Source organism: Desulfovermiculus halophilus DSM 18834 (assembly GCF_000620765.1).
In the GTDB taxonomy this organism is placed as follows: domain Bacteria; phylum Desulfobacterota; class Desulfovibrionia; order Desulfovibrionales; family Desulfothermaceae; genus Desulfovermiculus; species Desulfovermiculus halophilus.
Map to the genome: position 1 here is coordinate 57,672 of NZ_JIAK01000006.1, position 115,343 is coordinate 173,014.

94 protein-coding genes and 1 pseudogene (2 of these 95 cut by a window edge) are annotated in these 115,343 nt (G+C 59.6%); 53 read left to right on the forward strand and 42 right to left on the reverse strand.

What is annotated here, in order from left to right; genetic code table 11:
• The 6 genes from N902_RS16095 to groES all read right to left on the reverse strand — a co-directional run.
• Positions 1 to 709 carry the 5' portion of an aminotransferase class IV gene (locus N902_RS16095; RefSeq protein WP_034621458.1) on the reverse strand. 269 nt of this gene lie to the left of the window's left edge, so 709 of the gene's 978 nt are visible here — the first part of the coding sequence; the start codon lies at positions 707 to 709; its stop codon lies beyond the left edge, outside the window.
• A gap of 181 nt (positions 710 to 890) precedes the next feature.
• On the reverse strand, positions 891 to 1,409 hold the full coding sequence (locus tag N902_RS0102815; protein WP_027369696.1) for a DUF1850 domain-containing protein: 519 nt from the start codon (positions 1,407 to 1,409) through the stop codon (positions 891 to 893).
• A 541-nt stretch (positions 1,410 to 1,950) separates the two neighbouring features.
• The gene (locus tag N902_RS16100; RefSeq protein ID WP_084287667.1) at positions 1,951 to 4,047 is read right to left on the reverse strand and encodes a TRAP transporter permease; all 2,097 of its coding nucleotides are present in this window, start codon (positions 4,045 to 4,047) and stop codon (positions 1,951 to 1,953) included.
• A 315-nt stretch (positions 4,048 to 4,362) separates the two neighbouring features.
• Positions 4,363 to 5,340 (reverse strand): TAXI family TRAP transporter solute-binding subunit, encoded by a 978-nt coding sequence (locus N902_RS16105; RefSeq protein ID WP_034621388.1) that lies wholly within the window; start codon positions 5,338 to 5,340, stop codon positions 4,363 to 4,365.
• A 394-nt stretch (positions 5,341 to 5,734) separates the two neighbouring features.
• A complete protein-coding gene (gene groL, locus N902_RS0102830; protein ID WP_027369697.1) occupies positions 5,735 to 7,381 on the reverse strand; it encodes a chaperonin GroEL in 1,647 nt (548 codons plus the stop codon).
• A 49-nt stretch (positions 7,382 to 7,430) separates the two neighbouring features.
• Positions 7,431 to 7,718, reverse strand: a complete 288-nt coding sequence (gene groES / locus N902_RS0102835) for a co-chaperone GroES (protein ID WP_027369698.1) — start codon at positions 7,716 to 7,718, stop codon at positions 7,431 to 7,433.
• Between the two features lie 976 nt (positions 7,719 to 8,694).
• Between groES and N902_RS0102840 the strand changes: the two genes are divergently transcribed.
• Positions 8,695 to 10,230: a hypothetical protein gene (locus tag N902_RS0102840; protein ID WP_027369699.1), complete on the forward strand. Its 1,536-nt coding sequence runs from the start codon at positions 8,695 to 8,697 to the stop codon at positions 10,228 to 10,230.
• Between the two features lie 449 nt (positions 10,231 to 10,679).
• Here N902_RS0102840 and N902_RS0102845 read toward each other — a convergent pair whose 3' ends face one another.
• The 6 genes from N902_RS0102845 to purE form a co-directional block, all read right to left on the reverse strand.
• A complete protein-coding gene (locus N902_RS0102845) occupies positions 10,680 to 11,561 on the reverse strand; it encodes a DUF2156 domain-containing protein (RefSeq protein ID WP_027369700.1) in 882 nt (293 codons plus the stop codon).
• A gap of 31 nt (positions 11,562 to 11,592) precedes the next feature.
• Positions 11,593 to 13,020, reverse strand: coding sequence for an MATE family efflux transporter (locus N902_RS16110; RefSeq protein ID WP_084287673.1), 1,428 nt, complete (start codon positions 13,018 to 13,020; stop codon positions 11,593 to 11,595).
• 212 nt (positions 13,021 to 13,232) lie between these two features.
• Positions 13,233 to 14,294, reverse strand: coding sequence for a chorismate synthase (aroC, locus tag N902_RS0102855; protein WP_027369701.1), 1,062 nt, complete (start codon positions 14,292 to 14,294; stop codon positions 13,233 to 13,235).
• 87 nt (positions 14,295 to 14,381) lie between these two features.
• On the reverse strand, positions 14,382 to 14,969 hold the full coding sequence (locus tag N902_RS0102860) for a TrmH family RNA methyltransferase (protein ID WP_027369702.1): 588 nt from the start codon (positions 14,967 to 14,969) through the stop codon (positions 14,382 to 14,384).
• Positions 14,970 to 15,104: 135 nt separating this feature from the next.
• The gene (dut, locus tag N902_RS0102865; RefSeq protein ID WP_027369703.1) at positions 15,105 to 15,563 is read right to left on the reverse strand and encodes a dUTP diphosphatase; all 459 of its coding nucleotides are present in this window, start codon (positions 15,561 to 15,563) and stop codon (positions 15,105 to 15,107) included.
• A 34-nt stretch (positions 15,564 to 15,597) separates the two neighbouring features.
• Positions 15,598 to 16,080 (reverse strand): 5-(carboxyamino)imidazole ribonucleotide mutase, encoded by a 483-nt coding sequence (gene purE, locus N902_RS0102870; protein WP_027369704.1) that lies wholly within the window; start codon positions 16,078 to 16,080, stop codon positions 15,598 to 15,600.
• 328 nt (positions 16,081 to 16,408) lie between these two features.
• On the opposite strand from purE, the gene N902_RS0102875 reads away from it, so the two are divergent.
• The 4 genes from N902_RS0102875 to N902_RS0102890 all read left to right on the forward strand — a co-directional run bounded on the left by N902_RS0102875 (position 16,409) and on the right by N902_RS0102890 (position 22,915).
• Positions 16,409 to 18,103 carry a hydantoinase/oxoprolinase family protein gene (locus tag N902_RS0102875; RefSeq protein ID WP_027369705.1) on the forward strand — a complete coding sequence of 565 codons (1,695 nt, stop codon included), beginning with the start codon at positions 16,409 to 16,411 and terminating at the stop codon, positions 18,101 to 18,103.
• Positions 18,088 to 19,416: a histone deacetylase family protein gene (locus N902_RS0102880; protein ID WP_027369706.1), complete on the forward strand. Its 1,329-nt coding sequence runs from the start codon at positions 18,088 to 18,090 to the stop codon at positions 19,414 to 19,416. The genes N902_RS0102875 and N902_RS0102880 overlap by 16 nt, the downstream gene beginning before the upstream one ends.
• A 546-nt stretch (positions 19,417 to 19,962) precedes the next feature.
• Entirely contained in the window at positions 19,963 to 21,429 is a 1,467-nt protein-coding gene (locus tag N902_RS0102885) for an ATP-binding protein (protein ID WP_027369707.1), read from the forward strand.
• Positions 21,422 to 22,915 carry a hybrid sensor histidine kinase/response regulator gene (locus N902_RS0102890; protein ID WP_027369708.1) on the forward strand — a complete coding sequence of 498 codons (1,494 nt, stop codon included), beginning with the start codon at positions 21,422 to 21,424 and terminating at the stop codon, positions 22,913 to 22,915. The genes N902_RS0102885 and N902_RS0102890 overlap by 8 nt, the downstream gene beginning before the upstream one ends.
• Before the next feature lie 517 nt (positions 22,916 to 23,432).
• On the opposite strand, the gene N902_RS18545 is transcribed toward N902_RS0102890, so the two are convergent.
• From N902_RS18545 to N902_RS0102950, 12 genes and pseudogenes are all read right to left on the reverse strand, one after another.
• The gene (locus N902_RS18545) at positions 23,433 to 24,359 is read right to left on the reverse strand and encodes a glycine cleavage system protein H (RefSeq protein WP_051564184.1); all 927 of its coding nucleotides are present in this window, start codon (positions 24,357 to 24,359) and stop codon (positions 23,433 to 23,435) included.
• A gap of 63 nt (positions 24,360 to 24,422) precedes the next feature.
• Positions 24,423 to 25,412 carry a glycine cleavage system protein H gene (locus N902_RS18550; RefSeq protein ID WP_051564186.1) on the reverse strand — a complete coding sequence of 330 codons (990 nt, stop codon included), beginning with the start codon at positions 25,410 to 25,412 and terminating at the stop codon, positions 24,423 to 24,425.
• 488 nt (positions 25,413 to 25,900) lie between these two features.
• A complete protein-coding gene (locus tag N902_RS16125) occupies positions 25,901 to 26,449 on the reverse strand; it encodes a hypothetical protein (protein ID WP_051564188.1) in 549 nt (182 codons plus the stop codon).
• Positions 26,450 to 26,563: 114 nt separating this feature from the next.
• Positions 26,564 to 27,904 (reverse strand): sigma-54-dependent transcriptional regulator, encoded by a 1,341-nt coding sequence (locus N902_RS0102910; protein ID WP_027369709.1) that lies wholly within the window; start codon positions 27,902 to 27,904, stop codon positions 26,564 to 26,566.
• Positions 27,905 to 27,921: 17 nt separating this feature from the next.
• Complete coding sequence (locus N902_RS0102915) at positions 27,922 to 29,454, reverse strand: ATP-binding protein (RefSeq protein WP_027369710.1); 1,533 nt, start codon at positions 29,452 to 29,454, stop codon at positions 27,922 to 27,924.
• A 419-nt stretch (positions 29,455 to 29,873) separates the two neighbouring features.
• Positions 29,874 to 30,263: a response regulator gene (locus N902_RS0102920; protein WP_027369711.1), complete on the reverse strand. Its 390-nt coding sequence runs from the start codon at positions 30,261 to 30,263 to the stop codon at positions 29,874 to 29,876.
• A gap of 225 nt (positions 30,264 to 30,488) precedes the next feature.
• The gene (locus N902_RS0102925; protein WP_027369712.1) at positions 30,489 to 31,418 is read right to left on the reverse strand and encodes a methylenetetrahydrofolate reductase; all 930 of its coding nucleotides are present in this window, start codon (positions 31,416 to 31,418) and stop codon (positions 30,489 to 30,491) included.
• Positions 31,415 to 32,083, reverse strand: a complete 669-nt coding sequence (locus N902_RS0102930; protein WP_027369713.1) for a methylenetetrahydrofolate reductase C-terminal domain-containing protein — start codon at positions 32,081 to 32,083, stop codon at positions 31,415 to 31,417. Before N902_RS0102930 ends, N902_RS0102925 begins: the two co-directional genes overlap by 4 nt.
• 185 nt (positions 32,084 to 32,268) lie before the next feature.
• A pseudogene (locus tag N902_RS0102935) lies at positions 32,269 to 32,637 on the reverse strand (hydrogenase iron-sulfur subunit); the annotation flags it as partial.
• 62 nt (positions 32,638 to 32,699) lie between these two features.
• On the reverse strand, positions 32,700 to 36,920 hold the full coding sequence (locus N902_RS0102940; RefSeq protein WP_208596253.1) for an NAD(P)-binding protein: 4,221 nt from the start codon (positions 36,918 to 36,920) through the stop codon (positions 32,700 to 32,702).
• Between the two features lie 36 nt (positions 36,921 to 36,956).
• Positions 36,957 to 37,175 (reverse strand): FAD-dependent oxidoreductase, encoded by a 219-nt coding sequence (locus tag N902_RS20725; RefSeq protein WP_051564224.1) that lies wholly within the window; start codon positions 37,173 to 37,175, stop codon positions 36,957 to 36,959.
• Positions 37,176 to 37,180: 5 nt separating this feature from the next.
• Positions 37,181 to 38,050 carry a methylenetetrahydrofolate reductase gene (locus N902_RS0102950; protein ID WP_027369717.1) on the reverse strand — a complete coding sequence of 290 codons (870 nt, stop codon included), beginning with the start codon at positions 38,048 to 38,050 and terminating at the stop codon, positions 37,181 to 37,183.
• Positions 38,051 to 39,101: 1,051 nt separating this feature from the next.
• Between N902_RS0102950 and N902_RS0102955 the strand changes: the two genes are divergently transcribed.
• The 9 genes from N902_RS0102955 to N902_RS0102995 all read left to right on the forward strand — a co-directional run bounded on the left by N902_RS0102955 (position 39,102) and on the right by N902_RS0102995 (position 52,057).
• Positions 39,102 to 39,842 (forward strand): ATP-binding protein, encoded by a 741-nt coding sequence (locus N902_RS0102955; protein WP_027369718.1) that lies wholly within the window; start codon positions 39,102 to 39,104, stop codon positions 39,840 to 39,842.
• A 26-nt stretch (positions 39,843 to 39,868) separates the two neighbouring features.
• Positions 39,869 to 40,618 carry an ATP-binding protein gene (locus tag N902_RS0102960; RefSeq protein WP_027369719.1) on the forward strand — a complete coding sequence of 250 codons (750 nt, stop codon included), beginning with the start codon at positions 39,869 to 39,871 and terminating at the stop codon, positions 40,616 to 40,618.
• Positions 40,619 to 40,779: 161 nt separating this feature from the next.
• Positions 40,780 to 41,520, forward strand: a complete 741-nt coding sequence (locus N902_RS16130; RefSeq protein ID WP_051564190.1) for a 50S ribosomal protein L11 methyltransferase — start codon at positions 40,780 to 40,782, stop codon at positions 41,518 to 41,520.
• Positions 41,521 to 41,798: 278 nt separating this feature from the next.
• On the forward strand, positions 41,799 to 43,367 hold the full coding sequence (locus tag N902_RS0102970) for an ASKHA domain-containing protein (protein WP_051564192.1): 1,569 nt from the start codon (positions 41,799 to 41,801) through the stop codon (positions 43,365 to 43,367).
• 57 nt (positions 43,368 to 43,424) lie between these two features.
• A complete protein-coding gene (locus N902_RS0102975) occupies positions 43,425 to 45,371 on the forward strand; it encodes an ASKHA domain-containing protein (RefSeq protein ID WP_034621394.1) in 1,947 nt (648 codons plus the stop codon).
• 317 nt (positions 45,372 to 45,688) lie between these two features.
• Positions 45,689 to 47,284, forward strand: coding sequence for an acetyl-CoA decarbonylase/synthase complex subunit delta (locus tag N902_RS0102980; RefSeq protein ID WP_027369722.1), 1,596 nt, complete (start codon positions 45,689 to 45,691; stop codon positions 47,282 to 47,284).
• A gap of 48 nt (positions 47,285 to 47,332) precedes the next feature.
• Complete coding sequence (gene acsB, locus N902_RS0102985; RefSeq protein ID WP_027369723.1) at positions 47,333 to 49,576, forward strand: acetyl-CoA decarbonylase/synthase complex subunit alpha/beta; 2,244 nt, start codon at positions 47,333 to 47,335, stop codon at positions 49,574 to 49,576.
• A 113-nt stretch (positions 49,577 to 49,689) separates the two neighbouring features.
• On the forward strand, positions 49,690 to 51,036 hold the full coding sequence (gene acsC, locus N902_RS0102990) for an acetyl-CoA decarbonylase/synthase complex subunit gamma (protein WP_027369724.1): 1,347 nt from the start codon (positions 49,690 to 49,692) through the stop codon (positions 51,034 to 51,036).
• A gap of 142 nt (positions 51,037 to 51,178) precedes the next feature.
• Positions 51,179 to 52,057: a dihydropteroate synthase gene (locus N902_RS0102995; RefSeq protein WP_027369725.1), complete on the forward strand. Its 879-nt coding sequence runs from the start codon at positions 51,179 to 51,181 to the stop codon at positions 52,055 to 52,057.
• Between the two features lie 397 nt (positions 52,058 to 52,454).
• On the opposite strand, the gene N902_RS0103000 is transcribed toward N902_RS0102995, so the two are convergent.
• The 3 genes from N902_RS0103000 to N902_RS0103010 are packed head-to-tail and all read right to left on the reverse strand — an operon-like array spanning position 52,455 to position 56,119.
• Positions 52,455 to 53,687: a replication-associated recombination protein A gene (locus N902_RS0103000; RefSeq protein WP_027369726.1), complete on the reverse strand. Its 1,233-nt coding sequence runs from the start codon at positions 53,685 to 53,687 to the stop codon at positions 52,455 to 52,457.
• 3 nt (positions 53,688 to 53,690) lie between these two features.
• A complete protein-coding gene (locus N902_RS0103005) occupies positions 53,691 to 54,374 on the reverse strand; it encodes a hypothetical protein (RefSeq protein WP_153304128.1) in 684 nt (227 codons plus the stop codon).
• Complete coding sequence (locus N902_RS0103010) at positions 54,371 to 56,119, reverse strand: hypothetical protein (protein WP_027369728.1); 1,749 nt, start codon at positions 56,117 to 56,119, stop codon at positions 54,371 to 54,373. Before N902_RS0103010 ends, N902_RS0103005 begins: the two co-directional genes overlap by 4 nt.
• Before the next feature lie 245 nt (positions 56,120 to 56,364).
• Here N902_RS0103010 and tig point away from each other — a divergent pair, with 245 nt between their 5' ends.
• The 9 genes from tig (at position 56,365) to N902_RS0103055 (ending at position 68,380) form a co-directional block, all read left to right on the forward strand.
• Positions 56,365 to 57,696 carry a trigger factor gene (gene tig / locus N902_RS16135; RefSeq protein WP_034621397.1) on the forward strand — a complete coding sequence of 444 codons (1,332 nt, stop codon included), beginning with the start codon at positions 56,365 to 56,367 and terminating at the stop codon, positions 57,694 to 57,696.
• 45 nt (positions 57,697 to 57,741) lie between these two features.
• Positions 57,742 to 58,359, forward strand: a complete 618-nt coding sequence (gene clpP, locus N902_RS0103020; protein WP_084287683.1) for an ATP-dependent Clp endopeptidase proteolytic subunit ClpP — start codon at positions 57,742 to 57,744, stop codon at positions 58,357 to 58,359.
• A 42-nt stretch (positions 58,360 to 58,401) separates the two neighbouring features.
• Complete coding sequence (clpX, locus tag N902_RS0103025; protein WP_027369730.1) at positions 58,402 to 59,652, forward strand: ATP-dependent Clp protease ATP-binding subunit ClpX; 1,251 nt, start codon at positions 58,402 to 58,404, stop codon at positions 59,650 to 59,652.
• Between the two features lie 223 nt (positions 59,653 to 59,875).
• A complete protein-coding gene (gene lon, locus N902_RS0103030) occupies positions 59,876 to 62,329 on the forward strand; it encodes an endopeptidase La (RefSeq protein ID WP_027369731.1) in 2,454 nt (817 codons plus the stop codon).
• 451 nt (positions 62,330 to 62,780) lie between these two features.
• Positions 62,781 to 64,334, forward strand: coding sequence for an ABC transporter substrate-binding protein (locus N902_RS0103035; RefSeq protein WP_027369732.1), 1,554 nt, complete (start codon positions 62,781 to 62,783; stop codon positions 64,332 to 64,334).
• A gap of 98 nt (positions 64,335 to 64,432) precedes the next feature.
• The gene (locus N902_RS0103040) at positions 64,433 to 65,407 is read left to right on the forward strand and encodes an ABC transporter permease (RefSeq protein WP_027369733.1); all 975 of its coding nucleotides are present in this window, start codon (positions 64,433 to 64,435) and stop codon (positions 65,405 to 65,407) included.
• Positions 65,404 to 66,324 carry an ABC transporter permease gene (locus N902_RS0103045; protein ID WP_027369734.1) on the forward strand — a complete coding sequence of 307 codons (921 nt, stop codon included), beginning with the start codon at positions 65,404 to 65,406 and terminating at the stop codon, positions 66,322 to 66,324. Before N902_RS0103040 ends, N902_RS0103045 begins: the two co-directional genes overlap by 4 nt.
• 20 nt (positions 66,325 to 66,344) lie before the next feature.
• Positions 66,345 to 67,331, forward strand: a complete 987-nt coding sequence (locus tag N902_RS0103050; protein WP_027369735.1) for an ABC transporter ATP-binding protein — start codon at positions 66,345 to 66,347, stop codon at positions 67,329 to 67,331.
• A 29-nt stretch (positions 67,332 to 67,360) separates the two neighbouring features.
• Positions 67,361 to 68,380, forward strand: a complete 1,020-nt coding sequence (locus N902_RS0103055; RefSeq protein WP_027369736.1) for an ABC transporter ATP-binding protein — start codon at positions 67,361 to 67,363, stop codon at positions 68,378 to 68,380.
• 157 nt (positions 68,381 to 68,537) lie between these two features.
• On the opposite strand, the gene tgt is transcribed toward N902_RS0103055, so the two are convergent.
• Positions 68,538 to 69,671, reverse strand: coding sequence for a tRNA guanosine(34) transglycosylase Tgt (tgt, locus tag N902_RS0103060; protein WP_034621400.1), 1,134 nt, complete (start codon positions 69,669 to 69,671; stop codon positions 68,538 to 68,540).
• A gap of 23 nt (positions 69,672 to 69,694) precedes the next feature.
• Entirely contained in the window at positions 69,695 to 70,423 is a 729-nt protein-coding gene (locus N902_RS0103065) for an acyl-[acyl-carrier-protein] thioesterase (protein WP_027369738.1), read from the reverse strand.
• A 125-nt stretch (positions 70,424 to 70,548) separates the two neighbouring features.
• Between N902_RS0103065 and N902_RS16140 the strand changes: the two genes are divergently transcribed.
• A complete protein-coding gene (locus N902_RS16140; RefSeq protein WP_034621403.1) occupies positions 70,549 to 72,294 on the forward strand; it encodes an ABC-ATPase domain-containing protein in 1,746 nt (581 codons plus the stop codon).
• A complete protein-coding gene (aat, locus tag N902_RS0103075; protein ID WP_027369739.1) occupies positions 72,275 to 72,973 on the forward strand; it encodes a leucyl/phenylalanyl-tRNA--protein transferase in 699 nt (232 codons plus the stop codon). The genes N902_RS16140 and aat overlap by 20 nt, the downstream gene beginning before the upstream one ends.
• Positions 72,974 to 73,014: 41 nt before the next feature.
• Here aat and N902_RS0103080 read toward each other — a convergent pair whose 3' ends face one another.
• Entirely contained in the window at positions 73,015 to 73,446 is a 432-nt protein-coding gene (locus N902_RS0103080; RefSeq protein WP_027369740.1) for an ACT domain-containing protein, read from the reverse strand.
• Positions 73,447 to 73,518: 72 nt separating this feature from the next.
• Positions 73,519 to 74,814, reverse strand: a complete 1,296-nt coding sequence (locus N902_RS0103085) for a phenylacetate--CoA ligase family protein (RefSeq protein WP_027369741.1) — start codon at positions 74,812 to 74,814, stop codon at positions 73,519 to 73,521.
• Positions 74,815 to 75,029: 215 nt separating this feature from the next.
• On the opposite strand from N902_RS0103085, the gene rsfS reads away from it, so the two are divergent.
• From rsfS to N902_RS16145, 4 genes are read left to right on the forward strand one after another with little or no spacing between them, the layout of a single operon-like run.
• On the forward strand, positions 75,030 to 75,428 hold the full coding sequence (gene rsfS / locus N902_RS0103090) for a ribosome silencing factor (RefSeq protein WP_027369742.1): 399 nt from the start codon (positions 75,030 to 75,032) through the stop codon (positions 75,426 to 75,428).
• An 8-nt stretch (positions 75,429 to 75,436) separates the two neighbouring features.
• Positions 75,437 to 76,984: a 2,3-bisphosphoglycerate-independent phosphoglycerate mutase gene (gene gpmI, locus N902_RS0103095; RefSeq protein ID WP_425246431.1), complete on the forward strand. Its 1,548-nt coding sequence runs from the start codon at positions 75,437 to 75,439 to the stop codon at positions 76,982 to 76,984.
• Between the two features lie 18 nt (positions 76,985 to 77,002).
• Positions 77,003 to 77,239, forward strand: coding sequence for a hypothetical protein (locus N902_RS0103100; RefSeq protein WP_027369744.1), 237 nt, complete (start codon positions 77,003 to 77,005; stop codon positions 77,237 to 77,239).
• A 35-nt stretch (positions 77,240 to 77,274) separates the two neighbouring features.
• On the forward strand, positions 77,275 to 79,611 hold the full coding sequence (locus tag N902_RS16145; protein WP_051564195.1) for a cysteine synthase: 2,337 nt from the start codon (positions 77,275 to 77,277) through the stop codon (positions 79,609 to 79,611).
• A 251-nt stretch (positions 79,612 to 79,862) separates the two neighbouring features.
• On the opposite strand, the gene N902_RS0103115 is transcribed toward N902_RS16145, so the two are convergent.
• The 11 genes from N902_RS0103115 to N902_RS0103165 all read right to left on the reverse strand — a co-directional run bounded on the left by N902_RS0103115 (position 79,863) and on the right by N902_RS0103165 (position 90,170).
• On the reverse strand, positions 79,863 to 80,870 hold the full coding sequence (locus N902_RS0103115; RefSeq protein ID WP_027369745.1) for a DUF933 domain-containing protein: 1,008 nt from the start codon (positions 80,868 to 80,870) through the stop codon (positions 79,863 to 79,865).
• A complete protein-coding gene (locus tag N902_RS16150; RefSeq protein WP_034621406.1) occupies positions 80,867 to 81,439 on the reverse strand; it encodes an arylesterase in 573 nt (190 codons plus the stop codon). The genes N902_RS0103115 and N902_RS16150 overlap by 4 nt, the downstream gene beginning before the upstream one ends.
• 97 nt (positions 81,440 to 81,536) lie before the next feature.
• A complete protein-coding gene (locus N902_RS0103125) occupies positions 81,537 to 81,938 on the reverse strand; it encodes a rhodanese-like domain-containing protein (RefSeq protein ID WP_051564197.1) in 402 nt (133 codons plus the stop codon).
• A gap of 31 nt (positions 81,939 to 81,969) precedes the next feature.
• Positions 81,970 to 82,995, reverse strand: a complete 1,026-nt coding sequence (gene tilS / locus N902_RS0103130) for a tRNA lysidine(34) synthetase TilS (protein ID WP_034621408.1) — start codon at positions 82,993 to 82,995, stop codon at positions 81,970 to 81,972.
• A gap of 4 nt (positions 82,996 to 82,999) precedes the next feature.
• On the reverse strand, positions 83,000 to 83,335 hold the full coding sequence (locus tag N902_RS0103135; RefSeq protein WP_027369748.1) for a hypothetical protein: 336 nt from the start codon (positions 83,333 to 83,335) through the stop codon (positions 83,000 to 83,002).
• A 23-nt stretch (positions 83,336 to 83,358) separates the two neighbouring features.
• Entirely contained in the window at positions 83,359 to 84,681 is a 1,323-nt protein-coding gene (hemA, locus tag N902_RS0103140; RefSeq protein ID WP_027369749.1) for a glutamyl-tRNA reductase, read from the reverse strand.
• Between the two features lie 7 nt (positions 84,682 to 84,688).
• Positions 84,689 to 85,516, reverse strand: a complete 828-nt coding sequence (locus tag N902_RS0103145; protein ID WP_027369750.1) for a cytochrome C assembly family protein — start codon at positions 85,514 to 85,516, stop codon at positions 84,689 to 84,691.
• On the reverse strand, positions 85,494 to 86,180 hold the full coding sequence (locus N902_RS0103150) for a precorrin-2 dehydrogenase/sirohydrochlorin ferrochelatase family protein (RefSeq protein ID WP_027369751.1): 687 nt from the start codon (positions 86,178 to 86,180) through the stop codon (positions 85,494 to 85,496). The genes N902_RS0103145 and N902_RS0103150 overlap by 23 nt, the downstream gene beginning before the upstream one ends.
• A 370-nt stretch (positions 86,181 to 86,550) precedes the next feature.
• Positions 86,551 to 88,341 (reverse strand): amino acid ABC transporter permease, encoded by a 1,791-nt coding sequence (locus N902_RS0103155; protein ID WP_027369752.1) that lies wholly within the window; start codon positions 88,339 to 88,341, stop codon positions 86,551 to 86,553.
• 153 nt (positions 88,342 to 88,494) lie between these two features.
• Positions 88,495 to 89,322: an ABC transporter substrate-binding protein gene (locus tag N902_RS0103160; RefSeq protein WP_027369753.1), complete on the reverse strand. Its 828-nt coding sequence runs from the start codon at positions 89,320 to 89,322 to the stop codon at positions 88,495 to 88,497.
• 119 nt (positions 89,323 to 89,441) lie between these two features.
• A complete protein-coding gene (locus tag N902_RS0103165) occupies positions 89,442 to 90,170 on the reverse strand; it encodes an amino acid ABC transporter ATP-binding protein (RefSeq protein ID WP_027369754.1) in 729 nt (242 codons plus the stop codon).
• Positions 90,171 to 90,388: 218 nt separating this feature from the next.
• On the opposite strand from N902_RS0103165, the gene N902_RS0103170 reads away from it, so the two are divergent.
• From N902_RS0103170 to N902_RS20320, 24 genes are all read left to right on the forward strand, one after another.
• Positions 90,389 to 91,036 (forward strand): phosphatidylserine decarboxylase family protein, encoded by a 648-nt coding sequence (locus N902_RS0103170; protein WP_244147363.1) that lies wholly within the window; start codon positions 90,389 to 90,391, stop codon positions 91,034 to 91,036.
• Entirely contained in the window at positions 91,029 to 91,787 is a 759-nt protein-coding gene (pssA, locus tag N902_RS16155; RefSeq protein ID WP_034621411.1) for a CDP-diacylglycerol--serine O-phosphatidyltransferase, read from the forward strand. Before N902_RS0103170 ends, pssA begins: the two co-directional genes overlap by 8 nt.
• 149 nt (positions 91,788 to 91,936) lie before the next feature.
• Positions 91,937 to 93,472 carry a 2-isopropylmalate synthase gene (locus tag N902_RS0103180; protein ID WP_034621413.1) on the forward strand — a complete coding sequence of 512 codons (1,536 nt, stop codon included), beginning with the start codon at positions 91,937 to 91,939 and terminating at the stop codon, positions 93,470 to 93,472.
• On the forward strand, positions 93,457 to 94,716 hold the full coding sequence (locus N902_RS0103185; RefSeq protein ID WP_027369757.1) for a 3-isopropylmalate dehydratase large subunit: 1,260 nt from the start codon (positions 93,457 to 93,459) through the stop codon (positions 94,714 to 94,716). The genes N902_RS0103180 and N902_RS0103185 overlap by 16 nt, the downstream gene beginning before the upstream one ends.
• 384 nt (positions 94,717 to 95,100) lie before the next feature.
• Positions 95,101 to 95,610, forward strand: coding sequence for a 3-isopropylmalate dehydratase small subunit (locus N902_RS0103190; RefSeq protein WP_027369758.1), 510 nt, complete (start codon positions 95,101 to 95,103; stop codon positions 95,608 to 95,610).
• 123 nt (positions 95,611 to 95,733) lie between these two features.
• Positions 95,734 to 96,819, forward strand: a complete 1,086-nt coding sequence (gene leuB, locus N902_RS0103195; RefSeq protein ID WP_027369759.1) for a 3-isopropylmalate dehydrogenase — start codon at positions 95,734 to 95,736, stop codon at positions 96,817 to 96,819.
• A gap of 26 nt (positions 96,820 to 96,845) precedes the next feature.
• Positions 96,846 to 98,777, forward strand: coding sequence for an ABC-F family ATP-binding cassette domain-containing protein (locus N902_RS0103200; protein ID WP_034621416.1), 1,932 nt, complete (start codon positions 96,846 to 96,848; stop codon positions 98,775 to 98,777).
• A gap of 468 nt (positions 98,778 to 99,245) precedes the next feature.
• Positions 99,246 to 102,845, forward strand: coding sequence for a PEP/pyruvate-binding domain-containing protein (locus N902_RS0103205; protein WP_027369761.1), 3,600 nt, complete (start codon positions 99,246 to 99,248; stop codon positions 102,843 to 102,845).
• Positions 102,846 to 103,025: 180 nt separating this feature from the next.
• Positions 103,026 to 103,517 carry a hydrogenase maturation protease gene (locus tag N902_RS0103210; RefSeq protein ID WP_027369762.1) on the forward strand — a complete coding sequence of 164 codons (492 nt, stop codon included), beginning with the start codon at positions 103,026 to 103,028 and terminating at the stop codon, positions 103,515 to 103,517.
• Between the two features lie 52 nt (positions 103,518 to 103,569).
• Positions 103,570 to 104,226 (forward strand): protein-L-isoaspartate(D-aspartate) O-methyltransferase, encoded by a 657-nt coding sequence (locus tag N902_RS0103215; RefSeq protein WP_084287704.1) that lies wholly within the window; start codon positions 103,570 to 103,572, stop codon positions 104,224 to 104,226.
• A gap of 11 nt (positions 104,227 to 104,237) precedes the next feature.
• Positions 104,238 to 104,813, forward strand: a complete 576-nt coding sequence (locus N902_RS16160; protein ID WP_425246432.1) for a transglycosylase SLT domain-containing protein — start codon at positions 104,238 to 104,240, stop codon at positions 104,811 to 104,813.
• Positions 104,794 to 105,357 carry a CDP-diacylglycerol--glycerol-3-phosphate 3-phosphatidyltransferase gene (pgsA, locus tag N902_RS0103225; protein ID WP_027369764.1) on the forward strand — a complete coding sequence of 188 codons (564 nt, stop codon included), beginning with the start codon at positions 104,794 to 104,796 and terminating at the stop codon, positions 105,355 to 105,357. Before N902_RS16160 ends, pgsA begins: the two co-directional genes overlap by 20 nt.
• Positions 105,358 to 105,415: 58 nt before the next feature.
• Positions 105,416 to 106,498 carry a type IV pilus twitching motility protein PilT gene (locus N902_RS0103230; RefSeq protein ID WP_027369765.1) on the forward strand — a complete coding sequence of 361 codons (1,083 nt, stop codon included), beginning with the start codon at positions 105,416 to 105,418 and terminating at the stop codon, positions 106,496 to 106,498.
• A 3-nt stretch (positions 106,499 to 106,501) separates the two neighbouring features.
• Positions 106,502 to 107,671 carry a type IV pilus twitching motility protein PilT gene (locus tag N902_RS0103235; RefSeq protein WP_027369766.1) on the forward strand — a complete coding sequence of 390 codons (1,170 nt, stop codon included), beginning with the start codon at positions 106,502 to 106,504 and terminating at the stop codon, positions 107,669 to 107,671.
• A 44-nt stretch (positions 107,672 to 107,715) separates the two neighbouring features.
• Positions 107,716 to 108,312: a zinc-ribbon domain-containing protein gene (locus tag N902_RS0103240; protein ID WP_027369767.1), complete on the forward strand. Its 597-nt coding sequence runs from the start codon at positions 107,716 to 107,718 to the stop codon at positions 108,310 to 108,312.
• A 200-nt stretch (positions 108,313 to 108,512) separates the two neighbouring features.
• Complete coding sequence (locus N902_RS16165; protein WP_051564207.1) at positions 108,513 to 108,827, forward strand: FtsB family cell division protein; 315 nt, start codon at positions 108,513 to 108,515, stop codon at positions 108,825 to 108,827.
• Positions 108,828 to 108,873: 46 nt separating this feature from the next.
• A complete protein-coding gene (locus N902_RS0103250) occupies positions 108,874 to 109,806 on the forward strand; it encodes a tetratricopeptide repeat protein (protein ID WP_027369768.1) in 933 nt (310 codons plus the stop codon).
• A gap of 161 nt (positions 109,807 to 109,967) precedes the next feature.
• Entirely contained in the window at positions 109,968 to 110,711 is a 744-nt protein-coding gene (locus N902_RS0103255) for a hypothetical protein (protein ID WP_027369769.1), read from the forward strand.
• 51 nt (positions 110,712 to 110,762) lie between these two features.
• Positions 110,763 to 111,773, forward strand: a complete 1,011-nt coding sequence (gene fbp, locus N902_RS0103260; RefSeq protein ID WP_027369770.1) for a class 1 fructose-bisphosphatase — start codon at positions 110,763 to 110,765, stop codon at positions 111,771 to 111,773.
• Between the two features lie 77 nt (positions 111,774 to 111,850).
• On the forward strand, positions 111,851 to 112,921 hold the full coding sequence (gene tsaD, locus N902_RS0103265) for a tRNA (adenosine(37)-N6)-threonylcarbamoyltransferase complex transferase subunit TsaD (RefSeq protein ID WP_027369771.1): 1,071 nt from the start codon (positions 111,851 to 111,853) through the stop codon (positions 112,919 to 112,921).
• 166 nt (positions 112,922 to 113,087) lie between these two features.
• Positions 113,088 to 113,411, forward strand: coding sequence for a thioredoxin (gene trxA / locus N902_RS0103270; protein ID WP_027369772.1), 324 nt, complete (start codon positions 113,088 to 113,090; stop codon positions 113,409 to 113,411).
• Positions 113,408 to 114,334, forward strand: coding sequence for a thioredoxin-disulfide reductase (gene trxB / locus N902_RS0103275; protein WP_027369773.1), 927 nt, complete (start codon positions 113,408 to 113,410; stop codon positions 114,332 to 114,334). Before trxA ends, trxB begins: the two co-directional genes overlap by 4 nt.
• Entirely contained in the window at positions 114,327 to 115,058 is a 732-nt protein-coding gene (locus N902_RS0103280; RefSeq protein WP_027369774.1) for an outer membrane protein assembly factor BamD, read from the forward strand. Before trxB ends, N902_RS0103280 begins: the two co-directional genes overlap by 8 nt.
• A gap of 36 nt (positions 115,059 to 115,094) precedes the next feature.
• Positions 115,095 to 115,343, forward strand: partial view of a hypothetical protein gene (locus tag N902_RS20320; RefSeq protein ID WP_027369775.1) — the start only. It continues 615 nt past the right edge of the window; the window shows 249 of its 864 coding nt (coding positions 1-249); the start codon lies at positions 115,095 to 115,097; its stop codon lies off the right edge, out of view.

Below are 115,343 nucleotides of genomic sequence, written 5' to 3' on the forward strand. Positions count from 1 at the left end.
TTCCCCGGAGGATGCGCTCAAACCGGGGGACCAGAAGATCGCGGTTCCGGGTGACGATCCCAATATTCTCCGTAGGCCCCTCGGCCAAAAATCCCCGTTCATCAAGCCCCACGGTATAGTCCACTCCCTGATCCACGGCTTCTTTCTTCATCAAAACATTGGGCAGGTAATTGCAGCTCTTGACTGTGGAGAATATTCCGGGCTTGAGCGGAATGCCGCTCAGGGCCAGGGCGCAGCCCTTCTCCCTGAGTGCGGGATCCGGGGTAGGGAGGGAGGTGACGACAATATAGAGCTGGGATCCGATGCTGGCGTACGGGTTCGGGGAGAAGTCCCCGGGGCCTCGGGATATGTACAGGCGGACAAGGACGTCTGCTGTCTTTGCAGCCCGAATGGTCCCTGTGACCGCATCCTGCAGTTCGCTGCGGCCCATGGGCCAGGGCAGGTCTATGAGTTCGGCAGAGCGCTGCAGCCGGTCCAGATGGGCGTCCAAAAGGTAGATGCTTCCCTGCACGCACTTGAAGGCCTCGAAGATGCCGTCTCCGCGGTGGACCATGTGGTCGTCGATGGGCACGAGCATCAGGACCGGATCGGTGACAATGCCTCCAAACCAGGTGGAGTACATGGCCAGATAGGAGGACTGGTGTTCACAGCGCATGCCGGTAAGGCGGGCGACTGCCTGATGGACCGTTAAGCTGGGGATCTCTGGCATGGCGATGTTCTCGTGGGTTGAAAAGTTGGGCTCTTCGACACAGAAAGTGGGCACACAGAAGAGATGGCAAACTCCCAAAATCCACAAGCTACGTCGAAGAACCAAAAATTGTCAGCAAAACTCCGTCCATGGGCGAGTCCCTACTGACGACTTGCTCCCGGCCATCCCTGAGGACCACAGGCTACCGGCCATGAGGCGTTGATCCGTGCTTTCCGGGAAACAGGGCCTTGGCCAGGGAGGTCTGCTTGCAGGTTATCAACAGCCTGCTTCCGGGAGGAACGGTGCTCAGATCGACCTCCTGGCCGTCAACGGATATGCGCAGCTGATTCAACGGCAGATAGTAAAAGGGGATTTGGGGAACATATGTGTTGCCTTCATCCACCACCATCCACTTGCCCTGCATGCGGACGTTGTCGGCATCGACCACGTTGGGCAGACCGGTGCCGGTGCCTGTGGTCCTGGTCCGGACAGCCCGGAAACCGCCCTGGGGGTCGAGAGCAAACCAGCCTTGAACCGGGGTCTTTTCCACGGAATGGATGTAGCGCATGCACAGTAGCGTTCCGGGGACTGCTGTCTCCTGGTAAACAACGGTGTCTTGTCCGGGCAGGGTGATCTGCAGGACCAGAACGTCCCAAATGAACAGGAATGGGACAGAGAGGCAGATGAGGATTGCGCAGATCAGGGCAAGCTTGGAGCGCATACACATGATGCATAGTTTAGAGGAACACGGGGCAATGGACAAGGGGACAGAGGACAGAGGTCAGAGGTCAGAGGTCAGAATTCAGAGAGAAGAAACACCCCCCAACCCCCCTCAAGGGGGGACGGGGAAGAGATCAGTTGTGGGTTGCATTTTTGAACCCGGGCGTTCCTTGAGTCGGATCATCGGTTGAGCAAATTGTGGAAGAGCTTGATTTTCCGGACTGCACCCGGAACCCGCGGTTTCCGTCCCCCCTTGAGGGGGGGAATCCAAGGGGGGTGTTTCTTCTATGGAGGGCCGAGGTCCAAGTGTCTGGCTTATCGAAAACCGCAATCGAAGATCTAGGGCAAGATCAGACGGTTATGAGTCCCCGCCTTGGCAAGGAGGGGACCCCAGGGATGGTTGAACGATGACCGATACCTTATCCCACGGTGTCAAGTCTGGGTAAAGGTCAGCTCAAGGGGGACGGGGAAGAGATCAGAGGTCGGTGGTCGGTATGAGGCAAATGGGAGTCAGTGGACGGTGGGCAGTGGCCGGAGGCCGGCTACTGCCCACTGCCCGCCGTTTCCCTCTCTCTGCGCTGTCTGTGCCAGAAAAAGAGCACAACCATGATCGTGATGGAAGCGGTGTTGACTGCCAGATGAGGAAGGTGAACCCCGAAGAGGGTCACTCCTGACGGGTTGACCAGGAAGAAGGCCAGTATGACATAGATGAACCGTTCCCAGAGGTAGGTCCTGACCAGCCAGAAGCCCTGGATAAACACCGACCAGCAGAACATGCCCAGGATGCACATGGGGATGATGTAGGTCAGCTCTGCGGCACTCGTGTTGATCATCAGCAGCTTGGGGTTGTAGATGAACATAAAGGGCAGGGTGAAGGCGGCCAGATCAAGGCGAAAGCTCTTGAACCCGGTGACCACGGGGTCTGAGCCGGAAATCCCCGACGCTGCATATGCGCACAGGCCAACCGGGGGGGTGTCGTCGGCCACTATGCCGTAGTAGAAAACAAAGAGATGAATGGCGATCAGAGGCAGCTCCGCCCCCAGGTTCTGGCTGATGGTGGAAATGGCCGGGGCGGTCATGGCGGCCATGATGATGTAGGTGGCGGTGGTGGGCAGGCCCATGCCCAGGATGATGCAGGCAAACATGGCGAAGATCAGGGAGAGGAAGAGGCTGTTTCCGGCGGCGGCGGAGATCAGCATGGCCATCTTCAGCCCCAGGCCGGTGAGGGTGATCACCCCGATGATGATTCCGCAGCAGGCGCAGGCCGCAGCGATGCCAGCCATGTTCCGGGCTCCGGATTCCAGGGCTCCCAGGATTTCATCCTTGGTCCGGTAGATAAAGAAATTTTTTTGCTTGTGCGTATACGCTTCGTAGGCCAGGTCCCTGGTTTCCTGGCGGATGCCCTTGCGTTTGGGGAAGGCCGCAAAGTGACGGAAGATATTGTTGCCCGCAATAACCGGCAAAGCGACGAGGATGGACCAGGTGGCCGAAGTGGTCGGGGTCCAGAACTCGATAAGCAAGAAATACAGCAGAGCGGCCAGGGGGATGAGATAGTACAGTCCGCTGACAAAGGTCTTGCCCAGGGCCGGGGTCTCCTCCTTGGTCAGTCCGCGGATGTTTTCCTTGACCGCCTCCAGGTGAACAATGGAGAAAATGGCCGTATAGGACAGCAGGGCCGGGATAATGGCGGCCGTGACCACCTCGTAATAGGAAATGCCCAGAAGCTCGGCCATGATAAAGGCGGCCGCACCCATGATCGGGGGCATGAGCTGCCCGTTTGTGGAGGCGGCCACCTCCACGGCGGCAGCGGTGTGGGGTTTAAAACCCACTTTTTTCATCAAGGGGATGGTCATGGATCCGGTGGTCACAGTGTTGGCGATGGACGATCCGGAGATTGAGCCCATGGCCCCGGAAGCCACGACTGCAGCCTTGGCCGGTCCGCCCCTGAACCTGCCCATACTGGCAAAGGACAGATCGATGAGATAATCCCCTGCGCCCATTTTTTCCAAAAACGCGCCGAAGAGGACGAACAGGAAGACAAATGTGGCCGAGACCCGCAGGGGGACTCCCCACAGCCCTTCTCCACTCATAAAGACATGGTCGATGATCCGGCTGATGCCGAACCCGCGATGGGCCAGGGTTCCCGGGATATGGGGGCCGATATAGGCATAGAAGAGAAAGATGAGGGTCAAGACCGGCAGGATGGGGGAGATGCTGCGCCGGGTGGCTTCCAGGATGAAGACGATGAGCGCTCCCCCGATGATCAGATCGTAGAGGGCCGGATTGCCCACGGAATAGGCGACGTGCTCATAATTGACGTAGACATAGAAGGAGGCGGCGGCTGCCAACAGGGCCAATGCGAAATCGTACACCGGGATTTTGCTCTGGCTGGTTTTCCGGACCAGGGGATAGTTCAGATAGCATAGGAGCATGGCAAAGCTCAGGTGGATGGACAGCTGCTTGGCCCCTGAGAGCTCGCCGAAAAAACCGGTGTAGAGCTGAAAGACGGACATGAAGACCGCAATCCACTTGACCAGATGCACGGCCGGACCTGCGGTCAATTGCCGTTCCTGCCCGCCGCCTTCCTGAGGTCCGGGGGGAGGAGAAGTATCCCTGGGGTTGCTTGGTGTGCCGGTCATAGTGGCCTGGGGTTAGAAGTCAGAAGTCAGAGATCAGACGTCAGACGTCAGAAGTCAGACGTCAGTAGACAGTAGCCAGTGGACAGTGGTCGATAAGAGGGAGTCGGGAAGAACAAGAGAACACCCCCCTTGGATTCCCCCCTCAAGGGGGGACAGTATGCGCTCAGTACGGGATATGAGATATGCAGCCAGGGTACCGGAAGAGGGCGAATAATCATTCGTCCCTAACAAGCCGAATCCTCGGCTTCACCCGATTTGTGACTCTCTCTTCCCGTCCACTGATTCCTGTCTCCTGTCCCCCGACCCCGACTTCCCTTATTCCTTAACCACCGCGACTTCCTTGAGGTATTTTTCCGCTCCTGGATGCAGGGGAAGAGTCATTCCGTCCAGAGCGTTTTCCACGCTGATGTCCTGGAACTTGGCGTGGGCCTCTTTGATCCTGTCCAGGTTGGTGTACATGGCCTTCATGATTTTATACACTAGGTCAGAATCCAGCTCCTTGCGGGCGGCCATGATGGCCATGACCGCGATGGTGGTGGAGTCTTCCTCCAGACCGGGATACGATCCGGCCGGGACCGGCTGCTGGGTATAGAACGGGTATTCATCCAGCAGCTGCTGGGCCTTGGGGCCGACAATATCCAGGACATCGATGTCCACCACAGTGGCGATGTCCTTGATGGCCGCCGCGCCCACAGCCACGGTGAAGAATGCGGCATCCAGACGGCCGTCTTTGATATAGTCCGCGGCCTGCCGGGCCTGGAGCTGCTCAGCCTGAAAATCGTCAAAGGATATGTCCCACGCGCTGAGGATCTGCTCGGCGTTGACCGTGGTCCCGGAGCCTATGGGCCCGACAGCCACCCGTTTGCCCTTGAGGTCGGCCACGGACTCGATTCCCGAGTCTTTGCGGACGATGATCTGGATATGCTCCGGATACAGGGAGGCGCAGCCCAAGAGATTCTTGACCGGGGTGTCGAACATGCCTTCCTTGCCGTTGTAGGCATAGGAGGCAACATCGTTTTGCAGGATGGCAAAGTCGGTGTTGCCGGAGGCAATCAGGTTGGCGTTGGCCACCGAAGCCCCGGAGGATTCTGCCGTGACCTTGATGTTGTCGTCTTTGAGGTTGTTGAATGCAATTCTGGATATGGCTCCAGCCATGGGGAAGTAGGCCCCGGTGACCCAGCCGGCGGCAATGGAAACGAACTGGCGCTCTGCGGCCTGGGCCTGACCGGTGTTGAGGGTGAAGACTGCGGCAAGGGCCAGGGACACGACGCAGATCACGCTTTTCTTGAACATCGCAAACCTCCTTGGAGCTAAGGTTGGAACTGGCTGCATGCAGGGCATGGAGATCGATGCGCGGGATGTCCCGGCCGGGCTCCTCCTCAAGGTTCTTTGTGGCGCTGAACACGGCGGGTCTGCACAGGATGCACCCGGTGGCCAGCCGAGGGGTGTGCATCCGAATAAACAGTTCCACGCCACATGGACAGCGTTTATATGGTTCTTCGACATAGCTTGTGGATTTTTGGAGTTTGCCATTGCTCAGGGCCAAAAAAAACATAGCTGCACTGCTGGAGGGTTAGGATACTTCGATTCCGTTAATAATCATAATTTGCACAAAATTTCAAGCCACAAAAAAAGGCCGGGGCTTTTGCCCCGGCCTTTATATGATCCAGATAAGGGAGTGCGCGGCTTAGTACATGCCGCCCATGCCTCCCATTCCGCCCATTCCGGGAGCTCCGCCCCCGCCTTTGTCCTTGTCTTCGGGCTTTTCGGCAATCGCCGCTTCTGTGGTCAGAAGCAGGGAGGCGATGGAGGCCGCGTTCTGCAAGGCAATCCTGGTCACCTTCTTGGGATCGATGACCCCGGACTTGATCAGGTCTTCGTACTCGCCGGTGGCGGCATTGAAGCCGTAGCCGTCCTTTTCGGTCTTGACCTTCTCCACGATGATGGAGCCTTCGAAGCCGGCGTTGACGCAGATCTGGCGCAGAGGCTCGGTTACGGCCTTGCGGATGATCTCCACCCCGGCCCGCTCGTCTTCGTCTGCGGGCTTAACGTTGTCCAGGCCCTTGAGGCAGCGGACCAGGGCCACGCCGCCGCCGGGGACAATGCCTTCCTCCACCGCGGCGCGGGTGGCGTTCAGGGCGTCTTCGACCCGGGCCTTCTTCTCCTTCATCTCGGTCTCGGTGGCTGCACCGACATTGATCACGGCCACGCCGCCGACGATCTTGGCCAGGCGCTCCTGCAGCTTTTCCCGGTCATAGTCGGAGGTGGTCTCCTCAATCTCGGTGCGGATCTGCTTGATCCGGGACTTGATGTCTTCGGACTTGCCGGCGCCGTCCACAATGGTGGTGTTTTCCTTGTCCACCACGATCCGTTTGGCCTGGCCCAGTTCGTTGACGGTCACATTTTCCAGCTTCACGCCCACGTCCTCGGAGATCATCTGCCCGCCGGTCAAAACGGCGATGTCCTGGAGCATGGCCTTGCGCCGCTCGCCAAAGCCGGGAGCCTTGACCGCGCTGACCTGCAGGGTGCCCCGGAGCTTGTTGACCACCAGGGTGGCCAGGGCTTCGCCCTCGATATCCTCGGCAATAATCAACAGCGGCTTGCTGGATTTGGCAACCTGTTCCAGGACCGGGAGGAGGTCCTTCATGTTGGAGATCTTTTTCTCGTGGATGAGGATCATGGCGTCCTCGAGCTCCACGGTCATCTTCTCCGAGTTGGTCACAAAGTAGGGGGAGAGGTAGCCGCGGTCGAACTGCATCCCTTCCACGATGTCCAGGGTGTTCTCCAGGCCCTTGGCTTCTTCCACAGTGATCACGCCTTCCTTGCCCACTTTGCTCATGGCGTCGGCGATCAGGTTGCCGATGGTGGCGTCGCTGTTGGCCGAGATGGTGCCCACCTGGGCGATTTCCTTTTCTTCCCGGGTGGTATGGGCAATATTGTTCAGCTCCTTGGTCACTGCTTCCACGGCCTTGTCGATGCCCCGCTTGATGGACATGGGATTTCTTTCGGCCGCGACCAGCTTCAGGCCCTCGGAAAAAATGGTCTGGGCCAGAATGGTGGCAGTAGTGGTTCCGTCGCCGGCGATATCGCTGGTCTTGCTGGCCACTTCCTTGACCATCTGGGCGCCCATGTTCTCGAACTTGTCCTCAAGCTCGATCTCCTTGGCCACGGTTACTCCGTCCTTGGTGATGGTCGGAGAGCCGAAGGACTTGTCGATAACCACGTTGCGTCCCTTGGGCCCAAGGGTGACCTTGACTGCATCGGCGAGCTTGTCCACGCCGCGCTTGAGCTCGTTGCGAGCCTGATTGCTGAAATGAATATCTTTTGCTGGCATATGCTCCTCCTTCCAGGGCGTATCTCAGGGTGAATGGGGTCTCGTATGCTTATTCGATGATAGCTACGATGTCGTCTTCGCGCATGACCAGATGCTCTTCGCCTTCGACCTTGATCTCAGTGCCGGCGTACTTGTTGAACATAACCTTGTCTCCGACCTTGACCGACATCTCCATGCGCTTTCCGTCGTCGCTCATTTTGCCGGGACCTACGGCCACGACTTCACCCCGGATGGGCTTTTCCTTGGCGGTATCCGGGATGATGATCCCGCCCTTGGTCTTTTCCTCTTCCTCCAGCCGCTTGACCAGTACTCGATCGTGCAGTGGCTTCAGCTTCATAGGTTCTGCCTCCAATGGTTCCGTTAAAATTGATTGTGTTTGTTTGCTTTCAGGCTGTGTTAGCACTCCTTGATGGTGAGTGCTAACAGGAGGCATAATAGTGATTAGGTGATGAAAATCAATAGAAAATTTGAGAGATTGTCAGCTAATTTCGTCTATTGCGCAAGTATAAATGGCAAGAGAATAATAATTCGAAAAAAAACACTGAAAAACGTTAAAAATCTCTTTTTTTCTTCTCTATCGATCCCGCCCACCTTGTTCCGGCTCCCGGCCACTGACCACTGACCACTGCCTACTGACGTCTGACCACCGACCACCGGCCCCCGGCTACTGCCCACTACTCTTCTCTCCGTCCCCCCTTGAGGGGGGCTCGGGGGTGTTTCTCTTTGCCCCCTGGATCACTTCTCCGTTCTGCTCCAAGAGGGCGAATGATTATTCGCCCCTACACCTCCTCCCAAATCCAGGCACCATTCCGCGGGCATTCCGCCTTCCACCGACCACTGCCTACTGACCACTGACCACTGACCACTGCCTACTGACGTCTGACCTCTGACGTCTGACCTCTGACTTCTGACCTCTGACTTCTGACTTCCGACGTCTGACCTCCGACGTCTGGCCCCCTCCCCAGCTATTGCCCACTACTCTTCTCTCCGTCCCCCTTGAGGGGGGCTCGGGGGGTGTTTCTCTTTGCCCCCTGGATCACTTCTCCGTTCTGCTCCAAGAGGGCGAATGATTATTCGCCCCTACACCTCCTCCCAAATCCAGGCACCATTCCGCGGGCATTCCGCCTTCCACCGACCACTGCCTACTGACCACTGACCACTGACCACTGCCTACTGACGTCTGACCTCTGACGTCTGACCTCTGACCACTGACTTCTGATCTCTTACCTCCGACCTCATCTCTCCCGACTTGACCGGCGGGCAGGGCATTGTCTACAAGGCGGGGACGTAGACCTCATCCCACGGAGAAGACAATGGAGCAGACAACCAGGATAGGATTTGCCGGCACGGATGCCCGGACCCTGCTTTCCGCGCTGGTGGTTTCAACAGCCAAAAGCGAGACCGCAACAGCTGCCTGCAAGGGCGTGGTCGTCCGGGGCACGTCCTCCATGCCCAGGCTGGCCGAACCGGATATGCTGAACTGGCCGGTGGAGTTCATCCCAGCGGAGGACACCTCGGTCCAGGCCTATGCCAGGGCAGCGATCCGGGCCATGCAGACCGGAGAGCTGGACTACCTTGTGCCCCTGCCCGAAGCCCTCTTGTTCGACGGCCTGGTCGATGAGCTGGAGGAGGCCGGATTGGGGGAGCGTATCGCCGGCTTACGACGGGATGGAGCATTCCTGGAGGCGGACAAGATCAAATGCAAGGAATTTTGCGCTCAGGCCGGCATTCCGGTTGCGGATTCCTGGTGGGAGGTGGATGCCCGGGACGCCCAAGCCGTGGTCCGGACCTGTCTGCAGGGCATTCACGAGCACGGCGGAGTGGTTTTGAAATTTCCCTACAGCGCCGGGGGGAAAGGGGCCAGAGTCGTCCTGAATACATGGGAGATCCAGGATGTGTATCAAAAGCTCCTGGATGACTACAAAAAAGAGTACAAGAAGATGTTCCGCAACCAGCCCTGGCCTCTGCTGATTGAGTCCCGGATGTCCGGGGTGGAGATCAGCTTCACCATTCTGGTGGACAGCGGCGGAAACTTTTGCATACTGCCCACGTCCATGGATTACCCGGAGCGTTTTGCCGGCCCTCCCGGGCCGGACAATCCGATTACCGGAGGCATGGGATCAATATCTCCTCATCCCTTCGAGAGCCCGGAGCTGATCGAGCTGGTCGAGGAAAACATCGCCCGGCCGATGATCCAGGCCATGAGGGCCCAGGGCATCCTCAGGCCATGTGTGCTCTATCCCGGCTGTTTTGTCTCCTTTGCCCAGGAGGAGGGCTCCGGGCTGAAGCCCGTGAGCATCAGGGTCTGCGAGATCAATATTCGGCCCGGAGAGCCTGAGTTTCAGGCGGTGGTGCGCAGGATGCGCAATCTGGGGCCTGTGCTGCGGGCCATGTTCACCGGCGAGCTGGACCGGGTGAAGCCGGAAGTGCGCGAGGATCAGATCGCCTTGTGCGTGGGGCTGGTCACCGGGCCCGGAGGACCGGACGGGCAAAAGGGCTATCCCTGGAGCGTGACCAAGTTCGAGCCGGTGGAGCTGGACCTGCAGGGCCTGGCCAAGAAGAATATCCAGCTCGTTCCCTCGGGCATGGGGTACAGCCGGGAACGGGGTCTGTACTCGGATGGGACCCGGGTGGCGTATGTCAACATCAATGGGACCGTCAAGCCCGGGCAGAGCCGGGGGGAAGTGGCGGAGCGCCTGCGGACCAGGGTCTACAATGCCTTTGACGCCGGCCGGGTCCGGGTTGTGCCCAGGGAGAACGAGAACGGGAACCGCCTGGATCTGCGCCGGGACATCGGGGCCCATTTCAGGCAGGCGGACGAGCTGTGGGCCTTGGCCGGAGGAAGGTAGAGGACAGAAGACAGAGGACAGAAGTCAGAGGACAGAAGACAGAAGCCAGAGGTCGGTAAGAGGGAGTTGGAAAGACCCAAGCCAGAGGGTAGAAAGAACAAGAGTACACCCCCCTTGGATTCCCCCCTCAAGGGGGGACAGTATGCGCTCAGTACCGGGTATGAAATATATAGCCAGGCTGTCGGAAGAGGGCGAATGATCATTCGCCCCTACAAGCCAATTCCTTGGCTTGACCAGACTTCTGACTCCCTTTTACCGACCACCGACCACTGCCCCTCTCCGTCCCCCCTTGAGGGGGCCTTGGGGGTGTTTCTTTTTCTGTCCTCTCCCCAGGCCGGAGGCTGACTACCGTCTTCCGTCCACGGTCCACCGACTTCCGTCCACTGCCCACCGACCACTGACCACTGTCTACTGATCTCTGATCTCTGTCCTCCCCCGTTCCCCGTGGATCAGTCCATGGTTCCGCTGTATTTCTGGATATAGGCCACCGGATTGTAGGATTCCTTGGCCTTGCGCAGGCCGGGATCGCCCAGGTCCTGCTCCCGGTTGACATAGGTGAACCGGGAGGCGGAGTTGGCCAAAAACATCTGATTGATTGCCTGGTACGCGCCTTTGTGGTTGGGGCAGCCCTTTTCAAAATGGATGACCACTGTCTGCTCATCCAGGGGCTCGGCCACGGTATAGGCGATCATGTTCCCGTCCACCAGGAGCCCGCCTCCGAAAACGTCTTCCAGCTTGCTCCAGTCTTCAAATGTATTCAAGATCGCTCTGTTTTCGGCCTCCAGGGTGGTGGAATCTTCGCAGTCCCTCCACAAGCACCATTCCGTCTGCAGGGTCAGGGCCTTTTCCACTGCTTCTACGGTCAAGGGGATGTAGGTGGAGTCAAAGGTGCGCTTGAATTGGTTCAGGAGGTTCTTTTTCTTGTGGAACCGGTTTCCGCGCAGCTCGATAAGCTCCTGAACATTGTACACATAGTCGAAATGGTCCGGAGCAGGCTGGAGGTTGACCCTGGAGGCAAGCTGGGGGGCAAGGATATCGGCCAGTCGGCTGGGAATCCGGATCAGCTCCAGGGGGCCCTCTGGAAGCTGGGAGCGGACCAGGCTCCAATCCTGCTCCTGCCAGGGGCCCACCGGGGCCCAGTACTGGCGATGGGGCTTGTTTTGGCGGATGCAGACCAGGGAGTCGGTCCAGGCCCATTCCAGGGCGTAGATGTCTCTCCAGGCCCAGAGGTTGACGAAGCTGTAGTCAGAGCTGATCTGCGGGCATTGACTGAGTCTGTTCTTGTATTCCGTTTGTCTGTCCAGAGACAGGGGATGAAAGGTCAGGGTCATGTTACGCTCCTTATTGACACGCATTCCAGGGTCAGGAATGCGTGCTTGACTGGCTGTTTTTGTGTTTCATGGCCTGCATGCTGAACCGGGTCCAGTCCCGGCGGAAGAAGATCCAGGCCATAAGCAGGGACTGGATGAACTGAGAGATGAACATCGCGGCCCAGATCCCTGAAGCCCGGCCCAGAACCAGGTGCCCGAGGATAAAGGCCAAGGGGAGACGAACGCACCAAACCGTTCCCCCGATGGCCATCATGGTGTACCTGGTGGCCCCGGCCCCGAGAAAAACCCCGCCCAGGATCATGCTGGTCGCAGTAAAAGGGATGGCCGCGACATTGAAGTGCAGATAGCTGGCGATCTCCTGCTGGACCTGTGTCTTGGTGGTCAGCAGTCCGGCCACCGGATCCACCATCAACCAGACCCCGATTCCCATGGCCGAGACCAGAAGACAGCCCAGGGCCCAGGTCATGGTTCCGATCCGCTTAGCCTGAGGGGGATCGATCTGGCCCAGGGCATGACCGACCAGGATGGAGGCGGTCATATTGAAGGCGAATGCGGGGAGAAACAGAATGGATTCGATCCGGATTCCGGCAGCCAGAGCGGCCATGGCAACGACCTCGCCCCGGGGGAGGCTGGCGGTGATGGCGAACAGCACCAGATAGGCGGTCTGCCACAGGGTCTGCATCAGTCCGGCGGGCCAGGCCACCATCCACAGATAGGGCAGCGCAGATTTCATCCAGCGCAGGGGAGGGAATGCCGAGGGCTGAATCCATCCGCGCTTGAGCAGCAGCAGGCAGTTGAACAGGCATCCGCAGCTGACTGAAATCAAGGTGGCCCAGGCCAGACCTATTGCCCCGAGGCGGGGCAGGCCGAACAGACCGAAGCACAGCCCGAAGTCGGAGAAGGCGTTTAATCCAGTGACCAGAATCATGGACAATAGCGGGATGTGCACCTTCTTCTGGGCTCGAAATACCGCATTGCTGGCCACGAGCAGGTAGTAGACCGGCAAGAGACAGAGGTAGATGGCCAGGAACTCGCTGGCCAGCACGCGGATGGATTCCGGGGTGCGCAAAAGATCCAGAAGGAGGCCGCGCAGGGGATAGGCCAGGACGGAAAGGAGCAGGCTCGCGACCAGAACCAGGCCCATGACCATGTTGATGTAGCGCACCGCCCGCACTGTCTTTCCTGCACCGAGGGATTGGCTGACCGCGGATACCGACCCGTTGGCCAGGGCAATGGCGATGATCAGAAAAAAGAGCAGGATTTGGGTGATCATGCCCAGGGCGGCCTGCACATTGTCCCCGATCTGGCCGGCCACATAGACGTCAGCAAACCCGATCAGGAAGTGAAAGAACATCATCAGGGTCTGGGGCCAGGCCAGACGCCAGATGGAACCGGCGTGCTCAGCGGCCGGGGTGGTGTGGGCAGCGTGGGTCAGGGGGCGGTTGGGGATGGTGGTCATTGTCCTGAATTTCTGCGGTCTATGGCTGTTGGAAGATAGCCTGTAGTGGGATCCGTGGCAAAGCGGAGAGAGCAGAAGTCGGTGGTCAGTGGTCGGATGTCAGAAGTAAGAGGACAGAAGACAGTGGCCGGCCACGGACCACGGACCACTGACTACCGACTACAGGCTACCGACTGCCGGCTACCGACCACCGACTCCCGATTCCGTGCCAGTTATTGGTGCAACCTGCTGCTCTGGTGCATGAGCAGCATATCGGCCAGGACCAGGCTGACCATGGCCTTGAGCACGGGGATGATTCTGGGGATGGCGCTGACATCGTGCCGGCCTTTGGTGGTGAAGGTGATTTCTTCGCCCTGTTCGTTGAGGGTCTGCTGGGGGAGGGCGATGGATGGGATCGGCTTGACCGTGGCCCGGGCAATGATCGGCTGTCCTGTGGATATGCCGCCAAGCATCCCTCCGGCGTCGTTCTTGGTGAATCCTTCCCGCCGCAGGGGATCGTTATTCTGGCTGCCCATGAGTTCGGCCGCATCGCGTCCGGCGCCTATTTCCACCGCTTTGACCGCCCCCACGCCCATCATGGCGTAGCTCAGTCTGGCATCCAGCTTATCGAACACCGGCTCGCCCAAGCCGGGGGGTACGTTCATGGCGGCGATCTCAACGATGCCCCCCAGACTGTCCCCCATTTTGCGCACCTCTTCCACCTTGTTCTGCCACAGTTCGAGAACAGAAGGATCAGGAGCGAAATACGGCCGGTTCCTGGCTTCTTCCGGGGAGATGACCTCAGCTTGAATCCCGCCCAGCTCCCGGGTGTAGGCCAGGATGTCCACGCCGTATGCCTGGAGCAGACGCTGGGCCACAGCCCCGCCGGCGACCCGGCAGACCGTCTCCCGGGCCGAGGCCCGGCCCCCTCCCCGGTGATCCCGGAGACCGTATTTCTGCCGGTAGCTGAAGTCGGCGTGGCCCGGGCGGTACAGGGTGCGCAGGTGATCGTAGTCCCTGGACTGCTGATCCTGGTTGGGAACCAGAAAGCCGATGGATGTCCCGGTTGTCCGTCCTTCAAAGATTCCGGACAGGATCTGGATCTGGTCTCCTTCCTTTCTGGAGGATGTGGACAGCCCCTGTCCGGGCTTGCGCTTGTCCAGCTCGAGCTGAATGTCTTCTTCGGTCAGCGGGAGTCCCGCCGGACAGCCATCGATGACCCCGCCCAGGCTGGGTCCATGGGACTCGCCAAAGGTAGTCAGCCGAAACATGGTGCCGAAAGTATTGCCGGGCATATGAATTCCCTCGGGTTGGTGCGCCTACCGCACAGCATCAATGCTGGATGGAACTGGCAGAAGCTGCACAGTTCGTGACTTCGGGTATCACTTTTGTGCCCATTGGGCAAAGAGCCGGCCCAGATCCGCCGGAGCAAGGGCCGGCTGGTCGTACATACCCTGCTGATTCCGCTGCCGCCAGGACTCATAGAGCATGACAGCTCCGGCTACCGAGACATTGAGGCTTTCCACCATTCCCTGCATCGGGATGTACACCTCACCGTCCAGGAGGGGAACCAGCTCCGGACTGACCCCCTGGTGTTCATTGCCCAGGACAATAGCCGTGGGTCGGGCAAGGTCCTGGGTGTGGACAGGGACGGCTTGGGGGCTGAACCTGGCCCCGAGGATGGACATAGAGCGGGAGCGAAGCGCCCCGGCCAGCTCTTCAGAGCTGGTATGCCTGTGCAGGTCCACCCATTTGCTGGCTGAGGCCGAGCTTTTTCGTCCCGGACGGGGAAACTCTTCCCTGGTGTAGTACAGGTGGACGCTTTGTACCCCAAAGGCGTCGCAGCTGCGAAGCACAGCCGAGACATTGTGCGGGTCGTGGATGTTGTCCATGACCAGGGTAAGGTCCGGCTGGCGCCGGCTGAGGACGTCCCGGATCCGTTGTTTTCTGTGCTCGGTGATCTGACGCATGCTCACACGCTGGACGATCGACAGAGTCGATGATGCATATGCTTTGTGCAGAATGGCAGAGAACTCTGTCCCAAAACCCGCGGGTTGTCAATTCCATGCCGGCTTGAGGCAGGGCCTGACTGTTCATTCTCCGGCTTAATGCCCGGTGTGGCCGAATCCGCCTTGGCCCCGGGATGTCTCGGACAGCTGGTCCACGGCAAACAACCGGGCCTGAAAGGCGGGGAGGAACAGGAGCTGGGCTATGCGCTGGCCCTGGTCAATGGTCCGCTCGGTCCGGGAGGTGTTGCGCAGGGAAACGATGATTTCCCCCCTGTAGTCCGGGTCGATGACTCCCACCCCCTGACTGACCACCAGTCCTTCCTTGGTCCCCAGTCCGCTGCGGGAAAAGATGAATCCGGCGATCCCGGGAGTCAGGATCTCTATGGCCACTCCGGCCGGTATCGCCTGCCGCCTGCCGGGCTTGAGGGTCAGGGCGGCCTGATCGAAGCAGGCCCGCAGGTCCAGACCCACAGAATCCTGGGTGCTGTAGGTCAAGGCGGACTCGGACCAGACTGGGTGCATATAGCGGACGTTGACGTTCACGGATGCGCTCATGCTGGGTTTTGCTCCATGGCTTGAGAGGTTCGGCCTACAGGCCGGCGGCGTCCTGCTCCACTTTGTCCTTCATCTCTTCCCGGGCCTTTTGGATGCGGGCGGCGAGATCACTGTCCCGCAGGGCCAGGATCTGGGCCGCCAGCCAAGCTGCATTCTTGGCCCCCACCTTGTCCAGGGCCAGGGTGGCCACCGGGAAGCCGGGCGGCATCTGCACCGTGGACAGCAGGGCATCCATACCTCCGAGTGATGAGGCGTTCAAAGGGATGCCCAGGACAGGCTTGGCAGTGGATGCGGCCACTGCTCCGGCCAGGTGGGCCGCCAATCCGGCGCCGCAGATAAACACCTGGCAGCCCTCGGCTTCCAGCTCCTGAACCAGGCGTTTGGTCCGCTCCGGGGTGCGGTGGGCGGAGGTTACGGTCATCTGGTACTCAATGCTGAGCTGGTCCAGGACTCCGGAACAGGCCTGCATGGTATCCTTGTCCGATGCACTGCCCATAAAAACAGCCACTTGAGGCATGATTCCTCCTTGATTGCAGTCGAAGAAACGGGTTACGCCTTGACGTTTGAACAATAAAACAGATACATTTTTTTAAATAAGATAGAGAGAAATCCCGACAGAGAGACAACTATACTTGTGGTCCACGTATCTGGCAACGGGGAGCCGAGACCGGGATGCGGCTCTGGGGCCGTCCTGGAATGGAGAGCACCCCAATCGAGGGCCGGGATCGAGCCGTTTGGTGCGGGTCTGGGCGGCAGCGGATCGGATACGTTTGAAGACAGTGGAGATTACGGTCAGCCGGTACTATCTATGAATGCATCGCGTACAGCGGTATGGAGGGGGGTGTATGATCCTGGGCATTGATGTTGGAGGAACCCACACCGATGCGGTTCTTTTGAATAAAGACGGGCTGTTGGCCTCAGCCAAAGTGACGACTCAGCACGACAACCTGTTGGCTTCGGTCCGCTCCGCTCTGGCCGAGGTGATCAAAGACCAGGACGGGACAAAGGTCAAGCGGTTTAACCTGAGCACCACCTTGTGTACCAACGCCATTGTTCAGGGCGATTTGGAGGAGGTCGGGGTGCTGGTTTCCGCCGGTCCGGGGATCGACCCGGAGCATTTCAGAATAGGATCCTGCTATTCAGTTGTCCCCGGCGGGCTGGACCACCGGGGAACCGAGCTCAAGCCTTTGGACCTGGAGATGGCCAGGTCCAAGATTGCGGAATACATTCAGCGCGGGGTGCGCATTTTTTCTCTGGTGGGCAAGTTTTCTCCCCGCAATCCGGCTCATGAGAATCAGCTGGCTGAGCTTTTGGGAAATGAGTGCACCTTTTTGACCCTGGGGCATACCCTGTCCGGGCAGCTCAACTTTCCCCGCCGGATAGCCACCTCATACTACAACAGTGCCATTTGGCCTATTTTCAACGACTTTGCCAACTCTGTGGCCGACAGCCTCGCGGATTTTGGTCTGCACCCCCCGCATGTGAATATTCTCAAGGCCGATGGGGGGACCATGACCTTCACCCAGGCCCGGCAAACGCCTGTGGAGAGCATCTTTTCCGGGCCCTCGGCCAGCGTCATGGGGATCATGGCCCTGTGTCCCATTGAGTCGGACGCCATCCTGCTGGATATGGGAGGCACAACCACTGACGTAGCGGTTTTTGCCGACGGGGATCCCTTGATCGAGGCGGAGAGCGTGGAGCTTGCTCATCGGCCCACCCTGGTCCGGGCCATGAAGACCAAATCCATCCCCTTGGGCGGAGATTCTGCTGTGTCTGCCGACCAAGGGGGGGTGTGCGTTGGTCCCAAGCGGATGGGCCCGTGCATGGCTCAGGGAGGGACCTATCCCACTCTGGTGGATGCCCTGAACTGCGCCAAACAATATGCCTATGGCCAGACCCAGGCCTCGGACCAGGGAATGGAGACCCTGGGTCGGGAGCTGGGCTGGAGCTCCGGTCATGTGTCCTGGCAGGTCATCCATGAGTTCTGCCGGGTCTTAAAGCAAGAGACCCTGGACATGCTGGCGGAGATAAACGAACGGCCGGTGTATACGGTGCATGAGTTCCTGGAGTACAGGCAGATCGTTCCCAAGCGCATTTATCTTATGGGCGGGCCGGCCCAGGTCATGGCTCCGTTTGTCAGCCAGGCCTTCGGGCTCCCGGTGGTGGTCCCGGACAACTATGCGGTGGCCAATGCCCTGGGCGCGGCTCTGGCCAGGCCGACAATGCAGGCTGAGCTTTTTGCGGACACGGAAAAACGGACCATGAATATACCGGTTTTGGGCATCAACGAACGGGTGGGCGACCAGTACGCCCTGACCCAGGCCCGGGACGACGTGGTCCGCCATCTGTGTACCTATCTGACCAATCATCTTGACTGGCGGGTGCCCCAATCCGAAGTGGAGGTGGTGGAAGAGAGCGCTATGAATATGGTCAAGGATGTCTATCATGTGGGGCAGGATTTGCGGGTCAAATGCCAGATTAAGCCCGGCATCTCCCCGGATTATCAGCATGCAGTGAGGTGCCTATGCAAAGAGCAGTAAACCGGCTGGGGATTGTCTTTTTCCCGGCCTTTGACTGGGCCATTTCGCCCACGCATCCGGAACGGCAGGAACGCCTGCTGTACACCATGGATCAGCTGAAGGAAGAAGGGCTGTTCGATATTCCGGGAATCCGGGAGTATAAGCCGGATGTGGCCGAGCTGGAGGATATCCGGAGAGTGCATTTCTGCTTTCCGGACACCGCCTCCAACCTGACCAACTCGCATCTGATCTCCGCTGGAGGGGCCATCAAGTCCGGACAGCTGGTTATGGAAAATGAAGAGGACAAGACCTTTGCCCTGGTTCGGCCTCCGGGACATCACGCCATGAAGGTGGTCCACGGAGGACGCGGGTTCTGCAACGTGAATATGGAAGCGATCATGGTTGAGAACCTGCGCCGGCACTATGGGGTGGGCCGGGTGGCCATCGTGGACACCGATTGCCATCACGGGGACGGGACCCAGGATATATACTGGCATGATCCGGAGACCCTGTACATCTCCATTCATCAAGACGGAAGGACCCTGTTTCCCGGAACCGGCTTTCCCGGAGAGCTTGGCGGGCCCAAGGCCCTGGGGAAAACCATCAACATTCCCCTGCCCCCGGCCTCTTCGGACGAAGGGATGCTGTACGTGATCGAAAACGTGGTCCTGCCTATACTAGAGGATTTCAAGCCGGAGCTGATCATCAACTCCGCGGGACAGGACAATCATTTCTCCGATCCGATCACCAACATGAATGTATCCGCCCAGGGATATGCCCGGCTGAATCAGCTGCTGAATCCGGACATAGCGGTTTTGGAAGGCGGGTATTCCATTCAGGGGGCCCTGCCCTACGTGAATCTGGGCATCGCCCTGGCCATGGCCGGTCTGGACTACAGCAGCGTGCGCGAGCCGGATTATGATCCGGATGCGATCCGTCAGGAACAGCGGATCACCGAGTATATCAAAAAGATGTCCATGGCCGCCCTGGATGGATACTTCAGCCCGCCCACCGCCCATATGAGCAGGGAAAAGCAGGGGGACTACTTTATCCGGTCCAAGGAGGTCTTCTACGACACCTCGTTTATTACCGAGCGGCAGCGGGAATTCCTGCTTGACTGTGATCACTGCCCGGGGCTGCTTCGGGTGGAAACCTCGTCCAGCAAGACAAAGAACTGCCTGGGGCTGGAGATACCCCGTCTGGGATGCGAACGGTGCCGGGCCGAAGGGGAGCGCATCTTTGCCGAGGAACAAGCCAAGGGCAAATTCACCAACATCCAGTTCATTGACCGGGTGCAGGGGACGTGTCAGCGGGCCGTGGCCGGAGGGCGGTAGATAGAAGACAGAGGTCAGAGGTCAGAGATCAGAGGTCAGAAGACAGTGGTCGGTGGGCAGTGGACGGTGGAAGACGGAATGCCTGGGATTAGAGCCTGGATTCGGCAGATAGGTTGTAGGGGCGAATAATCATTCGCCCTCTTGGAGCAGAGCGGAGAAGTGATCCAGGAGGCAAAGAGAAACACCCCCCGAACCCCCCCCTCAAGGGGGGACGGGGAGAAGAGTAGTGGGCAGTAGCCGGTGGTCAGAGGACAGAGATCGGAAGTCGGTGGTCGGAAGACAGTGGTCGGTGGGCAGTGGACGGTGGAAGACGGAATGCCTGGGATTAGAGCCTGGATTCGGCGGATAGGTTGGAGGGGCGAATAATCATTCGCTCTCTTGGAGCAGAAGAGCGGAAGAAGGCAGAGGACAGGAAGGAGAAACACCCCAGCCCAGCAAGGGGAACAGGGGAACAGAAAACACGCGGCCCGTGGTCCCGTGATTTTTCAGGTGCGGACCGGGCAGTACCCCGGGGTTCCGAAACCGAACCCGTACCAAGGGGGAGGTATGCAGACTCAAAAAGAAGAACGGTATCTTCTGGAGGCCATCAATTCCCTCCAGCGGGAGCTTGTGGTTATATCTCCGGATTTTCGGATTCTGGCGGCGAATGACTATGCCAAAGAAAAGTACGGCCAGGACATGGTGGGTCGTTTGTGCCATGAGCTGTCTATCGGGCCGTGCAAGCATATGGAGGCCTGTCCAGTGCTGGGACGGGTCTGCGAGACCTCGGAAGCGGGAGGTCCCCAGGCCGGGCTTGACCTCGAAGACGGGGGAACCTGTTATGGGATGTTCGCCGGCGGGCACATGGAAGGGGTGGTTCGTCTGGATTTTGATCCCCCCAAGATGGGTCGCCTGGAACGGAAGCTGACCAGGTCCAATGCCTTTTTGCACAATCTGATCATGAGCTCCGTGGATGCGGTGATTGCCGCGGATATGACCGGCTCCATTCTTGTGTTCAACGATGCTGCATCCGAGATCCTGGGCTACTCCAGGGAAGAGGCCCTGCGCAGTCTGGATATTCGGGACATCTATCCCGGCGATGGAGCCAAAGACGTCATGCGCAGGCTGCGCAGCGATGAGCTGGGAGGGCCGGGAAAACTGAAAGGCTGGCAGGTGACCGCGGTGGCCAAGGACAAAACGACCATCCCCATAAGCCTGGACGCCTCCATTATCTATGAACACGGTCAGGAAGTGGCCACCATCGGCTTTTTTCACGATCTGCGGGAAACCATCAAGATGGAGCAGGAGCTGGAGGAAACCAGAATCCAGTTGTTTCAGTCTTCGAAGATGGCCGCCCTGGGCAAGCTGGCGGCGGGTGTGGCCCACCAGATCAACAACCCCTTGGGGGGCATCAGCCTCTTTGCTCAGCTCTTGATGGAGGAGTACGATCTGGAAGAAGGGGCGAAGCAGGATCTACGGAGGATCATGGATGATGCCCAGCGCTGCCGGGATACGGTCAAAGAGCTTCTGGAGTTCGCCCGGCAGTCAACGTATAAGACCAAACTGCAGGATATGAACAAGGCCATAGACAGGACCCTGTTTCTCTTGGAAAAACACGCCATCTTTCAAAATATTACCATTGAACGCCGTTTTGATCCCCAACTCCCATTCGTGCCTTGCGATTTGCAGCAGATGAGTCATGTGTTCATGAACATCGTGCTCAATGCGGCTGAAGCCATGGAGGGCGAAGGACAACTGAGCGTTGCCACGGCCAGACAAGGCGAAGACAAGGTCCTGCTCACCTTCACCGATACCGGCCCGGGGATTGGGGACGATGTCCTGGCCAATATCTTCGATCCCTTTTTCACCACCAAGGAAGAGGGCAAGGGCACCGGTCTCGGCCTCTCGGTGGCCTACCGCATAGTCAGCAATCACGGAGGTCAGTTGGGGGCCAGAAACGAGCCCCAGGGCGGGGTCACCTTTTGGATAGAGCTGCCCCTGCAGGCCCAGGCTGAGGAGGGATGCGATGAGTGATGGATGGCAGCCCACGATCATGGTGGTGGATGACGAAGACAGCATTCGACTGGCTGTGGAACGCATCCTGACCAGGATAGACTGCAAGGTGCTTATGGCGGCCAATGGACAGGAGTGCCTCGGCCTCCTGGACCGGGATAAGGTGGATATCATTCTCTTGGACCTCAAGATGCCCGGCATGGACGGCATGGAGGTCCATCAGCGGATCCGGGAAATAGACGATTCCATTCTGGTCATCATCATTACCGGGTATGCGACCATTGAGACCGCAATTGAGGCCATGAAGCAGGGGGCCTACGACTTCATCCCCAAGCCCTTTGAGGCTGAACAGCTGCGCCTGGTGATCAAAAGGGCCCTGGACAAGCTGTATCTGACCCGGGAGACAGAGCGCCTGGAAGAAGAGCGGCGAAACACCCTGTTTGATCTGGCCACGGAAAAGAGCCGGACCAGGAGCATTGTCGAGGCCATGCCCAATGGGGTCATGGTTACCAACAGCCAGGGGCAGGTGGTGCTCATGAACCAGGCTGTTCGAGAGCAGCTGGGCCTGGACCAGGATTGTGAGATCGGTCAGGCCGTGGCCTCCTACGTTCCGGATCAGGACCTGTGCTCCTTTGTGACCAGTGTGGGCCAGGGGCCTGATTCGGGAGAGGTTTCGACCTGCGAGCTGGATATGGGCAGGGAGGTAACCCTTCTGGTTAAAGCCCGGCCCATTCGGGGCGATCACGGTGAGCATCATGGGTCGGTGGTGGTTTTTGTGGATATCTCGGCCATCAGGAAGCTGGACCGGTTGAAGTCGGAGTTTGTGGCCAAGGTCTCCCATGAGCTGCGTTCGCCCTTGTCCACGATCCATGAACAGATGGCCATGGTCATTCAGGACCTGTTGGAACAGGAGGGTCTGATTCAGGATCAGCGTATCCTGTCCAGGGTGCAGGAGCGGACCAAGGGACTGATCAACTTGGTGGAGGACCTCCTGGATCTGTCCAAGCTGGAGGCTGGTGCGGCCTATCAGAACGTGGACGATGTACAGGTGGAAGATCTTCTGACCCGGTTGATCGGCTACCTGCGGGACCAGGCTCAAGGAAAGGACCAGGAGCTGAATCTGTATCTGCCCTCCAAACAAGCGGCCCCGGTGCGGGCCGACCCCAAGGCCCTGGAGTCCGTGTTCACCAACGTTATTTCCAACGCCCTGAAGTACACCCCGCAGCAGGGGCGGGTGGATGTGACCCTAAAGGCTGATCAGCCGGGGAAGCTGGTCCTTCTGGTGGCTGACAATGGATACGGGATCGATGAGGAGGAGCAGGACAGGATTTTCGAGCGCTTCTACCGGATAAAGGACGAGAAGACGCGGTTTATTACCGGGAGTGGACTGGGACTGCCCATTGTCAAGGGCATCCTGGATGACCTGGGCGGATCGATCAGGGTCCAGAGTACAAAGGGAGAGGGCAGCACATTTGAGATTGTGCTGCCGACGGAAGACAGAGGATAGAGGTCAGAGGTCAGAGGTCAGAGATCAGAGATCAGAGGACAGAAAGAAGAGACACCCCCCAAGCCCCCCTCAAGGGGGGACTGGGAGAAGAGTAGTGGGCAGTAGCCGGGGGGCGGAGGTCAGAGGCCAGAGATCGGTAGCCGGTAGTCGGAAGACAGTGGTCGGTGGAAGACGGAATGCCCGCGGAATGGTGCCTGGATTTGGGGAGGGTGTGTAGGGGCGAATAATCATTCGCCCTCTTGGAGCAGAACGGAGAAGTGATCCAGGGGGTAAAGAAGAAACACCCCCCGAGCCCCCCTCAAGGGGGGACGGAGAGAAGAGTAGTGGGCGGTACCCGGGGAGGGGGCCAGACGTCAGAAGTCAGAAGGCAGAGGTCAGAAGTCAGTGGCCAGAGATCGGTAGCCGGTAGTCGGAAGACAGTGGTCGGTGGAAGACGGAATGCCCGCTGAATGGTGCCTGGATTTGGGGAGGGTGTGTAGGGGCGAATAATCATTCGCCCCTTGGGAGCAGGACAACTCTACGGCCGAAGGACTGCCTCGGCCAGTTTCTCCCAGCTCATCTCCGGGAGCTGGCCGGCAAGGTCCGGGGCCAAGTCTCCGCCGTCAGCAGCCAGGGGGCCGTATTTTTCCTCGAGCAGGGAAAAGACGCGGTTCACCGACTGGCTCAGAAAGTCCTCGCTCTCCATGCCTAAGATCAGGCCCGGAAGTTCCCGGCGCAGATCAGAGGCCTTGACCCGGACCAGCCACCCTTGCCCGTACGGGTCGTCCAAGGCCGGAGCAGGATGTTCGCCCAGCTCGGTCTGGACATCGGTGATCACCCCGCTTACCGGAGACAGAACAGCAATCGAGTGCCCCTCCCGATGCAGGATGAACCCCGGCTGATCCTGAGTCAGGCGCTTGCCCAGGACCGGGATATCTATACAGTCCAGCGGTCCCAAGATCTTGAGGGCAAACTGGTCCAGGCCGATGCGGACTGTATCCTCGCTCTCCAGCTTGACCCAGGCGTGTCCGGGATGCAGATAGTATCCTTGCGGGATATGGAACCCTCGGCACTCCAGGAGATCAATGGGGGAGAGCACGGTGTGCACGCTGTAGATGTCTTGAAAATACTGGTGGAAGCTGCATTCGGCGCATAAATAGTTTTCCGTGCACGGGCGGAAGGTGATCTCTCCGCGCATGGTATGAATACACGGCCGTTGCAGGGCCGGGAGCTGCCTGAGCTTGTCCTGCCAGGTCTCGATCCTGTCCTTGAGCCGGGGCTCCCCCTTCGGTTTGCGTGCGGCATTGACCGCCGCCTGCTTGCGTAAGGCCCGGTCGAAAGGACAGCTCTGACACTGGAATTCCCGGGTACAGGCCTTGTGTCTGACCACTTGGGCCTGAGCCCAGTAGCAGGGGCGGGGAGCCGGGCCCCCCGCCTGTTGTTCTACCGCCGGGAATGAGAGCATGGCCGATCTCCTCTTGAACACACCGTATAACGGCTGGTTGTTCGGATCACGATGCTTTTCGGGTCAGGACCGGAGAAAGGTCTTGGTCAGACTGTTCCAGCCCAGTTCAGGGCAATTCCCGTACACATCGGGCTGCAGCAATCCGCCGTCTGCGGCTAATGGCCCATGCACCTCTTCAATCATATGTTCCAGGGTGGCCACTTCTTCGCTCAGCCAGTTCAGAGACTGTTCTTCATCCATGAGCCGTTTGAGCATGGACTTGATATCATTGTGCCGAACAAGCATCAGCCAGCCGTCCTCATAGGGCCGCTCAAAAGCCATTCCCGGCTTGTCTCTGACCTGCTGGTTGACATCCATAATGATCCCTTCCACCGGGGACAGGGCCTCAGCTTCATGGTTGTCCCGGGCCAACCCCCAAGCCGGCTCGGCTTGTTCCACCACCTTGCCCATGACTGGAAGATCAAAGCGGTCGAAGGCCCCCAGGACCTTGAGGGCGAAATCATCCATGCCCACCCGGATGCACCCGCCGCTTTCCACTCTGGCCCAGGTATGGCCCATATGGAACAGATATCCCTCCGGGATTTGAAAGCCCTTGACCTGATGCATTGTCTCCGGCCGGTCCACGCTGACTGCTGATAAGACCTCCTCCACGTACTGATCAAAATCGCAATGGCTGCATTCGTAGTTGTAGGGGCAGCTTCGCCGGCCGACCCGCCCGGTCAGGCTGTGGCGGCAGAGGCGTTCCTTGTCCGATCTGCGGCGCATGGCTTCTTGCCAGGTCATGGCTTTTCCGGTCGCCGCCTTTTTTCGCATGGCCCGGTCGTACGAGCAGGTGGTGCAGTCGTAGAAGTTTGTGCACGGCTTGAAAGAGACCACGCCGGTCTGCATCCACAAGCAGGGGTGGGCGGCCTTGGCCTGTTCATCCGGCTGCACGCGCCAGATCTGTCCGCCCAGAACGGTATCAATTCCGGTTTGTTGTTGGGGATCCCGCTTCCTGGTCCGGGCGGAAGTAGAACCGTAGCCTGGGAAGTTCTGGTTGATCATGCTCATCATAACAGCCTCCTTACAGCAGTTTTATATGCTTGGTCAGGGCAAGCCCCCGTAGGCATGTATGCTCAACGCCATAGATTCTTCAGTCGGTTTACTCCTTCAGAATGACAAGAGGGGCATCAGAACTATCCTGCGGGGCGCCATTCTTTTGTCATCATGAGCGAGTCTGGGCGCAAAGGATCTCTCTGCCTTTACTTTTTCTAGAGGCAAAAGGCGGGCCACATATCCAGGAAAGGGAAACGAGGAGAGGAGGAAGTTGATGGGCCGGGGATTTTGGGATCTGCTCAGCGAAGCGAGGACTTGGTGCCGCGGATCGACAGCACGGAGGCTCTGTGGTTTTTTTCTACAAGGGAGGAAGGAGCAAGGAAAGCAATAGGGATATTGTTCAATATAAACGGTGATTTGAGTGAGCAGGGCAGGTGTAGGAAACGACAACGGCCAATTCGTAAACTACAACACTTCATTAGTGGCTCGAGCACGCCAGCCACCGGCTACCGGCGCGCAAGGCGGGCGATTTCTTCATCCAGCAGGATACGGCAGTAGCGGCAAAACGATTGGTCCTTGTGGTCAACATCCTTGATCCTTCGGCAGTAGTGCATGATACAGGCTGGATCCGGACAATGCTTAAGGTGAAAGGTATGTCCCAGTTCATGCAGGGCTTCCTTGACGATCCGCTGGCTGAAAATGGAACCGGACCCAGCATCCGGCAGCCCGTCTGCCAGCCGATACATGGAGAGCATGGCCGCCCGGCCGCCCATTTGGGCTTCGCCGAAGACATGGGTCAGGATGGGGATGAACAGGTCCACATCAGTCAAGGCCAGGATCTTGAGCCACTGGTTCGTAGCGGCTTGGTCCAGGGCGGCAAGGATGGCTGTGGAGTGATATTGATTGCGGCTGAAGTGGTAGGCGAACTCAATGTCGTGCAGCAAAGGGGCAGTTGAAGCGGCCAGTCCGAAGGCCTGGCTTACAGCCAGCCGGACGGGTTCCAGGATGGAGGGCGGCGGCGAGGATATGGAGGTGACCAGGATTTGGGCATGCATGGCTGTAGATGTCTAGCCGAAATGAGGAATATATGGGCGCAAGCTCCCCTCAGCACCCAGGATAAACTGCAAACTCTTATGCATGCACTTCCACCTCCTGGGGCCAAGAGCCGATTACGTCTTGCTCAGACCGTAGCGTTTGAGCTTGTGGTACAATGTGGAGCGATCGATGCCCAGAATCTCGGCCGACTTTTTGATGTTCCAGTTGGTCTGTTCCAGGATGGAGGCAATGTGCTCCTTCTCCATTTCCCGCAGGCTGAGATCCTGGGGTCCTCTGGACTGGGCGCTACTAAAAATGGGCAGGTCCTGGGGCTGGATTGATCGGGACTTGCCGACCACCACTGCCCGTTCAATGGCGTTTTCCAGTTCCCGGATATTGCCCGGCCAGTCGTAGAGCATCATTTCGTCCAGGGCTTCCCTGCTTATGGAGCCGATTTCCTTGTTGGTTTCCTGGGCAAAGCGCAAACGGAAATGATCGGCCAGGAGCGGGATATCTTCTTTGCGCTTGCGCAAGGGCGGTATCTGGATGCTGATGACCTTGAGCCGGTAATAGAGGTCCTGGCGGAAGCTTCCGTCGCGGACCGCCTGTTCCAGGTCCTTGTTGGTGGCGGCGATAACCCGGAAGTCGGCTTCTATGGGCTGAGTTCCGCCCACCCGGTAGAATTTTCGTTCTTCCAGGACCCGCAGGAGGTCGATCTGCATGCGCACGGATATCTCGCCCACCTCGTCCAAAAACAGGCTTCCCCCGAAGGCCAGCTCCAAGCGGCCTTTTTTGGTGCTTTTCGCGTCGGTAAACGCCCCTTTTTGGTGTCCAAAGATCTCGCTTTCCATCAGGTGCTCGGGTAAAGCTCCGCAATTCACGGCCACAAACGGTCCCTGAGCCCTGGACGAGCGGGTATGGACGGCTTTGGCCACCAGCTCCTTGCCGGTTCCCGTCTCCCCGGTGATGAGCACAGTTGAGTCGGTGGGGGCAACCTCCTGGATGAGGTCAAAGACCTCCTGCATGGCCGGGGATTGCCCGATGAGATTCTCGAATTTGGTTCGTTCCTGGTGGGCCGCCCGCAAGTAGAGATTTTCCCTGTCCCGGGCCCTGCGTTCCAGGATCTTTTCAATAAGCACAGTCAGGGTTTCCGGCTCGAATGGTTTGAGCAGGTAGTCATGGGCCCCGTCTTTCATGGCTTCTACAGCCGTGGAGATGGAACCGTAGGCTGTGATCATGACCACAGCCGTATCCTGATCCAGATCCCGGATCTTTTTCAGGCCCTCCAGTCCGCTCATGCCCTCCAGCTTGATGTCCAGGAAGATGATATCGTATCTCGTCTGTCTGATCCGCTCCAGTGCTTTCTCCGCGCTGGCCACAGCCTCTACCTTAAAGTCGTCCCTGGCCAGCCAGGCGGACAGGGATTCACGCAGAATCAGTTCATCGTCGACTATGAGAATGCTCGCTCTGGCCATGCTCCTCCCCTTACGCCTCAGTGGTACCTGTCTTTGGGCTGTTTTAAGGGCAGGCAGACCCGGATGGATGTGCCCTGACCCGGATTGGAGGTCACATAGATTGAACCGCAATGCTGCTGGATAATTCCATAGGCCACGGACAGCCCCAAACCGACTCCCTTGCCCTTGGCCTTGGTGGAAAAGAAAGGATCGAAAAGCCGGGGAATAGTGGACTCCGGGATGCCCACCCCAGTGTCCTGGATCATGGCCGTGACCTTGTTCCGGTCATGGCTGGTGGCAACGTGCAGGGTGCCGCCTTGGGTCCCTTCCATGGCCTCTGCGGCATTGGATATCAGGTTCATGAAGACCTGTTTTAGCTGTTCTCCGTCTCCAATGATGTTCGGGAGCAGAGGATCGAAATCTTTTTTGACCTGCACCCCGGAGATCTTCAGGAAGTTGGAATTTAAGAACAGCAGATCCTCAAGCAGGGAGTTCAGATTCAAGGCGGCAGTTTCCAGCTTGGTCTCCCGGGAGAAGGAAAGCAGGTTGGAGGTGATGCGGCTGATGCGCCTGGTCTCGGTCTCCATAAGCCCCAGGTATCGGGTGAAGTCCTTCAGGTCCTGTTCGGTCAAGGCCCCTGATCCGGTTATGCGCTTCATGAGCAGGGTCAGGTTCAAAATCCCGGATATGGGATTGTTGATCTCATGGACTACGGAGGCGGACAGCTTGCCCAAAGAGGCCATTTTGTCCTGATGCAGGAGCTGTTCCTGCCGATTTTTGAGCTCCTGGGTGCGCTCTTCGACCAACTGCTCCAAACGGCGGTTTATCTCCTCGTCCTCCTTCTCCCGCTTGGTCACGTCCCGGCTGATTTCAATGAACTTGCTCAGAGAGCCGTCTTGCTCCCATATGGGGTAGATGGTGACTTCGATGTACACCACTTTGCCCTCTTGATTTACCCGGGGAAATATGCGCTGGCGCATTTCACGGGAGTCGATGACTTCCTGCAGGGGGCAGACGATGTCCTCGTGTTCGGTGCATTGGCATTGCCGGTTGATGTGCTGGAATACCTCATAGCATTTGTGCCCGATGACTTCTAAACGGGTGAACCCCATCTGATCCAGAAAGGCTGTGTTCACCTCCACAATGGTCATATCCGGAGTGATGACCAGGATGAAATCTTGAATGCCGTCCAGGATGGCCTCGATTTCCTGGGTTCTTTCCCGCAGCTTGTTGGCTTCATTGGTTATTGACTCCCAGAACAGGCGGAAGGCCTGATAGGACATGATGCGGACGGTGTGGGGCTTGCTGTCCAGGACCTGGTAGAAGAGTTCCTGATCCGGACTGAGGATGATGATCAGCTCGATGCCATAGCAGGGGTCGAAGAGTTCGGAGTAATCCTGGACTGTGAGCAAACCCAGACGGCGGGCCATGACCATGCCCGGCGCTTCGGGATCAGGGTCAGCGACCGCGACCATTTTGGCGGCCAGGGAGGTATGCTCAAAATACTCTGCCGAAGTTGTCTCCAAAACATCGGCCGTGAACTCTGTCCCTCCAATAATGGCAATATTCATTGTCTCCCGGCCTTGTTGTCAGAGGCGATGTGACACGGACTCCTGCCGGTTGAAAATGGTGAGACATGGACACAGGAAAGTATGCGAATCTGCAGCTGAATGCATGAATGCCTAGGCGGCAGAGGTTACAGTTTTACAGTCAGCGGGGAAGTGTCAACACCGATATGTAAACTGACCAGTGTTTAGTTGAGCACTTACAAACCCACATGCCTGCCAAGGTGCAGGCACGCTTTCGCTAACGAAGCATCCAAGCGATTTCGATACCGATCCCGATAGCGATTTGGATTATTTCAACTATTAACTAAAAACAGTTTTCATGCAAAAGCAGGACATGGGCCTAGACCGGATATGCCGTGCCCGGTGATCCGCTGAACACAAGGCCGGGCCTGCCCCCTGTTCAAGGCAGGCCCGAGTGCCTTTCAGATCTCCAGGAACTCCCGGACGCTTTTGACGACCTGATCCGTACAGTCCGGTCCCTTGGGGATGTAATCCTCGGCTTCCATGCTCATGGCATCGTATTGGGTATAGCTGGTGTCCGCTATGTGATCGGCAACAGCAGTAAGCATGACCACCGGGATGTCGGCGGTCCTGGAGTCGGCCTTGAGCTCCTTGCACATCTGGAACCCGTCCTTGACCGGCATCATGACATCCAAAACAATGATGTCCGGAAGGTTGGCGTTCACCCGGTCCCAGCCCTCCACACCGTCATAAGCCACATCCACGCTGCAGTTGAGCTTTTCGAGTTTGTTCTGCACAACGCTGACGAAATCCGGATCATCGTCGACAACGAGGATTCTCTTTGTGGTCATCTGCTTCCTCCTCAAGGTTTTTGTATGAGAAACTGTTATGAGTTATTCGTTCCTAGTTATCAGGATCTGATTGGTAACCACTCCCAGTCGGTATCGAAATCGTTTTGTATGAAAATACTGGGTGCAGTTCTTGCGTAGGACGCGGTTGCCCTTAACCGCTGTCCATTCAAGATCCCAAATAACGGACAGTCATGGAGGCCGCAGCAGGCAAGCCCTCCGCCCGGATCATACCGCAGGGCGGGGATGCAGGCCGCTGCGCTCAACGATTTCCGGGACCTTTTCCTCCCATTCAATGGCCATGACATGAAAGCCGTGGACACCCTTGCATTCCTTGAGCTGCTGGATGGATTCCACGGCAATGGTGATCCCCTCGGCAGCCTGTTTGTCCTTTGGAGTGTCGGACATGCGCTTGACCACGTGGTCCGGAATATCCATGCCCGGCACCCGCTTCTGCATGAACCTGGCCATGCCCGCGGACTTGAAGGGGGTTATCCCGGCCAGGATATGGACCTTTTCATCCAGGCCCCTGTCCCGAACCCCCTTCATCCATTCCTCGAACTTTTCAAGGTTAAAAATGCACTGGGTTTGAATGAACTCCACACCGGCAGCCACCTTTTTGGCCAGTCTGGGCACCCGGATCTCAAACGGGTCGGCGAAGGGGTTGGCGGCCGCGCCGACAAACATCTGCGGCGGACGCTTGAGCTCGTCGCCACCGAGAAATTTCCCTTCGTCCCGCATGTGCCGGACGGTTTGGATCAGCTGCATGGAGTCCAGATCGTGGACGTTCTGGCCCTGGGAACAGTCGCCGAAGCTCTGATGGTCTCCGCTGAGGCACAGGATATTGTGGATATCAAAGGACGCAGCACCCAGGATATCGCTTTGCAGGGCAATGCGGTTCCTGTCCCGGGTGACCATCTGCAGCACCGGCTCCACACCCATGAGCTTGAGCTGGATGCAGGCGGCCAGGCTGCACATCCGGGTGACCGAGGTCTGATTGTCCGTGATGTTGATGGCATCCACGTGATCCCGGATCATTTCCGCCTTTTTCTTGATTACCTCCGGGTCGCTCCCCCGGGGCGGGCCGCACTCCGAGGTTACAGCCAAGTGTCCGGCATTCAGGACCTTTTCCAGCGTGCTCGGTGTCTTCGTGCTCATGACTGCACATCCTCCCTGACGACTTTTCGCGGCCCCCCGGCCCGGTCCGTGGTCCAGTCCTTGACCGGCATCAGCTTCTCATAATCCTCCATCCGGTCCAGGGCGTTCAGGCGATCGATGATCAGCTGCCAGGCGCAGGGCAGCTCGGGGTTGATCTCGCACTTGCCCTTGGTCGATCCCCCGCATGGACCGTTCAGCAGGCGCTTGGCGCAGCGGGAGATGGGACAGATTCCCGCGGTCTGCCCCAGGATGCATTGCCCGCAGGCCTGGCAGCGCTCCGTCCACAGGCCGCGTTCTTCGGTCACCCCCAGAAAACAGGTGTTCACCCCGGGGTAGACCGGGAGGCGGGGATAGGTTTCGGCCATGAACTGCACCCCCACCCCGCAGGCCAGGGAAACAACGGCATCGTAGCGGTCAGCCACATCCCGGACCTCCTCCAGGTATTCCCGGTCGCACTGGCGCTCCAGGGTTCGTTCATCCACCCGCACCTCCTTGCCCTGGTTGAGAAAGGACATGCGCAGGGTGGAGGCCAAAACCGCCACCTCCTTCTTGCCGCCCGCTTCGCAGACCGTGACGCATTCGTTGCAGCCCAGGATAAGCACGGAAGAGGCGTCCTTGACCATGTCCATGATCTCCTCGACTGGCTTCCGATCAGCAACAATCATGGTTCATCCTCACTTGGTCAGAGTACTTACTTCAGGGGTCAGGGGTCAGGGGGCAGGCTCCAGGAGCTTGGTCACAACCAAAGGGGGCCCAGTTTTTCAAAAACTGGCTTGAGACCGTAATATACGTCCCTGGCTCCCGGGTTGTGTCTGTTCCTGATTCCTGCCTCCGCCTCCTGAATCCAGACCTACGCTGCTTTCGGCTTCCGGGCCGCCTTTAAGGGATTGGGCCCCAAACCACGGACGGTCTGGTCCATCTCAGCGGCGTACTGGGCAAAGCGGGGGCCTTCCCCGGATGACAGGTTGTACATGCCCACCCGTTCACCGCCCACGCCGACCTGATCCAGGATGGCCCGGGCCTGCTCGACCCGTTTTTTGGCCCGCAGGTTGCCGGTCTTGTACCGGCAGTCCCCCTCCAGGCAGCCGACAATAAAGACCCCGTCCGCCCCTTTTTCAAAGGCGTGCAGGATATGCACCAGGTCTACCTTGCCGGTGCACGGAACCCGTACGATCTTGATGTCCGAGGGATAATTCAGTCGCATGGAACCTGCCAGGTCCGCGGCTGAATAGCCTCAGGCGTTGCAGCAAAAGGCGATGATGATGGGCACAAAGCCTTGGCTCATAAGACCCCCTCAAGTAGTGCGTCGATTTCGCTTTCAATCTGGACGTCCTCGTACCAGTTGAGCTCAATGGCCTTGGCCGGGCATTCCGCGGCGCACACCCCGCAGCCCTGGCACAGGGCCTCGTCTATCTCGCTGACCCCCTCCTCGTTGATTCTGGGGACCCCGAAGGGACAGGCCCGGACACAAATCAGGCAGGCTGCACACTTCTCCGCATCCACTTTGGCCGTGACTGCGGACAGGGTCAGATACTCCTGGGACAGGTAGGTTACTGCCCGGGAGGCGGCAGCCAGGGACTGGGCGATGGCCTCGGAGATGAGCATGGGGCTGTGGGCCGTGCCGCAGACAAAGACCCCCTCGGTCCCCATATCCACTGGGCGCAGCTTGACGTGGGCCTCCAGAAAGTGGCCTTCTGCGTTTCTGGCCAGCTTCATGATCTGGGCCAGCTCTTCGGTGTCTTCGGCCACCAGTCCGGAACTCAGGCCCACGATGTCCGCATCGATGAGCAGGGGGCGGTTCAGAATGGGATCAACAACCTCCACCTGGAGGCCGTCCCCGGACTGGACCACCTGCGGCGGATTTTCCGGAGTGAAATGGATGAAGATGACCCCGAGCTCCCTGGCCTTGGTGTAGTACTCCTCCAGCAGGCCGTAGGTCCGGATGTCCCGGTAGAGGACAAAGACCCGGGCGTCCGGATTGTCCCGCTTGATGTGCAGAGCGTTTTTGATCGCACTCTGGCAGCAGATCCGCGAGCAGTTGGGGTTGTCCTGGTTGCGGGAGCCCACGCACTGGATCATGACCACCGAGGAGAGGTCCCCGGCCCCGTTCCGGTCCAACCGGTCGGCCAGCTCGATCTGGGTCATGACCCGGTCTTCATCCGGGTAGTGGTACTCAGTGGGCTGGTATTCCGTGCCTCCGGTGGCCAGAATGGTCACCCCGTGCTCCAGCCTGCGCTCGTACATGGCCGGCCCGACAATGAGCTCGGTGCTGAAGTTGCCCTTGAATCCCTGGCTGTTCACAATAAGGGATTCGGTGAGGACCTGGACCTTTTCATGGGCGTGCATTTTCTCCGCCAGGTCCTGGATCAGGGCCTGGACGTCCTGGCCTTCAATGGTTTTGGTCAGCCGCCGGGAGAGTCCCCCCAGCTCCTTCTCCTTTTCCACCAGATAGGTCTCAAACCCCTGGTCTCCCAGGCTGAGGGCCGCGGTCATTCCCGCCACGCCCCCGCCCACGACCAGGGCCCTGGGGGTGACCGGGATGCGTCTCTCGTGCAGAGGGGCAAGCTTGGCCGCCCGGGCCACGGCCATGTGCACCAGCTGCTTGGCCTTTTCCGTGGCCAGCTCCGGGTTGTCCGCGTGTACCCAGGAGTCCTGGTTGCGGATATTGGCCATCTCGAACAAATACTTGTTCAGCCCGCAGGCCTCCAAGGTCTCCATGAAGATGGTCTCGTGGGTCTTGGGGGTGCAGGAGGCAACCACGATGCGGTTCAGCCCGTTTTCCCGGATGGCTTCCTTCATCTGCTGCTGGGCGTCCTCGGAGCAGGTGAACAGGTTCTGGGAGGTGTAGGCCACACCAGCCAGGGTGCCGGCGTACTCCTCGACTTGGGGCACATTCACCACGCCGCCGATATTGATCCCGCAGTTGCAGACAAAAACCCCGATCCGCGGCTCCTGGCCCTGGACATCGAGCTCGGCCGGAAGCTCCAGGCTCTTGGTCCGGGTATGCCGGGCCGGAGCGAGCATGCGGCCGGCGGCACAGGCCGCGGCGCTGGCGTCGGCCACCGAGCTGGGGATATCCTTGGGGGCCTGGAAGATGCCGCAGGCGTAGATCCCGGGGACCGAGGTGTTCACCGGTTCAAATGGGGAGGAGTGCACGAACCGGGAGGCATTGAGCTCTACACCCATCCTCTCGGCCAGGGCCTGGGTCTGCGGCGAGGACTCAAAGCCCACGGAGAGGATGACCAGGTCAAAGGTCTCGTCCACGATTTCCCCGTTTTCGGTGACGTAGCGGACCGAGAGGTCGTCGCATCCGGGCAGGGGGTCAACCGTGTGCACCCTGGCCTTGATGAACCGGACTCCCTCCTTGTCCTTGGCCCGCAGGTAGTACTTCTCGAAGTCCTTGCCGAAAGTCCGGATGTCCATGTTGAATATGGCGCAGTCCAGCTCTCCGGACGCGTGTTCCTTGGCCACCACGGCCTCCTTGATGGCGTACATGCAGCACATGGAGGAGCAGTAGCCGTTGCCGCAGCGGTTCGTGTCCCGGGAGCCCACGCACTGCAGCCAGGCTATCCGGGTGGGTTCCTTGTGGTCCGAGGGGCGGACCAGATGCCCCATGGTCGGCCCGGAAGCGCTGAGGTAACGCTCGAACTCCAGACTGGTCAGGACGTTGGGGTGGCTGGTGTGGTGGTAGAACTCCTCCAGCTTGGCCGGATCAAAGACCTGATTGCCCGGACAGAGGACGACCGAGCCCACTTCCAGCTCCAGATCCTGAGCCTTTTGCCCGTGGTCGATGGCCTCGGCCAGGCAGGCTTCCACGCATTGCTGGCATTCGCAGCAGTATCCGCAGTTCAGGCAGCGTTCGGCCTCGGCCTGACCGGCCTGCGCATCCAGGCCGAGCTCCACCTCATGAAAGGTGCAGGTCCGTTCCTCTGTCTCCAGCTCGGGCATATCCACCCGGGGAACCGGGGGCTGCCCTTCAGGGAGGGCGCACCAGTCCGGGACTTCTTTGGCCGGAAGGGCTTCCCGTCCCTGGGCCATGTCCCGGCCGTCCAGATAGCGGGAGATGGATTCGGCGGCCTCCCGTCCGGCGGCAACCGCTCCGATGGCCACCCAGGGACCGGTCTGCAGATCTCCGCCGGCAAAGACCCCAGCCCTGCCGGTGGCAAAGGTGACCGGATCGGTCTCGATGGTTCCCCAGCGGGTAAAGGACAGGTCCGGGATCTCGTTGATGGCTGACAGATCCGGCTGTTGGCCGATGGCCGGGATGATGTGATCGCAGTCCAGGTCGAACTCGCTGTCCGGGACCGGAACCGGCCGCCGGCGGCCGGAAGAGTCCGGCTCCCCGAGTTCCATGCGGATGCAGCGCAATCCAGCCACCTGATTGTCTTGAACCAGGATTTCCTGAGGGGCGGCCAGGTAGACGAACTCGATCCCTTCACATTGGGCCCCCTCCACTTCTTCGGGCAGAGCCGGCATCTCGTCGCAGGAACGGCGATAGAGGACGGTCACCTTCTCAGCCCCCAGACGCTTGGCCGCCCGGGAGACGTCGACAGCTACATTGCCGCCGCCGACAACGACCACATGCCGGCCGATCTCCGCCGCGCCCTGGAGGTTGACCTCCCGCAGAAAGTCCACTCCCTGGCGGACGCCCTGGGCCTTTTCCCCCGGTATGCCCAGGTTCATTCCCTTGTGGGCGCCGAGGGCCAAATAGACGGAGGCGTAGCCTTGGGAAAACAGTTCCTCCACGCTGATGTCCCGGCCCAGGGCGGTGTTGGTCCGGATCTTTACCCCCAGGTTGGTGATGACCTCGATCTCCGCATCCAGGATCTCCCGGGGCAGGCGATGGGCGGGGATGCCCAGCCGGAGCATGCCCCCGGTCTGCGGGCTGGCTTCAAATACAGTGCTGGTGATGCCTTTTCTGGCCAAATGGTAGGCGCAGGACAGCCCGGCCGGGCCGGACCCGATGATGGCCACCTTTTCCGGTCGTTCCGGAGCGCAGGGGATCTCCACATCCCGGGGATCGAACTGATCAGCGGCCAGACGCTTCAGGGAGCGGATGGCCAGGGGTTCGTCCAGCTCCGCCCTGCGGCAGGCATCTTCACATCCGGCCGGACATATCCGGCCCAAGACTCCGGGCAAGGGCAGCTCCTGCATGATGATCTGCAGGGCCTCTTTATATTTGCCCTGTTTGACCATCTGGACGTAGCCCTGCACGTTGAGCCCTGCTGGACAGGCCAGGCGGCAGGGGGCTCGGTCTCCTTTTTCGATGGCGTAGGCTCCGGGGATGGCCTGGGCGTACAGCTTGTACGCCGCCTTGCGTTCAGAAAGCCCCAAATCATAGCTGTTGGGCAGGGATACGGGGCAGACCTTGGCGCATTCCCCGCAGCTTGTGCATTTGGCGGGATCAACATATCTGGGATGCTGATGGACCGTGACGGTAAATCTCCCAGGCTTGCCCTGAATTGCGGTGACCTCGGCATTGGTCACCAGCTCAATGTTCAAGTGCCGGCCGACCTCGACCAGTTTGGGAGAGATGATTCACATCGCGCAGTCGTTGGTGGGAAAGGTCTTGTCCAGCTGGGACATGATACCGCCGATGGCCGAGGCCCGTTCCACCAGATAGACTGCATAGCCGGAATTTGCCAAATCCAGGGCTGCCTGCATTCCGGCAATTCCTCCACCGGCCACCATAACCGCTCCGACCAGGTCGGTTTGGGCACTGGACGTTTCCGCAGGAGACGAATTGAAATGCAACATGGAATTCATCCTCGCATTGCTTCTATAATTTCAGGGAGTTTTCGTTCCCATCCCATGGTGGTCAGGATCACGCCTCCGAAACCTGCGTTCTTGATCATGGCCGCTGTTTCTGCGGCGATCTTCACGCATTCCCGTTCCTTGTCCCCGGCCTTCTGGATTCGGCGCAGGACTGAGTCCGGAATGTGGATGTGCTGGATGTTGCGGGCGATATAGCGGGCCATGCCCAGGGACTTGAGGAGCAGGACCGAGGGTATGAGCTTGAACCGATGGGCGGATGCCGCCTCCAGAAAGGGAGCGATGGATTCGAGCTCGAACAGAGCCGGGGTGATGAAATAGGTGACACCGGCGTCCAGCTTGGCCTGAAAGTCTTTGACCTCCTGGTCCAGCCCGTCCTTGTCCACTCCGGGATTGATGGTCGAACCGACCTTGAAGCTGGGGGCTCCTTTGAGCTCGATCCCGGCCATGTCCCGGCCCTGCTGGAGCCTGGACACGGTCTGCAGAAGGTCCATGAGTTGGATGTCGTTGACCGGTTTGGTCTGGGGGTGGTCACCGAAGCGGGGGTCGTCGCCGGTTACGGTCATGATCCCCCGGACGCCGCAGGCATATGCGGCCAGCAGATCGGCCTGCAGGGCCAAGCGGTTCCGGTCCCGACAGTTGAGTTGCATGATGGCCGGCATCCCGATCCCCTGAAGGAGAACGGCACCGCCCAGGGAACTCATGCGCATGACCGCACTGTTCATCTCCGGAACCACGCATCCATCCACCAGCCCCTTGATCCTGGTGACGTTGGTGACCATTTCGGACACGTCCACGCCCTTGGGGGGCTCAATTTCCGCCAGGAGAACGAATTCCCCGGCCTCGAGTTTGGATTTCATACCCCTGAATACACCTCCTCACCAAGCACGGTGCGTTGCGGTTTGCTGCGCCCTGCGCAGGAAGCGGGGCCTGTCTACGAGGTGGGAGCGAATCGATACGCTGGGGTTTTGGTTCTTCGGTTGACTGGGGTTCGACTCCGAAACGGTGTTTGGGGAAGATTCGTATTTTGTTGCATTATATACCCTGAGACGAGGAAACAGTCAAGGGATGGGAGCACAAAGTGTAGATTCTTTCTACGTAGGATTTTTCAGCAGTCGCAGACTCGCTTACGAATGATACACAAAAGAATAGCATTACAGCGACAGTTTGGGGACGACAAACACCTGCAAAGAGCCAGGCGGGCGCCGGGCGAATACTTATGGCTCCCACGCTCTGCGAGGGAGCTTTCCTGACCGCTCCCGCGGTCTCTTTCTGGACGCCGGAACGCCCAAAAGAGTTCCCACGCAGAGCGTGGGAACGATAAACACAGTTCAGGGGCCTTGTCCTGCGAGGTGCTGAAGGCCTCCTGAACCCGGCTGATTGAGTATTTCTGGTTCTTCGACGTAGCATGTGGATTTTTGGAGTTTGCCATCTCTTCTGTGAGCCCACTTTCGGCCCGGTATTTTCTAACTCCCGCCAAAGGGGGATCCCTGCCCCCTCCAGGCACTCACATGATGGACATTGTTTTCAGATGGACTGAGCATATCATGCATGTGAGTGCCTGGTTTCCCCCTTTTGGCGGGACCAAGAAAATGTGCGGGCCTGCCGCTTACGGCACACAGAAGAGACGGCAAACTCTTATAGATGCAATTCCACTTTTTGTGTCGAAGAGCCGTATTTCTCGTATCAGTCCCAATATGGGATTCATCACCAGCTGTGAGCTCAATGGCTGTCACCGCCTCGCTGGACAAGGCCCCCTGAACAAATACGGCTCTTCGACGTAGCCTGCAGGAGAGGCCTTGAATTTAATTTGCAGATGCCTTGCCACCAGCCATGTTTTTTATTAGGGTGAATTCGATTTGTACATTGCGCCATATAAATTTTTGGTATTTTTGAATATTTGGGGGAAATATGAAGTTGGCAATCGCTGGGAAGGGCGGGGTGGGCAAGACCTCGTTCGCCGTCTGGCTGGGCGATTATCTGGCCCGGCAGGGAGAAGACGTCTGGATGGTGGATGCCGACACCGCCCTGTCCCTTGGACCGGCCCTGGGGCTTACCCCGGACCAGGTCCCCACCCCGCTGGTGCAGAACAAGGATCTGATTCAAGAGCGGGTAGGCAGCGGGGGATTTATCAATATGAACCCCAAGGTCGACGACTTGGCCTCCCGCTTGAGCACGACCGTGCGGGGCATGCACCTGCTGGTCATGGGGACCATCGCCGGAGCGGGCGGAGGCTGCGGATGTGCGGCGAATGCTCTGCTCAAGGCCATGCTCGTGCACCTGATCATCCAGAACACCCAGTGGCTGATCGTGGACTTGGAGGCCGGGGTGGAACACCTGGGCCGGGGAACCATCTCCAGCGTGGACGGGCTGATCGTGGTCAGCGAACCCAGCGTGCGCAGCTTGAACACCGCAGCTGAGATCAGCAGGCTGGCGGCGAGCCTGGGGCTGAAGAATCAGGCCCTGGTCCTGAATCGGGCGGCCGAGGGGTACACCCCCCCGGAAAATATGGCTCTTCCCCCGGTGGCGGCCAAGGTCCCGGCCCTGCCCTCCCTTGTGGAGCAGCAGCAGCATACGGCATCGGTCCTGGATCTGCCTGAACGCGACTTTTTGGATCAGACCTGCGCCGCGGTCCTGGAGCACTTTAAGTAACACCACAATCCCAACGAGGAGCATATATGTCCTTGTCCATAGCGTTTTCCGGAAAAGGAGGAACAGGCAAGACCACCCTGGCCGGACTGCTTGTGCGGTATCTCATAAAACACGGCAAGGGTCCCATCCTGGCGGTTGACGCCGACTCCAACTACAATCTGAACGAGGTCCTCGGAGTGCAGGTGGACGAAACCCTGGGAGGAGTCCGGGAACGGATGAAGAAAGGGGATGTGCCCAGCGGAATGACCAAGGACCGGTTCATGTCCATGCAGCTGGAGCAGGCCATAGTCGAGGCCGACGATTTCGATCTGGTGGTCATGGGCCAGCCTGAAGGCCAGGGCTGCTACTGCGCGGCCAATACCCTGCTCAGCGATTTCCTGAGCAAGCTGACCGCCAACTACCAAAGCATCGTCATGGACAACGAGGCCGGAATGGAGCATATCAGCCGGCTGACCACCAAGAACATCGATACCCTTCTGGTTGTATCCGATCCCTCCAGACGCGGGCTGCAAGCCGCCCAGCGGATCAAGGAGCTGGCCCAGTCCCTGAATATCGGAGTCAAAGACATTCACCTCATTTTGAACAACGCCCGGGAAGAACCGTCCCAGGCCGTGCTGGACATCATCGAGCAGGCCGGCATGAAGCTGCTGGGCGTGGTCTACGCGGACCAGACCCTGGCCGAATACGACATGACCGGCCGTCCAACGGCAGAGCTTCCGGAGGACAATCCCGTAGTCCAGAGCGCCTTCGCCATGTTTGATACAATTGTTCCCTAAGAGACCGCGACCAGACCTCGAGGCCTGAGCATTTGGCACACCATTATCCTGCCATGACCGAGCTGAGATCGGCTCAGTCCCCTTCTTGTCCCCAAACTCTTTGGATTTACTCCTTTCAAGGGAGGTTTCCTCCTGCGGCAACCAGGCGCCTTGCTCACTTTTTGGGCACCTGGGTCGAGGACGACCTCTCCTTTCTCTTTTTCACTGCCCCCAGCGATGGCCAGGTCCGCAGCCTGGAAGGGCTTTTCCCCCAGGTCAGGCTCTTGGACAGCTATACCATGAGCTATGAGGACTGGGTCGGGGGACCGTTGGAGCCCTTCAGCGTCGGCTCTGTTCATATCTGTCCGGTATGGAGCACAGAGGATGCCCCGGATGATGAAGAGACTCTGTACCTGGATCCCGGGGTGGTTTTCGGAGGCGGGAGCCATCAGACCACGCTGGATTGTCTGAAGGCCTTGAATTTTCTGGCCCGCAGGGGTGAACGGGGACGGCTGCTCGATCTGGGCAGCGGAACCGGGGTCCTGTCTTTGGCTGCGGCCAGGCTGGGCTGGGAGCAGGTTGTGGCTGTGGATCTCAATCCCCTGGCCGCCTGGACCACCCAGGCCAATATCGCCCGGAACATGCTGACCGACCAGGTGCTGGCCGTTCAGGGCCGGGCGGAGGCAATTCTGCACATCCCGGCCCGGACCGTAGTGGCCAACATCCACTACGATGTCATGGCTCGAATCCTGCATACAAAAGCCTTTAGGGCCGCCCGGAGCTTTGTCCTGTCCGGTCTGCTCCGGTCCCAGGCCATGACCGTGCTCCAGGAGCTGCGGGGGCTCGGGGCTGCAATAGACGGGGTGCTGGAAGACGGAACATGGTTTACCCTTGTGGGTCGGCATCAGGCCTGTCCGGATTGAGCCGGGAGGGAGAACAGAGCGCCACTGGCATGTGTTCAGGGTGTCTTGCCCAGCAAGGCGCTGAAGGCCTGGTATTGGCTGTTTTACGGGGTTTCGGATCAGTTCCAATCCGGGGGCTTTATCAATTGTAAGCTGAAGGGCTGGTCAACCCCTTGCTGGGCAAGGCCCCCTGAACTTTGGGGGGCTGAATGTTTGCCGCCTCGGTGCGTTGGATGAGAGCCTGGGGCCAGGACCCAGGCTCGTTGTCACATTTTAACAACAGGTGTTTAGATCACGATATGCCAGATACCTCTACCGGTTCCCAGAGCACATCCCCAAGGTGGGTGTATACCGTCCATCTTGATCAGCCCTCTTTTGAGGACAATACCGCAGATGTTGACCGTCTGCTGCGTGAGCTGCGCCGCAGAAGCGGCTGGCACAATCTGACCTGCGATTTGGAGTGGATGAACGAGCTCCCCTCCATGTTGCGGGACAGCGGATTCGCCCTCAGGTGTACCCTGTTTTCCGACGGCGTGAGCGCAGTTCTGACCGGAGCGGCCCCGGCCGGAGAAGATCGGCCCGCACTTGGTCTGGCTGTGGATCTGGGCACAACCCGGTATGTCCTGCAACTCATAGACCTTGCCTCCGGCCAAGCCCTGGGGAAGATGGACCGGGCCAATCCCCAGGGGGAGATCGGCCCGGACATCTTGACCCGCATTCATCATGCGGCCAGGTCAGAAGGGCTTGAACAGCTCCAGGACATGCTGATCCGGGACATGAATCAGGCTGTTGAGGAGCTGTGCGCGGAGCAAGGCGTGTCCAGCCAGGCAGTACATAATGTTGCTCTGGCCGGGAATACGGCCATGACCCATCTTTTCTTGGGCCTGGATCCGAGGTGGATGATCCGCGAGCCGTACATCCCGGTGGTCAACGACCCGGGCCTGGTTCGGGCCCAGGCCCTGGGGCTCGCGATCCATCCCCGGGCCAGGGTGTATTGCTTTCCCAATATCGGGAGCTATTTCGGCGGAGATCTTCTGGCCGGCATCGTCTTTTCCGGACTGGACGTCAGGGACGAGCCCACCTTGCTGGTGGATGTGGGAACCAATGCCGAGGTCATCCTGGGAAACAAAGATTGGCTCATCGCCTGCGCAGGGGCGGCCGGACCGGCCCTGGAAGGGGGGGTGAGCAAGATCGGGGCCCAGGCCGGCCCTGGGATCATCGATTCGGTGCAAATTGATCCGGAGAGCCTGGACATTGAGGTGCACAGCATAGAGGAGCTTCCCCCGGCCGGGATCTGCGGCTCCGGGATCATCGATCTGGCGGCCCAGATGTTTATGGCCGGACTGTTGGATTTCCGGGGGAAAATGGTCCCGGAGCGGGCACCGGAGCTCTTCGTGCAGGAGGACGGGATCTGGAATTTTAGGCTGGTACCGGCCCGGGAATCGGGAACAGGTGCGGATCTGCTCATTGGACAGCCGGAAATAGACAGCCTGGTCAGGTCCAAGGCGGCCATGTTCACCATCCTGGAGACCTTGGTCGGATCCGTGGGTATCGGGTTTGAAGAGATAGGCGCTTTTTTTGTGGCCGGGACGTTCGGCAATTTCATTAAGCCGGATTCAGCCATCGGCATCGGCATGCTTCCGGACCTGCCGCGGGGGCTGTTTCAATCCCTGGGCAACAGCTCCCTGGGCGGGGGCGTCCGCTTGCTCCAGGATCCGGAAGCGATCTCCCGGGTCAAGAAGGCCCGGGAGCGGATCACCTACCTGGAGCTGAACGTCAACCAGGCATTCATGAATCAGTTCAGCGCCGCAAAATTTTTGCCCCATACCGAACGGTCCAAGTTTCCTTCGGTGCGGATTCCGTCCTGATCCTGCTGTGGGCCCCCGGAAATACACAATTATGAGACCATGAAGAGGAGGTGGAATATGCCTACCGTTACGTTTTTGCCCCATGAACGCAGCGCCGAGGTGGAGCAGGGGACAACCCTGATCCGGGCTGCCCTGGACGCAGGAGTGCATATCAATGCCTCCTGTGGAGGCAATGGGGTCTGCGGCAAATGCCGGGTGCGCCTTGAACAGGGCGAGGTCAGCGGCGGGATCAGCGAGAAGCTGAGCCAGGAGGATGTGGACCAGGGCTATCGCCTGGCGTGCTTGGCCGAGGTCCAGAGCGACCTGACCGTTCGGGTTCCTGTGGAGTCGGAAGTGGATGCCAGCGTGCTCATGGCCACTCCGCGCAAGACCGCTCACATCAAGCAGCTGGACCTGGAAGACTTCAAGGAAAAGGGGGTGTTTATCCCGGCTGTGGAGCAGCTGAACGTTCAGCTCACTCCTCCCAGCAGCCAGGACAACGCTCCGGATATGACCCGGCTGATCAACCACCTCAAGCTCAAGCACGACGAGCACCGGCTGGTCGTGGACCTCCCCGCGATCCGCAAGATCGTGAACGTCCTTCGGGAACAGGATTTCAATGTCACGGTGACCATGGCCAGGCCGGTCCGGGAAGGAAGCAAGACAGCAATCATCAACGTCCATCCCGGAGACACTGCGGACCAGAACTACTCCATAGCCATGGACATCGGGACAACGACTGTCTACGGGCAGCTCCTGGACCTGAACACGGGACAGGTTCTGGCTGAAAATGGGGACTTTAATGCCCAGATGAGCTACGGCGAGGATGTGATCAACCGCATCGTGCATGCGGAGAAAGGCAACGGCTTGGAGGAGCTGAACAAGGCGGTGCTCAAGACCATCAACTCCATAAACGATAAGCTGGTGAAGAAGGCGGGCATTGATCCGGATTGCATATCCACGATCACCATTGCCGGGAACACGACCATGACCCAGCTGCTGTTGAAGATAAATCCCCGGTATATCCGCCGCTCCCCGTATGTCCCGGCCTGCACCCTGTTCCCCCCGTTCAAGGCCTCGGAGCTGGGTATAGAGCTCGGCCCCCACGTCCAGGCCCTGGTCTATCCGGCTGTGTCCAGCTATGTGGGCGGGGATATTGTGGCCGGGGTCATGGGATCGCTCATGTACCGCGAGGAGGAGATTACCCTGTATATTGACGTGGGGACCAATGCCGAAATCGTGATCGGCAATAAGGACTGGATGGCCTGCGCGGCCTGCTCGGCAGGTCCGGCCTTTGAAGGCGGGGGAATGAAGTTCGGGATGCGGGCGGACAAGGGCGCTATTGAGGACTTCTCCCTGGATCCGGTGACTCTGGAACCCATGGTCCTGACCGTGGGACAGAAAAAGCCCCGCGGCATCTGCGGATCTGGGCTGATCACCGCGATTGCGGTCATGTTCGAGATGGGGGTGATCGACAACCGGGGCAAGTTCAATCCAGAGGTGGACAGCACCCGGATCCGGGAGAACGACGGGATCATGGAGTATGTTCTGGCCTGGGCCGAGGAGACGGACATCGGGCGGGATGTGACCCTGCAGGAGCCGGATGTGGACAATCTGATCCGGGCCAAAGGGGCCATCTACAGCGGATGCATGACCCTGCTGAACGAAATCGGCCTGTCCATCAACGATCTGGACCGGATCATGATTGCCGGGGGATTCGGGAGCTACATCGATCTGGAGAAAGCCATGACCATCGGCCTCCTTCCGGAAATGGACGCGGACAAGATCACTTTTGTGGGCAACGGGTCCATGATGGGGGCCAAGATGAGTTCCCTGAACAACCATATCCGCCGGGACGTGGTGGAGGTGACCACCAAAATGACCAATTTTGAGCTGTCGGAAACCACCTCCTATATGGACAATTACATGGCCTCCCTGTTTCTGCCCCATACCGAGCTGGAGAACTTCCCCAGGTTGAACGAGCGCCTGCGCAAGCGGCGGGAGCTGGCCAAAGGCGGGGACTAGGCCGTGGTCCGGGCAAAGGCGGTCGGGCTTTCCCTCCGGAGGCGAAAAGGCGCGCTTTTCCCCCGTGTGACCACCCGGGAGCCCGGAATCTGAAATCAAATACAGGTTTTTGTGCCCCGGTTTGTTGACAAAAGGCCAATTTGCAGCTAGTGAATTCTCATTTATTAAAGACTTGAACTCCATAGATATATTCAGTTTGCTTTCGGAAACTGAGTGGTACTCAAGAACACACATTGGAGAAGGCGGTGCGATCCGCTGGGGAGCACCTCATATACGCCTTAGGTTCTTCAATCATTTTCAAGCAATAAGGAGTGGATATGGGCTTTGAAATGGTGAAGGAAAACTATACCGGGTCGATCAAGGCTGTGACTTTGGGTCAAGGCGACAAAGCCGTGACGGTAGGCGGCGAATCCTGCCTCCCATTTCACGCCTTTGAAGGCGAGATCCCGAATCCGCCGAAGATCGCCATGGAAGTTTGGGACATGGAGCCCAAGGAGTGGCCGGAAGCAGCCACTGCTCCTTTTAAAGACTGCCTGGCGGATCCAGCCGCCTGGGCCAAAAAGTGTGTTCAGGAGTACGGTGCGGACATGATTTCCCTCCAGCTCCGGAGCACTGACCCCAATGACCAGGACGCCAGTGCTGAAGAGGCCGTGGCGAGGGTCAAGAAGGTCCTGGACGCTGTGGATGTCCCGGTCTGTGTGTGGGGAACCACGGCTGTGGAAAAGGACGCTGAGGTGTTGAAGAAGGTATCCGAGGAGTGCGAGGGCGCAAATCTGGTCATTGGGCCGATTGAAGACGCCAACCACAAGACCATCGGGGCCGGAGTCATGGGGTTTGGGCACACAGCCGTCGCCTCTTCGCCCATTGACATCAACCTGGCCAAGCAGATCAACATCCTGCTCGAAAATCTGGGCATGCCCCTGGAACGGGTGCTCATCGACCCCACAACCGGCGGTCTGGGCTATGGAATGGAGTACTCCTACTCGGTCATGGAACGGATCAAGCTGGCCGCCCTGACCTTTGGGGACGACAAGCTGCAGCTGCCCATCTACAACAACCTGGCCTTCGAGGTCTGGAAATGCAAGGAAGCCAAGGAACCGATTGAGGAGAATCCCCTGCTGGGAGATCCGGAACGCAGAGGCATTATGATGGAGGCAGTGGCTGCTGTTTCTTACCTCATGTCCGGGTCCAACGTGCTGGTCATGCGCCATCCGGAGTCCGTCCGCCTGGTCCGGTCCTTCATCCAGCTGATGGTCGAGGGGGGCACGGCCGAGAAGGTCGAGCCGGTGAACAAGCTTTTGGAAGAGCCGGAGATCGATTATCTGTCCATGTCTCCGGAGATGGACCTGAGCATCGAAGAAGAGAAAAAGCCGGCCGCGGCCAAGAAGGAAGAAAAGCCCAAGGCTGAGGAAAAGCCGGCCGCCGAGGCCAAGCCGGAAGCAAAGGCCGAACAGAAGCCCGAACCCAAGCCCGAGCCCAAGGCCGAGGAAAAACCGGCAGCCGAAACCGCGCAGCAAGCAGCTCCGGCTGCGGCTGAAGCCAAGCCTGCCGAGCCTGCGGGCGGGGCGGCTCCGGCTGTTGACGAGGCCAAGATCCGGGCCGAAATAGAGGCCAAGGTCCGCAGAGAAATGGAAGAAAAGGTCAAGGCGGAAGCCGATTCCAAGGCCAAGGCCGAGGAAGAGGCCAAGGCCAAGGCTGAACAGGCCAAGAAGGAAGCGGAGGAAAAGGCCAAACGGGAAGCCGAGCAAAGGGCCCAGAAACTGGAGCAGGATGCCAAGGAGGTCCGGGATAAGGTGGCCAAAGCCCAATCCGGATCCAAGGCCCCTGAAGAAAAGAAGGCCGAACCGGTTCCGGAGTCGGTCACTGAACGGATCGTCACTCTGCTGGACCGCTTTCACAAGCGGGCTGTCTAGCAAAGGGCGTGATAATAGAAGGGATAAACCCGCAAAAAGGAGTGTACTATGTCCAAACTCGTTGCCTTTGCGGCCATCCAAGGCGGCTATAATATCGTGTCCAAGGCCGAAGGCCAGCTCAAACAGGCCTTGGATACATATGAAGCGAGTACCAAGATCGGTTTTCCCAATACTGCCTACTATCTTCCGGTCATCTATTCCTTGACCGGAATCAAGTGCGAGACCCTGGAAGACCTGCAAAAGCCCGTACAGTTCGCCCGCAAGCTCCTCCCGCCGCATATCAAGGGCGTCAACCATCTCCCCTATCTCGGCTCCCTCCTGGATGCCGGCATGGCAGCCCTGTTCTGCTTCGAGGTCCAAGAGGCCCTGCGCTATCTGTATGAGCCAGACTTTTACCTGGCCACTGCGGAAGAGGTGGACGAAGACAACAACAAGATCTGGCTGGGTGCAGCAGACGACGTCATCCTGCGTAAGCGGGGCGTGGAATTCGTGGACGGTTCTGCCCCGGGGTTTGCGGCTATCGTGGGCGCTGCCCCGGATGCAGAGACGGCCAAGATGATAGTCGAAGATTATCAGCAAAAAAATCTGTACATATTCCTGGCCGCCAACCAGAACGGGACCACCTGTGCCGATCAGCTCCGGGAAGCAGGAGTGCAGATCGGGTGGAATACCCGGATCGTACCCTTTGGTCCGGACATCTCTTCGGCCATCTTCGCCCTGGGGTTTGCCAACCGGGCGGCAATGTCCTTCGGCGGCGTACAGCCCGGAGACTATAAGCGCATCCTCATGTACAACAAAAACCGCATCTTCGCCTTTGTCAACGCCCTTGGCGATGTCAATGCCGAGTGGGCCGCAGCAGCTGCCGGATGTGTCAACTGGGGCTTTCCAACCATTGCCGACACAGACATTCCCGAAATCCTGCCCACAGGAGTCTGCACCTACGAGCATGTGGTCAGCGATGTCCCCCACGAGGAGATTGTGCAGAAATCCATTGAGGTCCGCGGCTTGAAGGTCAGCGTGACCAAGGTGGACATCCCCTGCGCCTTCGGTCCTGCCTATGAAGGCGAGCGGGTCCGCAAGGCCGATCTGTTTGCTCAGATGGGCGGCGGCAAGACCCAGTGCACCGAGCTGGTCAAGATGGCGGACATGAATGCGATCGAGGACAGCAAGGTCGAAGTCGTGGGCAAAGATGTCGGCGATTTGAAGGAAGGCGACACCCTGCCTCTGGGCATTTATGCCCAGGTAGCCGGCCGGGAGATGCAGGAAGATTTTGAGCCCATTCTGGAACGTCAGATCCATCATTTGGTCAACTACATCCAAGGGGTCATGCATATCGGACAGCGGGATATCTCCTGGGTCCGGGTCGGCAAGGCCGCTGTGGAAAAGGGTTTTACTTTAAAGGACATCGGTGTGGTCCTGCACGCCAAGTTCCATCAGGATTTCGGCAAGATCTTGGATAAGGTCCAGGTCACTCTGTACACTGGCAAAGAGGATGTGGAAAAACTCACCGAACGGGCCAGGGCAGAGTACAAGACCCGGGACGAGCGGGTGGAAAACATGCGGGACGAGGACGTGGAGACCTACTACTCCTGCACCTTGTGCCAGTCCTTCGCCCCCAACCACGTGTGCACGGTCAGTCCGGAGCGGACCGGGCTGTGCGGGGCGTACAACTGGATGGACTGCAAGGCTTCTTACGAAATCAACCCCACCGGACCAAACCAGCCCATTCAAAAGGGCGAGTGTGTGGACCACAGGTACGGACAGTGGAAAGGAGTCAACGATTTCGTGTACAAGGCCTCCAAAGGCGGAATCGACCATTACAATTTCTATTCCATTGTCTATGATCCCATGACCACCTGTGGCTGCTGCGAGTGCGTGGCCTCGGTCCTGCCCCAGTGCAATGGAGTCATGACCGTTAACCGGGACTATCAGGGCGAGACTCCCTGTGGAATGACCTTTACCACCCTGGCCGGAACAGTCGGCGGCGGAGCCTCGACTCCGGGCTTTGTGGGGCACTCCAAGTTCAACGTTACCCAGCGCAAGTTCATCCGCGGTGATGGTCCTTTTGAGAAGGATGAGCATTCCGGGCTGCTGCGCCTGGTGTGGATGCCCAAGATGCTCAAGGACGAAATCAAGGAACGTTTTGAAGAGCGGGCCAAAGAGGTCGGCATTCCGGATCTCCTGGATCGTGTAGCAGACGAGACAGTGGGCACAACTGAAGCCGATATCCTTCCCTTCTTAAAGGAGAAGAAGCATCCCGCCCTGGATTTGGAACCGATTATGGGCGGGTAAGATGAGCAGTTCGGGGGTGGCCGTGGCCGCCCCCGAATTTGTGTAGGCTTGCGTGCTGATGAAGATGTGCGCTGACACAGACGTTGACTATTGCTACAGAAAAGGAGCGCGATATGGGTCTGACAGGAATTCAAATTTTTAAGATGCTCCCGCAGACCAACTGCAAGGAGTGCGGGGCTGCAACCTGCCTGGCCTTTGCCATGAATCTGGCCGCAGGCAAAGCAGACCTTGATGATTGCCCCTATGTATCTGACGAGGCCCGGGAGAAGCTGGCCGAGGCCTCTGCGCCGCCCATCCGGCCGGTGAAGGTGGGCAAAGGCGTCCGGGGCAGGACCCTGGGCGGAGAGACGGTTGAGTACCGGCATGAAAAGACATTCTACAATCAGCCGGCCCTGGCGGCCATGATCGGTTCAGACATCAGCGACGACGATCTGCAGACCAAGCTCAAAAAATGGAATGCCTTTCAGTACGATCGGGTCGGGTTCAATCTGCGCCCCGAGTTTGTGGCCTTAAAGGACGTCAATCAGGACAAGGAGGCCTTTGGGGCCAAGGCCAAGTACATTGCAGAGCAGACCGAATTCAACCTGGTGCTCATGACAGAGGACAAGGACGTGATGCAGGCCGGGATAGAGGCCAGCAAGTTCAAGCGCCCGCTGCTGTATGCGGCCACAGAGAGCAATGCCGATGATTTCGGGCAGCTGGCCAAGGACAATGAGCTTCCTCTGGCGGTCAAGGCCGATTCGGTGGACAAGGTTGCCGAGCTCACGGACAAGCTCATGGAAATGGGGCTCAAGGACTTGGTCATCGATTCCGGAAGCCGGGAACTCAAGGGCGCTTTTGAAGATATGGTCGGGATGCGCCGGTCCGCACTGCGCTCCAAGAACCGTTCAGTGGGTTTCCCCACTATTGCCCTGCCCTGCGAAATGGCCTCCAATCTGGATATGGAAGCTTTGATCGGGGCCATGTTCGTGGCCAAGTTCGGCTCCCTGATCGTCTTTTCCGATTTCAGCGCCGAGCTGCTCTTCCCTGTCCTGCTGGAACGGCTGAATATCTACACCGACCCGCAGCGGCCGATGACAGTGCAGGAAGGCATATACGAGATCGGCAAGCCGGATGAGAACTCACCGGTCATGGTTACCACCAACTTCGCCCTGACCTACTTTATTGTGGCCGGGGAGATAGAAGGCAGCAAGGTCCCCAGCTGGCTGCTGATCAAGGACTCCGAAGGCCTGTCCGTGCTCACGGCCTGGGCGGCCGGGAAGTTCGCCGGCGACGATGTGGGCATGTTTGTCAAGAAATGCGGGATTGCGGACAAGGTCAAGAACAAGGAACTGATCATCCCGGGCTATGCCGCGGCCATTGTCGGCGAAATCGAGGAAGAGCTCCCGGATTGGACGGTCACGGTCGGTCCGCGGGAAGCTGCACATATCCCTGCATTCTTAAAGAACAAGAAAAAATAGAGTGGAGCATCGAGCCCTCCCGGAACTGCGGGAGGGCTTTTGACCCTGGGTGGCCGGCTGGAAGCAAAAAATCCGGACCGGCCCCGCGCAGGTCAGGGGCGTTTGACGCAAAACCTTAATGGAAGCGAGGTTGTCCATGGGCATGTTGTGTTTCGGTGAGAGCTTGAATGTGATGGGAACCAAGATTGGGAAGGCCTTCAAGGAAATGGATCCCAAGCCCATCCAGGAAGAAGCTGTATTCCAGAAAGAAAAGGGAATGGACTATATCGACATCAACCTCGGGCCGGCCAAGAAAAACGGGGTTGAGCTTATGCCCTGGGTGGTGAAGACGGTCCAGGAGGTTGTGGACCTGCCGCTGCTGCTGGACACATCCAATATCGACGCCATCGAGGCCGGCCTCAAGGTCTGCAATCAGCCTCCGATCATCAACTCCATCATGTGCCGTCCGGAGCGGTATGAAAAGATGCTGCCTCTGGCTGCGGAGCACAATGCGGATTTTGTGGCCCTGATGTGGGGCCCTGAAGGGTTGCCCCGGGATGAGAACGAGCGGGCTGCTCTGGCCGTGGAGCTGATCACTGTGGCCAACGAGATGGGCATTCCCAACGAGAAGATCTGGGTGGACGGGATTGTCACCCCGGTCAATGTCCAGCAGGAACACGCCATGAGCCTGATCAAGTTCTACGAGATGCTTCCGGACATAGCCCCGGGAGCCAAGTCTACCTGCGGTCTGTCCAATGTCTCCAACGGTGCCCCCAATCATCTGCGGGACATCCTGAACCAGGTCTATGCCGTGATGCTGAAAAAGGTCGGCATGGCCTCCATTATCTCCGATCCCAGGGACGATACCTTGACCGCCATTGCCAAGGACCAGCGCAAAGACCTGGAAGAGGTTGTCCATGCGGTCATGGACGGGAATGATCCGGATATGAACAGCCTGTCCAAGGACATGGTTGATGTGGCCAAGACCACCAAGGTCCTCATGGGGCGCTCCCTGTACTCTGATTCCTGGCTGGAGCTGTAAGCCGCAGGACCAGTCCGAGCTCAGCTCGTGCAGGATTCACCCCCGGAACGTGTGTGTTCCGGGGGTTTTTTGGTTTTTGGACGTAGCTTGTGGATTTTTGGAGTTTGCCGTCTCTTCTGTGTGCCCACTTTCGGCCCGGTATTTTCTAACTCCCGCCAAAGGGGGATCCCTGCCCCTCCAGGCACTCACATGCTGGACATTGTTTTCAGATGGACTGAGCATATCATGCATGTGAGTGCCTGGTTTCCCCCTTTTGGCGGGACCACGACAATGTACGGGCCTGCCGCTTACGGCACCCAGAAGAGACGGCAAACTCTTATGTAGGCAATTCCACTTTCTGTGTCGAAGAGCCTTTTTTGTTTTCCGCCTCAGCCCCGGGCGATGGCCGGGGCTGGGGTCAGGTCTTTTTGCGGAACTTTCGTTTCAGGTTCTGCAGCCACTGATTGAGCCGGGGCTCCAGGCCCTGGTCTTTGGGCTGATAGAAAATCCGGTTCTGCACGCCCTGGGGGAGGTACTCCTGTTCCACCCAGGAGCCGGGATAGGCATGGGGATACTTGTATCCTTGCCCGTAGCCCCATTTCTTGTGCAGGGAGCTGGAGGGATTGCGCAGATGGAGGGGGACGGGCTGCAGGCCGTTCTCTCGGATCTCTTTCTGGGCGGAGAGGTATCCGGCATAGGCGGAATTGCTCTTTGGAGCCAGGGCCAGATAGCACACGGTCTCGGCCAGGGGGATAAAGCCTTCAGGCATGCCCACCACATCCACGGCCTGGAAACAGGAGACGGCCTGGGGCAGGGCATGAGGATCGGCCAAGCCCACATCCTCCGAGGCGGAGAGAATAAGCCGGCGGCAGATGAAACGCGGGTCTTCGCCCCCCTCCAGCATGGCAGATAGGTAATAGAGGGCGGCGTCCGGATCGCTGCCTCGAATGGACTTGATCAGGGCCGAGGCCAGCTCGTAGTGGGTGTCTCCGCCCCGGTCGCTACGCTGCAGGATCTCAGGCAGAGCGGAACGCAGGGCCCGGGGCTTCCGGCTGGCGGCCGGAAGATCAGCCACATACTCCAGCAGGTTGAAGAGGGTCCGGGCATCACCGCTGCAGTTGTCGACGATGAGCTGCACGCTCTCCTCAGCCAGATCCAGCTCCAGGGCCTGGATCCCCTTGTGAACCAGATTGTGCAGATCCTTTTCCTCCAGAGGCTGCAGGCGGAGGATGTGCAGGCGGGAGAGGAGCTGTTTGGTGATGCTAAAGGACGGATTCTCCGTGGTGGTGGCCAGCAGAATCAACCGTCCGCTTTCCAGCAGGGGGAGGAAGAAGTCCTGCTGAGCTTTGGAAAAACGGTGCAGTTCGTCCAGAATCAGGATCTCTATATCGGACAGCTTCTTGCGCAGCGCGGGAAGCCCTATCTCCGGAGCACTGACCCGCAGATAGGGACGGCCGAAGGCCTGGGCGATCAGCAGGGCCAGGGTGGACTTCCCGCAGCCCGGGGGACCGAAAAACAGGAGGTTGCTGGGCTGTTCCGCCCGGCACAGGGAGCGGACATAGGTCAGGATATGCTCCTGGCCGATGAACTCTTCCAGGCGATTGGGCCGCAGACGTTCGGCCAGAGGAGGGGTTCGTTGGTCCGAGGCCATGGGTCAGTCCTCATCCGGGGACAGGTGCCGGCCAGTCGGATCGGATGGACGGGGGGTCTTGCTGCGGTCCCCGGCATTGCTTCCTTCGGGCTCTGGCTCCAGGCCCAAATCGTGGACCAGGGAGCCAAGATCCAGGACCTCGTCCTCCTCTCCCTGGCCGGCCATGGACAAAGAGCTGCCGGCGGGCTCCTGGTCGGGCTGCGGGGCCTGGGACGGGTGCAGCTGGTTGTCCTGGGACCCAGCCCCGGTCTCTCGTTCCAGACGGCTGTCCAGGTCCGGAAAGTCCAGCTCCTCCTCAGTCGAGTCAGGTTCGCTTTCCGGGGACATGGGGGGGGCTTGGCTTTGAGCCCGCATTTCCTGAGGGCGGCTCGGCGGTTCAGATGAGGCTGTCTCCTGCTGCTGGGGGGACGGGGGCCAGGCATGGGTCCCGGATGCGGTGTGTGTGCCGGATGCGGGCGAGGAGTTGGAGGCTGCCTGGGGTGGTGAACCCGCATTCCCGGATGCCTGTCGCTGATATTTGCTCTCAGCGGCCGAAGCGGTCACCCAGTCCAGGTTCAGGGCCTTTTTGGACTGGCTCCAGTCCCGTCCGCATCTGGGGCAGGAGGGGAGGTAGTCAAAGCTGGTGTACTTGCAGTGGGTGCAGAACATAGCTGCGCAGTCCCTCCAGTTTTCTGGATCCTCGGTCATGTACTCTGGGCGGGGGTGCGGGATCGTGCCGTTTTGCTCCGGGATCTACGGATGGCCTTGAAGTCGTCGATCAGCTTGACCAGCCTCCCGTAGTAGGTCCTGATGCGCTGGCCGTAGTCTGTCAGCTGGTCCTGAGGAGGCGAGATGTAGGTTCGGCACAGATACGAGTCGTTGAGTATCCCCTCGCCCAGAAGAATGGCGTGTTCGGTAATGGAGTCGAAATACTGGACCAGGTCGAACTTCAGTTCGGTCAGGATCCTGACCGCCTGCTTGAGCATATCCAGGTTGTTCAGCTTTTGTCCCTTGTAGTGCTTGCCTTTGATGTCTTCCAGGAACTTTATCTTTCGAGCCTGCTGGATATAGCTGTATTGCTCCCATACCTCGTGGTAGAGCTGATGCAGGTGCTGGAACTCAGCATTCAAGGTGGGATCCAGGAGGTAGTTCCCCAGGACCTTGGTCACATTGGTGTAGAACTCGTCAGAGTAGCTGATGATCCGCCGCTGGTGCTTTCGGAGCCAGGCATACAAAAACTTCAGTCTCTTGGAATGGGTCTCCGTGTTTTCCACGATTTCGTTGCGTTTGTACTTGACCCGGCCGCTGTATTCCCCTTTCACGATGTCGTTGAGGATCAAGGTCATCAAGGTCGTGTCCTTGATCAGGTTGACCGCTGAGGTGACCTCGCCGGTCAGGGGGTGGATGATCTCCTGCCTGGCAACCGACAGGGCCCGGTCTTTGCGGACGTTTTGGGGATCGTACTTGTGCTGCCGGTAATGAACGCGGAGTATGACCGCCGGCTCATCATGCTCCAGCAGAAATCCGCCTTTCTTCAGCTCCCTGAACTGATCCTTTTGGCTTTTGGCCACAGAGACCAGGGCGATTTTGTCCAGCTGGGGATAGAGGGAGTTCGGGGTCAATGAGGACAGGGTGGTCAGGGTCCGGTCGCTTTGGCCCAGGACCCGGATCAGAAAGTCCTCCCCCATCTTGAACAGGCGGCGGGAAAAGAGAGCGGCCGAGGTCCGGCGCTCTGAGGTGATGGGAAACCCGTAGAGCTCCATGAGGTACTGGTACACAAAGGGCCGGTTCAGCTCGTAGATCCGGTTGTCGCCCGGCTTGAAGCGGCCGATGCGCAGCCCGAAGCGTTTGAGCTCGGAGTCCAGATCCGAAGGGAATGAGGCGTAGATCCCAGCGGTATAAAAATCCCCGGCCGAGTTCTTGGCCAGGACATGGCCCCGGTCCATATTCAAAACATAGGGCAATATGCTGGGATAGGAACGAATATCCGTGACCCGGTCCTGATTGAAGGTGGACTTGAATCTGTCCTGGTGGACCTTGGGCAGGCGGCTGAGAAAGACGTCATGATTCTGCTGGATAATGGCCGGTTCAAACGGGGATGCAGGACCACTGCTGGAGGAAAAGGCGTCCTCAACGCAATGCAGGATGTCGAACTGAAAGATCTCCTGAAAGTAGTCCACGGGCCGGTCAAAGGCCACAAGGCTGAATCCGGGGAGATCCTGGTACTCGTACAGGTTGGATTCAAAGGAGGGCAAGAGCTCCTGGGGGGAGACGAGGGGATAGTCTTCGAGCTCGCAGTAGGGGCGGAGCAGGCAGAACTTGATATGCACGTAGTCCAAAAATCGGCGGAGATTTTCAAGTGTGCTGATGGACAAGGGGTGCCGCAGGGTGGAGGAATCCTGCCAGGTGATGTCCGGGACCCGAGTAAATGCCTCTTTCCAGGAGTAATTCATACGAAAGCAGAAGCGAGAGGTGATGCCAATGTGTGGTATATATTTTGCTTATAAAATACTTGAAGAAAAAAATCAACGTCTTTTGCCTTTGGCTGGGGCAGGTGTTTTGTTGACGAAATGCCTGTCCGGTCTTATATTGGAGGATTGCAGAAGAATTCTTGACCCGGGGACTGCTTTTTTTTACCCTTAAACCCCAAGCAGCCTGCGGAGGCTGATTTTTTATTTTTGAAGGAGGAAATCGGGCCATGGAATATCAGGTTGAGGATATCTCGCCGGTTGAAAAGAAGGTGACCGTCCAAATCTCAGCGGAGGAAGTCAACGCAGCACTGCAGACTGCAGTGGCCTACTTCAAGAAAGACCTGAAGATGGACGGCTTCAGGCAGGGCAAGGTCCCGTCATCGCTGGTGGAAAACAAGTTTCGCAAGGAAATTTCCGACCAAGCGACGAGGGATCTATTAAATGTCCATTTTTCCCAGATATTTGGAGAGCTGAACCTGGAGCCTGTTGCTGGGATCCACATGGATGACGATGCCCAACTGGTGCGGGATCAGGACCTGTCCTACCGCTTCCGCTTTGAGTATGTTCCAGAGCTCGATCTTCCGGAATACAACGGGCTGCAGACCACCCAGAAGAAGGTCGCCGCAGATGAGGACATGGTAGAGTCCGCCCTGCAACGGGTTCAGCGGGAGCAGAGCTCCCTGGAGCTGGTCAAGGAAGACCGGAAACCGGTGGACGGCGATGTGGCGGTCATTGATTTTACAGCCTATAAAGACGGAGAGCCGCTTTCCGACCTGCAGGCCAAGGGGTTTGAGCTCCCCCTGGGAGAAGGACAGGCCCTGGAGTCCTTTGAAGAGATCGTCAAAGAGCTCAGTCCGGGGCAGAGCGGCAAAGGAGAGGTCACCTTCCCTGAAGACTTCTTGAATTCCGATTTGGCCGGAAGTACGGTGACCATGGAGGTCACCCTGAATGTGATCAAGGAGCGCAAGCTCCCGGAGGCAGATGACGATTTTGCCGATCAGCTGGGTTTTAACAGCATTCAAGAAGTCCGGGATCACATCCAGAAGTCGTTTTCCGAGCGGATGGAGAGAATGGAACGCTCAGCAGCCCAAAAACGGCTCCTGGATCAGGTCCTGACCCAGGTGGATATCCCGTTGCCTCCGTCCATGGTTGATTCTCAGCTAAGCCGGATGATGGAATCCAAGCGTTCCAGCCTGGAGAAGCAGGGCAAGAGCCTTGAGTCTGAAGGGGGCGAAGAGGCCGTCCGCGAATCGCTGCGCCCTGAGGCCGAGGAAGTGGTCAAGTCCCATGTCGTCCTCCTGGATATCGCTAAGCGTGAAGGGTTGACCGTATCCAATCAGGAGGTGGAGGTGCACCTCTACCGCCTGGCGATCAATTCCGGACAGGACCCGCAGGAAATGAAGCAGTACTATGAGCAGAACAACCTCATGCACGCCCTGCGGGACAGCCTGCTGGCCGACAAGGCCATGGAGCGGATCTACGAGAACGCCGTGATCACAGAAGAGGAAGCGGACGGGGACACCGCAGACAGCCCTGAAGAAGAGACTGCCGAGAAGTAAACAGACACCCCGAAACCAATGTGCAGAAGCCAAACGAGAGATATTATGGACCAATCAGAAACCATGGCCAATGTGCCCATAGTCATTGAGCATACCGGCAGGGGCGAGCGGGCCTACGACATATATTCCAGATTGCTGCGGGACAGGATCATTCTCCTGGGGACGCCCATTGACGATTACATCGCCAACCTGCTCTGCGCACAGCTCCTGTTCCTGGAGTCCGAGGATCCGGAAAAGGAGATCAACTTCTATATCAACAGTCCGGGCGGATCGGTTACTGCTGGCTTGGCGGTCTACGACACCATGCAGTACATTTCCGCCCCGGTGGCGACCCTGTGTCTGGGCCAGGCGGCAAGCATGGCGGCCGTCCTTCTGGCTGCCGGGACGGCAGGCATGCGCTACGCCCTCCCCCACAGCCGTATCCTGCTTCATCAGCCCATGGGCGGATTCCAGGGGCAGGCCTCGGATATTGACATTCAGGCCAAAGAAATTATTCGATTGAAAGGGACGTTGAATGAAATACTGGCTGCCCACACCGGGCAGGAGCTGGGCAAGGTCGAACAGGACACAGACCGCGATTACTTTATGAGTGCCCGGGAGGCCAAAGACTACGGAGTCATTGACCAGACCCTTTCTTCCCGGAAAGAGGCCAGCAGCGGGTAGCCGCCGCGGCTCGCGGATAAAGACAGCACATCAGGTAGGGTTATGAATCACGACAAAGACCAGAAGTCCACAGAGTTCTGCTGCACTTTCTGCGGCAAAAGCCAGGAGTCGGTGCAGCGGCTCATTGCCGGACCGGATGTCTATATATGCGACGAGTGCGTTGCCCTGTGCAACGATATCCTGACCCAGGACAAGATCAGCGAGGAAACCAGCGAGGGGAGGCTTTTGCCCCCCAGCGAGCTGAAGAAGTCCCTGGACGAGTATGTGGTGGGGCAGGATCAGGCCAAGAGAGTCCTTTCGGTGGCGGTATACAACCATTACAAGCGGGTTCATTACCATGACCGGTCCTCCAAGGACGTGCAGCTGGACAAGAGCAACATCCTGCTCATGGGTCCGACAGGAACGGGCAAGACCCTCATGGCTCAGACCCTGGCCAGGGTGCTCCAGGTACCCTTTGCCCTGGCCGATGCCACGACCCTGACCGAGGCCGGGTATGTGGGCGAGGATGTGGAAAACATCCTGGTCCAGCTGCTGCAGAACGCCGACTACGACCTGGAATCCGCCTCCAAGGGCATCGTGTACATCGACGAGATCGACAAGATCTCGCGCAAGGCTGACAGTGCCTCGATCACCCGGGATGTCTCCGGGGAGGGTGTGCAGCAGGCATTGCTCAAGATCATCGAAGGCACGGAGGCCAACATCCCTCCCAAGGGAGGGCGAAAGCATCCGCAGCAGGAGTACATCCGTCTGGATACCTCCAATATCCTCTTCATTATGGGAGGCGCTTTCGTCGGGCTGGATACCATCATCAAACAGCGGACCCAGGGAAGTGCCATGGGGTTTGGGGCAGAACTCAGCTCCAGGAAGGAGATCGGGCTGGGCCAGCTCCTGCGGCTCAATCAGCCCCAGGACCTGATCAAGTACGGCCTGATTCCGGAGTTTGTGGGCCGGATCCCAGTGGTTACCGCCCTTGATGAACTGGATGAGGACGACCTGGTCCATATCCTGAGCGAACCGAAGAACGCCCTGGTCAAGCAATACAAAAAGCTGTTCGAGCTGGATAATATCAATCTGCGGTTTACCACCAACGCCCTGAAGGCTATTGCCCACAAGGCGATGGAACGCAAAACCGGGGCACGAGGCCTGCGCAGCGTCATGGAAGCCATTATGCTGGAGATCATGTACAAGCTGCCCTCCATGCAGGATGTTCAGGAGTGTGTTATAAACCGGGCTGTGGTTGATGACGGGAAAGACCCTTTGATCTTCTATCACCACGAAGCAAAAAGCGCCTGAGCCCATCGGCGCAGAGCTGGAGCCGGGGTCAGACCCTGACGGCTGCAAGACTCACATACAGTTACAGTGTCCTGCCTGCTTTTCTGGTTTTGCCTTTCATTTACCGTCCCCCCAAGAGTTCCCGTATGCAATTTTGACCAGAGGCCGTTGCCCGGCCTCTGGCGGAATGCAGGGTGATATATACACCACAACACAGATACCAAACGTGAGGTTTGGAGGACCCATGAACGAATATACATACTATATTGCAGGCGAAGACAGGGAAATGATTCAGTTGCCCCTGATGACCCTGCGGGATGTGGTTATGTTTCCCCGGGCCATCATACCTTTGTATGTCGGCCGGGAGGCATCGATCAAGGCAGTGGAAAAGGCCCTGGCGGATTACAACAAGAAGATCTTTCTGGTCACCCAGCGCAACCCGGAGGATGAAAAGCCCCAACAGGCGGATCTCTTCGAGACCGGGGTCATCTGCAAGATCCTGCAGCTCTTGCGGCTTCCGGACGGAACGGTCAAGGTCCTGTTCGAGGGCCAGGACCGGGCCGGATGGGAAGGCGAAGATCCCTTGTTCGACGAGAGCGCCGATTTCCCGGTTATTTCCTCCTGGGTCTTGGAAGAGGAGGTCTCCACCGGTGCGGAGGTGGATACTCTGGTAACCATGGTCCACGAGGCGGTCAGCACCTTTGGCCAGAAGAACAAGAACCTGTCCCAGGAGACCATCAAGGCCATCACCGGGATTGAGGACCCAGGACACCTGGCGGACATGATTGTCCCCCATCTGAAGGTGGACTTCAGTCAGAAGCAGGAGGCCCTGGAAAAGCTCAATCCCTACTCCAGGCTGGAAATGGTTTATGGCCTGCTCTTGTCCCAGATCGAGCACTCGGAGGTTGAGGAAAAGATCAACGAGCGGGTCAAGGAGCAGATCGAACAGAACCAGAAGCAGTACTACTTAAATGAGCAGCTCAAGGCCATCCACAAAGAGATGGGCGTAGAGCAGGAGTCCGGTGAAGAGCTGGATGAGCTCCTGGAACGGCTGGACGCCAAGGACATGCCGGACGAGGCCCGGGAGAAGACCAAGCGGGAGATCCACAAGCTGAAGCATATCCCGCCTTCTTCAGCAGAGTACACTGTGATCCGCAATTACGTGGACTGCATCCTGGATTTGCCCTGGAATACGATGAAGAACATCGATCTGGATATCGACCAGGCCACTAAAATCCTGGATGAGGACCACTACGGGCTGGAAAAGCCCAAGGAACGGATATTGGAGTTTTTGGCCGTCCAGAAGCTGGTGGAGAAGATATCGGGACAGATCCTGTGCTTCGTCGGTCCTCCCGGGGTGGGCAAGACCTCGTTGGCCAAGTCCATCGCCCGGTCCATGGACAAGGAGTTCGTCCGCCTCTCCCTGGGCGGGGTCCGGGATGAGGCCGAGATCCGCGGACACCGGCGGACCTATGTCGGGGCCCTGCCAGGGAAGATCATTCAGGCCTTGAAGCGCAAGGAGTACAACAACCCGGTCATGTGCCTGGACGAGGTGGACAAAATGAGCACGGATTTTCGCGGAGATCCGTCCTCAGCCCTGCTCGAGGTCCTGGATCCGGAGCAGAACTACGCCTTTAGCGACCATTACCTGGACCTGGACTACGACCTGTCCAACGTGTTCTTCATTACCACGGCCAATACCCTGCAGACCATACCCTGGGCCCTGCGGGACCGGATGGAGATCATTCAGATCCCGGGATACCTGGAAACGGAGAAGATGCAGATCGCCAAATCCTTTCTCCTGCCCAAGCAGATCGCCAAGCACGGGCTGCAGAACGAGCAGGTGCATGTCTCGGACCAGGCCGTACTGGAGGTCATCCGTCATTACACCCGGGAGTCGGGGGTGCGCAATCTGGAACGGGAGCTGGCGTCCATCTGCCGCAAGCTGGCCAAGAAGGTGGTCAGGGAAAAGAAGGGCGGCCATTCGGTGCAGGTCAACCGCAAGTCAGTGGGCAACCTGCTTGGGGTGCCCCAGTACCGCTACGGAGAACGGGAAGAAAAGGCCCAGGTGGGGCTGAGCACCGGCCTGGCCTGGACCGAAATGGGCGGCGAGCTGCTGATGATCGAGGTGGCCCTGATGTCCGGGACCGGGAAGATCGAAGTGACCGGGAAGATCGGGGATGTGATGCAGGAATCGGCCAAGGCGGCCCTGAGTTATGTCCGTTCCAGGTCTGAGCTGTTCGGGCTCAGGTCCGAGTTCTACAAGGAAGTGGACATCCACATCCACATCCCGGAAGGCGCGACCCCGAAGGACGGCCCCTCGGCCGGAATCACCATGGGTACGGCTTTGGTCTCCGCTTTGTTGAACATGCCGGTGAACAACGATATGGCTATGACCGGAGAAATAACCCTCCGAGGTCGGGTTCTGCCCATCGGCGGGCTGCGGGAAAAGCTGCTGGCTGCCCACAGAGGGTTGATATCCAAGGTCATCATCCCCAAGGACAACAATAAGGACCTCAAAGAGGTCCCCCAAACCATACTCAAGGATCTGGAGATCATCCAGGTCGAGCATATGGACGAGGTCCTGCCCCAGGCCCTGGTCAATGTGCAGTCCGAGGAGATATTCTGCGGCCAGCCCAAGGGCATGTCCCTGGTCCAGAGCCTGCGCAAGGAGCAGAATCGGCCTCAGGCCCATTAAACGGAAGAGCAAACAAAAAGCCCCGCCTTCGGCGGGGCTTTTTTGGGTTCTTCGACGTAGCCTGTGGATTTTTAAAGTTTGCCATCTCTTCTGTGTGCCCACTTTCGGCCCGGTATTTTCTAAGCCCTGCCAAAGGGGGATCCCTGCCCCCTCCCGGCTACTCACGTGCAGGTCACTGCTTTCTGTGTGACGAAAGCTTATCATGCACGTGAGTGCCGGGTTTCCCCCTTTTGGCGGGACCAAGAAAATGTGCGGGCCTGCCGCTCAAGGCACACAAAAGAGACGGCAAACTCTTATGTAGGCAGTTCCACTTTCTGTGTCGAAGAGCCCTTTTTTTGTTCCGGCCGTTTCGCCGCGTCCCGGACCGCCGGGCGCATCGTGCTTGCGCGCAGGGCGTTGAGTTGCTACACGGTGTGTTACAAGGTGTTCACTTCAAACCTGGAGGAGACCGATGAAAGGTTTGCGTACATTGTGCATTGGGCTGGTCTGCATCCTGGCCTTCGCCGGCGGGCTGCAGGCCAAGACCTTGAAGCTGGCCATGGATGCTGATCCTGTCTCTCTGGATCCGCAGGTTCAACTTTCCGGGGGCATGCTGCAGTACTCGCACATGGTCTTTGACCCCCTGATCCGCTGGACCCAGGATATGACATTCGAGCCCCGTCTGGCCAAGTCCTGGGAGCGTCTGGATCCGACAACTGTGCGTTTTCACCTGCGCAAAGGAGTCACATTCCACAGCGGTAACCCCTTTACAGCCGAGGATGTGGTCTGGACCTTGGAACGCCTCAAACGGAGTCAGGATTTCAAGGGCCTTTTCGAGCCCTTTGCCGGGGCCAAGGCGGTGGACAAGCATACCGTGGATCTGATCACCAAAGAGCCCTACCCCCTGCTCTTGAACATGGCTACCTATATTTTCCCCATGGACAGCGAGTTCTACACTGGGACCGACGCGGAGGGAAAGGCCAAGGACGCCATTGTCAAAACCGGCTATTCGTTTGCCAATACCCATGAATCCGGGACCGGGAAGTATATGGTCACCCAGCGGCAGCAGGGCGTGCGGGTGGTCTTTGAAGAATACGAAAACTATTGGGATACCGATTCTCCGGGGAATATCGACAAGATCGTGCTCACCCCGATCAAGAAGGACGCCACCCGGGTGGCGGCCCTGCTCTCTGGAGATGTGGATTTCATCATGCCTGTTCCGCCCCAGGACTACGCCCGGATCAGCAGGACTGACGGGATCAAGCTGGTCACCCTGCCCGGGAGCCGGATCATCACTTTCCAGCTGAACCAGAAGCGGCGGCCGGAGTTTGAGAACCGGAAGGTCCGCCAGGCCATTGTCCATGCAGTGAACAATGCGGGCATTGCCCAAAAGATCATGACGGGCAAGGCCACTGCCGCCGGACAGCAGGCCCCGGAAGGCTATCTGGGCTATGTAGAGGAGCTCACTCCCCGCTATGACCTGCAGAAGGCCAAGGAGTTGATGGCTGAGGCCGGATATGCGGACGGGTTTGAGTGCTCCATGATCGCCCCCAATAACCGGTATGTAAACGACGAGAAGATTGCCGAGGCCGTTGTCTCTATGCTGGGCAAGATCGGGATCACGGTCAATTTAAAGACCATGCCCAAGGCCCAGTACTGGGACCAATTCGATGCCCAGGTGGCTGACATTCAGATGATAGGCTGGCATCCGGACACCGAGGACTCGGCCAACTATACCGAGTTTCTGCTCATGTGCCCGAACAAGGAGACCGGCTACGGGCAGTACAACAGCGGAAACTACTGCAATCCCAAAGTGGATGAGCTGATCAAGCAATGCCAGAGTGAGACGGACCGGGAAAAACGGGCCCAGATGCTCAAAGAGGTGGAGCGTATCCTGTACAAGGATGCGGCCTTTGTGCCCCTGCACTGGCAGCACCTGTCCTGGGCCGGAACGGAGGACCTGCGGATCAAGCCGATCGTGAATGTCATGAACTTCCCCTACTTCGGGGACCTGGTCATGGAATAGCCGAGGCTTGATCCCGGTCTGCGGCGTCATGTACGGCAGGTCCACTTGGAGCGTGGATCTGCCTTTTTTCTGGACAAACCTTACGGGAAAGGACCCCCATGTTTGCCTTTATCCTTCGCCGGATCCTGCAGGCTGTTCTGGTCATGTTCGTGATCAGCGTGATCGGATTCGCCATCAAGCACAACGTGGGCGATCCGGTGCGCCAGATCACCGGCATCTCGGTTTCCGAGACCGAACGGGAGGCCCTGCGGGACGAGCTGGGGCTCAACGATCCTGTCTACATCCAGTTCGGCCGGTTCCTAGCAGATGCAGTGCACGGTGACCTGGGGACTTCTTTTTTCTACAAAAAACCGGCCACCCAGGTCATTCTGTCCAAGGCCCCGGCCACCATCGAGCTGGTTGTGGTCAGTGCCCTGATCATTGTCGGGCTGTCCGTTCCTCTGGGCATCTTCGCGGCCATCAGGCCCAGGCACATCTTCTCCCGAGTTGTCATGGGAGCCAGCATCGTCGGGGTGTCCATCCCGGTCTTTTTGACCGCCATCATGGGCATCTACCTCTTTTCCATCCAGCTGGGGTGGCTGCCCTCCTTCGGCCGGGGGGCCACGCTCAATCTCTGGGGCTGGCACACCGGGTTTTTGACTCTGGACGGCTGGCTGCACCTCATTCTGCCCAGTCTGTCCCTGTCCTCGATCATGCTTCCCCTGTTCATCCGCCTGATCCGCTCGGAAATGATGGAGGTGTTGGAAACGGAGTACATCAAGTACGCCTGGGCCAAGGGGTTGAACGCGTACCGGATCTGGTTCGTGCACGCCTTTAAGAATACACTGCTCCCGGTGATCACAGTGGGCGGGGTGCAGCTGGGGATCACCATCGCCTTCACCATTCTGACCGAGACGGTCTTTCAGTGGCAGGGCCTGGGCTTTCTGTTCATGGAGGCGGTGGAACGCTCGGATACGTCCCTTTTGGTGGCCTACCTCATGTTCGTGGGCTTGGTCATGGTGGTGGTCAATACGGTTGTGGACATCATCTACGGCATGGTCAATCCCACCGTGCGCATTACGGGGGCCGCATGAGATCCAGATGGCAGCAGTTCAAAGATTCCTATCTGTGGTACAGCTTTAAGCGGGACAAGGTGGCCATTGTCAGCTGCGCCGTGTTTGTCTTCCTTTTTGTCAGCGCTTTGCTCGCTCCCTGGATCTCGCCCTACAATCCCTACGATCCGGCCAATATCGACATTATGGCTTCGGAGACACCACCGGTGTGGATGGACGGGGGAACATCCGAGTACATCATGGGCACTGATGCCCAGGGACGGGACCTTCTGTCCACCATGATCTACGGGATGCGCATTTCGATCACCATCGGCATCTTCGCCGTTCTGCTCCAGGCCTTTCTGGGCATCGTCATCGGTCTTCTTGCCGGGTATTTCGGGGGCAGACTTGATTCCTTCTTCATGCGCATGGCCGATGTGCAGCTCTCGTTTTCCTATCTTATGGTGGCCATCTTTATCAGTGCAGTCCTGCAGGCGGCCATTGGGGTGGGCCGGTTCGGGGAGATCGCGGTCCCTTTCTTGATCATCGTCATCGGTCTGGCCCAGTGGCCGCAGTACGCCCGTACGGTGCGGGCCTCGGTCCTGGCGGAAAAGAAGAAGGAATACGTGGAAGCGGCCCGGGTGGCCGGATTCAACGCCGGGCGGATCATGTGGCGGCACATCCTGCCCAACTGCATGTCCCCCATTCTGGTCCTGTCCACCATTCAGGTGGCCAATGCGGTGATGAGCGAGGCCGCCCTGTCCTTTCTGGGCCTTGGCATGCCGGTGACCAGGCCGTCCCTGGGCTCGCTGATCAACTCCGGTTTCGAGTATATATTCAGCGGGTCCTGGTGGATCACGGCCTTTCCCGGGATTCTCCTGGTTATCCTGGTCCTGGCCGTGAACCTGCTGGGCGATTTTCTCCGGGATGTGCTCAATCCGAAATTATACAAGGGATGACACCCATTGTAGGAGTCGCAATGCCTGAGCCACACAACCATCCTGTCCTGCTGGAAGTCCGGGATCTAATGGTCAATTTCGCCCTGCGCGGCGGGGATCTGACCGCATTGAACGGGGTCAGCTTTTCTTTAGACAAGGGCGAACGTCTGGGCTTGGTGGGTGAAAGCGGGGCCGGAAAATCAGTGGCCGGCTTCTCGATCATCAACCTGATCAGCAAGCCGGGATATATTGCCGGGGGCAAGGTCCTGTTCCAGGGCCGGGAGATCAGCTCCCTACCCTTTGAGCAGCTGCGGCGAATCCGGGGCAATGGGATCAACATGGTCTTTCAGGATCCGATGATGACCTTGAATCCGGTGTTGACCGTGGGGACCCAGATGGTGGAGACCATTACGGCCCATCAGGATGTCAGCGAGCAGGAGGCCGCGGCGGTGGCCGTGGACAAGCTGCGCCAGGTGCACATTCCCTCCCCAGAGAAGCGTCTGCATCAATATCCCCATGAGTTCTCCGGAGGGATGCGCCAGCGGATCATCATCGCCATCTCTTTGCTGAACAATCCCCAGTTGATCATAGCAGACGAGCCGACCACGGCCCTGGACGTGACCATTCAGGCCGAGATCATGGATCTGTTCATGGAGCTCTGCAGTCAGCAGCACATGGGGCTGATCCTGATAACCCACGATTTGGCCGTGGTTTCCGAAACAACGGAAAAAATGGCGGTCATGTACGCCGGACGGATCGTGGAGCAGGGCCCTACGGATGAGGTGATTGCAGATCCCCAGCATCCCTATACCCAGGGCCTGATCGCCGCCCTGCCCCAGATGGAGCAGCGGGGAACCAGGCTGAATCAGATCCCGGGGACCATGCCCACCCTGACCAGCATCCCGCCCGGGTGTTCCTTTCACCCCCGCTGTTCCATGGCCAGGGACATCTGTTCCGTGCACACTCCGGAGCTCGCCCCCACCCAGGCCAGAGAACGCCTGGTGGCCTGTCATCTCTTTCAACCCTAGCCGGTACGGTCGAGACTATGGCCCAGACTATGCAAAACGATTCGGAATACTTGGTCTCTGCAGCAAATCTGCACAAGATATTTGATATCTCCGGTGGGTTTCTGGATCAGCTCTCCTGGAAAAACGGCCGGTTGCAGCGGGAGAAGACCCTGGTCAAGGCGATAACCGATGTCAGCTTTGCGATTCGGCCCGGAGAGACCTTGAGCGTGGTCGGGGAGAGCGGATGCGGAAAGTCCACCCTGGGGCGGACGGTGATCGGCCTGCATCAGCCGAACAGTGGAGAGGTCTTTTACAAGCAGACCCGTATAGATACCCTAAGCCCTCAGCAGATGCTCCCCTTCCGGCGCAGGATGCAGATGGTCTTTCAGGATCCCTATGCATCTTTGAATCCGCGTAAACGGGTGATCAAGATCCTGGAGGAGCCTCTGGCCTTTCATTTTCCCCGGCTGACCGCTGCTGAACGCAGGGATCGCCTGGAGGAGGTCATGCTCCAGGTCGGGGGGGATCCGCAGTGGCTGAATCGTCTGCCCCACGAGTTCTCCGGGGGGCAGAGACAGCGGATCAGCATTGCCCGGGCCTTGGTCGTGGACCCGGAGTTTATCGTGGCCGACGAGCCCATCTCCGCCCTGGATGTCTCCATCCAGGCCCAGATCTTAAATCTTATGCTCGATGCCCAGGAAGAGCGGGGACTGACCTATCTGTTCATCGCCCACGACCTGTCAGTGGTGGAGCATATCTCCACCCGGGTGGCGGTCATGTATCTGGGAACCATGTGCGAAGTAGCCACCACTGCCGAACTGTTCTCCAATCCCAAACATCCGTATACCCAGGCCCTGCTCTCGGCCATTCCCCGTCTGGGCCATAAGCGGGAAGGGCATGTGAGGCTCAAGGGCGAGGTGCCGACCCCCATCAATCTCCCTCCGGGCTGCGTCTTTCACAGACGCTGTCGTTTTGCCCGGGATATTTGCAGGCAGGAGTTTCCGGAGCTCATGGCCATGCCCGATGGTCGACATGTGGCCTGTCACGGTATTCGGGAAGGGTGGGTGTGAGTGACAGAGGACAGAGGTCAGAAGACAGAAGACAGAGGACAGAAGACAGAGATCAGAGGGCAAAAGACAGAGGGCAGAGGACAGAAGACAGAGGGTGGAGGGCGGAGGGCAGAAGACAGGGGCGGAGATGAGAGGTCGGCTCGGCTGCTTTCCGGTTTCATACCCCTTTCACGTTCTGGGATTCCCCGAAGATCTGCTGGATCTCCCGGTGCAGCTGGGCGAATGTTCCAGCACTGATAGCCTCGCGCACCCGGCGCATGAGGTTCAGGTAAAAGGCCAGGTTGTGCAGGGTGTTCAGACGATAGGCCAGCAGTTCCCTGGCCGTGTACAGGTGACGGAGGTAGGCCCGGGAAAAGGTTGTGCAGGTGTAGCAGTTGCACTGGGGATCGAGGGGGGAGTCGTCGGCTCTGTATTCCCGGCGCTTGATGTTTATCTTGCCCTGGCTGGTGTACAGGGTGCCGTTTCTGGCGTTGCGAGTGGGCAGGACGCAGTCGAACATGTCTATTCCCTGGGCCACACCGTCCAGCAGGTCCAAAGGAGTGCCTACTCCCATCAGATAGCGGGGCTTGTCCGCAGGGAGCAGGGGGGCGGTATGGGCCAGGATGTCCAGCATGACCTCCTTGGGCTCGCCCACGCTCAGGCCGCCCACAGCAAAGCCGGAAAAGGGCAGAGCGGTGATCTCCTCCGCCGAACGGGTCCGCAGGTCCGGAAAGAAGCCGCCCTGGACAATGCCGAACACCAGCTGGTTCCCTCTGCCCGGAGGATAGCCCTGCAGGCTGTCCTGGGCCCAGGCCGTGGTCAGCTGGACGGAATCTCTTGTGTACTCCCAGTTGGCATCATAGGAGACGCATTCGTCCAGGACCATCATGATATCCGATCCCAAACCGGCCTGGATGTCCATGACCCGCTGGGGGGTAAACCAGTGTTTGGAGCCGTCGATATGGGACCTGAACTCCACACCCTCCGGAGTCAGCCTGCGCAGGGCGGAAAGACTGAAGACCTGGTATCCGCCGCTATCGGTCAGGATGGGCCGGTCCCAGCTGGAAAAGGCATGCAGCCCGCCCAGCTGATCAACCAGCTCATGCCCCGGACGAAGGTACAGATGATAGGTGTTGCCCAGGATGATCTGGGCGCCGATGCCGGTAAGGTCCTGGGGACTGAGGCTCTTGACGCTGGCCTGGGTGCCCACGGGCATAAAGACCGGGGTTTGGATGCATCCGTGAGCGGTGTGCAAGGTGCCCAGCCTGGCCGGACCGTCGGTGCAAGATATTGTGAATGTGCCTGGGACCATGGAGATTTTGCCGGCTGTACGGGTTATGCGGTCTTGCGCTCAGCCAGGGCGCACACCGTATCCTGAGTGCTGATACCGATCATTTCCGTCTCCTGCTCGGGGCCGATCAACACGTCCACGCGCTTTACCTGTCTGGGGATCTGTCTGAGAAAGGCGATCTTGACCTCCCCCTCCCAGGTATGATGTCCCCTGGTTGTGGCCAGGGCGGTGTCGATGTAGTCGATATACACGGCATGGTTGACGTGCCCGTAGAGATCGAAATCGGATGTCCTGGTGGTCACCGGAAGGGTTGTCTGGCAGGGAAAATCTGCATCCGGCTTCCATTGGGCCAGATCCCAGTCCAGGGCGTGTGCTGCTTCGATCTCATAGGCCTCGGCCATCTCCCCGGGGATGCGTTTGAGCCGTTCGGCCCGCAGATCATAGAGCAGCCACAGGCTGGTCGCCCGGGCCAGGACCCGGTCCCGGTCCCGGATCTGGAACTCGCGCAGGGCCCGGAAGCCCTTGATGCCCTTGGACCAGGTGGTCACGGTCAGCTCCTGCCCATAGGCCGGCAGGCTCAGGATCTTCAGTCCGATCTTGTACATCATCCAGGCCAATCCCTGTTCCTGATACAGATCCCTGGCTGAAAGGCCTACCAGGTCCGTGTGCCTGATGGCCGCTTCTTCCATTTGTCGGACCAGGGCCATTGGCTTGAGCTGGAAGGATTCGTCTACATCCAGATAGGAAACTGTCCAGGGGAGGTCGACGCGCATGATGATCTGTGTTCCCCGGGTTTGTGGTCAGGGGTAAAAACTGTTTTCCGGATGTGGCATGTGCCGGGTTGCCGCTGACGACGGTCATAAGTCATCGTGGAGGTAAAATCAAGGAAGGAGAGCATATGCGCACAGCTGACGATCTGGCTGCTGCCCTGCGCCGTATCGACGGCAAGGGCTATAAGGCGTACAAAGATATACAGGGGGACTACGATCTTGGGGCGAGCCTGGTTCATATCGACCATGTACAGAGCGATCCCTTTGCTCCGCCCAGCCGCCTGCGGGTGACCGTGAGTCAGGAGAGGGCGGGCGTGCCTGCAGAGCTTTTTGGTTCCCCCGTGCGCAGGGCAGCCGCCGAAGACTTTTTGACCCGCAGCTTCGCCCGGGAAATACAGGCCCTGGATCAGTCCGGACCGAAAGGAGCCAAGGCCCCGGTTATAGGCATTGACAAGCCGGGCCAGGAGATCCTGCCCCGGACGTCCATGCTGATTGATGAGGCCAAGGTTCAGGCCAGGTTCGTTCTTGGTCTGCCCGCCCGGGGGAGGACCATTCTGGGTCGTCGGGCCGAGGAGTTGCTGCTCAAGGTTGTGCCCCGCTTGGCGGAGAAAGCCCTGGTGGGATCCAACCTGGATCTGGCCGGCATGAAACGGCATGTCGAGATCTGTGAAGATCAGGACTACCTGCGCCGAGCCCTGGTTGAGCGGGGGCTTGCCGCATTTGTGGGTAACGGCGCTGTCCTGCCCCGGGAAAGCGGGGTCAGTGATCGGCCGTTGTCTTCTTCGGTGGCCGTGCCCTTTGTTTCTCCCGAAGATATGGAGGTTGCGTTCCAGCTGCCCAACCAAGGGACTGTTTCCGGCATGGGCCTGGCGGAGGGTGTGACCCTGGTCGTGGGCGGCGGCTACCACGGCAAATCGACCCTGCTCAAAGCCCTGGAGCGTTCCGTATACAATCACATTCCGGGAGACGGCCGGGAGCTGGTGGTTGCCCGGGATAGCGCGGTCAAGATCAGGGCTGAGGACGGCCGCAGCGTGGCCGGGGTGGATATCGAGCCGTTTATCCGTCAGCTGCCCATGGGCCGGACCACGTGGTCATTCTCTTCGGACAACGCCAGCGGAAGCACATCCCAGGCGGCAAACATTATGGAGGCCCTGGAGGCCGGGAGTTCGCTGCTCCTGCTGGACGAAGACACCTCGGCCACAAACTTCATGATCCGGGACAGCCGGATGCAGCGTCTGGTGGCCAGGGAATGCGAACCCATCACCCCGTTCATCGACCGGGTCCGGGAGATGTATTCCAGGCTGGGGGTATCCACTATCCTGGTCCTGGGCGGGTCCGGGGATTATCTGGATGTGGCCGATCAGGTCATCATGCTCACCGACTACCGGGTGCAGAACGTGACCCAGCAGGCGGCAGAGATAGCCCAGAGCATTCAGACCAGCCGGGCCAGTGAGGTGGAGAGCGCCTTCGACCGGATCCGGGAGCGGATCCCGAAGGCCGCGAGCTTTGCCCTGGGCCCCAAAGACAAGGTCAAAACCAAGGGGCTGGGTAGCGTGTTCTTCGGCCGGGAGCATATCGATCTCTCCCAGGTGGAGCAGCTGGTGGACCAGAGCCAGACCCGGGCCCTGGCTGCGGTGCTCCGCATCCTGCACAGCAGAGTGCAGTCGGGAATGACCCTTGGTCAGGTCGTTGAACACCTTCTCCAAGAGGTCTATACTTACGGCCTGGATGTCCTTTCCCCGTCTGCTGCACGGCCTGTAGGGGATCTGGCCTTGCCCAGACGGGAGGAGGTCTGCGCGGCGGTCAATCGCCTGCGTACCCTGCAGGTCCAGACGGTGCGCACAGAGGACGCGAATGGGAATAGCCTTTCATGATGCCTATGCCGACTTTCCGGATCCGGCTTTGGACCGGGTGGGCGAGCTTGTGGCCATAGGCGGGGACCTTGAGCCCCAGCGGCTGCTGGCCGCGTATGCCAAGGGGATATTCCCCTGGTACGACGAGACAAGCCCAATTTTGTGGTGGTCGCCGGATCCCCGGCTGCTGCTTGTTCCCGGGGAAATGCATATTCCCCGGCGTCTGACCCGCTTTATGCGCCAGAAGACCCTGGCCGTGACCGTGAATATGAGCTGCCCTCAGGTGATAGAGAGCTGTGCCGGGGTAAAGCGGCGGGGGATGAAAGGGACGTGGCTGGTGCCGGAGATGATTGCCGCCTATACCCATCTGCACCAGCTGGGATATGTCCACTCGGTGGAGACCTGGCAGGAAGGGAGGCTGGTCGGCGGCGTCTACGGGGTGGCCCTGGGACGGGCATTTTTCGGGGAATCCATGTTCCACCTGGTGAGCAATGCCTCCAAGGTGGCCCTGGTCTCCCTGGTGCAGGTGCTGCAGAGGTACGGGGTGCATTTCATGGATTGCCAGCAGACCACCAGGCATCTGCTCAGCTTCGGGGCCCGAGAGTTTTCCCGGCGGATCTTCATGCATCGTTTGCAGTCGGCCCTGGAGGCCGAGCCCCTGCCTGAGGAGGCCTGGCGGGCCCGGAGGCTGGATTATTAATAGGAATAACCAGCAGCGCCGGGCCCGACGCTGCTGGTGGCTTAAATCGTGTACAGCTCATTTCCGGTCAGGACCTTGACCTTGTTCTTGAGCAAGACGTCAATGGCCTGATCCGTCCGGTCGAAACGAAAGATGAGCACCGCGTTCTGCCCGCTCTGCTGCACAAAGGCATACATGTACTCCACATTGATATCCTCTGCGCTCAAAATCTGCAGGATGGCGTTCAGCCCTCCCGGGGTGTCCTCCACTTCCACAGGAACCACAGTGGTCCGGCCGACGGTAAAGCCGTTTTCCTTGAGCACGGCCTTGGCTTTTTCCGTGTCCGAGACGATCAGGCGAAGGATGCCGAAGTCCGAGGTATCGGCCAGGGAAAGGGCCCGGATGTTCAGCCCGGCATCGGACAAGGCCTTGGTTACATCGCACAGCCGGCCGGCCCGATTTTCCAAAAAAACTGAGATCTGTTCCACCTTCATAATTCCACCTCGCATGCGGTTGATCACCATTAATGCATGTCCTGCCCGTAGGTCCGTCGGCTTTGTACGTGTTTAACGCTGGTCCACAATCCGCTTGGCTTTGCCCTCGGATCGACTGATGGCCCTGGGCTCCACCAGCTTGATGTCGGCGGTGATGCCCAAAAATTCCTTGATGTTTTTCTGCAGCTTCCGCTCCAGGCGCTGCAGATGCTTGATCTCGTCGGAAAAGATGTTTTCATTGACCTCGACCTGGATCTCCAGGGTATCCATGGAGGCCTCCCGGTGCAGAATGAGCTGATAGTGCGGGGCCAAGCCCTCTGTCTCCAAAAGGATGCCCTCGATCTGGGAGGGAAAGACGTTCACTCCCCGGATGATGAGCATGTCGTCGGAGCGGCCCATAACCTTGTCCATGCGCAGATGGGTGCGGCCGCACCTGCACGGAACAGGGGTCAGCCGGGTCAAATCCCGGGTTCGATAGCGAACCAAAGGCTGGGCTTCTTTGGTTAAAGTGGTCAGGACCAGCTCTCCGGTCTCTCCGTAGGGCAACGGTTCTTTGGTTTCCGGGTCGATGATTTCAGGCAGGAAGTGGTCTTCCCAAATATGCAGCCCTTGTTGAACGGTTGCGCATTCCATGGCTACGCCGGGCCCCATGACCTCGGAAAGACCGTAGATATCCATGGCTGTGAGGTTGAGCTTGGTCTGGATCTCGGAGCGCAGGGCGTCTGTCCAGGGTTCGGCTCCGAAGATCCCGGTGTGCAGGCTGAGGTCCTTGAAGCTGATCCCAGCAGTCTGGGCCACATCCGCCAGGTGCAGGGCATAGGACGGGGTGCAGCAGATCACTGTGGGCTTGAAGTCATGCAGGAGCATGACCTGGCGCTTGGTCCCCCCGCCGGAGACCGGGAGGATGGTGGCCCCGAGCTGCTCGGCTCCGTAATGGGCCCCCAGGCCGCCGGTGAAGAGACCGTACCCATAGGCGTTGTGCACAGTATCCCTGCGGGTGACGCCGGCGGCCATGAAAGAACGGGCCATGAGCTGGGCCCAGTTCCGGACATCCCGCTGGGTATAGCCCACCACGGTGGCCTTGCCCGTTGTTCCGGAGGAGGCGTGGATGCGGACGACATTCTCCCGGGGCACGGCAAAGAGGCCGAAGGGGTAGTTGTTGCGCAGATCCTGCTTTTCGGTCAGGGGCAGGTAGGCCACGTCGGACAGGCGTTTGATGTGTTCCGGCCGGATGCCCAGCTCGTCGAACCTGGTTCGGTAGAACGGAACAGCGTGGTAGGCCCGTTCCACAGATTGCTGCAGACGGCGGAGTTGCAGTGTTTCCAGCTCTTCCCGGGGGAGGGTTTCCTTCTCCACATCGTACATCATTGCCGCTCTCCTTGGCTGGTTTGTTCGTCTGCCGATTCCGGCGCAGGGCCGCCCGGAGTTGCGTATTGGGTCTACATCGCAGGGATGGTCCTGTCTTTTATCTCCCTTGTCAAGAGCTCCGCCTTGCGCTGTTTGCCATTGGGCGCTAGATTCAGTATGACCTGGTCAGACAACGCGAGATGCACTACATGCCAAGAACGGGGGTTTGCGCAAGGATGAACGCAGAACAGGCGCAAGACGCCAATTCCGGAGCGTTTCGGGAAAAAGCAGAGGCTGTTGTCCGTTGGCTGGAGGAAAAGAAGGCCAAGGACATCGTAGCCCTGGATGTTCAGGCCCTGAACAGCCTGACCGAGGGGGTGATCATTGCCTCAGCAAGCACCATACGGCATGCCCAGGCCCTGGCTGACGGGCTTTTGCAGTACTTCGGGGAGCAAGGATACGAATATTTGGGCATGGAGGGCTACCAGGTGGGGAGCTGGATCCTGATTGACGGAAATGACGTGGTCATCCATATTTTTCAGGAGCAGGCCCGGGGCTTTTACCACCTGGAAAGCTTGTGGACCGGAGCGCCGCGCTTGACCTGCAGTGCCGAGAACGAGGCAGAAGGAGAATGACCATGTCCATGCACACGCCCACCCTGCTGCTTATTCTGGACGGATGGGGACAGGGTGAGGCCAATGCCGGCAATGCCATACATGCCGCCACTACCCCGCATATGGACACCATCCTGGGCACCGCCCCCAGATCCACCCTGGCCTGCAGCGGCGAAGCCGTAGGGCTGCCTCCGGGACAGATGGGGAATTCCGAGGTGGGGCACTTGAACATCGGGGCCGGCCGCGTCGTCTACCAGGATATTGTGCGCATCAATGCCGCTGTATCCGATGGCTCGATATTCACCAACCCCACGCTGCTGGAGGTGATGGCCGGGACCAAGGCCCGGGGATCCACCCTGCACCTCTTGGGCCTGGTCTCGGACGGGGGGGTGCACAGTCAGCTGGAGCATCTCTTCTCTTTGCTCCGCATGGCCCGGGAACAGGGCCTTGGGAATGTGGTCGTCCATGCTGTTCTGGACGGCCGGGACACCCCCCCGACCAGCGGAGCTGGATACCTCCGGGAGTTGCAGGATATGCTGGCCGAGGAAAAGATGGGCAGGATCGGCACGGTCAGCGGCCGTTATTACGCCATGGACCGGGACAAGCGATGGGAGCGGACCTCCCTGGCCTATGCCGCTTTGGTCCACGGACGGGGAAAGACGGCCAAGGACCCGGTTCAGGCGGTGGAAGAGGCCTATGCCCGGGGGGAGACGGACGAGTTTGTCCAACCCACGGTCATCCTGGGCCCTGGCCAGGAACCGACCGGGACGATTGCCGACGGAGACGGGATATTCTTCTTCAATTTCCGGGCGGATCGCATGCGGCAAATGGTTCAGGCCCTGACCGAGCCGGGCTTTGCCCAGTTCGATGTCTCCGCCCGGCCCAAGCTGGGTTCAGCGGCCAGCATGACCGTGTACGACGCGCATTTCGATCTTCCGGTGGCCTTTGCACCCCAAAGGCTGCCCAATATCCTGGGTCAGGTATGCGCCGACCGGGGCATGGCCCAGCTCCGGCTGGCGGAGACGGAAAAATACGCCCATGTGACCTATTTTTTCAACGGCGGGGTGGAAGACCCCTTTCCTCAGGAAGACCGGATCCTGATTCCCTCCCCCAAGGAGGTGGCCACCTATGATCAAAAGCCGGAGATGTCGGTCTACGAGGTTGCCGATACCCTGATCCGGGAATGGCGCAGACAGGTCTATACTCTGGTGGTCTGCAATTTCGCCAACCTGGATATGGTCGGTCACACCGGCAACTTTCAGGCCGCGATCCAGGCCTGCGAGGCCGTTGACGAGTGTCTGGGCCGGGTTATGGATTGCGTGCTGCCATCCGGGGGGCGGATGCTGGTCACCGCGGATCATGGGAATGCGGACGCCATGCTCGATCCCCAGGGAGAGGTCCGGACTGCGCACAGCATGAACCCGGTTCCGCTGGTCTGGCTGGAGAACGAGTACCAGGCCCCTGGCCTGCGGGCAGAAGGTGTTCTGGGCGATATCGCCCCGACCATCCTCGATTTGTGGGGTATGGAAAAACCAGTTGAAATGACCGGGCAAAGCCTGGTCCGGAAAGATACATAACCAGGAAAACACACTGTTATGGATAAGCGCCTCATGTTGCCGGTCAAACCGGAAGGTATGGAGATCGTGTATTATTATTCCTGTCCCTCCTGCGGACGCAAAGTCCCCCTGCTCGCCCCCCTGAAGCCGGCAATGGCGGCTTGCGACCAGTGCTCGACCCAGTTCCCGGTTGTTCCGGCAGACGCCCGAAGTGTGGAGTTTGTCAAGACCATGCTCAATCAGGGCCGTGCAGGCATCGATCCGGATTACGTGTAGCAATTGTGCAATCCTGAATCCACGGCCGAGGCGTCATGCTGACCAGTGTCCTAGATCTGATCGGAAATACCCCCCTTGTTCCCCTGCGTAGAATGAATCCCAACCCCGGGGTCAATCTTTTGGCCAAGATCGAGTCCCGCAACCCTGGCGGGTCCATCAAGGATCGGGTGGCCCTGGCCATGATAGAGGCTGCGGAGAAAAGCGGGGAGTTGACTCCGGAAAAGACCGTTATTGAAGCAACCTCCGGCAACACGGGCATAGGCCTGGCCATGGTCTGTGCGGTCAAGGGCTACAGGATCAAGCTGCTTATGCCGGAGACGGCCTCCCTGGAGCGGCGCAGGATCATGGTCGCCTATGGGGCTAAGATCGAGCTTACCCCCGGGCATCTCGGCACCGACGGGGCCATTGAGGAGGCCTACCGGCTGGCCCGGGAAGAGCCGTCGGCCTATGTGCTCATGGATCAGTACAATAATCCGGTAAGTGTTGCTGCGCACTATCACGGTACGGCCAGGGAGATCTGGGAACAGACCGGAGGCCGGGTGACCCATGCCGTAGCCACCCTGGGGACCACCGGTACGGCCATGGGCCTGGCCGGCAGGCTGAAGGAGGAAAGCTCTGATGTGCAGGTCATGGCCGTGGAGCCCAATGTGGGGCACAAGATCCAGGGGCTGAAGAACATGCAGGCCTCGTATCCGCCCGGGATCTACGACAAGCATGTCCTGGACCGAGTGGTGCGGGTGGACGATGAAGAGGCCTTCTCCCTGTGCCGGGAGCTGGCCAGAGAGGAGGGCATCTTCGCTGGCATGAGCTCCGGGGCCGCGCTGGCGGGCGCCCTGCAGCTGGTCCGGGCCCTGGACTCCGGCACGGTGGTGGTGGTTTTTCCTGACGGCGGAGAACGGTACTTGAGCACCTCCCTCTTCGTCCTGCCGGCCGAGCAGGGGATGAGCCTGTACAATCTGGGGTCCAGGCGACTGGAGCGACTGGACCTGGGTGCCGACACGGTATCGTTTTTTGCCCCCGGCCCGTCGCCGGATGCCCCTGGAGATGCCGGATCCTGGCGCAGGCTCGTGTTTTTGGATGTTCTGGCCAGATATGTGCAGTCCAAAGGGGTCACGGTTCAGGCGGCAGCCGGAGTGGCTGACATGGACGACCAGGCCCTGGCCCGGGCGGCGGCCGGTGGACAGGCTCCGGAGGTCTATTCCCGGGAGTTTGTCCGCAGTCTGGAGGAGAAAGCCCATACATTGGGCTGTACGGAGATAGTCTTTTCCCCGGCCAGCAGGCAGATGGAGGCCATGCTGACCATGTGCCGGACCCTGCTGGGCAAGGGGCGGGCCTATGAGAAGCTGCGTTCGGTGTACTACGATGTGTTTCGGGACAAAGAGTACGGAGAGCTGGTCCAGGCCGATCCGGCCAAGCTCAGCCTGGGCAAGACTGTGGATCTGGAGGACTATGCCAAAGACAACCCCCGGGACTTTACCCTGCTCAAGCGGGCCACGCTGGACAACCTGAAAAAAGGCCATTTTGTGAAGACAGAGTGGGGGAATGTACGCCCCAGCTGGTATCTGCAGATGGCTGCCGCTCCGGGCCGGGCAAGTTCTGACCTGCAGGTGATCCTGGCCGGACGCCCCCACCACTTTCCGCATGTGGACAATCTGCGGGCCATATGGACCAAAACAGGACGGGCCGACCCGAGCATCTGGTCCATGGTTCAGACCGCCGGGTCAGGGGAACACGACCCAGTGCCCGCGGATATTGATTCCCTGCTGGGGCTGGTGGAAAATCCCCTGGCTCTGCGCATGTGGCTCTTGTCCATCGACTACCGCAAGCCCCTGGTCCTGACCCGGGAAGGGGCCAGGATGTGGGCCCATAACTGGCGGCGGGTCCAGAATACAGTGGCTGCGGTCAGCCTGCGGACGGCGGATACAGAGCAGGAAGAGACCGGCAAGGCGGTCAAGCAGGCCTTGTTTGATCTGCGTCAGGGCTGGACTGAGGCCTTGGAAAACGATCTGTCCATCTATACCTTCTGGCCGGTGCTGTTCACCTTTTGCCGGAAGGTGAACGCCTGGCTGGAGAACGACGGCCTGCGTCCGAACGAGGCCGGGGCTGTTCTGGAGGCAGTGCAGCGGCTGGATGCCGTGCTGGGGATTGTGGATTGGCCCGGACTTCCCCTGCCGGCTCACGCCTGGCCGCAGGAGGTGGCTGTCCGTCTGGAAGAGCGTCGCGCGGCCCAGGCCGCAAAGGACTTCGCCCGGGCCGATGCCCTGCGGGATGAGATCAAAACCCTGGGCTTCCGGGTGGAAGACACCCCTCAGGGACCGCGGGTTTACAGAAGACAGAGGACAGAAGACAGTAGACGGAAGACGGAGGACTGAGGACAGGAGAGAGAAGACAGACATTATATGTCAGAGATCAGCTTTGCCTCCGACAGATCCGAAGCTACCTTGTTGTTGCATACGAGGAAGAAAAAACACTGCCATAATAAAAATAGCCCTGTGTATTGCGTATTGAGCGATGGCTTGAGCTTTGTATGTTTGGTCCTGGACATTTTCCTGCACTCACAGTGTCCTTAGTCGAAGCCACGGACCAATCCCCGGCACGGCCATATCAAAGTGTCGCTGTACAATTATACATTGAACCGAAAGGTGATGATGTCTCCGTCCCGGACGAGGTAATCCTTGCCTTCCAGGCGCAGCAATCCCTTGTCCTTGGCCTGCTTGAAGTTCTGCACCGAACAGAAGTCCTCCCAGCTCAAGACCTCGGCCCGAATGAATCCCTTCTGCAGATCGGAGTGGATGACCCCGGCGGCTTCCGGAGCAGTGGCCCCCCGGGTGACCTTCCAGGCCCGGACCTCTTTTTCCCCGGCGGTGAGGAAGGTAATCAGCCCGAGCAGGGAGGAGGTCCGGGTGATGATCCGGTCCAGGGCGGACTGAGTCAGTCCCAGGTCTTCCAAAAATTCCCCCCGTTCTTCGGGATCGTCGATCTCGGCCAGCTCCCGCTCCAGCTTCGCGCACAGGGCCACATGGGCCTGGCCCGGGGAATCCTCGGGGACGTCGGCATCCAGATCGGTATCCATAACGTTCCAGACGTAGAGCACCGGCTTGGCGGTTAAGAAGCAAAACCCGCGGAGCTCGGGGGTCTGGGCCAGCTCAGGGTCCTGGCGCAAGGGGATTTCTCTGTCCAACAGATCCTTGGCCCGGAGCAGGGAGGCCTCCTCCTGGGCGTTGACCAGGGTCCGGTCCTTTTTCTTGTCTTGGTCCAGGCGCTCCAGGCGCTTTTCGATCACCGCCATGTCCGTGATCATGAGGTCGGTTTCAATATCCCGGTACTGTTCTTCCGGATCCTGGAGTCCGGAAAATGCGTCCAGGACCGTGACCAGACAGTCGTGGGGCCGGATGGCGCTTTGCACCCTCTGGCCCAGTCCGTGTCCCTTGCCGCTTCCGCCGGGGATGTCCACGTACTCGATCTCCGAAGGGGTGACCTTCCGGGGGGAGAAAAGCTTGGTCAAAGGGTCCAGCCTGGGTTCAGGTACCTTGACCATCGCCCGGTCCGTGTGCTGGGCATCCGGCCCGGCCAAGGCCCGAAAAAGCTCGCTCTTGCCGCTCCCGGCAAATCCATAAATCGCTGTCTTCATATATTTTTTCCTCCCATGGCTTCCAGGACGGCGCGTACCACTGGAGCCAGGCGGTTGACTATCCAGGCAATTCCCCGGGCGTTGGGGTGCAGTCCATCGGGCAGGGTCAGCTCAGGATCTCCTGCCACCCGGCCCAGGAAATCAGGGAACAGAGTCAGATCATAGGTCCGGGCCAGCTCCGGATAGAGGGCATTGAACTCCTCGCCAGCCGCCGGGGGGACATCCAAAACAGCGGTGAACCCGGCCAGAAGGACCCGGGCCTTGGCCTGGAGGCAGGCCTGGATCAGCTGCTCCAGATTGGCCCTGATGCGCTTGGGGGGGATTCCCATCAGGATGTCGTTGATCCCAAGCTCCAGAATGACCAGGTCCGGTCCAGGGCGCAGGGCAGACTGGATCCGGCCAAGCCCTCCGGCCGTGGTGTCCCCGGAGATGCCGTGGTTGGCGATGACTGTGGCGATGCCGTCGGCCTCCAGACGGGCATGGAGCTGCCGGGGCAGGCTGGCCTGCTCCGGCAGGCCAAAGCCAGCGGTCAGGCTGTTGCCAAAGGCGCAGATGTCGAATGCGGACATAGGAATAATGGTGCGAGTCACGGTCTGTTCGGCACAAGATGGCACCGGTTCAGGTCAGCAGACCCGTCCTCGACGGTCGGTGGCTGCCGTGTGGGCCTTATCTTGGCTCCGGTCCCCGGGCCGTCTCCCCCCGGGCCATCTTCCAGCCCAGCATGCCCCAGGCCAGGGCGGTTACGTTTCGATAGCCCATTCTCTGCAGCCGCTTGACCGCCACCGGGGAGCGGTGCCCTGTGGAGCAAACCACGACCAAGGGCTGATGCACGGAAAAGGGCAGAGGCCTTTTCCGGCCCAGGAGGTCGGGCCGGTTCACAGCCGAGGGTATGTGCAGCAACCGATACTCCGGTCCGGTGGAGACGTCAATGATAAACGGTCCCTTGCGGTGCAGCTTGGCCCTGAGGTCCCAGGGCGTGGTTTTGCGAACGCCCAGGGCATACCAGACCAGGTCCCAGAGCGGATAGGCCAGAATGAAGAGGCAAAGCGCTGTCTTGATCCAGAACATGGCCTGAGCCTATCCAAGAGCCGGGCAATGATCAACTGGGCGTTGAACGAGTGCACACAAGGCCCCGGGGGGTTACGCGGATTTCCTTGTCCCCCGGGAATTGGAACCGTTTGTGCCAGGTTCGGTTCCGCCAGGCCCGGTCCAGGCGGAAGAGGTTCCCGGCCAGGGCCTGGCCGGGACCTAGACGGTCCAGGACACTTCGGTACCAGCGCAGACGCTGAGCAGGATGCAAGCGGTTCAGGGACTGGGCTGGAAGGAGAGTGCCCTGGGGCAGAGTGTGTTCGGCTGCCCTCAGGGCCTGCATCTCTTTAGCCCAGTAGTCTGCATCCACCTGGGCCTGACGCCAGAGGTCGGCAGTCTGGCCCAAGAATCCAGGATTTTCAGTGCACAGCAGGGGCAGGATCCGGTGCCGGATGCGATTGCGGGCAAACCTTGGGTCCTGATTGCTCTCGTCTTCCAGCCAGGTCTGTCCGCAGGCGCGGACGAAATCGGCCAGGTCCTGCTTGGGGGTGAGCAAAAAAGGACGCAGGATGGCGGTATCCGGGATCCAGGCCGGCATGCCGGCCAGCGCCGGCCAGCCGGCGCCTCGAAGCCGGCGCATGAGGGCGTCTTCAGCCAGATCGTTCAGGTGGTGGGCGGTGAGCAGGAAGTGGGCGCCGAGCCTGACGGCTGTGGCGGTCAAGAACCGGTAGCGGAGGATGCGTCCGGCCTCCTCCAGGCCCAGGCTCCGGCGCCGGGCATATATTGAGGCCTTGGTCCGGCCCTGATATAGGGGGATGTCCAGTTTCCGGCACAGGCGCTGGAGGTCGGCAGCCTCGGCATCCGCTTGTTCCCGGAGTCCATGGTGGAGGTGGACGGCGTGCAGGCTGGTCCCCAGGCGGGGACGCATTACATGGGCCCAGAGGATCATGGCGGTTGAATCCACTCCCCTGGATGCGGCCAGCAGAATTGTCCTCTCCTCCAGGTCCAGGTTCAGTTCGTCCTGGATGAAGGAGCAGATATCCAGGCAGAAATGAGCCCATTTGGGGGGCAGTCCCTGCAGGGTGATGCCGGGCATTGTCCTATACTCCAAGCCCCAGATCCAACACGGCCTGATCAACCACACCTATCCCGTAGGCCCGCTGCTCCGGGGTGGCAAAGCCGATGCAGTCGCAGCGGAAGGTCTGTCTGGCCCGGACCAGAAGCTCCAGCTGGATCCAGGTGGAGCCGGCCTCCAGGCTGAGGATATACGGCCCGCAGGAGTCCAGGTGGCCGAGCTGCTGCGGGGTGAGCAGGCCGGACGGCAGCTGGATCCAGATAATGCCCTGCATCGGCCCCGGGCCGAGGTCCTGCTGCAGACGGGCGAAGAGCCCCGCAGCCTGCTCCGGGAGCATTTCATCTATCCGGTAGGAACGCATGGAGATGTCCTTAGAGTTTCGGTTCAGCGGGTGGTGTTCCGTCTGTCTGCGTGGGCGTTGTCCGGCACTTCGTCCCGGTCCAGGTCGAACATGCGCCGAATAACCGAGACGTAGTGCTGGGCCTGATCCTGCTCCTGCCCCCGGCGCTTGAGGAAGTCTATGGCCGGGTGGTAGAGCTTTTTGGCCAGGGATTGGGCCATGGTCCGGACCGCCTTTTCCGTTTCCGGATCTACATTTGGTCCCAGGCGCTTCAAGGTCCGTTCAGCCTCCTTGTGGGCCAGGTTCTCGCCGTGCTGCAGGAGGTCGACGATGGTCGGGGTCAGATCCAGGGAATTGAGCCAGTCCTGAAAGGTGTCCACTTCCTGGGCCACGATCTCCCGGGCCAGTCCTGCCTGCTCCTGGCGCTGGGCCATGTTTTCCTCCACCACGCCTTTCAAGTCGTCGATGTCGTAGAGGTAGACATTGTCCAGCTGGTTCACGTCGGGATCGATATCCCTGGGAACGGCGATGTCGATGAAGAACATGGGCCGGTTCTTGCGCTGCTTGAGTATGGACCGCATGTCCCTGGCGTGCAGGATGGGCTGGGTGGCCCCGGTGGAGCTGATGACGATATCTACTGTGGGCAGCTGGGACAGGAGATCGCAGTAGGCCACCGCCCTGCCGTTAAACCGTTCGGCCAGCTCCTGGGCCCGGTTCAGAGTGCGATTGGCCACCAGGAGCTGACTCAGCCCGGAGTTCAACAGATGGGTTGCGGCCAGCTCGGCCATTTCTCCGGCCCCGATGAGCATGGCCCGTTGTCTGGACAGATCCCCGAAGATATCCTTGGCCAGCTCCACAGCTGCAAAGCTGATGGATACGGCGCTCTGGGCGATACGGGTCTCGCTGCGCACCCGCTTGGCCACGGAAAAGGCCTTGTGCATCAAGCGATTGATGATGGTCCGGGTGGTTCCCTGCTCCACGGCCTGCCGGTAGGCCTGCTTGAGCTGGCCCAGGATCTGGGGTTCTCCGACCACCATGGAGTCCAGGCTGGAGGCCACCTGGAAGACGTGTTCCACGGCCTTATGTCCCTTGTGGATATAGATGTGCTCGCGGAGGAGCTGGGGATCCTGTCCGCAGAGATGGGCCCAAGCGGAGAGGATGGGCGTCAGAGGGTTGTCCCCGCTGTTGACCACAGCCAAAAGCTCCACCCGGTTGCAGGTGGACAGGGTCAGAGCCTCCTGGACCGGGCTGTGCTGGCCGAAGATGGCCAGTTCCCTGGGCCCGGTGTCCGGCAAAGCGAACTGTTCCCTGATGTCCACAGGGGCAGTGCGGTGATTGAGTCCGACAAGGATGATTTCTTGAGACATGGATGGATCAGGGGCGGAAGCTGTGATGGGTTGGCAGAAAAAAGTTGATCACGGCGATGGAGACCAGACAGAGTACAAAGAGCCAGGAGGCCAGAGTGGCCGGTTTCCGGCCCTTCCAGCCCAGGGCCAGGCGCTGGTGAAAGAGATAGGCAAAGAGGAACCAGATCAGAACGCTGGCCAGTTCCTTGGGGTCCCAGGAAAAGGCCCGGCCCCAGGTGACGTCGGCCCACAAGAAGCCGGCCAGCATCCCGATGGTGAACAGGGGAAAGCCGAGGCTCACCGCCCAGTGATTGACCCGGTCGCAGTTGAGCAGGGCCGGAAAATCGCGGCGAATTCGGCTTGGCTTGGTCTTGTGCTTGATGTGCCAATCCACGTACAGATAGCAGACCCCGGCCCCGAAGGCCATGGCCAAGAGGGCGATGCTGACGAACAGAGCGGCCACATGCAGGCCGAACCACAACCCGCTGAGCTGGGCCGGGATGGTCAGCTCCGGAGCGTGGACCAGCATGGAGGAGGAAAAAAGAATGAGGGCCAGAGGCGCTGCAGTCAGGGCCAGGAACTGGATCCGCAGTCTCCACCAGACCACCAGGTACAGCCCCAGCAGGGTCCAGGCCAGAAGACTGACGTAGAACTGGCCCTGGGTGGCGGTAAAGTCGGGGTTGGCGGCCAGGTTGAGAGCCAGATCCAGGCTGTGGAGGATGAACCCCAGGCCCAGCCAGCCCAAGGCAATGCTCTTTAGCCGGGTATTGCCCCCCAGGACCCCGGCCACATAGAGCACAGAGGCCAGAAAATAGAGCAGGGCGATGCCCAGATCAAAGAGAAAAATCATGTTCATGCAGCACCTCGCGGGCAAAGGGATGCAGGTCAGGGGGCAGGCGGTCTTGAAGCAAGGCCAGTAAGCCGGGTCCGTCCTTTTGGGCAATGGCCCGGCTCAGCTCCCCGTCGGTCAGGGAGCGGAAGAGGGCGGCGTTCTCTGCCTGCGGGGCTCCCCGGGCAATAACCGCCGGACGAAGCGCCTTGAGCAGGCTGGTCCATACTGTATATTCCGGGCCGAACTCCTGCTCCAGTTGCTGCCGGATGCGCCTGGTCAGGGCCGGACTGGTCCCGCCGGTGGTCACTGCGAGTTCCAGATCCCCCTGACTGATGAGCGAGGGCCAGATCAGGGAGCAGAGTTCGGGCTGATCGACAACGTTGCACAGGATGGTGTGCTCCCGGCACAGACGGCCGATCTGCGCGTTTACCTCCGGGCTGGAGGTGCTGGCCACCACCAAGAAGGCCCCCTGGATGTCCTTTGGCTCAAAAGGCCGGTTGTGCAGGGTGATGGCCTGGACGGCCTCTGGATGCATGGCTTTGAGGGGCTCCGGTCTGGGCTCGACCACTACCAGGGGATCTGCCCGGCAATGGAGAAGGCGCCGGATCTTGCGCTGCCCCACTGAGCCAGCCCCTGCGACCACGCAGGTCCGGCCTCGAAGGTCGATGAACGCAGGAAAATGAGGCATGCACAGTGTCTACCAGACTCGGGGCGGGCTGTAAAACCGTCTGCGCCGGGATCAGAAAAACGGGGGGCCTGACGCTGATTGTATGCAAACAGAACCGGGGCTATTATCCATTTTGGTCAGGGATTCTTCGCTCCCAGACTCGCTGAGAATGACAAAAGGGAGGATGACGCTCTGCCGCATAGTTCGTGAACCCTTCTTGTCATTCTGAAGGAGGGTAGCGACTGAAGAATCTATTGTGTTTGGTATACATGCCTGCGGAAGTGGCACCTAGGTGTTCACTGAACATACAGAGCTCAAGCTTGGTGAACTTTGTGCTCGTCGTTCAATATGCACCATTACACATGGAAAAACCAAGAGTTTTGCCGGTCTGCTACATGACCAGGGACTGCTTCTCCGGGGACAGGCGGGCTTCCAGCCGGCGGGCGTAACAGCTCATGGCGTAGCAGCAGATGAAATACAGAAAGGCCACTGTGGTGTAGATCTCAAAAGGATAGACCATGAGCCGGTTGTTCAGGCCCTGGGCCACAAAGGTCAGCTCCAGGACTCCGATGACAAAGGCCAGAGAGGTATCTTTGAAGATGGCGATGAATTGTCCGACAATGGCCGGGATCATCTGTTTCAGGGCCTGAGGGAGGATGATCCGGCGCATGGTCTGAAAGTAGGACAGGCCTGTGGAATAGGCGGCTTCCACCTGCCCGGACGGGATGTTCTGTACCCCGCTGCGCACGATCTCGGCCAGATAGGCCCCGGTGAAGATGGTCAAGGCGACGGTGGCGCTCCAGAAGACGTCAAAGAAGGCCCCGGTGACGATGGGGATGAAAAAGTAGACCCAGAAGATGACGATGATCAGGGGGTTGCCCCGAATGACCTCGATATACACCATGCAGGGGAGACGGAACAGCTGATTGGACGAGGCCCGGCCCAGCCCGGCGGCCAGGCCGATGAAGAAGCTGACCGAGATGGCGATGACCGCCATGAGAATGGAGTACGCCAACCCGCCCAGCCCCCAGAAGAGCTCATTTTCGCTGCCGTGGGGAAAGCGCCAGATGAGCAGGGTGTCCAGGTTGTCCCAGATGACCTGCCAGTTAAATCCCATCAGCCCCTGAATGAGCTTGAAGCCGACATAGACAAGGGCAGCCACGAACGCGGTTTTGAAGGCAAGGGCAACAACCGCGGCCGCCCAGTGCCGGACCTGGATGGCCGCGGCCTGGAGGGGGGATCGGACCAGGGTGGCCCGGCCTCCGGCCCGCTTGGCGTACCAGGCGGTTGTCAGCCTGGAGGCGGCTGCCCACACAAGGCTCAGGGGGCTGAAAAGCAGGTCAGCCGCCCGCTGGTTCCAGGAGGTACGGGCGCTGGGCTGGATTTTCAGCTTGACGTTGACCAGGTTCAAGAGCCCGGAGATGACCAGGGACAGGGCCAGATACAGGACAGTGGCCCCGGTCGTGGCCTCAAATCCCCGAAATGTCAGGGATTCAACCTGTTGGGAGGACCAGGTCAGCTCGGCAACGCCAACCACCATGGCCAGGGAGGAGTTCTTCATGTTGTTTAAAAACTCGCTGCCCAAAGGAGGAATGATGCTCCGGAAGGCCAGAGGGAGGATGATGCTCCGGAGGACCTGAAGGTAGGAGAGCCCGCTGGAGTAGGCGGACTCCAGAAGTCCGCGGGGGATGGACTGCAGCCCGGCCCTGATGACCTCGGCCATGAAGGAGCCGGTATACACGGACAACCCGATGGTGGCGCACCAGAATTCATAGTTGAGGCCGAAGACGTAGTTTCTGGCCGCCTGGGGCAGCCCCATGGGGAAGGCGAAATACCAGAAGAAGAGCTGGATGAGCAGGGGGGTGTTGCGGAAAAACTCCACATAGGCGGTGGACAGCCAGCGCAGGGGGGCAAAGGAGGCCAATCGGCCCAATCCGAAGAAGGTGCCCAGGGCCAGGGCGATGCCGGAGCTGATCAGAGATATCTTGATCGTCAGGACCAGGCCCTGGAGAAGGACCAGGCCGAAGTGCTCCTGATAGGTCGGGTTGACCTCAAACAGGACGCTCCAGTCGAACTCGTAGCCGAACTTGAAAAAGAAGCCCCAGTAGACAACCATGACCGCGACGATGACGATCAGGGTCGTGTACTGCACCCACCGTTTTTCCAGCCAGTATGCAAGCATATACTTACGAAGGCTCAGGCTTCAGCGCCGCTGCTGGCCGCAGGCGCCCTGTTTGATCCAGAATGAAGCTCTGTGACGTATTTATGGGGAAAAATCCAGCTTTATACCGGGGTTCAGGTGTGCCTCAGGCACACCTGAACCCCGGGCATTTGGTTATGGCCACATTTCGATTTCTTCGGTCATGGGGAAGTGATACGGGGTGTCCGGACCGTACCACTTGGTATAGATCTCCATGTAGGTCCCGTCCTTCCACATATCCTGGAGGGTGAAGTTGATCAGGTCCCGCCAGTCTGAGTCATCCTCGGGCAAGCCGATTCCATAGGGCTCGTTGCTGAAAAAGTCTCCGACCAATTCGTATTTGCCGGGCTCCTTGGCCGCATACCCCAGAAGGATGGTGGAGTCTGTGCTCCAGGCCGCGACCCGCCCCATCTGCAAGGCCTGAAAGCATTCCGACTCTTTTTGAAAGGAGATCACGTTCTGTTCGTAGTTGGGGTCGCCCAGCTTCTGCAGCAGATTCTTGACGTTGATTTCCGAGGTCGTGCCCTGCATGGTGGCAATCTTTTTGCCCACAAAATCCTCCCACTCATCATATTGTCCTTTTTGGGCCAAAAACTTTTGACCGTCAAAGAAATAGGTGATGGAGAAGTCGATGGATTTGTCCCGCTCCCTTTTGTGGGTCATGTTAGCCACGCTCATGTCGATGCGGCCCTGCTGGACAAAGGCGATTCTGGTCTTGTTGTTCACTGGGACCCGCTCAAGCTCGCACCCCAGGCGGTCAGCGATTTCCTTGGCTATGTCCACGTCAAAGCCCACCCATTCCTGGTTTTGGTTGTAAAACGCCCCGGGGATGGAGTCGGTCATGATCCCGGCCCGAATGACCTTGTTCTCCATGACCCGGTCATAGGTAGGGCCGGACCAGGCTGGAACGGCCAGCAGAACGCACCCGATGAGGGACAGGGTAATCAGAGTTGCACGATACATAGCTCCTCCATGTGGTTAAGGTCCAGGGGCAATGCCGCCGATACGCGTGTATGTGCACCCGGGGGCAGCTAAGTAAGCCCGGCCGGGATGCCCGTGCTGCGGGGTCTGTTCCTAAGCATTCAGTGACTGAGGATCTTGCTCAGGAACTCCTTGGTCCGGGGGTGCTGGGCGTGGGTGAAGAACTGCGAGGGGGTGTTTTCTTCGATCAGCAGCCCCTGGTCCATAAAGATGACTCGATCGGCAACTTCCTTGGCAAACCCCATCTCATGGGTGACGCAGACCATGGTCATGCCCTCCTTGGCCAGGGTGCGCATCACGTCCAGGACCTCGTTGATCATCTCCGGGTCCAGGGCAGACGTGGGTTCGTCAAAAAGCATGATCTTGGGGTTCATGGCCAGTCCCCGGGCGATGGCCACTCGCTGCTGCTGGCCGCCGGAGAGCTGACAGGGATAGGCGTGGGCCTTGTCCGGGATGTTGACCTTGGACAAGAGGTCCATGCCTTTGGATTCGGCCTGCTTGGGGGGTAATCTGCGGACCAGAAGAGGAGCCAGGGTGACGTTTTGAAGGACCGTCATGTGCGGGTAGAGATTGAACTGCTGGAAGACAAAGCCTATTTCGGCCCTGAGCAGAGCCAGATTGGTCTTCGGGTCATTGATGTCCAGCTGGTCGACGACGATTTTTCCGGATTGAATGGGCTCCAGCCGGTTAATGCAGCGGATAAGGGTACTTTTCCCCGATCCACTGGGGCCGCAGACAACGACCACCTCTCCCTCCCGGATATGCAGGTTGATGTTTTGCAGGACCTGGTACTCGCCAAACCATTTCTGGACCTCGTCAAACCGGATCACGCGCTGACTCCAAAAGACTGTGTATTCCTGCTTGCTTCAGGGATGATTGCTACCAATATCCGGCATGCCCGCCCAAGTCAAGGACAGCGGGGGCGCGTATTGCCTGTTGGGCCGCAAGGATGTACAACACACCAGTGCTGAAGATTGAGCCGGGGTGGGGCCTTGGGTCCCTGTTTCAGGATCGGACTACGACGGAGGGCTGCATGCAGGGAGGATCGATGGAATTGCGACCGGAAGGTGCGCCGTATATAGGCATGGCCAGTTTGGCCGCTGTGGTCTTTGCCCTCTTGGGGTGGGCGCTGCTCAGCCTGGCCGCGCTTGTGCTGACTCTGGGCATCGTCCATTTTTTCCGTGATCCACAGCGGGTTGTGTCCCGGGAGAAGGATGCGGCCCTCTCCCCGGCCGACGGCCGGGTTCTGGAGGTCCGGTCCAGGGTCGAACCCGGGGGGACCGAGAGCAGGCCCAGGATCAGCATCTTCATGAACGTCTTTGACGTGCACGTGAACAGGTCGCCGGTACAGGGCAGGGTTGTGGACATACGCTACTTTCGGGGCCGCTTTCTGCGGGCCTCGCTGAACAAGGTGGACCGGAGCAACGAACAGAATATTATCCGGATTGAAGATGACCAGGGACAGAGGTGGTGCATGGTCCAGATCGCCGGGCTCGTGGCCAGGCGAATCGTCTGCTGGCCGGATATCGACCATAAGGTAGAGTCCGGGCAGCGGGTGGGCCTGATCAAGTTCGGGTCCAGGGTTGACCTTTATCTGCCGGAAGGTTATGAAATAAAGGTAAGGCCCGGTGACCGGGTCCTTGCCGGACAAACCATACTGGCCAGGAAACACGAGCACACACCCGCGCATGTCTGATTTTCGCCACAAAGGGATCTACATCCTGCCCAATCTGTTCACCACAGCCAGCCTGCTTGCCGGGTTCATGGGCCTGATGTGGGCGGTTCAGGGCAGGTTCGAGCTCTGTGCCTCGGCCATACTGGTCAGCTGCCTGTGCGATGGGCTGGACGGCAAGCTGGCCAGGATGACCAAGGCCAGCTCCGAGTTCGGCATTCAGTTGGACTCCCTTGTCGATCTGGTGGCCTTCGGGGTCACGCCCGCAGCCATGATCTACTTGTGGCAGACCCAGCACCTGGGTCGCACCGGCCTGCTCGTATCCTTCGCCTATCTGGCCTGCGGGGCCCTGCGTCTGGCCCGATTCAACGTTTCAGCCATGCGCAGTCCCGGAGGGGGCAAGAAGTTCTTTGTCGGTCTGCCAATCCCGGCTGCGGCCTGTCTTTTGGCCACCCTGGTCCTGTTTGCGGCCAGGCTGCCGGAAGGTGCGCTCCAGGCCGTCCTCCCGGGGTGGTGCGTGGGGCTGACCCTGGCCTCCGGCCTGCTCATGGTCAGCAAGGTGCGCTATGCCTCGTTTAAGGATCTGGAGGCGGTCAAGGCTCATCCGTACACCATGTCTGTGGCCGTTGTCCTTCTCTTTGTCCTCATGGCTTCGGAACCCAGGATGCTGGGCTTCTTTTTCTTCCTCGCCTATCTCTTTTCCGGCCTGGCATATACCTATGCCGTCCTCCCCCTGCGCCGGGGGACATTCCTACGGGGGCTTACCAGCCGTTAAGCCTCCGAGTTCACAGCTCATACATTCCACATCAGCTTACTTGTGCCGCCTCTCATGCCCACCCAGGGCAGGGAGGGTGTTTCCTGTACCAGGTACGAACGATTCCTCCAGGCCCGCCTGGAGGAATCGGCGAATAAAGGAGAGCAGTGATGCAGAACAATACAGTGTATGTCTTTGATACCACGTTGCGCGATGGAGAGCAGTCCCCCGGGGCGAGCATGAATATGCAGGAAAAGCGGCGGCTGGCCCGGCAGCTGGATGCCCTGGGCGTGGATGTAATTGAGGCCGGCTTTCCGGCCTCGAGCACCGGGGATTTTGAGGCGGTCCAGGAGATCGCCCAGGTGATTGAAAACGCCCAGGTTGCGGGTCTGGCCCGGGCCTCCACTGCGGACATCGACCGGGCCTGGGAAGCGATCAAGGATGCCAGAAGGCCGCGGATCCACACCTTTTTGGCCACCTCGGACATCCATATGGAGTATAAGCTGGCCATGAGCCGGGAGCAGGTCCTGGCTCAGGTGGCTGAAGCCGTGGGCCGGGCCAGCACTTACACCCAAAATGTCGAGTTTTCGGCCGAGGATGCATCCAGGTCGGACTGGAGCTTTTTGACCCAGGTGGTTCAGGCCGCTGTGGACGCCGGGGCCACAACCATCAATATCCCGGACACGGTGGGCTATACCCAGCCGGAGGAATACGCCGCCCTGATCCGGCATTTAAAGGACACGGTCCAGGGCATCGAGGATGTCGTTCTCAGCGTGCACTGCCACAACGACCTGGGGCTGGCCACGGCCAACACCCTGGCAGCGGTCCAGGCCGGGGCCCGGCAGGTCGAAGTAACCCTGAACGGGATTGGAGAGCGGGCCGGCAACGCTGCCCTGGAGGAAGTGGTCATGGCCTTGGAGGTGCGCAAGGACCTGCACGGCCTGGAAACCAATGTCGTCAAGGACCAGATCTATCCTACCTGCCGTTTGCTTTCCCTGATTATCGGGCAGGCCATACCAGCCTATAAGGCGGTTATCGGGGGCAATGCCTTTGCCCATGAGGCCGGTATCCACCAGCACGGGATGCTGCAGAACAAGCAGACCTATGAGATCATGACCCCGGAGAGCATCGGCCGTCCGCCCTCGGAGATGGTGCTGGGCAAGCATTCCGGCCGTCACGCCTGCCAGCGCCGTCTGGAGGAGCTGGGGTACCGCCTGGACCGGGAGCAGCTGGATCATGTGGTGGAAGCGGTCAAGACCCTGGCGGATAAGAAGAAGCAGATCTTTGTCGAGGATCTGGAGGCCCTGGTCCTGGAAGAGGTGTACCGCATCCCGGATAAGTACAAGCTCTTGTATTTGAGTTCACTTTCCGGCAACATGGCCATTCCTACAGCCACCCTGAAAATGAGTGTCGACGATGAAAACGTTCAGGTCGCCGAGTTCGGGGTCGGGCCTGTGGATTCCGTGTTCAACGCCATATGCAGGATCGTGGGCAAAAACCCCTCCCTGCAGAAGTTTTCGGTCACCGCGATCACCGGGGGCACGGATGCCCAGGGCGAGGTCACGGTCAAGATCCAGGAAGGGGAGCAGACGGCCATCGGACGGGGGGCTGATCCGGATATCATCGTGGCCAGCGCCAAGGCGTACATCAATGCCTTGAACCGGCTGGCCAAGAAGGAGGAAGACACGATATGCGCCAGAATCTAGCGGAAAAGATCCTGCAGGCCCATACTGCGGACCAGGTGAGCGGGCCGGGACAGATCGTTCAGTGCCGGGTGGACGGGGTCCTGGCCAACGACATCACCGCCCCGCTGGCCATTGCATCCCTGCAGCGCATGGGGGCGGACAGGGTCTTTGATCCGCAGCGCATTTTTCTGGTCTGCGATCACTTTACCCCGAACAAGGACCAGGACTCGGCGGAACAGGTCAAAACAGTGCGCGAGTTCGCCCGCAGGATGCAGATATCCCATTACTACGAAGGGGGAACGAGCGGGGTGGAACATGCCCTGCTTCCGGAGCTGGGGCTGGTCGGTCCGGGTGAGATCGTGATCGGGGCGGACAGCCACACCTGCACCTACGGGGCCCTCGGGGCCTTTGCCACCGGCCTGGGGAGTACGGATATCGCCGCGGCCATGGTCCTGGGCGAGACCTGGTTCAAGGTCCCGGCCACGCTGAGGGTGGACCTGCAGGGGACCCTGGGCAAATGGGTCGGGGGCAAGGACGTTGTCCTGGCTCTGATCGGCAGAATCGGGGTGGACGGGGCCCTGTACAAGGCCATGGAGTTCGGCGGGCCGGGACTGGCCCAGCTGGGGGTGGAGGCCAGGATGACCATAGCTAATATGGCCATTGAAGCCGGGGGCAAGGCCGGGCTGTTTCCGGCTGACGACGCTGTCCTGGAGTATCTGCAGGCCGCCGGTCGACAGGGGGACAGCCGTCTGTATCCGGATCCGGATGCGGGCTACGAGCAGAGAATGGATGTTGATCTCTCAGACCTCCAGCCCCAGGTGGCCTGCCCCCATCTCCCGGATAACGTGCGCCCGGTTCAAGAGGTTGCAAACACTCCCCTGGATCAGGTGGTCATCGGCTCCTGCACCAATGGGCGGATCTCCGATCTGCGGGAAGCGGCCGGTATCCTTCGGGGCAGGAAGGTTGCCCCGGGGCTGCGGCTGATCATTCTTCCAGCAACACCCAGGATATATGCCCAGGCCCTGGAAGAAGGACTGCTGCTGGATTTTCTGCAGGCCGGAGGGGTTATCGGGCCTCCGACCTGCGGTCCCTGTCTGGGCGGGCATATGGGGATTTTGGCCGGGGGTGAGCGCTGTCTGGCCACAACCAATCGGAATTTCAAGGGCCGGATGGGCAGCCTGGACAGTGAAGTGTACCTGTCCGGCCCGGCGGTGGCCGCTGCCAGCGCTGTGGCCGGGGAGATCGTGCATCCGGATCAGGTCTAGGGCGGAAGACGGAAGATAGAGGTCAGAGGTCAGAAGACAGACGAAAGAAGACAGAGATCAGAAGTCAGAGGTCAGAAGACAGACGGCAGACGACAGAAGTTAGAAGACAGAGGTTAGAGGGCGGAGAGCGGAGGGAAGGGCTTGGTTCCGGTAAAAACCGGACTGCTGTCCATAAACGGCACGTTGGATCGAGGTTGAGAGGTACGGCGTTGCAGCAGGGAGGAATGAGTGTCCGCCCTGTTCAGCACGGACAGAGACAAGGTCCAGCCTTCCTCCTGCGACCCGGCTAGAGGGCCAAATCGCAGGCAGGGTCACGCGTGGCATCATCTCGTCTGCCGTGCAATGCGCGGTCTCAATGAGCATGGAGTGAAGAGGGGGAAAGGAATGCACTTTTCTGGCAAAGCCCACAAAGTGGGGGCCAATATCGATACCGATGCCATTATCCCGGCCAGATACCTGGTCAGCACCGAGCCGGAGGTCCTGGGCACCCACTGCATGGCCGGTCTGGAACCGGACTGGGTGCAGCGGGTTCAGGCCGGGGACATACTGGTGGGCGGTCCCAACTTCGGATGCGGGTCGTCCCGGGAACACGCCCCGCTGGCCATCCTCGGGGCCGGAATCCCGGTGGTGGTGGCCCACAGCTTCGCCCGGATCTTTTACCGCAATGCCTTTAACATGGGCTTGGTGCTCATGGAGGTCGGTGAGGACGTGGCCTTGATCCAGGACGGAGACAGCCTGGATATTGATGTGCAGGAGGGAAGGATACGAAATTTGCGCACCCAGCAGGTAATCACTGTCCCTCCTTTGCCCGAGTTCATGCAGACCCTTCTCGCCGCCGGGGGGCTTGTTGAATACGTCCGGGACCGTCTGGCCAGGGATGCCGTCACTGCATAGAGGGCAGAGGACCAATAATCCACAGGCTACGGAAGAACCGGGGCTGTGTCGGGGCTGACGGCGGGTATGGAACAGGGTGTATGCAGGACAGTTCACACAGGTACAACGCGCGAGGAATTGGGCATGGATTATACTGTATGCGTATTGCCCGGAGACGGGATCGGGCCGGATATCACCGACCAGGCAGTCAAGGTGCTGCATGCTGTAGGCCAGAAGTTCGGCCACGGGTTCACATTCACTGAGCATATGATCGGGGGAGGGGCCATCGATGCCGCCGGCCATCCCCTGCCCCAGGAGACCATTGATGCCTGCACCAAGGCGGATGCCGTCCTTCTGGGGGCGGTGGGCGGACCGAAGTGGGATGATGTTCAGCACAAGCTGCGGCCGGAGCAGGGCCTCCTGGGCATCCGCAAGGCCCTGGGGCTGTTTGCCAATCTTCGTCCGGCGGTCATCTACCCGGAGCTGGCCCAGGCCTCTTATCTCCGCCCGGATATTGTCCGCCAGGGCATAGACCTCATGGTTCTCCGGGAGCTCACCGGAGGGATTTATTTCGGGAGGCCCCAAGGGGTGCGGACCCATGAGGGACAGCGGGTAGGGATCAACAGCATGGTCTACTCCGAGGAGGAGATCAGGCGCATCGGCCGGATGGCCTTCGAGATTGCGGGTAAGCGCAGGGGCAGGCTGTGTTCGGTGGACAAGGCCAATGTCCTGGATGTCTCCAGGCTGTGGCGGGAAGTGATCGCCGAGCTGGCCCGGGACTACCCCCAGGTCGAGCTCTCGCACATGTATGTGGACAATGCCGCCATGCAGCTGGTCCGCGATCCCTCGCAGTTCGACGTCATCGTCACCGGGAACATGTTCGGGGACATCCTCTCCGATGAAGCGGCGACCATTACCGGATCCATCGGACTCTTGCCCTCAGCCTCCCTGGGGCAGTCCCGACCCGGACTGTTCGAACCGGTGCACGGATCCGCTCCGGACCTGGCCGGACAGGATGCGGCCAACCCCCTGGCCACCATCCTTTCCGCGGCCATGCTCTGTACCTACGGCCTGGGGCTGGAAACCGAGGGCCGGGCTGTGGAGGACGCGGTGCATGCGGTGCTCGGCCGGGGACACCGGACTGCAGACCTGGCAACAGACCGCAGTGAGATCGTGGGCTGTTCCCGCATGGGGGATCTGGTCTGCGATCAGCTTCTGGGCCAAGGATAACCAGGTCAAGGCAGGGTACGTCCTGAATGGATATCCGACTTCAGGTACAAGGGGTCAGCAAGGGCTTTGCCGGAACCGAGCTGTTCCGCAATGTGCACATGGAGCTCGCCCCCGGTCACCGGGTAGCGGTGGTCGGGCCGAACGGGAGCGGAAAGAGTACCCTGCTGCACATCATCGCCGGAGATTTAAGCCCGGACCAGGGGCGGGTCCAGATCCATCCCCCCGGGGCGCGGATCGGCTACGCCTGGCAGGAGCTGGATACCTCTGAGGTGGAGACCGGGCTCTTCTCCTGGGTCGGCGAGGGCATTCCCTCCTGGCAGGACCTGTGGCAGAGCTGGGAACAGGCCGACGAAGAGCGTACCCGGCAGCAGCTGGCCCAGAAGCAGACAGAGCTGGAACACGCCTACGGCTACAATCCAGAACACCGCATCCAGTCCGTACTTACCGGGCTCGGCTTTCCCACTTCTCAATGGTCGGCCCCTCTGCGGCACTTGAGCGGCGGGTGGCAGGAGAGGGCCAAGCTGGCTCGTCTTCTGGTCCAGGGAACGGATATCCTGCTTCTGGACGAACCAACCAACCATCTGGATCTGGAGGCCGTGTTCTGGCTGGAGAACTTTCTGGCCAGGTTTCAAGGGATCGTGGTCTTTGTGGCCCATGACCGGTACTTTCTGGACCGGGCCGGAAACCGGGTCTTGGCCCTGGGCCGGGGCAGGGCGGTCTTTCGCCAGGGCACCTACAGCCAGTACCTGGACTGGGACCGCGAGCAGCAGGAGCAACGCAGACGCCAGACCCAGAAGCTGGATCAGGCCATCAACCACCGCCAGCACTATGTGGACCGGTTCCGGTACAAGGCGGACAAGGCCAGGCAGGCCCAATCCAGGCTGCGGGAGATTGAACAGCTCAAGACGCAACGGGAGGCCGTTGCCCCGGGCCAGTCCGGCAAGCAGCTGGCATTCTCCTGGCCCGAGCCGCAGCGCAGCGGGCACACGGTTTGCAAGATCGTGGACATGCAGTTCGCCTACCCCGGGCGCGAGCCGCTGTGGCCGGCGGTCAGCTTTCATCTCTACCGGGGGCAGAAAGTGGCCCTGGTTGGACCCAACGGATGCGGCAAGTCTACGCTGCTCAAGGTTATGGCCGGGGATCTGCAGCCCACTCAGGGAAAGGTCGCCTCCGGGACCAAGGTGCGCATCGGCTATTTTTCTCAGCATATTCGGGAGACCCTGGATCTGGACCGGAGTGTTTTGTCCGAGATCAGACGCATGGCCGATCCCGGGACCAAAGAGCAGGAACTGCGATCGGTTCTGGGTCTCTTTTTGCTGGATGAGTCCATGTGGGAACGGCCGGTCCGGGAGCTCAGCGGAGGGGAGAAGAACCGGCTCCTTCTGGCCTCTCTGTTTCTGGCCAGGGCCAACTGCCTGTTTCTGGACGAACCGACCAATCATCTGGACCTGGAGAGCAGGGAGGCATTGATCCAGGCCCTGCGGAGCTTTTCGGGAACCGTATGCCTTGTGGCTCATGACCGGTATCTCCTGGCCCGGGTCCCGGACCGGATATGGATGCTTTCCGGGCAGGGGATCAGTGAACTCCCGGGAGGCTATGCCGAATACGAGGCCATCCTGCAGGGCGGGGAGCAGGGCGATGCCCAGTCCCCCCAGGCCAGGTCCAAGGACGCGTTGAAGGAAAGAAAGCGGGAGGAGGCCAGGCTGCGCAACGAACGCTTCCGGCTCCTGCAGCCCAAGAAAGAGCGGTACGCCAGCCTGGAGCAGGAGCTGGAGCAGGTGCTGGCCGAGCAGAACCGCCTGGAGCAGATGCTGGCCGATCCGGAGATATATGCCCGGGGAGAGCGGATCAGGGAGCTGAACAAAGAGTATCAGGGTCTCCAGGAGCGAGCGGAGTCGATATTCTCGGAAATGGACTCCCTGGAGCAGGAAGTGGAGGCCTTGGAAGAGAAGGAATAGGGCTCTTCGACACAGTAAGTGGAATTGCATACACAAGAGTTTGCCGTCTCTTCTGTGTGCCGTAAGCGGCAGGCCCGCACATTTTCTTGGTCCCGCCAAAAGGGGGAAACCCGGCACTCACGTGTATGATACGCTCAGTCCATCTGAAAACAATGTCCAGCATGTGAGTGCCTGGAGGGGGCAGGGATCCCCCTTTGGCGGGGCTTAGAAAATACCGGGCCGAAAGTGGGCACACAGAAGAGATGGCAAACTGAAAAATCCATAGGCTACGTCGAAGAACCAGGAATAGGCAGGCGTGGACTTGTGCGCCGGGGGCCTTGTTTGCTATGTCCATAGGGCTGAGCAACCGGCGCGCTGCAGGTGGCACCGCGCTCCGGGCCGAGCTGATCCGGCTCCCGCTTTTTGCCGTTTGGGACGCGTTCCCCGGGTTTTCATTCGTCGGGCCAACACGTTACAAGGAGTGAGCATATGGCTGCACACCACGATCCCCAATCCACGTCGTCCGAGCAGGAGACCGTCTCCTCTGAGCAGGGACAGGATACGCAGGCCCCCATTGCGGACAAGCTTTTGCTCACCGGGGCGGATATCGTCAATACCGGGGAACAGGCCGAGCTCCTGGTTGGCGGCAAAAACTACAACACCGCGATCATCAGTGAGCTGGAGTATATCCGTGCCCCCCAGTTTCGGGCCATATCATCCAAGGCCTTCCACCGCCTTTTGGATCAGACCCGGGTCAACGCGGCCGTTATCCGCTCCGTGGTCGATCAGGAATACGAAAAGGTGGATTGGAGCGGGACAGAGGTCAACAGCGATCCGGAGTTTTTGAAGACCTTTGTCCGCAAGACTGCGGCCAGGGTCAAAGAGGAGCAGGTCCGTTCCGAAGGGGAGCAGCTCATCCGCCTGCGCCGGTTCATCAACAATGTGGTGGAGGGCTTTGCTGTTTCCCCGGAAGGCATCGATCAGCTCAGAAAGCGCTCGGTCCTGGTCCAGGTGGCCATATTGTCCGTGACCCTGCCTGGGGATGTCCAGGAGGCGGTGGCGCAGGCCTACCGGGAGATCTGCAGGGACGCCGGGCTGGACAATGTGCCAGTGGCTGTGCGCTCCTCAGCTGCCGGAGAAGACAGCCGGAAGAAGGCCTTTGCCGGCCTGCAGGACACATATTTAAACATCACCACAGAGGACGACTGCATCACCGCCTATCAGTGGGATTGCGCTTCGGCCTACAACCTGCGCTCCATGACCTACCGGAGGGAGGCCATTTTGGACGCCGTGGCCCAGGCGGAAAAGACAGCTGATGAGAGCATTGCCGAGGAGGCCAAGAAGGAGTGGTCCATTGAGAACACCTCCCTGTCCGTATGCATCATGCGGATGATCAATCCGATCATCTCCGGAACCGCCTTCAGCGCGGATACGGCAACCGGCTGCCGGGGGACGGAGCGGAACGATCTGGTCTCCATGGACGCCAGCTACGGGCTGGGGGAGGCCGTGGTCTCGGGAATGGTCACTCCGGACAAATTCTACGTCTTTCAGCGGGACGACGGCTCCGAAGTGGTCATCCGCCAGATGGGATGCAAGGACAAAAAGATCATTTATGACCCGGAGCACAGCGGAACCCGGACCGAGTCCGTCCAGGACGAGGATATCTACCGGTGGTCCCTGTCTCTGGCCCAGGCCGAGGAAGTGGCCAAGGGAGTGCGCAGCATCAGCCGGGCGTACGGCGGAATGATCATGGATACCGAGTTCTGCATCGATGAATGGGACCGGCTGTGGTTTGTGCAGGCCAGGCCGGAAACCAGGTGGAATGCGGAGCTGGAGAAGAATCCGGATGTGCTCTACATGCGCCGGCTGGAGGTCGATCCGCAGGCCCTGCCCCAGACCGAGGTGCTCCTGGAGGGCAACGGCGCCTCCCGGGGAGCAGGGCGGGGAAAGGTCCGTTTCCTACGCTCAGCCCTGGAGCTGAACAAGATCAACAAAGGCGATATCCTGGCCGCGGAACGCACCGATCCGGACATGGTTCCTGGGATGCGCATCGCCTCCGCCGTCCTGGCCAGCGCCGGGGGGGACACCAGCCATGCGGCGATCACCTCCCGGGAGCTGGGCATACCCTCGGTCATCGGCATCAACCGGGTGGAGCTCCTGCGGGCCATGGACGGGCAGGAAGTGACCGTGGACGGTTCCAGAGGCCAGGTCTACCGGAACCTGCAGCCCTTGATCGAAGTGGGCGGAGAAGTGGATATCGGGCAGCTTCCGGCAACCAGGACCAAGGTGGGAATCATCCTTGCTGATGTGGGACAGGCCCTGTTTTTGTCCCGGCTGCGCACGTCGCCGGACTTTGAGGTCGGTTTGCTTCGGGCCGAGTTCATGCTCAGCAACATCGGCGTGCATCCCATGGCCCTGGACGCCTACGACCGGGGGACCCTGCAGCAGGCAGTGGAGGAAAAGCTGCAGGCCCTGGACAACGAGCTGACCAAGATCATCAAGGAGCAGCTGGATTTCGGCATTTTGACCTTTGATCTCAACCTGCGCAAGTATGTCGGGATCCTGACCGGATTGAGCGAGGAGATCGAGGTCTTAAGCGAAAAGGTCAGCGCCCGGGGAACGGAAGAAGTCCTGGCCCTGCAGCGCAAGATCCGGGAGCTGGACTACAAGCTGGACGACTATCTGGAGCGGGCCACTCAGCGTCTGGACGTTTTAAAGACCTCCACTGATCTCGCTGAGCATGTGAGCCAGGTTATGGGCTATGCGGACGAGCTGGCCCAGCTGACTACCCGGACTCCGGAAGGCCGGCAGCGGAAGCAGGAGATCGAGGAACGGATCGATTCCCAGGTCAAGCGGATCCAGGATGATCCAGAGGTCAGGCAGGTCCTGGACCGGATCCGGAAGATGCGCAAGGACGTGGCCCAGAAGGTGGGGCTGAGCCGGACCATGGAGGAGGTCAGCAATCTGGAGGACAGGATCCGGCAGATGATCAGAATCAAGGGTTATCGGACCGGAAAGGAGCTCTACGTCCAGAGCCTGGCCCAGGGTTTGGCCCTGTTTGCCATGGCCTTCTCCGGCCGGGAGATCATCTACCGGACCACGGACTATAAGAGCAATGAGTACAAGAACCTGATTGGCGGGATGCTGTATGAAGAGTACGAGGACAACCCCATGCTTGGATACCGGGGGGTGTCCAGAAACCTTCACGACTGGGAGATAGAGGCCTTCAAGCTGGCCCGGGGCGCCTTTGGAGGGAAGAACCTGTCCATCATGCTTCCCTTTGTGCGCACCCTGGAAGAGGCCAGGAGCATGAAGCGCTACCTGGCCGACGTGCACAATCTGCGCAGCGGGGAGGACGGGCTGAAGGTCATCCAGATGTCCGAGATCCCCAGCAACGCCATCCTGGCCAAGGAGTTCATCAGAGAGTTCGACGGGTTTTCCATCGGCTCCAACGACATGACCCAGCTGGTCTTGGGGACGGACCGGGACAACTCCCGGCTGCGCCATATCTACGATGAAGAGGACCCGGCCGTGGTCTGGGCCATCCTGGTCACCATATTCACCGGCCAGAAGATGGGCAAGAAGGTCGGCTTCTGCGGCCAGGGGGTGTCCAACAGCACGATCATCCGCGGGCTGGTCTGCGTGGCCGGGATCGTGTCCGCCTCCGTGGTCCCGGACACCTACGCCCAGACCAAGATGGACATCGGGGCCCTGGAGGAAGAGGACATCAAGGTCCGCGACCTCGGCACGTGGCTCAAGAAGCAGCATTACCTGCGTCTGTGCCGAATCCTGGAAGAAGAGCGCTACGGGCATATCCTGCGGCAGAACAGCTCGGCGGAGGAGATACAGGACTGGTACGAGGGGGAGCTGGCCCGCTTGCACGAGCAGATCCAGACCCATCTGGGAACGGCCAAGGAGGAGTTCTACCGGCAGGAGCTGCAGAGCCTGCGGGCCGCCTTGCACAAGCCGGTGATCTGCGCCACTTGGGATTGGAATGTGACTGTGGAGGATGCCCTGCGGCAGGCCGGGTTTGAGAGTTTTGACCAGCAGGAGAAGGCGCTGGAAGAGCAGCGAAGCAGATCGTGGTAGGGGCCAGAGTCCGCCGCCCTGAGCCCGGGGATTGGCCCCCGGGGAGCGTGCTGCGATGTTCCTCCCTGCCCCGGGTCGGGTCCGGTTTCTGGGTCTGTTTGTCGTGCTGGGACCATGTGGCCGGCAGTGAAGAACAACGGGCGAAAACCACTGGGTGGAAGGAGATTCAGGAGGAAGGTGATGGCCTACGTCATGGTATTGGGACTTGGAGATGCCGTTCAGCAGGACAAAGGGGTGGGCATTCGGGCCGTTCGCGATCTGTACCGGGAGCAGTGGCCGGACGGGGTGCGGTTCGGCGATCGGAGGATGCTTGACAGCTTATCCTTAAGCCTGGAGGGTGTGCACGGGCTGCTGGTCCTGGATGCCTGGCAATCCGGGATGGAGCCGGGCAGTCTGGCCCGTCTGAGTCTGGATCAGGTCATGCAGCGGCCGGGGTTGGTCTCTGATCCCGCTCTATGGCGCAGCCTGGCCTTCGCCGATGTTTTGGGCCAGGATCTGCAAGTGGTCTTTCTGGGGCTGGAGGCCGGGCAGACGGCCTGCGACCTGACCCTCTCCCCGGAGGTATGCGACGCCTATCCCCGGTTTTTGGCCGCGGTTCGGGAAGAGATCGGGTCCATGCTCACGCATCTGGACCAGCATGCGGCCCCTGCGGAAGCAGAGGCCTTGCCGTAGCCGGAGCGAGAGGGTGAAACAGGAGCCAAACGGCTATGCCCGGACAGGAGGCATGCATCAAGTAACGTCGGATATGGGCCATCGCAGGCGGGGCATGGTCAGGGAGCAGCTTCTGCCCCAGGGGATTACCGACGAAGGGGTCTTGAAGGTCCTGGGACGGGTCCCCAGGCATCTCTTTGTGGACCACGCCCTGCAGGCCCAGGCCTACAGCGCCAACGCCCTGCCCATCGGTTATGGGCAGACCATCTCCCAGCCCATAAGCGTGGCCAGAATGACCCAGGCCTTGCAGGTGCAAGATGGGCACTGCGTTCTGGAGATCGGTACCGGCTCCGGATATCAGGCTGCGGTCCTGGCCGAGATGGGCGCGGAGGTCTACAGCGTGGAACGGATAAAGCCCCTGTATCTGGCCGCCCTGGACCGGTTGACCAGATTGCGGTACTTTCAGGTCAAGCTGAAGCTGGACGACGGGACCCTGGGGTGGCCGGAAAACGGCCCGTACGACCGGATCCTGATAACGGCAGGCGGGCCGAAGGTCCCGGAGCCACTGCTGCGGCAGCTGGCAGATCCGGGCATCCTGGTCATGCCCCTGGAGGAAAACGGGACGCAGCGGATTGTGCGCATCCGCAGGGAGAGAACTCGGTGGTACAAACAGGACATGGGGCCGGCCCGTTTCGTCAGCTTGATCGGCACTTACGGCAGCCGGGGCTGACGGCCTGCCTGCTGCTTGGACTGGTCCTTGCAGTGGCGGGGTTTCCCCGGGCCGGTGCGGCCGGTACCATCTATATGTACAAAGATCCCCGCGGGGTGATGCATTTCACCGACCTGCCCAGATCAGAGGACTACACCCCGTATTGTACCTGGCCTGACTCTAATCAGGTGGACCGGGGGCGAATTCTGAGCCTGATCAGGACCTACAGCCGGCAATACGGGATCGATCCCGGCCTGGTTCAGGCCGTGGTTCGTGTGGAGTCCAATTTTTCGCCCACAGCCAGGTCCAAGGCCGGCGCAGAAGGACTGATGCAGCTCATGCCCCAGACCCAGCAGGACATGGGCGTGAACAGGCCGATGGACATCGAGGACAATATCCAGGGCGGGGTACGCTATCTGCATCACCTCCTGGACCGCTTCTCCAGCCTGGAGCTGGCCCTGGCCGCCTATAATGCAGGCCCGGCCAGGGTCGAGGCCCACGGCGGGGTTCCCCCTTTTCCGGAAACACAGCGCTATGTGCGGAAAGTGCTGTCCGTATATCAGGACTACTCAGCAAAGACGAGGGAATATGTTCAATCTGGCCAATAACCTGACTCTTGCCCGCATCCTCACCATTCCGTTTATTGTCCTCCTGCTCTATTTTCCGAACAAAATCAGCTGCTTGATAGCCATGGTCATTTTTATCCTGGCCTCGCTGACCGACCTTTTTGACGGGCTCCTGGCCAGACGCTACAACCTGGTGACCAGCTTGGGCAAGTTCCTCGATCCCTTGGCTGACAAGCTCCTGGTGGTTTCCGTTTTGATCATGCTGGTTCACCTGGGCTGGCTGCAGGCCTGGATCGTGATCCTGATCATCGGCCGGGAGATTACGGTCACCGGGCTGCGGGCCATCGCTGCGGATCAGGGACAGGTGATCGCTGCGGACAGGTACGGAAAGCTGAAGACCATTATTCAGGTTGTGGCCCTGTGCCCACTCATCCTGCACTACCCGTGGCAGGGATTCGACCCCAATCCCCTGGGCATGCTCCTGATCCTGGCTGCTTTGGCCCTGACCCTGTTCTCCGGAGGCAATTACCTGTACGCCTTTTTTCAGCACAATCTGTCCGCTGGACAAGGGGCAGAGTACAGATGACAGGGGACGCAGGTCCACAGTCAGGGTCGAAAAACCATAAAGAGCCCGTGGAGAGCTGATGGCCCAGATTGACGCTTTTTTCAAGATGATGCACGAGGTTGGGGCCTCGGATTTGCATCTGTCCACCGGATCGCAACCGGTCATCCGCCTGCACGGGGAAATGCAGCGGGTCAAGTACAAGAGCCTGGAGAACGAGGATCTCAAGACCATGCTCTATGAGATCACTCCGGAGCGCAAGGTGAAGGAGTTCGAGGAGACCGGAGACGTTGATTTTTCCTACGAGGTCCCCAATCTGGCCAGATACCGGGTCAATTTCTTCCAGCAGCGGCGGGGGGTGGCCGCGGTCTTTCGGGAGATCCCCCAGACCATTCTGTCCGTCGATGACCTGGGGCTGCCCCCGATTTTAAAGAGCATGGCCACATTGCCCAAGGGGCTGGTGCTGGTGACCGGCCCGACAGGATCGGGGAAGTCCACAACCCTGGCCGCGGTGATCGACCATGCCAATCGGGAACGGCGGGATCACATCCTGACCATCGAAGACCCCATCGAGTTTGTGCACCAGCCGGCCCGGTGCCTGATCAACCAGCGGGAGGTGGGCCGGGACACCAAGAGCTTCAAGGCCGCCCTGCGCGGTGCACTGCGCGAGGATCCGGACGTCATTCTGGTCGGCGAGATGCGGGATCTGGAGACCATTGAGCTGGCCCTGGAAGCCGCTGAGACCGGCCATCTGGTATTCGGCACCCTGCATACGATTTCGGCCTCCAAGACCGTGGACCGGATCATCGACGCCTTTCCCGCTGACCAGCAGGGCCAGATCCGCTCCGCCCTCTCCGAGTCTTTGCGGGCGATTGTGGCCCAGAACCTGTTCAAGCGGGTGGATACCAAGGGCCGGGTGGCGGCCCTGGAGATCCTTATCGCCACCCCGGCGGTCCGGAACCTTATCCGGGAGAACAAGATATTTCAGCTGGGTACGGTGATCGAGACCGGGCGCAAGTACGGGATGCAGACCCTGGACGATGCGATAATGACCCTGCTCCGGGACCAGATCATCGACCCGGAACAGGCGTACAACAAGGCGGTGAACAAGGCCAAGTTCAGGGACTATCTGCCCGAGCCGCCTCAGGACTTCACCGAGGTGTAGGAGATGCTGCGTTCAGATTTGGATGGGTATCTGGCCCAGATCCTGACTCAGGCCCCCGGGCTCTCGGATATTCATCTCAGCGTCGGCAGGCCGGTGATGGCTGAGGAGCAGGGAGCCCTGCGCGAGCTGGAGCTGAATCCAGATCCTGGCCCCCTGGTCCCCTGGCAGGTGGAGAGCATGGCCTGCGCCCTTATGGGGCAGGATCCCCGGCTGTATCAGGATCTGATTCAGACCGGTTCCTGCGATTTGTCCTATCAGCTTCGGGACAGGGCCAGATTCCGGGTCAATGTCTTTATGCAGAAAGGGTCTCTGGCTGTGGTCATGCGCAAGCTGGCCACCTCCATCCCCACCCTGTCCTCCTTGGGACTGCCGGGCATATTCTCAGACATGGCCGGGGAAACCTTCGGTCTGATCCTGGTGACCGGCGCGACCGGAAGCGGAAAATCCACCTCCCTGGCCGCTCTGGTGGACGCCATCAATGCCTCCAGGCCGGTCCATATCCTGACCCTGGAGGATCCGGTGGAGTTCGTCCATCCCCATCAGGCCGGGCTGATCAATCAGCGGGAGCTGGGCCGGGACTTCGACGCCTTTGCGTCCGGGCTGCGGGCCGCACTGCGTCAGGCGCCCAAGGTCATCCTGGTGGGCGAGATCAGGGACCGGGAAACAATGGCCATTGCCCTGGAGGCCTCGGAAACCGGCCACCTGGTCTTGGGTACCCTGCATACATCGGATGCGGCCCAGACCATCAACCGGATCATCGGGATGTTCGAGCTCAGTGAGGAGCGGCTGATCCGGGGCAGGCTGGCGGAAAGCCTGAAGTACGTGGTCTCCCAGCGTCTGGTGCCCACAACCGATGGGGGCCGGATTGCGGCTTTGGAGATCCTGAAGAACACCATCCGCATCCGGGAGCTCATCCTGCAGGGGGAGGATGCAGAGAATACCTTTTCCGCTGTCCTGGAGCAGAGCGGGACCTATGGGATGCAGACCTTTGATCAGCATTTGGTCCAGCTGTACAGTAACGGGCGGATAGGCAGGGAGATGGCCATGCTTCACGGCTCGGACAAGTCCAAGCTGGGGCAGATGATCGACCGGATACGGTCCGAGCGGGGGGAAAAGGTAACTGACATCGAGCACCTGGAGTTGGATCTGGAGTACGAGAAACGGGGGCTGTAGAGCGGCCAGCCTCAGGGACGAAATGACCGACGGGATACGCCTAAATGCGCTTGAGATGCGAACACTGCCAGCGAAGCTTTGATCTGCCCGAGGAAAAGGTCCCGCAGACATCCAGGTTCCGGTTCACCTGTCCGGCCTGCAAGGAGGTCAACCGGATAGATCTTTCCAATGCCCGCGACGAACAGGCGGAAAAGGACTACGACCAGGCCGAAGCCGTGGAGGTGTCCCCGGTCCAGGTCCCGCCGGGGACCCGTCTAGTGCTGCTTTTGGTTGCGGACCCCGGCCTGAGGGAGGCGGTCCGCTCCTCGTTCCGGTCCGGGGGATGGGAGGTCATTGAGGTTGAGGACGGACCCACGGGACAAGCCTATCTGCGGAGCAACCGGTTTCACTGGGTGGTTGTGGAGGACTGCCCCGCGGGGCGGGAGGTCCTGGCGGAGGTCCATCGGCTGCCCGGGCATGAGCGGCGGGAGATGAACTGCGTGCTGATCGGGGATAAGGCGGCAAGCTTTGACCGCATAGCTGCATTTGTGGCCGGGGTGAACTGCTATCTGCATCCGGAGCATCCCTCGGGCCTGGAGCAGGCCCTGGAACAGGCCGGTGAGGCCTTTGAGCGCCATCAACGGCTCTGGTCGTCTTATTAATGAGAGCGCAAAGTTGTTTGCTTTTGCCCGCTGCATTGAAGCTGCGCGGGAAAGACATTCCCGCTTGCGGACATGGCGCGAGCCGCTAGGACCAGAAATGGAGGCTCTTCGACCCAGCCTGTGGAATTTTGAGCTTTGCCGGCTATTGGGGGTGAAATTCCATTTCCAGGGTCGTAGAGCCGAAATGGAGGTCTGAACAGGTGTGGTCCAAGATTATTCTCGCAACCTTGGTCCTGGTGAATATCCTCTTGATTTGGGCTATCTTGGGCGGGAGCCACGGGCTTCAGAGCTACCGGCGGCAAAAGGAGGTCCTGGGCCAGGTCCAGTCCAGACTGGAGCAGGTGCGGGAGGACAATGTCCGGCTCAGTCGCAGGATCCGGTTGCTGAAAAAGGATACCCAGTATCTGGAGCAGATGGTCCGGACCAGACTGCACTATGTGAAGGGCAACGAGATCATCTATCTGCCAGCCAAAAAGCAGGCATCGGCCGGAAAGCAGACGACCCTCCCCCGATGACCCGCAGCCCGATGTCCGGCGCGGGCATGGGGGACAAGGAATGAGCATGCAGGACAAGATTACATGGTACGAAGAAATCCTGGCCCAGGATCCCGCATCCCCTGTGTTCTACAATGCGGCTCAGCTGTATCTGGAACTGGGCGAGGAGGAGAAAGCCGTTGGACACCTCCGGTCCGGGTTGGACAGGAATCCAGCCCACGCTCAGGCCCGGCTGCTGTTGATCCAGGTGCTGGGATCCCTGGACCGCCCGGAACAGGCCCGGCAGTATATGGGGCCGGTACTGGACAGCCTGGGATCCTGCGGTTATTTCTGGACCTTGTGGGCGAGGGAGCTGGAAGATCAGGGACGTACTGATCTGGCTGCCGCGGTGCGCTTTGTCGGCGCCAATCTGGAAACAGGTCCCCTGACCTGGGGGGAGGTCATCCAGAGCGGGATACTGACTGTGCTCGGACGGGGAGCCTGCAAAGAGGAACCGGCGGGAGAGGCCGGCCGGACTCAGGTCCGGGAGGACGATTCGGAGTCCGGGCAGGCCGAAGCAGGGGAGACTCCGGCCAGGGACGAGGACCTCTCCCCTGCGGCTGAAGGGAGCCGGGAGAGAGACGGGGAGGACGATCTGCCTCCCGGCGGGTACCGGACAGTGACCATGGCTGATATCTTGGCTGGACAGGGAGAGCTGGAGGCCGCTTTGAATATTTATACCCAGCTCTTGGATCAGGAAAGCGGCCAGGAACGGCGGCGCCAGCTTGAGCACAGGATACGCGGGATCCAGGAGAGGCTGCAAAAAGACCCCGGCTCTGGAACCGAGGAGCACGATTCAGCAAGGGAGCAGCCCCCGCAGGCCGGTGCTCTTCAGGCTGAGGCATCAAATGGCAGGACGGTCCGGGAGGACGATGCTCGAGGGGACGGTCCTGGTCAGAACAAGCAGGAGCTCTTGCGCCGTCTGGACCGTCTGGCAGCCCGGCTGGAAGCCAGGTCGTGAAGTGGTGGCCAGAGCTGGGAGCTCTGTATGCATCCTGCTCTGCCGCCTGTGAACACAGCGCAGGGCTCTCAACCTAGCTTGCGGATAGAGCGCGAGTCACGCTGTGAGCGGGGCTGGTGAACAACGGTGGGTACTGAAATTGATTCGGAAGGAGCTCATTTGTGCGCATACGGCATTTCTTCGCAGTGATACTCTGCATTGCAGCCCTGACCGGCTGTCAGATGTGGGAAGCGACCAAAAGCATGTATCGAGGAACGGTACTCCCGGCCAGCGTTGACGTGGGTGCGAAGGCAGACGTGGGAGAGGATACCCGGCGCCTGGTGCAGGTGGTTTCGCCGGTGGATATGCGCCTGCAGGAGGTGATCACCAGTCTTGAGCGCATGGAACAGCCGTCCAGGCAGGAGCTGGAGGCTGTCCATGCAGATACGTCCTGGCTGAACGGAGCGGCTGCCTACGGCCCGGCCGGGGAGGTCCTGTTCCGGATTCCGGATCAGCCGGTGAAGGACATCCCGGCCCAGAAGGTGATGGATGCCCTTGAGGGCCGGAAATCAGGGATGTCCATGCATGTGCTGGATCTCAATCTCGGCCCGGAGCTGTGCCTGGTCAATTCGATCCAAAGCGGGGATGAAGCAGAGGCCCATATCGCTGCCCACTTTGACCCCCGCTCATTGTTTGCCCAGGGACCAGAGCCGGAGGCTCTGCTGGCCCTTTTCCGGGATCAGGTCCTCTGGTCCGGGCTGCCTTCCGAGGTTGTGGCCCAGATTGCGGAGAAAGACTGGCAGCAGATGCTGGCCGATGGGATCCAGGGCGACTTCAATCTGGCCGGGCAGAGGTTTATCTGGCTGTCTCGATACGTGGGGACGTCCCCCCTGGTGTACGTGGTCCGGGAAGAAACGGCAGAGTAAGGCTCCAGCTGGTCAGCCGCAGAGCTGGCCCGACATGCAAGGAGGTGTCGCATGCGTCAAATCACAGTGATTGAGCACTTGCTGCTCCATCAGCGCCAGAACCCGATGGCCACCGGGCAGTTCACCCGGCTGCTGAACGAGCTCATCCTTTCAGCCAAGATTATCGGCCGGGATGTGAACAAGGCCGGGCTGGTGGATATCCTGGGCTATACCGGGAACGTGAATGTGCAGGGGGAAAGCGTCCAGAGGCTGGACGAGTTCGCCAACAGCGTTCTGGTGCACCGCATGGAACGGGCCGGGGTGCTGTGCGCCATGGCCTCGGAAGAAACCGCGGACTTGATTCAGATATCCCACCGGTTTCCCAAAGGGGAGTACTTTCTGGTCTTTGATCCCCTGGACGGATCGTCCAACATCGATGCCAATGTCAGCATCGGGACCATCTTTTCCATCTACCGGGTCAAGGACGGCCTGAGCGGTCAGGTTGAGCTCCACGACGTTTTGCAGAAGGGAGCGGAGCAGGTGGCGGCCGGATACTTTATTTACGGATCGTCCACAGTCATGGTGTATACCACCGGCAGCGGTGTGCACGGCTTTACCCACGATCCCAGCGTGGGTGAGTTTCTGCTGTCCCATCCGGACATCAAGATCCCTCCCCAGGGCAAGATATACTCGGTCAACGAGGCCTACTGGAACTACTGGGATGGGGCGACCCAACGGGCCGTGGGCATGTTCAAGGATCCCAACAGCGAGCTGGGCCGGCTGTACAGCCTGCGGTACATAGGCTCCTTGGTTGCGGACTTTCACCGCAATCTGCTCTACGGAGGGGTCTTCATGTATCCCATCGACTATCGGGATCCGAAAAAGCCCAAAGGCAAGCTGCGGCTGCTGTGCGAAGCCAATCCCCTGGCCTATATCGTCGAGCAGGCCGGAGGGATGGCAACCGACGGCGTGAACCGCATACTGGACATCGAACCCCAGGAACTCCATCAGCGGACGCCACTGTTCATCGGGTCCACGGCTGAAGTGGAAAAGATACGGGAGATCTACTCCCAGGCCGGGTAGGGAGCAGGCCCCTCCCCGGAGGCGGCATATGCAGGTCATTATGAACATTCTTCAATCAGCCGGCAGGCAGGGCGCATATGCTGTGCCTGGGGATTGAGACCTCCTGCGACGAGACTGCCCTGGCCCTGGTCCGGGACAAACGGCTGGTGGGACAGAAGCTGGCCTCCCAGGAGCGGATGCACGCCCTGTTCGGGGGGGTGGTCCCGGAGTTGGCGTCCAGGGAGCACCTGCGGGTCATAGGCCCCTTGTTCGATGCCCTGCTGGCGGAGACCACAACCCGGGCCGAGGAGATCGAGGGGATTGCCGTGGCCCGGGGGCCTGGGCTGCTGGGCAGCCTGCTGGTCGGGCTCGGGCTGGCCAAAGGGCTGGCCATCAGCCTGGACCGCCCGCTGGTGGGGATCAATCATCTGGTGGCTCATCTGCTGGCCCCGGGCCTGGAGCAAGAGCTGGATTTTCCCGCTCTGGGCCTGGTCGCATCCGGCGGGCATACCCAGATCGGTCTGCTCACGTCTCCGTTTGCCGTCTCCTGGCTGGGACGGACCCTGGATGATGCGGTGGGGGAGGCCTACGACAAGACAGCCAGGATGCTCAACCTTCCGTATCCAGGGGGGAAGACCATCGATGCCCTGGCCCAGTTCGCCGATCCGGATACCGGGCTTCTTCCCCGGCCATACGTGGACAATCAGAATCTGGACTTCAGCTTCAGCGGGTTAAAGACCGCAGTGGCCCGGATAGTAGCCGACAATCCCCGGCTGGTGGCTCCAGTGATGGAAGCCGAGCCGGACATACCGGAGCTGGCGGCCTCCAGGCCGGGCCTGGCTGAGCTGTGCGCATCATTGAACTGGAGCATTGCCTCCACCATCCGTCTCAAGCTCAGGCGGGCCATGGCCAGGCATCCGGAGGTCAAGGCCCTGATTGCGGCTGGAGGCGTGGTGGCCAACTCCTGCCTGCGCCGGGAGCTGGCGGCCACGGCTGAGGAATGTGGGGTGCGGGCAGTGTTGCCCAGAATGGAGCTGTGTACCGACAATGCGGCCATGATTGCCTACGCCGGGTCTGTGTATCTGGAGGCGGGGTATGCCCATGGCATGGATCTGGATGCCGTCCCCAGGGGAAAGCCCCTGCCCGACGATTTTATCCGGGTTTCTTGACAGCCTATGTGTTGGCTTTTATGATTTTGAGTTAGAGTTCGTGAGATTTCCGGTTTTCCGGGCCGGTGCCGCAGGGCCGGAGATCAGGCCCGAGTGCGGGATGGCCGGGAATGCCCGGAGCATGTACCATGTTTCGTAACCTGGAGAGTATAAAAGGAGAAAAGCGATGCCAAACTCAGTTACAGACAGCACGTTTGAACCTGAGGTGATCAAAGATAGCCAACCGGTGCTGGTTGATTTCTGGGCTCCATGGTGCGGCCCTTGCCGGGCCATTGCCCCGGTCCTGGAAGAGCTGGCCAAGGAGTATGAGGGCAAGATCAAGATTTTGAAGATGAATGTGGATGAGAATCCGAGCACCCCGAGCAAGTACGGAATCCGGGCTATTCCGACCCTGATCCTGTTCAAGAACGGTGATGTGGTCGGGCAGGTTACCGGAGCGGTATCCAAAAGCAATCTCAAGGACATGATCAATCAGAAGGGCTTGTCATGAAGACGTTCGACAGTGTGGTTATCGGCGGCGGTCCAGCCGGGATAACCGCGAGCATGTATATCCTCCGTTCCGGAGCCAGCATGGCCTGGGTGGAAAAGATGGCTCCGGGCGGACAAGTCTTGATGACCAACTGGATTGAAAACTATCCTGGCTTTCCGGACGGGATCCACGGATACGAGCTTGTGGACCGAATGGCCAAGCACCTGGAAGGCTTTTCCTTCCAGAAGTACACCGAGGAGGTGCAGGACATCCGGCCTGGAGAGAAGAGCCATCAGGTCCTGGTCGGGGAGGAGTGGATAGAAACCAAAAGCGTTGTCCTCTGTCCAGGCGCCGAGCACAAGACTCTGGGACTGCCGGGCGAAGAGCGGCTGACCGGACAGGGCGTCTCCTACTGCGGCCTGTGCGACGGACAGTTCTTCCGGGATCAGACCGTGGCCTGCATCGGCGGGGGAAACACGGCCCTGGAGGACGCCCTGTACCTTTCGGGGATTGTGGACAAGGTGTACCTCATTCACCGCCGGGACGCGTTCCGCGGAGACAAGGTCTACCAGGACAAGGTCCTGGCCCAGGACAATATTCAGGTCCTGTGGAACACTGTGCCCAGGGAGATCTTGGGGCAGAATCAGGTGGAGGGCCTGCGGGTCGAAGATGTGACCTCCAATGCGCAGAATGATCTTGAGGTCAGCGGGGTGTTCATTTTTGTGGGCATAGCCCCGCAGTCGGGATTCATACCGGAGACGATAGAACTGGATGCGAACGGCTTCGTCATAACCGATACCGAGATGCGGACCAATGTGCCGGGAATCTTCGCCGCCGGGGACATCCGTTCCAAGCGGTGCTGGCAGATATCCACTGCTGTCGGGGACGGGGCGGCAGCCGGGCATTCGGCTCAACTGTACGTCCGCGAGATGTCCAATGACTAAGCAGAAATGGTCTTTTCTTTGGATCATCCTTCTGGGGATGGTCTTGTCGGGGTGCGGAGTGATTGACACAGTATTCCTCAATCCTCCCCAGGACACAGCCCTGGAGCTCCTTGAGGCCGGAAATATGGCCATGGAAGAAAAGGATTACGATCAGGCCATCTCCTACTACACCAAACTCAAAGACCAGTATCCGTTCAGCCCGTATACCTCCCAGGCCGAGCTGCGGCTGGCCGATGCCTATTTTCAGGATCAGCGCTACGCTGCCGCGGAAAACGCCTACAAGGAATTTGAATCTCTGCATCCAGGACACGAGGATATCGCTTATGTCCTGTTCCGGATCGGACTAAGCAATTTCAAGCAATTCAAATCCATTGACCTGCCTCAGGACAACGTGACCGAGGCCATGCAGTACTTCAACCGGGTGGCCGAGGCCTATCCCCAGGCCCCGGTTGCGGACCAGGCCCGTGAGTACGTCCGCAAATGCCAGCGCTTTCAGGCCGAGCACGAGATATTCGTCGCCGACTTCTATTGGCGCACGGAGCGGTATCTTTCGGCCTGGAAGCGGTATGCCTATGTTGCCGACAACTTCTCCATGTTCCAGGACATCCTGACCTACGCCCGGACCAGGAGCCGCCTGGCCTATGTCCTGCACCAGAGACAGGCCGCGGAAAGAGAACGCATCGCCCAGTACGGGAGCTGGAAGCAGCTCTTTGACTGGCTGTAGGGCCGGTCCGCGGCTTTACAATCCGCAAAAACGAATATGCAGGAAATCATCCCGGAATGGATGCAGTCCAGCTGTGTGGACGACGCGGCATTCGAGCAGGCCTATGCCGCGTCCGGGGCCTGGGAGCGGGCCCTGATCAAAACGGCGATTGCCGGGGTGTACACATGGCTTCAGCCGCAGGGGACGCTGCGGCGGATCACGCAATCCGAGACCCCGCAGGGGCTGTGGATCCATGCCCTGACCTGCCCGAGACCTTGGGCGGCAGTCCATATCCCGGCCGCATGC

Coding starts and splice junctions, on each gene's coding strand:
- N902_RS0102815 (WP_027369696.1), bottom strand. CDS start 1,409: ATGCGCTCCAAGCTTGCCCTGATCTGCGCAATCCTCATCTGCCTCTCT.
- N902_RS16100 (WP_084287667.1), bottom strand. CDS start 4,047: ATGACCGGCACACCAAGCAACCCCAGGGATACTTCTCCTCCCCCCGGA.
- N902_RS16105 (WP_034621388.1), bottom strand. CDS start 5,340: ATGTTCAAGAAAAGCGTGATCTGCGTCGTGTCCCTGGCCCTTGCCGCA.
- groL (WP_027369697.1), bottom strand. CDS start 7,381: ATGCCAGCAAAAGATATTCATTTCAGCAATCAGGCTCGCAACGAGCTC.
- groES (WP_027369698.1), bottom strand. CDS start 7,718: ATGAAGCTGAAGCCACTGCACGATCGAGTACTGGTCAAGCGGCTGGAG.
- N902_RS0102840 (WP_027369699.1), top strand. CDS start 8,695: ATGGAGCAGACAACCAGGATAGGATTTGCCGGCACGGATGCCCGGACC.
- N902_RS0102845 (WP_027369700.1), bottom strand. CDS start 11,561: ATGACCCTGACCTTTCATCCCCTGTCTCTGGACAGACAAACGGAATAC.
- N902_RS16110 (WP_084287673.1), bottom strand. CDS start 13,020: ATGACCACCATCCCCAACCGCCCCCTGACCCACGCTGCCCACACCACC.
- aroC (WP_027369701.1), bottom strand. CDS start 14,294: ATGCCCGGCAATACTTTCGGCACCATGTTTCGGCTGACTACCTTTGGC.
- N902_RS0102860 (WP_027369702.1), bottom strand. CDS start 14,969: ATGCGTCAGATCACCGAGCACAGAAAACAACGGATCCGGGACGTCCTC.
- dut (WP_027369703.1), bottom strand. CDS start 15,563: ATGAGCGCATCCGTGAACGTCAACGTCCGCTATATGCACCCAGTCTGG.
- purE (WP_027369704.1), bottom strand. CDS start 16,080: ATGCCTCAAGTGGCTGTTTTTATGGGCAGTGCATCGGACAAGGATACC.
- N902_RS0102875 (WP_027369705.1), top strand. CDS start 16,409: ATGATCCTGGGCATTGATGTTGGAGGAACCCACACCGATGCGGTTCTT.
- N902_RS0102880 (WP_027369706.1), top strand. CDS start 18,088: ATGCAAAGAGCAGTAAACCGGCTGGGGATTGTCTTTTTCCCGGCCTTT.
- N902_RS0102885 (WP_027369707.1), top strand. CDS start 19,963: ATGCAGACTCAAAAAGAAGAACGGTATCTTCTGGAGGCCATCAATTCC.
- N902_RS0102890 (WP_027369708.1), top strand. CDS start 21,422: ATGAGTGATGGATGGCAGCCCACGATCATGGTGGTGGATGACGAAGAC.
- N902_RS18545 (WP_051564184.1), bottom strand. CDS start 24,359: ATGCTCTCATTCCCGGCGGTAGAACAACAGGCGGGGGGCCCGGCTCCC.
- N902_RS18550 (WP_051564186.1), bottom strand. CDS start 25,412: ATGATGAGCATGATCAACCAGAACTTCCCAGGCTACGGTTCTACTTCC.
- N902_RS16125 (WP_051564188.1), bottom strand. CDS start 26,449: ATGCATGCCCAAATCCTGGTCACCTCCATATCCTCGCCGCCGCCCTCC.
- N902_RS0102910 (WP_027369709.1), bottom strand. CDS start 27,904: ATGGCCAGAGCGAGCATTCTCATAGTCGACGATGAACTGATTCTGCGT.
- N902_RS0102915 (WP_027369710.1), bottom strand. CDS start 29,454: ATGAATATTGCCATTATTGGAGGGACAGAGTTCACGGCCGATGTTTTG.
- N902_RS0102920 (WP_027369711.1), bottom strand. CDS start 30,263: ATGACCACAAAGAGAATCCTCGTTGTCGACGATGATCCGGATTTCGTC.
- N902_RS0102925 (WP_027369712.1), bottom strand. CDS start 31,418: ATGAGCACGAAGACACCGAGCACGCTGGAAAAGGTCCTGAATGCCGGA.
- N902_RS0102930 (WP_027369713.1), bottom strand. CDS start 32,083: ATGATTGTTGCTGATCGGAAGCCAGTCGAGGAGATCATGGACATGGTC.
- N902_RS20725 (WP_051564224.1), bottom strand. CDS start 37,175: ATGTTGCATTTCAATTCGTCTCCTGCGGAAACGTCCAGTGCCCAAACC.
- N902_RS0102950 (WP_027369717.1), bottom strand. CDS start 38,050: ATGAAATCCAAACTCGAGGCCGGGGAATTCGTTCTCCTGGCGGAAATT.
- N902_RS0102955 (WP_027369718.1), top strand. CDS start 39,102: ATGAAGTTGGCAATCGCTGGGAAGGGCGGGGTGGGCAAGACCTCGTTC.
- N902_RS0102960 (WP_027369719.1), top strand. CDS start 39,869: ATGTCCTTGTCCATAGCGTTTTCCGGAAAAGGAGGAACAGGCAAGACC.
- N902_RS0102970 (WP_051564192.1), top strand. CDS start 41,799: ATGCCAGATACCTCTACCGGTTCCCAGAGCACATCCCCAAGGTGGGTG.
- N902_RS0102975 (WP_034621394.1), top strand. CDS start 43,425: ATGCCTACCGTTACGTTTTTGCCCCATGAACGCAGCGCCGAGGTGGAG.
- N902_RS0102980 (WP_027369722.1), top strand. CDS start 45,689: ATGGGCTTTGAAATGGTGAAGGAAAACTATACCGGGTCGATCAAGGCT.
- acsB (WP_027369723.1), top strand. CDS start 47,333: ATGTCCAAACTCGTTGCCTTTGCGGCCATCCAAGGCGGCTATAATATC.
- acsC (WP_027369724.1), top strand. CDS start 49,690: ATGGGTCTGACAGGAATTCAAATTTTTAAGATGCTCCCGCAGACCAAC.
- N902_RS0102995 (WP_027369725.1), top strand. CDS start 51,179: ATGTTGTGTTTCGGTGAGAGCTTGAATGTGATGGGAACCAAGATTGGG.
- N902_RS0103000 (WP_027369726.1), bottom strand. CDS start 53,687: ATGGCCTCGGACCAACGAACCCCTCCTCTGGCCGAACGTCTGCGGCCC.
- N902_RS0103005 (WP_153304128.1), bottom strand. CDS start 54,374: ATGACCGAGGATCCAGAAAACTGGAGGGACTGCGCAGCTATGTTCTGC.
- N902_RS0103010 (WP_027369728.1), bottom strand. CDS start 56,119: ATGAATTACTCCTGGAAAGAGGCATTTACTCGGGTCCCGGACATCACC.
- tig (WP_034621397.1), top strand. CDS start 56,365: ATGGAATATCAGGTTGAGGATATCTCGCCGGTTGAAAAGAAGGTGACC.
- clpP (WP_084287683.1), top strand. CDS start 57,742: ATGGACCAATCAGAAACCATGGCCAATGTGCCCATAGTCATTGAGCAT.
- clpX (WP_027369730.1), top strand. CDS start 58,402: ATGAATCACGACAAAGACCAGAAGTCCACAGAGTTCTGCTGCACTTTC.
- lon (WP_027369731.1), top strand. CDS start 59,876: ATGAACGAATATACATACTATATTGCAGGCGAAGACAGGGAAATGATT.
- N902_RS0103035 (WP_027369732.1), top strand. CDS start 62,781: ATGAAAGGTTTGCGTACATTGTGCATTGGGCTGGTCTGCATCCTGGCC.
- N902_RS0103040 (WP_027369733.1), top strand. CDS start 64,433: ATGTTTGCCTTTATCCTTCGCCGGATCCTGCAGGCTGTTCTGGTCATG.
- N902_RS0103045 (WP_027369734.1), top strand. CDS start 65,404: ATGAGATCCAGATGGCAGCAGTTCAAAGATTCCTATCTGTGGTACAGC.
- N902_RS0103050 (WP_027369735.1), top strand. CDS start 66,345: ATGCCTGAGCCACACAACCATCCTGTCCTGCTGGAAGTCCGGGATCTA.
- N902_RS0103055 (WP_027369736.1), top strand. CDS start 67,361: ATGCAAAACGATTCGGAATACTTGGTCTCTGCAGCAAATCTGCACAAG.
- tgt (WP_034621400.1), bottom strand. CDS start 69,671: ATGGTCCCAGGCACATTCACAATATCTTGCACCGACGGTCCGGCCAGG.
- N902_RS0103065 (WP_027369738.1), bottom strand. CDS start 70,423: ATGCGCGTCGACCTCCCCTGGACAGTTTCCTATCTGGATGTAGACGAA.
- N902_RS16140 (WP_034621403.1), top strand. CDS start 70,549: ATGCGCACAGCTGACGATCTGGCTGCTGCCCTGCGCCGTATCGACGGC.
- aat (WP_027369739.1), top strand. CDS start 72,275: ATGGGAATAGCCTTTCATGATGCCTATGCCGACTTTCCGGATCCGGCT.
- N902_RS0103080 (WP_027369740.1), bottom strand. CDS start 73,446: ATGAAGGTGGAACAGATCTCAGTTTTTTTGGAAAATCGGGCCGGCCGG.
- N902_RS0103085 (WP_027369741.1), bottom strand. CDS start 74,814: ATGATGTACGATGTGGAGAAGGAAACCCTCCCCCGGGAAGAGCTGGAA.
- rsfS (WP_027369742.1), top strand. CDS start 75,030: ATGAACGCAGAACAGGCGCAAGACGCCAATTCCGGAGCGTTTCGGGAA.
- gpmI (WP_425246431.1), top strand. CDS start 75,437: ATGCACACGCCCACCCTGCTGCTTATTCTGGACGGATGGGGACAGGGT.
- N902_RS0103100 (WP_027369744.1), top strand. CDS start 77,003: ATGGATAAGCGCCTCATGTTGCCGGTCAAACCGGAAGGTATGGAGATC.
- N902_RS16145 (WP_051564195.1), top strand. CDS start 77,275: ATGCTGACCAGTGTCCTAGATCTGATCGGAAATACCCCCCTTGTTCCC.
- N902_RS0103115 (WP_027369745.1), bottom strand. CDS start 80,870: ATGAAGACAGCGATTTATGGATTTGCCGGGAGCGGCAAGAGCGAGCTT.
- N902_RS16150 (WP_034621406.1), bottom strand. CDS start 81,439: ATGTCCGCATTCGACATCTGCGCCTTTGGCAACAGCCTGACCGCTGGC.
- N902_RS0103125 (WP_051564197.1), bottom strand. CDS start 81,938: ATGTTCTGGATCAAGACAGCGCTTTGCCTCTTCATTCTGGCCTATCCG.
- tilS (WP_034621408.1), bottom strand. CDS start 82,995: ATGCCCGGCATCACCCTGCAGGGACTGCCCCCCAAATGGGCTCATTTC.
- N902_RS0103135 (WP_027369748.1), bottom strand. CDS start 83,335: ATGCGTTCCTACCGGATAGATGAAATGCTCCCGGAGCAGGCTGCGGGG.
- hemA (WP_027369749.1), bottom strand. CDS start 84,681: ATGTCTCAAGAAATCATCCTTGTCGGACTCAATCACCGCACTGCCCCT.
- N902_RS0103145 (WP_027369750.1), bottom strand. CDS start 85,516: ATGAACATGATTTTTCTCTTTGATCTGGGCATCGCCCTGCTCTATTTT.
- N902_RS0103150 (WP_027369751.1), bottom strand. CDS start 86,180: ATGCCTCATTTTCCTGCGTTCATCGACCTTCGAGGCCGGACCTGCGTG.
- N902_RS0103155 (WP_027369752.1), bottom strand. CDS start 88,341: ATGCTTGCATACTGGCTGGAAAAACGGTGGGTGCAGTACACGACCCTG.
- N902_RS0103160 (WP_027369753.1), bottom strand. CDS start 89,322: ATGTATCGTGCAACTCTGATTACCCTGTCCCTCATCGGGTGCGTTCTG.
- N902_RS0103170 (WP_244147363.1), top strand. CDS start 90,389: ATGGAATTGCGACCGGAAGGTGCGCCGTATATAGGCATGGCCAGTTTG.
- pssA (WP_034621411.1), top strand. CDS start 91,029: ATGTCTGATTTTCGCCACAAAGGGATCTACATCCTGCCCAATCTGTTC.
- N902_RS0103180 (WP_034621413.1), top strand. CDS start 91,937: ATGCAGAACAATACAGTGTATGTCTTTGATACCACGTTGCGCGATGGA.
- N902_RS0103185 (WP_027369757.1), top strand. CDS start 93,457: ATGCGCCAGAATCTAGCGGAAAAGATCCTGCAGGCCCATACTGCGGAC.
- N902_RS0103190 (WP_027369758.1), top strand. CDS start 95,101: ATGCACTTTTCTGGCAAAGCCCACAAAGTGGGGGCCAATATCGATACC.
- leuB (WP_027369759.1), top strand. CDS start 95,734: ATGGATTATACTGTATGCGTATTGCCCGGAGACGGGATCGGGCCGGAT.
- N902_RS0103200 (WP_034621416.1), top strand. CDS start 96,846: ATGGATATCCGACTTCAGGTACAAGGGGTCAGCAAGGGCTTTGCCGGA.
- N902_RS0103205 (WP_027369761.1), top strand. CDS start 99,246: ATGGCTGCACACCACGATCCCCAATCCACGTCGTCCGAGCAGGAGACC.
- N902_RS0103210 (WP_027369762.1), top strand. CDS start 103,026: ATGGCCTACGTCATGGTATTGGGACTTGGAGATGCCGTTCAGCAGGAC.
- N902_RS0103215 (WP_084287704.1), top strand. CDS start 103,570: ATGCATCAAGTAACGTCGGATATGGGCCATCGCAGGCGGGGCATGGTC.
- pgsA (WP_027369764.1), top strand. CDS start 104,794: ATGTTCAATCTGGCCAATAACCTGACTCTTGCCCGCATCCTCACCATT.
- N902_RS0103230 (WP_027369765.1), top strand. CDS start 105,416: ATGGCCCAGATTGACGCTTTTTTCAAGATGATGCACGAGGTTGGGGCC.
- N902_RS0103235 (WP_027369766.1), top strand. CDS start 106,502: ATGCTGCGTTCAGATTTGGATGGGTATCTGGCCCAGATCCTGACTCAG.
- N902_RS0103240 (WP_027369767.1), top strand. CDS start 107,716: ATGCGCTTGAGATGCGAACACTGCCAGCGAAGCTTTGATCTGCCCGAG.
- N902_RS0103250 (WP_027369768.1), top strand. CDS start 108,874: ATGCAGGACAAGATTACATGGTACGAAGAAATCCTGGCCCAGGATCCC.
- fbp (WP_027369770.1), top strand. CDS start 110,763: ATGCGTCAAATCACAGTGATTGAGCACTTGCTGCTCCATCAGCGCCAG.
- tsaD (WP_027369771.1), top strand. CDS start 111,851: ATGCTGTGCCTGGGGATTGAGACCTCCTGCGACGAGACTGCCCTGGCC.
- trxA (WP_027369772.1), top strand. CDS start 113,088: ATGCCAAACTCAGTTACAGACAGCACGTTTGAACCTGAGGTGATCAAA.
- trxB (WP_027369773.1), top strand. CDS start 113,408: ATGAAGACGTTCGACAGTGTGGTTATCGGCGGCGGTCCAGCCGGGATA.
- N902_RS0103280 (WP_027369774.1), top strand. CDS start 114,327: ATGACTAAGCAGAAATGGTCTTTTCTTTGGATCATCCTTCTGGGGATG.